This is a genomic window from Desulfitobacterium hafniense DCB-2, assembly GCF_000021925.1.
In the GTDB taxonomy this organism is placed as follows: Bacteria; Bacillota; Desulfitobacteriia; order Desulfitobacteriales; family Desulfitobacteriaceae; genus Desulfitobacterium; species Desulfitobacterium hafniense.
This window is the reverse complement of sequence record NC_011830.1, coordinates 3,055,686-3,171,028: the sequence shown is the minus strand read 5'-3', so window position 1 is coordinate 3,171,028 and position 115,343 is coordinate 3,055,686. Positions and strand designations below refer to the sequence as shown.

Sequence of the window (115,343 nt, the reverse complement as noted above, 5' to 3'; positions counted from 1 at the left end):
CTATGCCCGGGCTGCCCGTTTGATTGATTTGCTCGAGGAGCATGGGGTAGTGGGAGGATATGAAGGCAGTAAGCCCCGCCAAATCCTCTTGACAATGGATGAATTTGAAGAACGCTTTGGTTGATTCTTAATCGTTAAAAATGTTAACTGATCAAAAGGAAGGCTCTTAAAAGGAGTCTTCCTTTTTGTTTGTTGTATTTAGGGATAAAGAGCAAGAGACAGGTAATACTAAGGATAATTCATTACAGATCGATATTAGGAAGGAGTAAGGATTATGAGCGTTCAGTTAAAATGTGATGCCGTCAATTGCGTGTATAACCGTAGTCATCTGTGTTCTGCTGAGGAGATCGAGGTGCAGGGAGGGGAGACCACGGGTGGAGATGCTACGTTCTGCGGAACCTTCAGCTCGAAAAGCCTTGGTAACTTTGTCTCTTCGCTGGGAAATATGAATTACAGCGGAAGCTTAAAGCAGGCGGTATCAGCGGAGCCGATCATGGACCCTAAGGTTCATTGCAATGCGGTGAACTGTACCTATAACGACCAGCGATACTGCCATGCTGACCAAGTTGAGATTCGCAATGAGGTTTCCCACACAGCAGAAGAAACAGAATGTCAAACGTTCTACCCTAAAATGAGTTAAGAAAAGAGAGACTCTTCTCTTCTTTACTGCCAAAAAGCTTGCCTTATCCATAGGCGAGCTTTTTGCTATATAAGAGAGTCATTTCTTGAGGATTTACGGTATAATAAAACCATTGGGTAATGAATGATTCAAGCTGATAGAAGGAAGAGGAGTGTTCATGAAAGGACTATTTGTTTTGGTTGCCCTTTGCGGCGGGATGGTGATGGGGATTCAGACCCCTATTAATGGAGCTTTAGGAAAACGAATCGGTGGAATTGAAGGAGCACTGATCTCTTTTGCAGTAGGCTTGCTCTGTCTGTCCTTGGCGGTATTGTTTTTGGGCAAGGGTAATCTCAGTCAAGTCACCCATGTTCCAAAACCATGGCTCATTGGCGGAGCACTGGGTGCCATTGGTGTTACATGCTCCATTTTGTCGGTGCAAAGAATAGGGGTAGCGGGAACTCTGACCGCCGCTGTTGTCGGTCAGATTCTGGTAGGGTTAACCATTGATCATTTCGGTCTGCTGGGAGTGAGGAGAACCCCTCTGGACTTCTCCCGGGTATTGGGTGTTATACTGATGCTGAGTGGTCTTTATTTTGTGCTAAGACAGAATTTGTAAGGAAGCCATAAATTGAGACGAGAATACATATATTAAAAGTATATCTTTATGGATGCCATTCTTTGCATTCTAGTTTAAATCTCAAGGAGGGGTTAGTTTTTGAAAACCCGGAGCACGATGATATGGATCCCCCTGATTGCCTTAACCCTTCTGTTTAGTCTCGTTTACTTATGGTATGCCCTTTTTCCAGGTTCGATACGACCTGAGGCTGTCCAGCTTTTTGGCATGGAACAAATCCAGCAAGGCCGGGATTACAGCAAGGGGATAAGAATTTCCTATATTCTGAACTTCATGTTCCAGGTCCTATGCTTAATTTGGATTCTGGCCTCGGGACGGGGAAGCAGGCTTTCCCGGGCTTGCGAACAGTGGGCCCGAGGGCGTAAATGGTTAGGATACCTTGCTTTTTATCTCATGATTTGGCTGCTGCTTACCCTTGTCAGCCTGCCTTTTACTTTTTTCAGCGGCTTTTATTGGCAGCAGCTTTGGGGTTTTTCTACGCAAACCTTCCTGTCCTGGTGGGGGGATTTTCTTAAAGAGTCCCTGCTGGACCTGGTGATGGGTGGAGTAGGCGTTTGTTTACTGTTTTTGGCCTTTCGGCTCTGGCCTAAAACCTGGTGGCTGATCTGTGGCCTGCTTTTTTCCCTTTGGTTGGTTATACAAAGCCTGCTTTGGCCTGTTCTTGTGGCACCTTTATTCAATCACTTTCAACCTGTGGCCAACCCGGAAATTATCTCCATGGTCAATGAGCTGGCCAATAAGGCTGATTTAGCTATCGATGAGATGCTTGTGATGGACGCCAGTATCAGGACGACGAAGGCTAATGCTTATTTTGCCGGAGTCGGGGAGACAAAACGGATCGTCCTCTATGATAATCTTCTTAATCAATACCCTCTGGAGGAAGTAAAAGCGGTTATTGCTCATGAAATGGCTCACTGGCAAAAAGGACATATTGCCCGGGGACTCTTTTTAGGGACTTTGGGAAGCTTCTTAGTCTGGGGAGGAGCGTACCTGGTTCTCCGGCGGGAAATGTCCAGACATCATGTACCCCCTTTGGTGTGGGCGGTTTTTCTATTATTTGTAGTATTGGTGAGCTTTGTGAGTGCTCCTCTGCAAAACTCCATCTCCCGTCAAATGGAGATCGAAGCGGATCAGACCTCTGTCTTGCTGACCGGGAACCCTCAAGGAGCGATTCAATTGCAGATGAATCTGGCTTTGAAGAACCGTTCCGATTTATCCCCGCCTGGGTTTATCGAATGGTTCAGCTATACCCACCCCTCGGTATTAACACGAATTGAAAAAATAAATGAAGTGGGTGGCGGATAAGTCGACTAAGCATCAGGTGAACATGCTTTCACCTAAAACAAGTTTCCGATATACTTAGAGTTAAGATGACCTGCATAAGTGGGTCGAGGAGTGGAGGTTGGAAGATGGACTTTTTAGTTGTGGATTTTGAGTTTTCAGTTCCCCAAAGTTACGGCAAACCCAGAGCCTGGTTTCCAGAAATCATCGAAGTAGGGGCCACCGTCCTTGATTCTAACGGCAAACTGGCATTGGATAAAACCTTTAATGCCTTTGTAAAACCTCGCTTTTGGCCGCGTTTAGCTGAAGAAAGCTATGGGATTACCGGGATTCGTCAGGAAGATGTGGATCAAGGTATTCTCCTGGAAGAAGCAATTCAGCATCTGCAGAAATTAGCCCATCCGGAAGCCTATGTAGTGGCTTGGGGAGATGCGGATCGTAAGATTCTGGGTAATGTATGTGAAAAGTATGGTTTAAAGTACCCCTTTGTCTGGGAGAACTATATTGATTTAGCGGAGCAGTATAAGCATTACCGTTCCCTGGACCATTTGATTTCCCTGAAGAAGGCCATTGAAGAAAATTCCATCGAGCAAATTGGCATACTCCATTCAGCCTTGGATGATGCTATTAATGCCGCCCAAGTCATGGCCAGGATGATGAGTGAAGGGTGGATGGTTAAGACCGGTGAGCAGGCTCATGGTTCTGAAGAAAAAAGAATCGCTGAGGCAGCTCAGAAAAATTCAAAAATTATCATCTAGCGGCAAACGCATAAATCCCAGGGTGTTCGTAAAGGCTATTTCATGAAAGAAAAATTATGCTGAAGATCGAAGGTAAAGACCAGCAAACGAATGAGCTGGGGGTAAAGCTGTGGCAAAAGTTATTATTGTTGAAGGAAAAACCGATAAGGAACGGCTTCAGGAAGTTTTAGCCGAGCCTGTTGAGATACTGTGCAGTTATGGGACGATCAGTTATGAAAAAACTGAAGAGTGGGCGACCCAGCTTGAGGATTCAGAGGTGTATTTGTTGGTCGATGCCGATGATTCCGGAGAGAAAATCCGCAAAAGCCTCAATCAGGCCCTTCCGAATATCCATCATTTATATACCCATCGCATGTATCGTGAAGTGGCAACGACTCCTCTCGATGTGCTGGCTCAGGTTTTAGACCATGCACATTTTGAGGTCAAGGAAATCCGCCCGGAAGAAGAGCTCTTTTAAGGTTGACGGTTGCCGTAAGGCGGCCGTCATTATCTTTTGCACAGCTGTATTGCTCATGTATTCTATATACTCGTGTCGAAAGGAAGGAACTTGTTGACCCTGCAGCGAATCATAATTAAATCTTTGAGAAATTATAAATTTTTTAGGAGAACAGGTTTTGGCTGCATAACATATAGCATTAGATTCGGCTAAGGATTCACCGATGGGAAAGGAAGAACACTCATGCATAATATTGCCAGGGAGCTCAACGATCAGATAAGAGCAGAAAACCCCCATGTGTACGAACTGCTTTCAGATTTAGGGAGGAATTTATACTATCCCAAGGGAATATTGACCCAGACAGATGAGGCTACGGAAAAGGCTTATCGCTTTAATGCCACAATAGGTATGGCTACGGAAAAAGGGCAGCCCATGTTTCTGCCGGTTATCCAAGAAACCTTGTCCCAGTATAACCCTCAAGATATCTATACTTATGCGCCTCCGGCCGGGAAATCCAAAATCAGGGCTGTCTGGAGAGAAAAACTGCTTAAGGACAATCCTTCTTTGCAGGGCAAGACCATGAGCCAGCCTATTGTGACCAACGCTTTAACCCATGGTTTAAGTATTGCGGCAGACCTTTTTTTAAATCCTCAGGACGTATTAGTGCTTCCCGATAAACTCTGGGGCAATTACACGATGATTTTTGGAACCCGCAGAAATGCTGAAATGCGGAATTTCACCTTTTTCACGGAGAACGGTGAATTCAATACCCAAGGGATGAAAGAAGCTCTTCTGGCCCAAAAAGCACAAGGCAAAGCGGTGTTGCTGCTTAATTTCCCGAATAACCCGACCGGTTATACGCCTGTTGAGAAAGAGGCTCAGGCCATTGTGGAGGCGTTGCTGGAGGTGGCGGAGCAGGGAATTAATGTGGCGGTTTTAGTCGATGATGCTTATTTTGGGCTTTTCTACGAGGATTCCATCAAAGAATCTCTGTTTGGACGGCTTGCCAATATCCACCCCCGCATTCTGGCCGTTAAGGTGGATGGTCCAACCAAGGAAGAGTATGTATGGGGATTCCGGATTGGGTTCATCACCTTTGGGGATGCCAGCTCAGTGGTTTGCGATGTTCTGGAGAATAAAACCAAGGCCATCATCCGCAGCACCATCTCCAATGCCTCCCACCCTGCCCAAACCTTCGTCCTTCATGCTTTGGCATCCCCTGATTTTGAGAAGCAAAAAGCGGAGAAGTACAAGATTATGGAAGGCCGGGCCTTAAAGGTCAAAGAGATCTTGAACCGGGGTGATTACCAGGACCTTTGGGATTATTATCCTTTTAACTCCGGCTATTTTATGTGCTTGAAGCTTAAAGGTGTGAAGGCAGAGGAATTGCGTCTGCATTTACTGCATAACTATGGAGTGGGTGTCATCGCTCTGGGTGAGTCCGATATCCGGGTGGCGTTCTCCTGTGTGGAAGAAGAAGATTTGGAAGAATTGTTTAAGTTGATTTATCAGGGAACGAAAGATTTAGTATAGTCAGGAGTAGGGAGTCTTGGACAAAGAACTACGGGTTTCTGTGCGGACCCTGGTCGAGTTCGTCTTGCGTCAGGGTGATTTGCGGATGGGTTTCATGAGTGGATCCAGAATGGCGGAAGGGATCTATGCCCATCAGTACCTGCAAAAGGAGCGGGGAGCAGATTACCAACCTGAAGTGACGCTGCGGACGACGGCTTATCAGGATGGTTTCAGCTTAGAAATTCATGGGCGGGCAGACGGGATATTCAGAAATGAATCAGGAGTTGTCATTGAGGAGATAAAATCCACATCCCTGGATTTGGACTTGATCGACGAATCCTATAACAATTTGCACTGGGCGCAAGCTCAGTGCTATGCTTATATAGTGGCAAATCAGGAAGATCTGGCTCAGGTGCAGGTTCAATTAACCTATATACAGTTGGAGACCCATGAACTTAAAGAATTCCGAAAGTCCTTGAGCAGAGAGGAATTGGAGTTCTTCTTTAAGGATCTTGTGGAACGGTACTGCACCTGGGCCCATCGGCTTTCGGCTTGGACAGAGCAGCGCAATGAAAGCATCTCCCGGCTTGAATTCCCTTATCCTGCTTATCGCAAAGGCCAACGAGAGCTGGTTGTGGCGGTCTATAAGACGATAAAAGAAAAGCATAAGCTTTATGTGCAAGCTCCTACAGGTATCGGCAAAACACTGGGGACGATTTTTCCGGCTTTAAAATGCCTCCTCGAAGGGTTGGAGACACCGATCTTTTATCTGACGGCTAAGACCATCACCCGCACCGTAGCAGAAGGCTCTCTCCTCATGCTCCAGCAGCAAGGACTGTCCCTGAAGAGGGTCACTCTTACGGCTAAGGATAAAGTATGCTTTTGTCCTGAGTGTGAATGCACACCGGAAGATTGCAGCTATGCCAAAGGATATTATGACCGGTTAGGCCCGGCTCTGGAGGATATTTTTGAGAGGGATCATTGGAATCGGGAGCAGATCGAGAACTGTGCCCGCAATCATGGGGTCTGTCCCTTTGAATTTTCCCTGGAACTTACCAATTGGGCTGATTTGGTGATCTGCGACTATAATTACGTCTTTGATCCAAGAGTGTTTCTCAAACGGTTTTTTCTCGAAGGCGGGGATTATGCCTTTCTGATCGATGAAGCTCATAACCTGGTGGAGCGGGCCCGGGAAATGTTTTCCGCCCAATTAAACAAGGAGGAATTCCTCCACTTGAAGAATCTCGTGGAGGATCAGGAACCGGTTCTGGGAAAAAGGCTCCAAACGGTCAATAAAAACTTTTTAAAGCTCAAAAAACAAGGTCTTGAAGTGGAAAAAGACGCCCCCACAGCCCTGTACTCTTCATTGGAGAGGGTAGTGAACGAAGCGGAGAAGTTTTTCAAGAAAGAGGAAACCCCACCCTGGAAGGAGAAGTTAACGGAGCTGTACTTTAACATTCAAGCCTTCCTGCACACGGCTGAAAGTTATGATGAGCATTACCTTACCTATTATCAATACCCGGAGCAGGATGTTCGTGTTAAGCTTTTTTGTGTTGATCCCTCTCAGCAGCTGGCTCAGGTCTTAAACAAGGGGAGAGCAGCAGTTTTCTTTTCGGCCACCTTAAGCCCTCTGGAGTATTTTATTCAGGTTTTGGGGGGAGAGAAAGAATCTTATAAGCTGCAGCTGCCTTCTCCTTTTCCTCACGAGAACCTTTGCCTGATGCTGCAGAAACAGATCTCCACCAAATACAACCAGCGCTCTTTATCCCTGGACCCCATCGTCGAGGGGATAACTCAGCTTGTTCAGGGGAAAACCGGCAATTATCTGGTCTATTTTCCTTCATATGAGTATCTTGAACGGGTTCGGGAAAGGCTTCTCCAGGCCCATCCCGAATTTAAGGTTTTGACCCAAACTATGGGGATGACTGAGGCGGATCGGGAGGAGTTCCTAGAAGCGTTTCAGGAGGAGCCCCGGGAGAGTCTGGTGGGATTGGCCCTGTTGGGGGGAATCTTTGGGGAAGGAATCGATCTTACGGGAGAGCGTTTGTCCGGTGCCGTAATTATCGGGGTGGGGCTGCCCCAGATTGGCACGGAGCGGGATATAATTCGCGCTCATTTTCAGGAACGCTATGGGCAAGGGTTTGAATTTGCCTATATGTACCCTGGGATGAATAAGGTGCTCCAAGCCTGTGGGAGAGTGATACGGACAGAACAGGATCGGGGAGCAATCCTCTTAATTGATGAACGGTTTGCCCGTTTGTCTTACAGACGTCTATTCCCTAAGGAATGGCATGCTATCCATACGCTGCAGGATAATAGCCGGATTCCTTCACTATTGAAAGCCTTTTGGGAATCATCATAAAATAAAGAACACATGTCAGAGGAGGGATGGGCTATCGACGAGCTGAATCAAGAGAATAGAAGAGAAAAAGATTCTTCCTATTCTTCAGTATACAATGGGGCGGAAGAGACTATCGTTGGTCAGGACGAACATGCTGATGATTATGTTATTGATGAGCAAAACATAAAATCCAAACCGGGGAACAAGAAGGGTTTATGGGCGGCGGCAGCCTTCGCCATCCCTTTGTTGACGAAGGGGAAATTTATTATTCTTTTTATAGTGTCTAAATTGAAGTTCCTTTTTGTCTTTCTCAAGCTCGGTAAATTTGCCACCACTGCGGTATCCATGGTGGCTACGATCTGGATCTACGCCGTATTTTATGGGGCAAAATTTGCCTTGGGGTTTGTAGCGCTGCTCTTCGTCCATGAAATGGGACATTACCTTACCGCGAAACGAGTTGGCTTAGCTGTATCGGGACCGGTATTTATTCCCTTTGTGGGCGCCTTGATCGGGATGAAGGAGAATCCCAAAGATGCGGTGACTGAAGCCCAAGTCGCTTATGGCGGTCCCCTTTTTGGGAGTCTGGCTGCGGTGTTGTGCTTGGCGTTCTACTGGCTTACAGGATATGAACTGGCTTTGGTTCTCGCTTATGTGGGCTTTTTTCTCAATATATTCAACCTGCTTCCTGTTCATCCTATGGATGGCGGGCGAATCGTCTCCGCGGTCTCTCCCTATCTATGGCTGGTGGGGATCCCTGTCTTGCTTTACCTTATGATCACATCCTTTAACCCCATCCTCTTGATTGTCGTGATCCTGGGAGTGAGCCAAGTCTACAAACTATGGAAGAATCGGCATGAACTGTCGATCTATTATGAGGTTCCTTTGCGGGAGCGGGTACAGTTTGGCATTCTCTATTTTGGCTTGGTGGGTTCTCTTGCCATGGGGCTGACCTATGCTCTGGAACTTTTAGCTTAGGGTGCTTTTGGCTTAGACTGCTTTTGGCCTGGGTTGAAATAACTGAGTGAAAAGGGCTGCGGAGGGATAAACTAAAGAAAACCTGGAAGGTGGAGGAATTTTTAATGGCGGAAAATCAGGAAAGCATCATTATGAGCTTCTTTTATGATCAAGAATCGCCCTCTGGGGTAGGGTTTGAAACCATCGAGCTCTTATCTCAAGGCAAGGATACCCTTTGTCTGGCGATGGATTTAGCTGCCAAGATCAGCGACAGTTTACCCGAAGAAGCTAAAGCAGTCATGGCTGAAGAGGGGGTTCCTCTCTACCGGATTTTCACAGATCAGAAAGGTTTCTGGAGCGAATGGTGCGATACGGAGGCTTTGAATGTGGAAGAGGAGATGAAAAAGCTCCTGGACAGAATTGCCTCAGACCTTGAACAGGCTGCTCACTAAGATCTATTGCCACTCAAGTCTTCTCTATGGTAACATTGTAGAAAAAGATAACAGATGAGGAATAGTTTGCATGGGAATCCACAAACCTAAATTTTACGCTGTCCGTGCCGGACGGGATAAGGGAGTATTTTCTTCCTGGGAGGAGTGCCGGAAGGCCATCTATGGTTTTTCCGGAGCGGTCTACAGATCCTTCCCTACCTTAGAAGAGGCTCAGGCCTGGTTCAAAGGGGAAACACTGAGTGATCCGCTGAAAGCAGAGGATGACTCCTTAAGAGACGATAGAACGGAATATGATGTCTACACGGACGGAAGTTACGTTAATGGTCAGTATGCCTGGGCTTATGCTTTTGTTAAAGACGGTAAAGTTCACTATGAAGATGCCGATGTGGGTAAGAACCCCGCCGCGGCGACTATGCGCAATGTAGCTGGTGAGATTGCTGCGGCCCTCTATGCCGTAAAAAAAGCCTCACAGCTTGGGGTTAAAATCCGCATTCTTCACGATTATGCAGGAATCGCTTTTTGGGCTACGGGAGAATGGAAAGCAAAAAATGAGTTTACCCAAGCTTATGCCAAGCTGATGAATCAGTATCGGGGAATTTATAGTTTTGAAAAAGTCAAGGCCCATAGCGGCAATGAATTCAATGATTATGTGGATATGAAAGCTAAGAGTGCTTTAGGTATAAGAGACTGAAAGTGTTGAGCCTGCCATAGGGTGGGCTATTTAGTTGGGGGTTTTAAAATGAAATTCAAAGATTTTCCTTATTCACGTCCTGATCTGGAAAAACTCAAAGGAGAGTTTAAGACTCTCCTTGAGCAGTTTAAAGGGGCAGAAAGTTTTCATGAGCAGGATCGTCTGCTCATGGCTATCAATAGCTTGCGGGGAAAATTTGACTCTATGTCCCAAATTGCCTCAATACGCCAAACTATTGATACTAACGATACCTATTATGAGCGGGAACAAGAATTTTTTGATGAGAATTTGCCCATCTACCAGGGATTGATTTCAGAGTTTTATCAGGTGTTGCTGGATTCCTCATTTCGCCGGGAATTAGAACAAAAATGGGGCAAGCAGCTTTTCCGTATCGCGGAATTAACCCTGAAGACTTTTAAACCGGAGATTATTGAGGACTTACAGGCGGAGAATAAATTGTCCACCGAATATACCAAGCTCATTGCTTCAGCCAAGATTTACTTTGCAGGGGAAGAGCGCAATCTTTCCGGTTTAGGACCTTTTCTGCAATCCACCGATCCGGTCCTGCGGAAAAGAGCCCATGAAGCGAAATATGCTTTTTTTGCAGAACATGAAGAAACTTTGGACACTATTTATGATCAGCTGGTTAAGGTTCGGACACGGATTGCCCGGAAGCTGGGTTACCCCAATTATGTGGGATTGGGCTATGCGCGGATGCTGCGTTCCGATTATGATGCACAGATGGTGGCTGATTTCCGCAAGCAGGTTCAGGAAGATATCGTACCGCTGACCTCCCGCTTGCGGGAACGGCAGCGGCAGCGCCTGGGCTTGGAAAATTTGTATTACTATGATGAAAAAACCAGCTTTAATTCAGGCAATCCCCAACCTCATGGGGAACCGGACTGGATCATCAAGCAGGGCAGAAAGATGTATGGAGAATTATCAGCGGAGACTGAGGAGTTCTTTGACTATATGGTGAGCCATGAGCTTATGGACCTGGTGACCAAAAAAGGCAAGGCTGGCGGTGGCTATTGCACTTATATCAGCGAGCATCAAGCGCCGTTTATTTTTTCCAATTTTAATGGGACTTCAGGTGATGTGGATGTCCTGACTCATGAAGCGGGTCACGCCTTCCAAGTCTATTCCAGCCGTCATCATACTCTCCCGGAATATCAGTGGCCTACCTACGAATCCTGCGAAATTCATTCGATGAGCATGGAGTTTTTCGCCTGGCCCTGGATGGAGCTTTTCTTCGCAGAAGAAGCGGATAAATATCGTTTCCAGCATCTCAGTGAAGCCCTGCTCTTTATACCCTATGGAGTGAGCGTGGATGAATTCCAGCATTTTGTTTATGAGAACCCTGACGCCACTCCTGCCCAGAGAAAAGCAGCCTGGCGTGAAATTGAGAGAAAGTTCCTTCCCCATCGGAATTATGAGGGCAACCAGTACCTTGAAAATGGCGGGTATTGGCATCAGCAGGGGCATATCTTTGGCAATCCCTTCTATTATATTGATTATACCTTAGCTCAGATTTGCGCTTTTCAATTCTGGAAGAAATCCCGTATGAATGCTCAGGAAGCCTGGCAGGATTACTTAAGACTGTGCCAAGTCGGGGGCAGTCTGTCCTTCCTGGATTTAGTGGAGCTGGGACAGTTGGTTTCCCCCTTCCAGGCAGGATGCCTTAAATCTGTGGCTGAAACCATTAACCAATGGCTTGAGCAGGTGGATGACCGGAAATTTTAGTGGAGGAGGAACCCATGGCAAACTTAGAAGCTTTAGGTTCCAGCAATATCTGGAAATATCTTGGTATGACGATCGTTACCAATGAGCAGGGGAAAAAAGGTGTTAAGATCACCACTACGGACAAGTTTAAACAAGCTCATGGCAGTGTCCATGGCGGCATCATCGCTACAGTGATCGATACGGCTATGGGGGTAGCCGTCAATGAAGCGATCGGTCCGGATCGCTATGCGGTGACGGTGGAGTTGAAGGTCAATTATCTTCTGCCTGTTGTAGACTCAGATATTTATGCTTATGCGCACCTTGTCAAGGAAGGCAAACGGCTTTTTATGGGGACGGTTAATGTCTATGATGAGGATGGTAAACTGGTGGCTATCGGCTCTGCGACCTTTTCCATGATTACCAGGCGCAAGGAGCAACTTTAAAAGGAGTAGCTATGTTCATTTCCTGCAGTGGCGAGAAAACCATCCTGGCGGTGCCGGAACAGGGTTCGGCAATAATCGGCGGGTACTGGACCCCCGATTCAGGCAGAGTTAAAGGTCCGGTTCAATTAAAATGGGAAGAGGGCAGAGTGAGTTCCCTTTGTCCCTATTCTGACCATAGGGGACGCTCAAAATCTTCTGGAGAAGAAGATTTTGCCTGGCAGCCTTATTTGCTGATGCCCGGCTTTATCGATAGTCATGTGCATTTGGCCTTGGACAGTATTGATTTTTATCAATGTCTGGAAAACTGGCATAACCCGGCTCTGATGGAGAAGGTGATCCAGGACAATCTTCGCCGTTATTTAGAGTCGGGCGTCGTTGCCGTCCGGGATGGCGGTGATTTGCCGGGTTTCGCCTGGTCCGCCAAGAAGCGCCTGGAACGTGAAGAATGGCAAGGCCCCCGGGTAGTTTCAGTGCGGGAGGCTGTAGCCCGGCAGGGCATGTATGGACGCTTTTTGGGACGGGGCTTCTCAAGCCTGCAGGACTGGCACCGGATTAAAGAGGATTTTTTCCGGCAAGGTGCAGACCAGCTTAAAATCGTCGTCACTGGGATTATCTCCTTCAGCCAATACCGGCAGGTGGGAACGGTTCAGTGGAGTGTGGAAGAACTCAAGGAATTGACTGCCTCCGCTCATGCCAGGGGAATCCTGGTGATGGCCCACGCCAGCGGGGAAGAGGGCATCTCGAGAGTGATTGAAGCGGGAGTGGATTCCATAGAGCATGGGTATTATATGACTTCCCGGCACTTAAGACAGATGAAAGCTCAAGGAATCGCCTGGGTCCCTACGGTGGCACCCATAGGCAACCTGTTGAAATACCCCACAGGCAGGTATTCTGAGCAGGAAATAGCTACTTTGTCTGAAATATTGAAAGGCCACCTCAGCCGGATTAAGGAAGCCTCTGATTTTGGTGTGCGTTTAGGCGTCGGCACGGATGCGGGAGCCTATTCAGTGCCCCATGGCAGCTCCTTCCTGGATGAAATGCTCTGGCTGAGGGAGGCCGGAATTCCTGAAGAAAAAGTTTATTGTCTTGCTACCCAGGAGAATGCCCGCATCTGTGGGCTGCCTGAGTACGGGAAACTGGAAGTTGGCACTCCTTTAAACTGCCTTCAGCTAAAGGAGTTATAGGAATCACCGAAAAATATTCAGGGCACCATGATGTTGTTGGTTGAAGTGTGTGATGCCACCCGGACTTTGCGGAAGGGCTGAACCCGCTTCGACGGTTGTAAAGGAAATGAGTTTTTTTGAAGCAAGATAAACCCGGGAGTCTCTCCCGGGTTTATCTTGCTTATTAAGAGCTACCCATTTAGATTCAAAGCCATGATGCTCACGCTTTTCTGTCTTTCTAACTCCTTAAAGTCTAACTCTTCGTCATATTCAAGGTGCCTCTGTACATTTTTTCAGGTTGGCCGTTGTTTTTTACAGGGATTCGTTTGTACTGATTGATATGGTTAGCATTGCACCAGCCGATATTATTGTACCATGTTCCATTTATATAGAACAACGAGAGATTAACAGATAATTTTAAGCAAATGATTACACAATAAAGGAATAAGCAGAAAACCCTGAAAACTTGGAGTGACTTTAAGAAGTTCTTAAGATTTAGATCGGCAGAATGATCAGAATTAAGGGTTACCATAGTCCTAAAGACTGAGAAAGGACGTGGTATAATTTGTATGAATTGATTAGCGAGAGGAGTCCCATACATGAACATTTTAGTATGCGACGATGATAAGGAAATTGTCGAAGCGATAAGAATCTACTTAGCCCACGAAGGCTATACGATCCATAAAGCCTTCAATGGGCTCCAGGCCTTGGAGGTTATTGAAGAGCAGACTGTCCATCTGGTGATCATGGATATTATGATGCCCCAAATGGATGGGATCAGAGCTTTGATGAAGATTCGAGAAGAACGGAATATTCCGGTGATCATGCTCTCGGCCAAATCCGAAGATACGGACAAAATTATGGGCCTGAATATGGGTGCGGACGATTATATTACCAAACCCTTCAATCCACTGGAGCTCATCGCCCGCGTCAAATCCCAGCTGCGCAGGTATGTAACATTAGGCAGCCTGGAGACCAAGACGAATGTCTATCAATCCGGGGGGCTGATGATCGACGACGAAAGCAAATGCGTCACCGTGGACGGCGAGGAAGTTAAGCTGACCCCTGTCCAGTATAAAATTTTGAAGCTGCTGACAGCCAATGCGGGAAGGGTCTTTTCCATCGATCAGATTTACGAGAACGTTTGGAATGAAGCGGCTTTCAGTGCGGAAAATACAGTAGCTGTCCATATCCGGAAAATCCGTGAAAAAATTGAGATCAACCCGAAGGAGCCTAAATATTTAAAGGTGGTGTGGGGAATTGGATATAAAATCGAGAAGCTTTAGCCATTCACTGATTGCCAAAGCTTTAGCTTTTGTGTTGGTGATCTTTTGCTTTACTCAAGTCGTTACTTTAGTGCTCAATGTCATCAATCGCAGCCACTTTGGGGTAGCTTTGGAAAAAAGCTATTATCTGGGCGAAGGCTTCATTAATGAAAGCAATAATATTATCAGCGACCTAAGGTCACTCAGCAGATATAAGAGTGAGGAAAATATTTTAGCCGGAGGAAGTGTTTCAGAGGATAGACTTAGAAATAGAATTGACAGCCTCTATTGGGAGTTTCAGGTAAACAGCGACAGAAGATCAACAGTGAATAGCAACTCAACAATGAACAGTAACTCAGCAGTAGTCGAGGAAAATGTAGACGAGGGCTCTTCCCAAAAGCCTCCTTCCACTTCCAGCGTTACCAGTCCGACGCAGCCAGGCATTTATAATCCCAATCTATCCGACAGGGAAAATTATCAGATTTTCCTGGAAGCTTATAAAGAAGAGATAGCAAAAGAAAAAGAACGTCTGATTCAAGAAGATCTTTATTATTACCAAACGACTTTACAACGGTTGGCAAGCTATAAGGGGCTGAATTATTTCCTAAAAGCCGGGGAGCTGGAGCTGACCAATCAGGCAGAGTTGTCGAAAGAAGAGTATACTTCTTATCCCGCCTATATGCTGTTTGAAGGGTTTATCCAGAACGTCTATCCCCAGGAGATCAAAGAGAATCCGCGTTTTTATCAGATTGCTCCTGACGCTTATGTACAGGATTATCCGGATGTTTTGTATATTGGTTTTGAGGATGAGTTTTTAAAGCCTCGGATTGCCGAGTGGCAGGAAGACAAAGAAGTTGCTAATCATGCCCTTTATCAGATAGCAGCTTATCTGGCAGGACTGATGGCTTCCTTTATCTATCTCCTGATCGTCTGGGGAAGAAACTCAAGACATGACCAGGAAGTCCATCTCAATACCCTGGATCGTCTCTACAATGATTTTAATATCTTATTTTGTTTAGGCTTGATTTCTTCCTGGTTTATACTGGGTTTCAATTTTTATCAAATGCAAAATGCTGCCCTTATCTATCCCATGACTCTGGCCATAGCAACCTTGGGGCTGATCCTGGTCTTATCCCTGGTTAAGCATATTAAGAATAAGACCCTCCTCAAACACACTCTGGTTTATACGATTTTCCATAAGCTTTTTTCCGGTATCAAAGCCATCTATGACAGCGGCAGTCTGGGAGTGAAAGTGGCTGTCCTTGTCATTGGCTACCCTTTATGTATTGCCATAACCTTTTTCATGTTCCCCATTACCATTGGTGTGGCCATATGGTTATCCTTTAAGAAAGTCAAGGAATTCAAGGCCATTAAAGAAGGAGTCAGGCGGGTTAAGGATGGGGATCTGGCGACGATGATTAACATCAAGGGCAAGGGAGAGTTCGCTCAACTGGCTGGGGATATCAACAGTATAACCGACGGCTTAAATAAGGCCGTGGAAAATGAGATTAAAAGCGAACGCTTAAAAACAGAATTGATCACTAACGTTTCCCATGATATCCGCACTCCCTTAACCTCCATCATTACCTATGTTGACTTATTAAAAACGGAAGAAGACCCGGAAAAGATCAAAGACTATGTGGAAGTTCTCGAGCAAAAATCACAGCGCCTTAAAGTGTTGACCGATGACCTCTTTGAAGCCGCCAAGGCCTCCAGTGGGGATATTCCGGTGACCTTTGAGAGAATAGATATTGTATCCCTGCTGACTCAGGGCTTAGGAGAAGTGGATGAGAAAATCCAGGAACGGGGATTGGATTTTAAATTCAATTACCCTCGGGAAAGAATGTGGGTCAAGGCTGACGGGAGACTTCTTTGGCGAGCCATTGAAAATCTTTTGTCCAATATTTTTAAGTATGCCTTGGCAGGCTCACGAGTGTATATCGATCTGGAGGATGCGGGTCCGGGAATAAGATTAACTATTAAAAATATCTCAGCCTATGAATTGAATATATCTTCCACTGAGTTGATGGAGCGCTTTAAGCGCGGCGATGAATCCAGAAGCAGCCAGGGAAGCGGGTTGGGCTTATCCATTGTCACCAGTCTGATTGAAATCCAAAAGGGGAGCTTTACCATTGAAGTGGATGGGGATCTCTTTAAAGCGATGATCTTTTTGTACAAAGATGATAGTAAGGAAACCCCATTATCTCCCCAATAGCTTAAATAATAGACAAAATTTACCAAGGACAATCTGCTTGTCATGGCGAACTCTCTATCATAAACCTGAATTAGGGGTGATGGAGATGTTTCCCAAAAGCAAGACCCTGAAAATAAAAACCATGAGGAGCCCTGCAGAGGCCATAGAATTTCTTCAGGAGATAACCGAGGGATTAGCCAATGCGGATAAGCATTCTTTGGAAGATTTCATTTTGTATCTGCGTCAACGGGCTGACGATATCCAATTTAAATATTACAAGGCCCGTTGCTTGTATATGATGATCCCTCCTGAAGATTCCTTAACTTTCTGGGTGTGTTATACTTTGGGCAGGCTTCCGGAAACGATTCGTTTTGCAAACTTCGAAGGGGAAGTGCTGGAACTGCTCAAGGTATTATCCTTAGCGGAACAGAGCCCCCCAGCATGGAAGCAGGGCAATGGGCTCAAAAAAGATGTTCTGGGCAAAGAGATGAACTGTGCTTTATCCTTTCTCAAAGAAGAGTATCCGGTATTTTTCAGCAGCCTGACGAAGAACCCCCTCTTAGTCCCTGTATTAGGTTTCCGGTTAAGATTAAGAGAAGGTTCCTTGATGACCATTCCCCGGCTTCATTGCCTGGGAGTTTTTCAACCCAATCGGAATGAAGAGGAACTCTTGCTGCCGATTCTCCATGCCTTGGCCCATATTCTGCATTATTCCCTGACGGAGGATGCCAAGGTTATGCCTCCCGGCTTTACGAATATGGTTAAGCAGATTTTTGACGATTACCAGATGAACCCGGAAGACGGAGGTGAGTTCTTTGCCGAACTCTTTGTCGCTTCCCTGCTTTATGACACTGAATACATGCCTTTGGTCGCTTATATGGAGCTTTGTCATGAAGATCAGGCGGTCATCAGGAATTACTTCACTTGGCTGGAGACAATTTATGCCTCAAGTCTTCAGGATAATATGCTGAGAGTCATCCATCAATGGGATGAGTTAAAAAGAGCATAGATGCGTTGAATAGGCCTTTCGGGTAATGAAGAACATGATCCGGAAAGGCTTTTTTCATTTTTAAACACACTTGCTATACTTTGGGTATTGGTTGACAGCATTCGTGCTTTATTAACAGACCCATGCTTGGAATTCCAAGGGTAAGGATGGACGAAATCCGTTGAGTTATGCTATTTTATAGGAGGAGCGCTGCCTGGGGCGGCGTGATTTGAGAGGAATCGGGGTATCACTTCGTTCAAGATTGGAGAGGAAGAGCTTTGAATATACAGATTTATGGAACCCGAAAATGTTTTGATACCAAAAAAGCGGAGCGATATTTCAAAGAGCGGAACATAAAATTTCAATTTATCGATCTCAATGAAAAAGCTCTAAGTAAGGGTGAATTGCAGAGTGTCAAATCCTCTGTCGCCTTAAATGAGCTGATCAATAAAGAAGGCAAAGACTATAAAGCCCTCAATCTCGATCAAATCAGGGGCTTGGAGATGCGTGAAGAGCTTTTGCTGACTCATCCTAAACTCTATAGGACCCCGATTGTTCGCAATGGCAGGAAAGCAACGGTAGGTTATCAACCGGAGATCTGGAAAGAGTGGGAGTGATCGCCTATAATGAGCCAGGGGAAGGAAGAGAAGTGAGCTAGATGATGAAAATGATGCTGATCGGAATTGGCACACTCTGCGTAGTGCTTGGCATTATCGGTGTGTTTTTGCCTGTCGTCCCCACGACTCCTTTTTTATTATTGGCGGGAGCATGCTATATGCGAAGTTCCCCAAGGCTTCATAAGAGACTGTTGGCGAGCAAATGGCTTGGCTCTTATCTTAAAGATTATTACGAAAATAAAGGGATGACGCTGCATGCCAAGGCTGTATCGATCTCCTGTTTATGGCTTTCTTTAACCATTTCGATGTTTTTTGTGGAAATAATTGGGGTGCGGCTCCTTCTCCTGGGGATTGGTCTGGCAGTTACCCTCTTTTTACTGAGCCGCAAAACCAAAAAAAGTGAAACATGTGCCAATCCCTGTGGGGACGTTAACAGGCAGAAAGGAACAACTAAAGAATGAGCAGGATTCAAGCCAAGGATTCTTATGATTATCCTTATCCGCCCCAGATGATTTATCCGTTACTTGCGGATATTCCTGGCTATAGAAGCTGGTGGCCAGGAGAATTCCGAGTGCGGATTCTGGAAAAGTCCAGAGACCATCTTCATGCCAAGATTGAAGTATGGGCTTCAGGAGGATGGTTCCGGTGTGAGACAATATCCTTAAGCTTTCCGAACCGGGTAGATATCCGCTACTATCAGGGTGTCGTCATTGGCGAGAGCTGGTGGGACCTTGAGGAGCTGGAAAATGGCGGCACAAAGGTCAGCTATTCCATCGCCTTAGAACCTCATGGCAGGGTAATGGGGTTCGTGGCGAAAATGATCAATATTTCAACCCTGCATTCCTTTCAATTTCAAAGGGTGTTGAAGCGCTTGCATCGCCATCTGGATTCTCTGTACCTAAAGGAACCTAAGTAATTTTCTATCCGCTGCCCATTTCCAATAGCATTCCCGTACCTTTTGCATAGGATATACGGAAAATCTATGGAAAGGGGTGTATTTATGAATTATGTGGTAAAACCTGGGGAAACTCTTATGGACATTGCCTGCATGTTCAATACTACAGTAGAAGAGCTTCTCATGTTAAATCCGCAAATCACTGATCCTATGTGCCTTTTCCCAGGTCAGGTTATTTGTGTACCAACGCAACCGTGCTCCATGCATCCAATGCATCCAATGCATCCAATGCATCCGCAAATGCCCATGGAAGGTCAGATGATGGCTCAAGGTCAGCCTTGTCCCGTTCTCAGACAGGGTTCACAAGGTCCCTCGGTCGTACATTTACAACAGCTTCTTACATCTCACGGCTTTAGTCCAGGAGCTATTGATGGCATTTTCGGACCGAGAACCCATGCAGCAGTTGTCGCTTTTCAGGGCAGCCGTGGTTTGGTACAGGATGGGGTCGTTGGGGTCAAGACCTGGACGGCTCTTGGAGTCAATTGCATGACTCCGCAACCCAGTCCCTGCCCGACGTTGCGTCAAGGTGCGACGGGCCCCTCCGTGGTTCAGCTGCAACAGCTGCTCACCTCCCATGGCTTTAGTCCGGGGGCCATTGATGGGATCTTCGGACCGAGGACAGAAGCCGCGGTGATTGCTTTCCAGGGCAGCCGGGGATTAGTACAGGATGGCATCGTAGGTGTCCGGACCTGGACGGCCCTGGGGGTCAATTGCATGACGCCTCCTCCACCGCCGCCGCCACAGAATTGCCCAACCTTGCGCCAAGGCTCAAGGGGTCCCTCCGTGGTTCAGCTGCAACAGCTGCTCACAGCCCGTGGTTTTAACCCAGGGGCTGCCGATGGGATTTTTGGACCGAGGACGGAAGCAGCGGTGATTGCTTTCCAAAGAAGCAGTGGTTTAACACCGGATGGCATTGTCGGCATTCGGACCTGGACAGCACTGGGAGTAACCTGCACTACCCCCCCACCACCGCCATCCCAAAACTGCCCAACCCTGCGGATGGGATCCCGTGGGGCATCTGTGAAGGAACTGCAATCCTTGCTGAAGGCGCAGGGATTTAGTCCTGGGAATATTGATGGAATTTTCGGTTCCAGAACTCAAGCGGCAGTGATTGCATTCCAAAAGAGCAGAGGACTTGTCCAGGATGGCATCGTCGGGATTCGAACCTGGACGGCTCTGGGTGTGAATTGCCGCAAAAATTAAGGTAGGGCTAAAGACAGCATCGTCATGAGCACAAAGTAGGGTGAAGCATTAGCCAGATAGTGCAGTTAAATTTGCATTATCTGGTTTTTTTATTTACGGAGGAATATTTCGTGATGGATAGCAGCAAAAGGAGAATTTATATTCGTGTAGAATATATATGCGGATATACCTTTTGGGGTAGAATAATTTTTCATGTGTGTCTTGAATCACGTATCAATACATATATTACTAGTATGATATGTCCAACTGCAAGAAACCTTGTCTTTAACATATTTTTGATATAATAGATCTTAATACCATAGGATATGGAAATTGGGCGGCGATTTATTATTCTGACAAGTTAAATCTTGTCCATTATTATGTTATATTATATATAAAGTATATATATTTTTTACTGTTTTGAATAGGAGGAAATTGGATGACCAAGGTGCTCAATGTTGGGCTCGATGTGGGCTCTACGACTGTTAAAATGATTATTCTCAGTCCTGAACAAGGCATTGTCTATAAACAATATTTGAGGCACTTTTCGAATATCAAAGATACTGTTCTTTCGATGCTAGAAGATGCAAAGCCCATTTTAGATGGACAACTTATGACGATGATGATTGCCGGTTCAGGCGGTTTTAATTTAGCCAAGAAATTAGGGATTCCCTTCGTCCAGGAGGTCATTGCCGGAACTGCGGCGGTTAAGAAGATGATCCCTCAGACTGACGTTGCCATTGAGCTGGGAGGAGAAGACGCTAAAATCACCTATTTTGGCGAATCTATTGAACAAAGAATGAACGGAACCTGTGCGGGTGGTACGGGAGCCTTTATTGATCAAATGGCTTCCTTGCTTCAAGTCGATGCGGAAGGGTTAAATGAGCTGGCCAAGAATTATAAGACCATTTATCCCATCGCCTCACGGTGCGGGGTTTTTGCCAAAACGGATGTGCAGCCTCTGTTGAATGAAGGGGCCGCCAAGGAAGACGTTGCTGTTTCGGTTCTGCAGGCCGTTGTCAATCAAACGATTACGGCCTTGGCCCAAGGCCGCCCGATTCGTGGCAGAGTAGCCTTTCTCGGAGGACCTTTGTTCTTCCTGTCCGAGTTACGCCAACGCTTTATCGAGACGTTAAAACTGGAAGGAGATTATGCTGTTTTTCCTGAGGATGCTCAATACTTTGTAGCCATCGGAGCCGCTTTGGTAGCTCGGGATGAGCAGGCATTCCCCTCCCAGACTGTTTATGATAACGCACCTCATATTAATAGCATCACTCAGGATGAAAAGGCCATTGCCGAGCCCCTTTTTGCTGATCAAGCAGAATATGAGGCTTTCCGGGAGAGGCATGCACGCCATAAGGTAAACCGTAAAGATCCTCAGGGGTATACAGGTCATGCTTATCTGGGTATCGATGCCGGCTCGACCACCACCAAGGTTGCCTTAATCGATGATGAGGGTGGACTGCTGTATTCCTATTATGGCAGCAACCTGGGCAGCCCCCTGGAATCAACCATAGGTGCTCTGAAAGAGATGTATTCCCAATTGAATCCTGGCATCACTATCCGCAATTCCACGGTAACAGGCTATGGAGAGCAGCTGATTAAAACGGCGCTTAAAGTGGATATTGGGGAGATCGAGACGGTTGCCCATGCTAAAGCGGCTGATTTTTTCCTGCCCGGTGTTAATTTTGTTCTGGATATCGGCGGTCAGGATATGAAAAGCCTGGTGATTAAAAATGGAGTCATCGATTCCATCATGCTCAATGAGGCCTGCTCTTCCGGGTGTGGATCCTTCGTGGAGACCTTTGCCAATTCGCTCAATATGGATGTTAAGGAATTTGCCCGGATTGGCCTGGAATCTCAAAACGCGGTGGATCTGGGGACACGCTGCACTGTATTTATGAATTCCAAAGTGAAGCAGGCCCAAAAAGAAGGGGCAACAGTCAGCGATATATCCGCCGGGATCTCCATGTCCGTGATTAAAAACGCCTTATTTAAGGTTATTCGCTTGCGCAACACAGAAGAGTTGGGTGAAAAAATTGTTGTTCAGGGTGGAACATTTTATAACGAGGCCGTCCTGCGTTCTTTGGAGAAATTGCTGGGCAGGGAAGTGGTCCGCCCCGATATCGCCGGAATTATGGGAGCTTTTGGAGCAGCGCTGATCGCTAAAGAACGCTGTGACTTAGGCCATAAAACAGAGCTGTTGCCGGCGGAACAGCTGGAATCCTTCGCCACGGAAACGACCATGAAACGCTGCGGCTTATGTGGGAATAACTGCTTGCTTACGGTCAAGCATTTTTCCAACGGCGAGAATTTCATTTCCGGAAACCGCTGTGAGCGGGGAGCCGGCCAGGAAAAGGTTAAGACGGAACTTCCTAACCTGTACGATTATAAATACCAAAGGGTATTTCGTTATAAGCCTTTGTCCGCCCAGGAAGCCTCGCGCGGGGTGATCGGCATTCCCCGGGTTCTGAATATTTATGAGGACTATCCTTTCTGGTACACCTTTTTTACGGAATTAGGCTATCGGGTGGTTCTATCCGGCCGTTCGACTAAAGCCCTTTATGAATCAGGGATGGATACCATTCCTTCGGAATCGGAATGCTTCCCCGCTAAGCTGGTCCACGGTCATATTGTGGATTTGGTGAAAAAAGGGGTTAAGAAAATATTCTACCCCTCGATTCCCTTTAATGTTAAGGAAGACTCAGAAGCCAACAACCATTTCAACTGCCCGATTGTCACCTCCTACCCGGAAACGATCCGTGCCAATATGGATATCCTCAAGGAAGAAAACATTACCTTTTATCAGCCTTTTTTGCCTATTGACAGTCCTAAGCATATGCGGAAACGCCTCATCGAGGAATTGTCGAAAAGGGAAGGTTTAACGCCACGGGAAATCGCGCAGGCTATGGACAAGGCTTATGGGGAATTGGCGAACTATAAAAAGGATGTCCGGCAAAAAGGAGAAGAGGCTCTTCACTATATGGAGACTCATGGCAGCAAGGGGATTGTCCTGGCTGGGCGGCCCTATCACATTGATCCCGAGATTCACCACGGCATCCCTGAGCTATTGCAAGGCTTTGGCCTGGTCGTGATTTCTGAAGACGCTATCCGCCATATGACGAACCCGGAGCGCCCTATGCGCGTGGTGGATCAGTGGATGTATCATACCCGGCTCTATGCTGCGGCTCAGTTTGTCGCCGCTAAACCCGATTTGGAGCTGATCCAGTTAAACTCCTTTGGCTGCGGTCTGGACGCCGTAACCACCGATCAAGTTTCGGAAATATTAGAGCGTTATGGTAAAATATATACAGTTCTGAAGATCGATGAGATCACCAATCTGGGAGCGGCCCGGATCCGCATTCGCTCTTTGCTGGCAGCTGTCCAGGAGCGGGATAAGCGCAATTTCAGACCCGAGAAGCTTTATGATCCGGAAGGCCGGGTGATCTTTACGGAAGAGATGAAGAAAAACTACACGATTATTGCCCCGCAGATGGCGCCCCATCAGTTCCAATTCTTAAAAACTGGCTTTGAAAAGGCGGGCTATAGGATTGAGGTTCTCCCTTCAGTTGACCGGGGAGCCATTGATGAAGGATTGAAGCATGTTCATAACGATGCCTGTTATCCGACCATCATCGTGGTCGGGCAGCTGTTGGAAGCTTTGAAATCAGGTAAGTATGATTTGAACCGGACCGCTGTGCTCATTTCCCAAACAGGCGGCGGGTGCCGGGCTACCAACTATATCGCCTTCATTCGCAAGGCTCTGAAAGACACAGGTATGGACCAGGTTCCGGTTATTTCTTTGAACGCTTCCGGGCTGGAAGCCAACCCCGGCTTTAAGATCACAGCGAAGATGCTTCCCGATCTGCTTTGGGGAATTGTCTATGGTGATCTGCTGATGAATGTCCTTCATCGTGTCCGCCCCTATGAGAAGGTTCCCGGCTCCGCCAACGCTCTCTATGATCAGTGGGTGGAGAAATGCCAGGAGGCCTTGAGGCGAGGGGACAAGAAGGAGATTAAAGCCAATATTTATAAAATCGTCGCGGACTTCGACAGCCTTGAAATTTATGAGGACCGGGTCAAACCCAAAGTAGGCATCGTCGGCGAGATTCTCGTCAAATATCATCCTACGGCTAATAATAATCTGGTGGAACTCCTGGAGGCAGAAGGAGCAGAAGTCACTCAACCGGATTTAATGGGCTTCCTGCTTTATTGCGCCTATTGCTATAAAATTAAATTTGACGTTTTGTCAGGCAGTTTTAAAGCTATGTTTAATGGTATGTTGACAGTCAAGGTCATGGAGTATTACCGTAAGGATATGCGCAAAGCTTTGGCCGCCAGCCGGCGGTTCACCCCTCCCGCTGCCATCGAAGAGATTGCCCGCAGCGCTGAGGAGCATATCTCCTTGGCCAATCAGACAGGAGAAGGCTGGTATCTGACCGGAGAGATGGTGGAGCTCCTCCACAGTGGGGTCATGAATATCGCTTGCCTGCAGCCTTTTGGCTGCCTGCCCAACCATATCATCGGCAAAGGAATGATTCGCTCCCTGCGCCGCTCCTACCCTAAAGCCAATATTGCCGTCATCGACTATGATCCTGGAGCCAGTGAAGTCAATCAATTGAACCGGATCAAATTGATGCTGTCTGTTGCCAAAGAGAATATGAAGACTGGGGAAGTTGCTAAGTAGCAAACGAAAAAGGTTATCAATCAAAAGGCTGTTCTTTATACTCGTGATAATAGAACAGCCTTTTCTTAAAGGAGGGCCTATGGCAAGCGCAACTACCATTATGAACAGTGAATCTTTGTATCAGGAACGATTAACTCGTTATCTGACGGCAATGGCAGGCAAAAAACCCGATAAAGTGCCTATTCGTCTGCAACTGAGTGAATTCATGGCCAAATATGCGGGATTAGAGCTTCAGGAAGTCTACTATGATTTGGATAAAAATATTGAAGCGGCGGACAAAATCCTCGCCGATTTTGATGTGGACGTGATCATGGGAGGCCCAAGTCTATGGTGGGGAACCCTGCATGATGCGGTAGGTGCCAAATACTTAAAATTCGCCGGCCGTCAGCTTGCTCCCAATCAACAGTTTCAATTTGTGGAAAAAGAATATATGGTTGCCGAGGATTATGATGCCTTCATAGCGAATCCGACTCAATGGATTCTGGAGTCTTTTTTACCCAGGATCCATAGTGAATTTTCTGAACCGGGCTCCTTTCGTGCCAATCTTGCCTTGATTAAAGGGGCGGCGGGAATGGTGATGGTGAACGAAAGAAATAAACAGGCAGTCGCTCATTGGGCAAAAGATTATGGGATGCCTCTGGGGGTCTCGGGTATGGTCAAGGCGCCCTTTGATACCTTAGGAGACACCCTGCGGGGGCTGAAGGGTATTATGAGGGATTTACGGAAACGCCCGGAAAAAATTCTCTCTGCTTTGGAGGTTCTCGTACCTCATAATATCTATTACGGCCTGGCGACTTCAGAAGGAGAGCGCCTGCTGCCTGTTTTCCTGCCTCTGCACCGGGGCAGTTATCCCTTCTTGAACCCTCATGAGTGGGATACCTTTTATTGGCCCCCTCTAAAAAAAGTGATCGAGGGTCTTTGGGCCCAGGGCAAGCGAACCATGTTTTACGCTGAAGGAAACTGGAACCCCTATTTGGAAAAAATTGTTGAACTGCCTGCAGCCAGTATTGTTTTTCATGTGGATCAGACGGATATAGCTAAAGCGAAAGCGGTACTTGGCCATAAGTTCTGCATCAGCGGCAATGTTCCTAATTCCCTGATGGCCTATGGGTCACCCGCCCAGGTCAGTGACTATGTCAAGGGTCTCCTGCACGATTATGCGGCAGATGGTGGCTTTATTATGGATACAGCCGGGATTATGCAGACGGATGTGAAGGTGGAAAATGTCATCGCTTTGATAGAAACCACACGCCAGTATGGAGTGTACACATAAGTGTTGCTGAGTACTAAAGAGAGGAGACTTAGTATGTCAGAAGAGGACAAGGTTCCTAGTATTTCGCCAGGCACTTGTCTCCCCTGGGAGCAGGTCCTTAAGGATTATGGTCCCCCCTCCGGGGATGAATCCCTCATCAGAGATCAGTGGGAACAGCTGGATGCCTTTGCCTATCTCTATCTTTGGTGGTGGGTACAAAGATGAGTTCATAAAAAGGGTTTATGCCAATTAATCCCGAATAGATTAAGCAAATAGTCATTCTTTTTCCAAGTGAGACCTAGATCAGAATTTAAAGCAAGGTGTTCGTATATGAATGAAGAACAGTCCATAGATAAAAATTCTGTCATCCCTATTTATTATCAGCTGGCCAAGCTTCTCGAAAGTCAAATCCTGCACGGAGAACTCAAACCGGGTGAAGCTCTGCCTACGGAGACAGAGATTGCCAATCGCTTTGAAATTAGCCGGATGACTGTACGACGGGCCATTGCAGAGTTGATCACGGCAGGCATGGTTCACGCTCAGCAGGGAAAGGGGACCTTTGTCTCCCCGCCGAAGCTGAACAATGTTGTGTTTGAGTTGAATAATTTCAATCAAGAAATTAAAGACTTTGGCTTAAAACTGAGCACCACTCTATTAGGCGCTCATATCGTTCGGGCTGATGAGAGATTAATGAGGATTTTTCAATTGGATAGCAGCACAACCCGTCTCTTGTATTTTCGTACGGTAGTCTCTGCTGAGGATGAACGTCTCGCTTATGAGAGAAAGTATACTATTTATTCGAAAAGCAAGCCGATATTGGAGTCCAATCTCCAAGACCCGACCCTTTCCGGGCTGGTAACGGCCAATAATGACGTTCTGCCTGTAAGTACCAAAAAAGTACTGCAGGTATCGGTGACCACTGCCGAGGAAGCAGCAATCCTCGGAATTGGGGTCAATGCCCCTGTCTTTGTGATTGAAGAAACTCTATATGATCTGGAAAATAAACCGGTAGGGTGGAGCAAATCCATCTATCGCGGTGACCGCTATCAATTGACGGGCTATGATGGGTGGCTGAGAAAGGATAATCATGGAGGGATTAATCTTGGATGACCAATTACTTAACGCCCTTGCCGATCTCGATGAAGAAAAAACCATAAACCTGGTCAAGGAATATCTCAGCAAAGGGGTCTCTCCCTTAAAAGTGGTTGAATTATGCCAGCAGGGAGTGGAGGTTGTGGGTAAACGCTATTGCAACGGCGAGTATTACCTATCGGATCTCATTATGTCTGAGGAAATATTAAAAGAGGTCATGGTGATTCTGGAACCACTGATTACAAGCGATATTCCCTCCAATGGCATGACCATTATCCTAGGCACCATTGAGGGAGATATCCACGATCTGGGCAAGAACATTATCCACTATATGTTAAAATCTTCAGGCTTTAAAGTCGTCGATCTAGGGGTGGATGTATCTCCGGAAACCTTTGTTCAGGCCGTGAATCAAACAAAAGCCCCAGTCTTGGGGATCAGTGTTTTATTATCCTTTTGCGTGAGTGCGGTAAAAAAGGTTGTGGACTTATTGGTGGAGTCGGGTTTGCGCGATCAAGTAAAAATCATTGTGGGAGGATATCCGGTCAACGAAATTGTCAAGGATTACACCGGGGTGGACTATTACACAAATGATATCACCAAACTCTTCGAGATCTGTCAGATGCTCAAGGATGAATTGCCAATACCGGAGGAGACGTCTTAAGATGATGAATCAAGCGCTTAGTCTGCTTAAACGCTATTTCGGTTATTCTCAATTCCGCAAAGGTCAGGACAAGGTGATTCATAGTTTGCTCCAATCCTCAGATACTGTGGCGATTATGCCTACAGGGGCCGGAAAATCTTTATCCTACCAAATTCCGGCCCTGCTTTTTGATGGCGTTACCCTGGTCATTTCACCTCTGATCTCCCTGATGAAAGATCAAGTGGATTCCCTTCATGAGGCAGGTGTTCCCGCCACCTTTATCAACAGTTCTCTGTCGATGCAGGAAGTCTGGGAGAGGATCAACAAAGCCCGCCAGGGGAGATATAAGCTCCTTTATATTGCTCCTGAACGCCTGGAGGCTGAGAGCTTCTTAACCCTGTTGGAATCCTTGACTATCTCCTTTGTGGCTGTGGATGAGGCCCATTGTGTTTCCCAATGGGGACATGATTTCCGTCCCAGTTACCGAAAGATCGGCGCTTTTGTAGAATCCCTTCCCCATCGTCCCATTATAGGGGCCTTTACCGCTACGGCCACCCAAGAGGTCAGAGAAGATATCGTGAGTCTTTTAAAACTTGAGAGTCCTCAAGTGTTTGTAACGGGGTTTGATCGCCCCAACCTGAAATTTTCCACCTTGAAGGGAGAAAATAAAAAGGTCTTTATATCCACCTATTGTCTCCAGCATCGCAGCGAGTCGGGGATTATTTATGCGGCAACCCGCAAGGAAGTGGATCAGCTGCAAACTTATCTGAAAGGCAAGGGACTTTTAGTCGGCAAATATCATGCCGGGATGAGCGACCTGGACCGGCAAAAAGCTCAGGAAGCTTTTCTATATGACAAAACCCCTCTGATGGTGGCTACCAATGCCTTTGGCATGGGGATCGATAAGTCCAATGTGCGGTTTGTTATTCATTACAATATGCCGAAAAACATGGAGGCTTATTATCAGGAGGCGGGAAGAGCGGGACGGGACGGAGAACCGGCTGAGTGCATCCTGCTCTTTGCTCCCCAGGATGTGGTGCTGCAGCGGTATTTGATCGATAATAACACCTTTAACCCGGAGCGGAAGGTTAATGAACATAAAAAACTTCAGGACATGGCGGATTATTGTCATACGGCCCGTTGTTTGCGCAAGGAAATCCTGGAGTATTTCGGGGAAACCGAGATCCCGGCGGAGTGCGGGAACTGCGGCAATTGCACTGATGACTGGGATGTTGTTGATATTACAGTGGATACTCAGAAGATTCTCTCCTGTGTCCTGCGCATGGGGGAGCGTTTCGGGGTTAACCTGGTGGCGGAAGTTCTCAAAGGTTCCGGCAATAAGAAAATCATGGACTTTCGCTTCCATCAGTTGAGTACTTACGGGCTGATGAGCAAGCGCACGATTCAAGAGATTAAAGATCAGATCAACTACCTCATTGCCGAAGATTACTTGCGCTTGTCCACAGGAGAATATCCTGTGGTTAAGTGCGGCAGGAAAGCGGCACCGGTCCTGAAAGGAAATGAACAAGTATTGCAAAAGGTTCTGCGCAAAGCAAAGCTTCAGGAAGAGGAGAGCCTCACTTTATTTGACTACCTGAGAGGCTTGCGCCGGGAAGCGGCAGCTAAGGAAGGCTTGCCGCCGTATATGATTTTTCCCGATAGTACCTTAAGAGAAATGGCCGAATCCTGCCCGCGCAACCGTGCAGAGTTCCTGCGCCTGGGTGGGGTTGGGGAGAAAAAGCTGGAGAAGTACGGGGATATTTTCCTCCAAGGGATTGAGGAATTCTTCGGGAAGCAGGGGATAAATTCCTCTGAGACCATGGCAAGAACCCTGGCAAAGCCCCCGCTGGAGAAGGCACCTGAGTTACAGCCTGAACCGGCGGGACTGGAGGAGTCTCAGAAAAGTGAGAGCAAAATCCCCAGTCATCTGATCACCTATCGGCTCTATCAGGAAGGGAAATCCCTGGAGGAGATTGCCAAGCTTAGAAGTTATAAGGTGATCACTCTGCAGGACCATCTTCTGCGCGCTTTCAAGGAAGGGCAGCCCATCTCCTGGAGCGACTTTATTCCTGAGGATCAGGAACAGCTGATCCTGGCCGCCATTCAACAAGTAGGCATGGAAAAGCTGCGGCCGATCAAAGATGCTTTGCCGGCCGAGGTGGATTGGATGGCGATTAAATCGGTGATTGCCAAGAATTTCGGCACTTAGCCGTGAATCAAGATCAACTCATGGAGCGGATTGGCTGGTTGGAAACATCCTGTTTCCAACCTTTCTCTGTTGCGATCCTTTCGCGAAGTTTGGTATTCCCTGGCCTAAAGCCACCCACACTACTGCTTTCCGATAAAACAGGCTATAATGAACAATACTACCATCACGGGCAGTGCCTTTGGCAAAGCCTGGTTAATGAATAAAAGAAGAGGATATAACGAATATGGATAATATGGAAAGACCAGAGTCCTTTCAAGAATTAGGAATTCAGGCAGAGCTTGTGGAAGCCCTCGCGAAAGAGGGGATAGTTCAGCCTACCGAGATCCAAAAGAGCACCATACCGCTCATTCTAAACAACCGGGATGTTGCAGGCCAATCGGAAACCGGGTCGGGGAAGACCTTAGCCTATCTCCTGCCTGTTTTGCAAAAGATCGACCGGAATAAACGAGAGAATCAGGTATTGGTTCTTACCCCTACTCATGAACTGGCCTTGCAGGTTCAGCGGCAAATCCAGGATTTATCCCGGCATTTGGCTGCAACGATTACTTCCGCAGCCATAATTGGCAATGTTAATATCGCGCGGCAAATTGAGAAACTGAAGGAGAAGCCCCATATTATTGTAGGCTCTGCCGGCCGCATTCTGGAGCTTATCCAGAAAAGGAAGATATCGGCTCAATCTCTCAAGACCATTGTGCTTGATGAAGCCGATCAATTGCTTGATGAAAGAAATATCCAGACAGTCAAAGCTGTATTAAAGACGGCCTATAAGGACAGCCAGATCCTTTTGTTTTCGGCGACTCTATCTCAGGATGCCATAGAGCAGGCTGCCGGCTTTCTTAAGGATCCTGCAGTCCAGAGAATAACGATGAAGGCCACGGTTGTGCCGACGATTATTCATCAGCATTTTATGTGTGAGCAACGAGATAAACTGGAGCTTCTGCGTAAGCTGGTCCGGCATCTGGAGCCTGGGCGGGCTTTAATCTTTATCAATAAAACTGAAGAGATTGAGAAAACGGTGGAAAGGCTCAGCTATCATGGTTTGGATGCGGTGGCTATATCAGGAGCTTCTCAAAAGGAGAACCGCCGTCAAGCCATGGCGGATTTCCGCGCAGGGAAAACACAGCTGTTAGTGGCTTCTGATCTGGCGGCCAGAGGTCTTGATATTAAGAATATCACCCATATCTTTAATCTCGATATTCCGGAGGAGCCCCAACTTTACTTGCACCGGGTGGGTAGAACCGGACGAGCAGGACAGAGTGGGGTGGCTGTATCACTGGTAACTCAAAGAGAACTCCCTTTGTTGCATAAGATCGAAAATAGCTTGAAAATATCAATCCCATTGCGGAGACTGTCTTTCGGCAAAGTGATCAGTGAGAAAGAAGAGAAGGGACAGCAAACCAGGACCAGAACAAAGGCAGGGGCAGGGACTAAGACCGAGACTAAAGCAAAGGCAAAGCCCGAGGCTAAGACAAAGACTGAGGCTAAAGCTAAGACAAAGACCGGGGTTAAGGCTAAGACCAAGCCGCACAAAGCCAAAGCTCAACTTTATAAGTAATTCTTAGAAGCTCCTTATGAGAAGTCATAGGGGGCTTTTTTACGGAATTATAGGATACAACTCAGATAACATGTGGTAAAAGTGGGAAAAATAAGGGAATATTAATATTTCGTTAAGAATTTTTTATAAATAGTTAAGAAAAGCATGATAGGATACACAATATAAGAAGGAATTACCCTAATTTTAACATAGATGTAGAAATTTATTTTCAAATGCCGGATAGAGAAGAAAGAATATAAAAGCTGGGGAGAAGGTGTAAAGAATATGGTGGATATGGATATTGATGAAACCATAGGAGTAACCTTTGCAGAATCCCACTTTCCTGAAGTCAGGAAGCTTATGTACCAAACGATAAACCTAGGTTTTTTCAGCCCGCCCAGTGTGGAATTGCTTAAAGCTATCATTGAAGAGAAGCTGTTTGAGTCTTTACCATTGGAAATCAATAGAGAAGGCTTCCAACAAGGTCTCGCTCTGTTAAGAGCTTGGTTTGCTTCCCTTGATGAGCGGAATCTGGAAGACAGGGCAGCACAATTGAATGAGGACTATAATAAGCTGTTTGTTGATCCTTGCCAACTGCTTGCTCCACCTTGGGAGTCTGTTTACCGCACTGAGGAAAGAGCAACCGCTGACCTTACCACCCTGAAGGTGCGGGAGTTCTATGGCCGCCATGGCTTGGCATATGTACTGAAACACAAGGAGCCGGAGGATCATTACAGCGTAGAGCTGGAATTTATGGCTGAATTAATACGCCGTCAGTCTTATTATTTAAGGACAGGAATTGTCAAGGAAGCACTTTATTTGTTCAAAGAGCAGCAAAGATTCTTAGAGGAACACCTATTAAAGTGGAGTTTAGACTTTACTTTAAGCGTGATCCAGAATGCGCACACAGAGTATTTTCAGGGGATGGCTCTATTAGCTCACGAGTTTCTGATGTGGGATTATGACCTGTTGACGAGAAAGGGCTCTTGAAAGTTAAATTTCAAAGAGCCCTTTTATGCTTGGCTTATATCATTAATGTTTTGGCTATCCGAGTCAGATATCCTTTGACAGGTCAAAGTCTTTGGGATAAGTTCTATCGATTTTCAACTCCCGCAGATACTTGCCATCTTCCCGTACTTCCATGACATTGGAGGAGATGCCGATTTCAATATCAAGGTCCTTGAGGAGCTTGATCTGACTGACGTGGAATTCCAGATAATTATAATCGGCATTGAATTGAGATTGGGTCACGTTTTTCTTTTTGAATATTTTCTTGACTTTAGAAATATCCTCGCCGAAGACTTTTGCCGATTTAAAGAAATAGTCTCTTGGGGAAAAGAACATAAGCGAGGACACTTTTTGTCCGTAATTTTGCTGATAGATTTGTCCGGTTTGTTTATTCTCTAAAGAACAGTAGTGGACGCCCAGCTGCAGCTTTTCTTCCAGGGCGAAGGCCATTAAATCCAGGCATTCCAGTTCGCTGCGGGAGATGGGCAGCCCGCCGGCATACCAATAGTCGTAAAGGACTTTAAAGGGAGGGTTTTTCACCTTATAACCCCGTTTTATAAACTCATCGGCATTGTTAAAGGGAAAACAAAACTCCAAGAGATTAATGCCGGAGATGCCGATGCGGTCGAGTTCAAGGAGAACTTCCTTCATTTCGGCAAAGCTTCCCGGCAAAACAGGCATTTCTACCATAACATCGGGGATAAATTCCTTGCTTAAAGCAATCCTCTCATAGACTTCCTGCTTGAGGCGTTCAGGGTCTTCCATTTTAATGCTGAAACGAATTTCACTGAGACCGGCGTCTTTGAGGTCCTGAAGGATTTCCCGGTCGAGAAAATCTCCGGATGTATAGAGACGGGTATGGGTTTTGGGGGATTTTTCCTTAGCCAGACGGAAAAAATCCAGCATTTCTTTTTTATGCAACAGGGGTTCTCCTCCTGTTAAAGCCAAGTGAGTTAATTTAGGGCCGTGTTTGAGATGTTGAGTGAGCTCACTTACCAGATCTCTTTTGTTATGAGTGAAATGTTCGTAATCCTCCTGATTGGGATTAAAACAAAAATAACAGTTACGGTGACACATCAGGGAGACATACATTGTCACTGTGCCGACACCTTTTTGACAGGCTTCACAGGCTGAGGAGATCCAGGTGTTGACGATACTTTTATCAGAGTTACGGAAAACTCCCTGCATTTGCTTGATTTTTTCCAGTTTGGCGGCGGTCTCTTTTTCAAGGTTTTCATCCAGGGCCATGCCCGTTTGCTTGATTTGATCAATAAAATGATCATAGACCCGGGCATAAATCTGAGCATACTGGGAGAACTCCGGGTTTCTGATTTGAGAAAGGTTTTGCTTAGTCGTTTCGATGATCATACATAACTCCTTTTTACGAAAAAATCCTTAGTTTAAGGTAAGCAGGACTGCCTTTATTAACACTATATTAACACATTATAACCTTCTTGTTATTTCATTGCAAAAGGTGCACATATACCCTAAAATGAGTGATAAGTACATTTTTCGCAGATAGGAGAGAATGCCTTACATGAAAGAATTTGCCAAGAAAGTAGCGGTAACACTGCTTGTTATCATAGCCTTTATTTTGATTCCCTTGGTTGCTTATTATGCTTTGCCTCATTTTGCTCCCTTTATCTTTGCTCTGGTGTTTGCTCTGCTTTTGGAACCTTTCAATCAATGGCTCATGAAATGGCCGAAGATCAATCGGCCTGTTGCCGCTAATATTTCCTATTTTGTGTTTCTGGGCGGCTTCCTGCTGCTGGCGTATTTCTTGATTACCAAGATCACAAGTGAGGCTTATGAATTAATCAAGTTCATCCAACGCAATATTCCTAATATCCAGTTTTGGTTTAATGATGCTAATCAGCGCATCAATGAATTGATCATGGTGTTGCCCCCTGAGATGGTGGCACAGATCAATCAAACGATTACCGGCTTTGCCAACCAATTATCCAGTATCAATTTACTGTCCACCTGGGGGGCCCAAACCATATCCATAACGGCGTCTATTCCCATCTTTTTCATTACCTTACTCATCTTCTTTATTGCTCTTTATATGATTAATTTGAATCTGCATCATATTAGTCAACGCTTTTTTTCCTATTTCAAGAAGGAGTCGAAGCCCAAGGCTATTGCTGTGCTCTCGGATTTGCGCAATGCGACCATTGGCTTTCTAAAGGCTCAAGTGGTGTTGAGCACCTTCACCTATATTGTGAGCCTCGGGGGGCTCTTGATCTTAGACATGCGTTATGCCTTGGTATTGGCGCTTTTGATTGTGATTGTCGATATTTTACCCATCCTCGGCACAGGCTCCGTTCTCGTTCCCTGGGGAATCGTCTTAATTACTCTGGGGGATATTTTCAGCGGCCTTGGTCTGATTCTTCTCTTTATTGTGATCACAGTATTGCGCAAGATTATTGAACCGAAAATTCTCGGGGAAAGAATTGGTCTGGGTCCTTTATCAACTTTGATTTCTATTTGGGTAGGCTTCAAGGTGATGGGAGTTTTAGGTGTCTTCCTGGCGCCGCTGCTGATCATTTTCTATAAAGCTTTAGTCAAAGCAAAGGTAATCCAATATCGTTTCAGCATTTAGCCGGATTCATTCCGGCTTCGCTTTTATTATTATGGAGCAAGTTTATTAATGCTAATAGTTAGTTTATACTTTATTTAGAATCTGTTTACGAAAAGTCAAGACACGAAGGTTAGAATAAAGCTAAGGGAAGCTTCCACAAAGTAAAAGGAGGAATCAATGTGAAATTAAAAAAGAAAACAGCAATCATTGCCGGTTTTACCATAGGCGCTTTGCTGTTTGCCACCACAGCCTTTGCCGATATCGTCAGCAAAAGCGGCTATGATCAACTCAAGGATGGCATAAAGATGACTGCGGAAAAGGCCGGCAGCGAGTATAGCAATTATACTATTGAAATGACCGCAGTACTTAAAGCTGATGGAAAAGTCCTGCAATCCGAAAGCTCGGTAGAGAAAACTGATCGGATCAAGAATGCTACGGAAAGTACCAATACTTCTGAGGACTTCCAAGGCCAGGTGTTCAATCATTATTATTATAATGACAATAACACCACGATTCGCAAAAGTAAGGGTGACAACAAGATCTATGTGGGGGAATATCCGGAGGGACGGAATTTTCAGGCCTTTGATAATCCTTTTGCCGAAGACGAGTTTGAAGATGTGGAACGGATCATCGATGCCGTCGTGGGAAGTCTGAAAGATCATGTGATTGTCAAGGAAAATCCCGACGGCTCAAAGGAATTGTCAGGATCTCTTTCGGAAATGCAGATTCCTACCTTGATCAATGCCGTATCCTCCTTTGCAATCAAGCAAGAATTTCATGATTCCAGAATGGAGAATGGCTGGCCACGGATGACCAAAGATATCGCCGTGAAGGAAGTGACAGGCTCCGCCAGCATTGATGAAGCAGGAGCGTTGCAGAATCTGCTGGCTCAGGCAACCATAACCGGTAAAGATGCGGACGGTCAGGTTCATGAGTTGACTGTCGAAGTTTTGGGCACTATTAAAGATATCAATACTACTGTTGTCACGAAACCGGATCTTACCGGCCAGGAAGTGGTCAAAGATATCATTAAGGATCGCAATGTGATGAGCAATCCTCAGAAATTTGTGGGGACCTTTAAGAATGATATCATTACGGAAAAAGACGGACGACTGGTGAAAGCCGGGGAGAGAATCCTGGAGATCACCAATATTGATCAAAATGGCATCACCGGCCGCTATCAGGAAGTATATAAAGCGGACTACGTAAGCTCAGTCAATAAGAGCGAAGACTTCACCTTTAATGCGAAGTTCTTAAGTGAGGATATGCGTGACGCAAGCTTTGAAGGCTCCGCCGGAGAGGGAAGCAACAGGGAAGGGCATATTTACCTTGATAACTATATGGGTAAAATAAACTTCTATATCAATAACGATTATTCGAATATGAACCTGATGTATGACTCAACCTTTAATCCGGTTTTGGAATAATTAGCGCAAAATAGCTTGAGCTGCCGGAGTGGGACTCCGGCAGCTCCTTTAGGGGCTTCATTTGGAGGTTAGCATATGGAAAAAGTCATTGAGATTCAAAATCTCACGAAGCTTTATAAGAATGGTCGTGGTATCAACGATCTCAGTCTGGATATTTATGAAGGCGAGATTTTCGGTTTTCTTGGTCCCAATGGCGCAGGGAAGACCACGGCCATGAAAATTATGACAGGATTGATTGCTCCGGATCGGGGTGATGTTAAGATATTTGGTCACAGTATACTGGAAGATTATGAAAAAGCAATGGCTCATGTGGGCTGTATCATTGAAATACCGGAGACCTATCCTTATCTCAGCGCTTACGATAATCTCAGACAACTGGCCCGGTTTTATCCGGATGTGGATGGGCAACGAATCGAAGAAGTCCTGGAATTAACGGGAATGCTCCGCTATAAGAATGAGAAGCCGAAACGGTTCTCTCTGGGTATGAAACAACGCCTGGGACTTTCGGCGGCCATTCTGTCCCGGCCTAAAGTGGTTATTCTTGATGAGCCTTTAAACGGTCTTGATGTCGAAGGAATGATCGATATCCGCAAGTTGATTTTATATTTGGCCGAACAGGAGCGGACCACTTTTTTTATCTCCAGTCATTTAATTCACGATGTGGAATTAACCTGTAACAAGATTGGCGTTATTTATAACGGGATGCTTCTCAATGTTCAGACCACTGAAGATATTCTAAAAAATTACGCCACCCTGGAGAATTATTTTGTGAGTGAGGTAGAGCGCAATGGCCGTGTTTCAAGCAGCATTAATCAATGAACTTGAGAAATTACGCAAGAAAAAGAAAGTAATGGTGGCGGTTATTCTTTCTTTGCTGGTGATTGTCGTAGGGCAGCTTTTGGTCTTAGGGGTTCGCTTAGGGTTTGGTATTCGCGGAGCAGGCAGCGCGGATTTTTCCATGCTGGTCCTGTCGGTGGCTGTTAATACTCTTCTGCCTCTCTTTGCGGCCTTGGTAGCCATTGACAGCTTCTCCGGAGAGTTTGCTCAAAATACCATGCGTATAACCTTGACAAGGCCTGTGAGCCGTTTTAAGCTGTTTTCAGCGAAAGTATCGGCTATCGGTATCTTTATCTTAGCCAATCTGGGCCTCTTGCTGCTCTTTTCTTTATTGGCAGGGTTTGTATTTGACGGCGGTACGATGAGTTTCAAAGGGATATGGCAAAGCACACTCTCCTACACAGTAAGCTTTATTCCTTTATTTGTATTGGCCTTAGGCATCGTTTTCCTGGCTAATGTTCTGAAGAGCGGTATTTCGGTTTTTTTCGTATCGATTTTAGCCTTCATTCTTTTTAAAGGCCTGGGCATGCTTTTTTCTCAATATTCCGGAATTCTTCTGACATCCTATTTTGATTGGTATAATCTTTGGTTGGCCAACTCATTTCCCCTGATGAAGATAATACGGCAATTCCTCTTGATGTTGGGATATGCTCTGCTGTTTTTTACAGGAGCCTACTATCTTTTTGACAAAAAAGAATTTTAAGGTGACAGGATGAATCTGAAAGGACGACTTATTTCAGCCAATGCTTTAACCGTAATCCTCCCGGTGATGATTACGGTTATTAGCGCTATGGCTTATATTTATATTGCCGGCAAGCTGGCGGATACAGAGCAGGCCATTCACAATACTCAGGAGGTTGCTCAGCTGACTATGGAATTAGTCGGCCGTGAGAATAGTGTTCTTCGCCAAAATCCTGAGAAAATCAAGGACAGCTCCTTTCAAAAGGAGCTCCAGGCGCGGATGGATATCCTGGATGGTGAAGTCGTGGTGCTGGAAGGGGAAAGGGTGCTTTTTTCCTCCCACAACTTAACGGCCATCGATGTAGTTAAATTGAAGAAACCGGCGATACAATTCCGCAGTGCCCGGGTGGATTTGGGAACCCAGTCTTACACTGTTCAGTCCTTTGATGTATCTCGTGACGAGGCGCAAGCGGAGAAGCAAACTACCCTCTATCTCCTTGTTCCGATCAATCCGGCCTCCTTTGATATGACGAATTTTTTAATCTTTAGCGGCTTGGTATTTCTTTTGTCTTTTATCGGCGCCAATTCCATTGCCTCCTACTATTTTTCTTTGCGAATTCTTACCCCCCTTAACAACCTGCAGAAAGCGGCCATGGAAATCACTTTAGGCAATTTGGATTATGAAATCGTCGAAGAAGGGGACCAAGAGGTGCGGGAACTATGCCGCGACCTTGAGCGCATGCGTATTCAGTTAAAGAATTCTGTGCATACCCAGCTTAAGTATGAGGATAACCGCAAGATGCTCATATCCAGTATTTCTCACGACTTAAAGACCCCGGTGACCTCCATTAAAGGCTATGTGGAAGGGCTGTTGGACGGTATTGCCAATTCTCCGGAAAAGAAAGAAAAATACTTAAAGACGATTTACCGCAAGGCGGAGCAAGTGGATACTATGATCGACGACTTGCTGCTCTATGCCAAACTGGATCTTAACCAAATTCCCTTTAGTTTTGAAAAAACCAACATCGGGGAATTTTTAGATGACGGACTTCAGGAAATAGAACCGGAGATGGAGAGAAACGGGATTAAAATTCTCTTCGAATCTGAGCTTACCTCAGCTCAGGAAATTCCCCTGGATCGGGAACGCATGATGCGGGTCATTCTGAATATCATCGATAATTCCCGTAAGTATATGGATAAAGAAGAGGGTGTCATCACCCTATCCTTGCGGGAAACCCATTCCAGCGTCATCATCGAAATTAAGGATAATGGCCGGGGGATACCGAAAAAAGATGTGGCTCAGATCTTTGAGCGGTTTTATCGCTCGGATACGGCCCGCACTGAAATCAAAGGCAGCGGACTGGGCCTGGCTATCGCCAAACAGATCGTGGAAGGGCATGAAGGCCGGATATGGGCTGTCAGCCGGGAGGGTAAAGGGACCAGTGTGCTGATCTCGCTGCCCCGGAGCTGAGGGGGCAGTCTCCAGGATTTTGCTTTACACCGCTCGCTTAAATCCGCTCCCTTTTGTAAAGCAAAATCCTTGGGCTGCTTCTCGGGCTTCAGGGTTTAGGCTTGAGAAAGGCGTTGATGGATAAGGCTGTTTCGGCAGCTTTCGCCGATGCCGCTGGCGGCATGACCGGCGGCTACAGGAAGAATCTTGAGAAGGTCTCGTCTCGAGGAGATCCCAAAAAGATCGCCAGAAGGCCTAAAATGTGAGCTGAAAAGACCTGCAAGCCGTAGCTTTGCCCACAAAAGGGAACGGCTTTAGCGGAGGAGCGACCGGGCCAACGAAGCCTTCTTAACATAGCGAAGCCACGGTTAACATGCAGAAACACTTATGAAATTTCATTTCACAGAGGGGAATGAAAATAGGCGAAGGCTTTTCCTAACAGCATTAAACTGAGATAATCATAGTAAGGTGGGTGCTGTTAGCCGTTTGCTTTATGGTGGATGATACCCCGATGCAGAAACTGGTTCCAACAACATTTAAGCACAGAAGATTGTGCCACGAGCACGGGTAAGAAATTTCAAGTAGGCTTGTTGTTGGACGCACTCACCTACGTTATTAGGAGGTGATCTTCAATGGATGCTATTCTGGAATGCTGCGCGGGACTGGATGTTCATCAAGAAACGGTGGTAGCCTGTATCCTCTTTGGTTCCTTGGAATCTAAGCCTAAAAAGACGATCCGGACGTTTAGTACGACCACATCTGACCTTCTGGCGCTTACCGATTGGTTGGAAGAAGAGAAATGCTCGCATGTCGCCATGGAAAGTACCGGAGTGTATTGGAAACCGGTTTGGAATATTCTTGAGGCAGGGTCGTTTCAACTGAGTTTGGCCAATGCTCAACGCATTAAGAACCTACCCGGGCGGAAAACGGACGTCAAAGATGCGGAATGGATTGCCCAACTTCTTCGAAGCGGATTAATTGAAGGAAGCTTTGTACCACCGGCGGAAATCCGTGATCTGAGAGACTTAACCCGATATCGGAAAAAACTCCTTCAGGATGCAACCCAAGAGAAAAACCGCATTCATAAAATTTTGCAGGATGCCAATATCAAGATCACCACCTATATTTCCGATATTTTCGGGGTTTCAGGACGCAATATTATGGAGTCCCTGATGGATGGAGAAGTGATTACCGTAGAAAAGCTTAACCAGATGGTGAAAGGTAAGGTTAAAAGCAAGATACCGGGTTTAGCGGATGCTTTAAATCATCGACTGCGGAGCCATCACCGGGACATGATTCGATATTCATGGAGTCACTTGAAGTTTTTAGAACAGAGCCTGATTAACGTGGAGCAGAAAATAAGTGAATGTATGGCTCCATACCAGCAAGAGGTCGAGCTATTAACCTCAATACCCGGTATAAATCAGACGTCTTCAGCGATCATGATCGCTGAGTTGGGGGCAGATATGTCTGTCTTTCCTACAGATAGTCAGCTGTCTTCCTGGGCTGGAGTATCACCCGGCAATAATGAAAGCGCAGGTAAAAAAAAAGAGGGAGTGTTTCCGCAGGAAACAAAGCGTTAAAAGCGGTATTATGTGAATGCGCATGGGCTGCTTCTAAAGTAAAAAACTCTCGTTTATCCGCAACCTATTGGCGATGGGTTAAACGGATGGGTAAAAAGAAGGCTTTACTGGCTCTGGGCCATCTGATTCTTCGGATTGCCTATCGGATTTTAGTGACGAGAGAAACCTATAGGGAACTCGGAACAGAATACATGATGGAGCGTGAGAGACAGAAGGAACAGCGTCTCATCAGACAACTTCAAGCAAAGGGCTATCAGGTTTTACAAGCCAGCTGAAGAATAACCCAATGCAAAGTAGGAATCTATTTTCGTAAGAAAGCAGCGGGGTTTGGCGTAGCTGTTAAGAAGGCGAGTTGGCCAGCTCCGGAGCTATGGAGTGACTGTTGTGGGTGAAGCTACGCGACCCAGATATTTTCACCATAAGAATACCTGAGGATTCAGGGGAAGTATACCCAAGGATTCAGGAGAGAATACCCAAGGACACAGGAAGACACTACCCAAAGACACAAGAAGACACTACTCAAGGAGGGCCAAACATGAAACGCATTTTAATCGTCGAGGATGACTCCAGTATTGCTGAGCTGGAAAGAGATTATCTGGAGGTGGCAGGTTTTGATGTCACTCTCTCCACGGACGGAGTAGAAGGGTTGAGAGCTATCCAGAACAATGAATTCGACTTAATCATTCTCGACATCATGCTGCCCGGCTTAGATGGACTGGAAATTCTCAAGAGTATGAAAGAGGATAAGGATATTCCCGTTTTATTGGTCTCAGCCAAAAAAGAGGAGATCGATAAGATCAAAGGCTTAAGCCTGGGAGCTGATGACTATATCACGAAGCCCTTCAGTCCGGGGGAGCTGGTGGCCCGGGTCAAAGCCCATATTGAAAATTATGAACGGCTTAAAGAACGCTTTAATGCTGGGATCAAAAAGCGCCAATCCATTACCATCCGGGGGCTGAAAATCGAAAAAGACTCACGGCGAGTCTTTGTTAACCATCAGGAAGTGAACCTTGCCCAGAAAGAATTTGACTTGCTGTTATATTTAGCGCAAAACCCCAACCGGGTTTTTGGCAGGGAAGAGCTTTTTGAGCGGATCTGGGGATTGGAATCATTAGGAGATTCGGCAACGGTTACTGTGCATATTGCCCGGATTCGCGAGAAAACGGAGATAGACCCTTCCAAGCCCCAATATATTGAAACCGTCTGGGGAGCAGGCTATCGTTTTCGAGTTTAGCTTTCCCTTTCTTTGCGATACTTAAGGGGAGTGGTTCCCAAATGCTGTTTAAATGCCTTGATAAAGTAATTAGGGTTATTGTAGCCCAGAGCAAGGGCGATATCGAGAATGGATAATTCAGTTTCCAGCAACAGCTGTTTACCTTGTTCAATGCGCAGCTCGTTGACGAATTTGGTGTAGGTCGTACCCATATGGTGCTTAAACAGCTTGCAAAAATAGGATTTGTTGAGATTGAGATGCTCGGTGACCCTTTCCAGGCTTAATTCTTCGTTGAGGTTTTGATAAGTAAAATCGACGGCTTTTTTTACATGAGGACTATAAACCGGTGGGTTTATAGTTCTTTTTTTGTCCATGAGCGCCTCCTTTTAACCCGTTTAGTTCAAATAAGAAAAGTACATAACTTCACCTGGGAAAAACAAATTTAGTTAAGATTTTTAGGGATGAGTGATGATATAGTCTTAAACAAGCGTTAATGACAATGATAATTATTATCACTAATTTCTTTGAATATACCAAATTGCAATTGCCAACGTCAAGAAAAAAAGTGAGCCATTCGCCAGAAAATTTGACCCATTAACGCCGGTAAAGAAAACCTTGGATTAAAAGGAGAGAGATGAATGAGAAAATCTAAATTTTTTAAATCAGCTGTTATTATAGCAACTTTTGCTTTGATGCTGACAGCTTGCACAAATTCAAGCAATCAAACGGTTAACCCTCAAGGCAATGATCAAGTAAGCGAAGCTTCAACAGTTGAAATCACTGATGTTCATGGAACCGTTACTGTTCCTGTAAATCCCAAGAATGTGGTTGCTTTGGACAATAGAACATTTGAAACTTTATCTGATTGGGGAATTGAATTAGCGGCTGTGCCAAAGCCTGTAATGCCTGCGGATTCCCCCTATGTAAAGGATGAGTCAGTTCAGGATATTGGCAGTCATGGTGAACCAAATCTTGAAATTATAGCAGCTGTAGACCCTGAACTTGTCATTGTTGGTCAGAGATTTGCCAGATTTTATGACGATATCAAAAAGCTAGTGCCCAATGCAGCTGTTATTGATCTTAATTTTGATGTTTCTACAGAAGCGGATGCACCTGGAGAAAACTTAGTCAATGGACTTAAGGATTCTACAATCGCTTTGGGGCAAATTTTCGATAAAAATAAAGAGGCTGAACAATTGGTAGCTGATTTTGATCAAGCTATCGCAGAGGCTAAGTCTGCCTATAATGGGACGGATACAGTGATGAGTGTTGTGGTTTCCGGTGGAAATATTGGCTTTTCAGCTCCTCATTCCGGACGTGTTTGGGGACCAATGTATGAAATTTTTGGCTGGACTCCGGCATTAAAAATTGACGGTGCCTCTTCAGATCACCAAGGTGATGATGTGTCTGTTGAAGCTATTGCCCAAAGTAATCCTGATTGGATTTTTGTACTGGATCGTGATGCTGCAGTATCTTCGATGACTGATGCAGTTCCGGCTCAGGATGTCATCGATAAATCACCTGCTCTGCAAAAAACAACTGCTGTTTCTAAAGGGCAGATAGTTTATGCGCCAAAAGATACTTACACAAATGAATCAATACAAACTTATCTGGAGTTATTTGAAGAACTTGCCAAGGCTTTAACTAAGTAGTATAAAGGAGTACAACATAGTGCCGGGGAATACCATACAAAAAATGGCTGGGGCTGAGAATTCTCAGCCCCAGCGTTATAATCACAATAAAATATGGACAAAACCGTTTGCATTGGCGGTTCTGGCTGTTGTTGCTGTCGGTATTATATCATTGTTTACTGGAGTTTATGACATAAAAGGACAAGCGGATGGAAGGGAAATGTTTTTCATAACCCGTGTGCCAAGAACAGCGGCACTAATGCTTACGGGAGCTGCCATGGCCATGTCAGGACTGGTAATGCAGCTTGTTACACAGAACCGTCTGGTTGAACCTACTACAACAGGAACCATTGAATGGGCGGGTTTGGGGCTTGTTTTTGTTTATTTGTTTTTTCCTGCACCAACTTTGGTGCAGAGAATGACGGGTGCCATCATTTTTTCTTTTGTAGGGACGATGATTTTCTTTTTGTTCTTAAGAAGAGTTAAACTGCGTTCGTCTTTAATTGTTCCGATTATTGGGATGATGCTGGGAGCAGTTATTTCTGCAGTTTCCACTTTTGTTGGTCTGGTTTTTCATATGACGCAAAATATTGAAACCTGGTTTGTAGGTTCATTTGCACCGGTTCAAATTGGCAGGTATGAATACCTATGGCTGATTATTATTGCTACTGTTCTTATTTTCATCTATGCTGATCGATTGACCTTAGCTGGGCTGGGGGAAGATGTTACAAAAAGTCTTGGCTTAAATTATAATAGGATAGTTCTTCTGGGTACTGCCCTTATTTCCTTTGCAGTTGGCATTGTGGCAGCTGTTATTGGCAATTTGCCCTTTTTAGGTTTAATTGTCCCTAACATTGTTTCTATGTACAGAGGTGATGATCTTAGAAGTAATTTGCCTTGGGTATGTGTGTTGGGAATGGGGACGATAACACTTTGTGACATAATTTCTCGAATAATCATCATGCCTTTTGAAGTGCCTGTCTCTTTGATACTTGGAACAGTGGGAGCAGTCCTGTTTATTGCTATTTTATTGAGACAAAGGAGGCTAAGATGAGCGAATTAGTCTATAGTCATAAAGAAAACAGCGAAATCGACTCTAGCCTTCATAATAAAGAAAGATCAGCCAGGGCTTTTCGTTCTAAGAAAGAGGAAAAACGTTATTGGATTTTGCTGATAACATTGATTGCTTTGGGGATTTTTGCTAGCTATGGACTTTTGGTTTATAACAATCCGGTTCCGGTAGATTCCCCTTCTTTTATCCCGGTTGTTAAACGAAGGCTGGTAGCTCTTGTTGCCATGATCATTGCGGCAGTCTGTCAGAGTTTGTCGACGGTTGCTTTCCAATCGATTACGAATAATAGGATTATCACCCCTTCACTTTTAGGTTTTGAAGCACTTTACGCAACAATTCATACGAGTACAATATTTTTCTTTGGTGCTGGTGCCTTTATAGGTTTTAATGGTGTTGGCTCCTTTGTATTTCAAGTTGTGGCTATGGTCTTGATGTGTTTGATACTTTATGGCTGGTTGCTTTCTGGAAAGTATGGAAATTTACAACTTATGCTTTTGGTTGGAGTTATTATTGGCACCGGGCTGAAGTCTTTATCATCTTTTATGAGAAGGCTGCTTGCGCCGTCTGAATTTGATATTTTATTGACCAGATTGTTTGGTTCGGTTAATAATGCGGATGCTGGATACTTTCCTGTGGCCATTCCCGTTGTCATCATTGCGTCACTGCTTCTCCTTGCTTATTCTAAAAAATTAAATGTATTGTCTCTGGGCAAGAATGCCAGCACTTCTTTGGGGGTTAATCAGCAATTCAGCGTCATTTATACCCTTATATTAGTTGCTGTTTTGATGTCAATTTCCACGGCTCTGGTCGGACCGCTTACTTTCTATGGATTTTTAGTGGCAACCTTGTGTTATCAGGCGGCACCAACTTATGATCACAGATATATTTTTCCCATGGCTCTTGCCATAGGATTTTTGATCATAACGGCTGCCTACTTCTTTATGTATCATATATTCAATGCTCAAGGCGTGGTTTCAATTATTATCGAGTTGTTTGGCGGCATAACATTTTTAATTGTGATTTTAAGGAAGGGAACGTTATGATTAAGATTGATCAGGTTAAAAAGGTGTATACCGATGAGGTGAAAATAGGACCTTTGCATATTAATATACCCAAAGCCGGTCTTACTTCATTAATTGGACCCAATGGTGCTGGCAAGTCTACGACACTTTTGATGATCGGAAGACTTTTGGATATGGATGAAGGCCAAATTAAGGTGGCCAATATGGATGTTTCTGAATCCAAGTCAGCAGATTTAGCCAAAGTTTTGACTATTTTACGACAAGAAAATCACTTTGTAACGAGGCTTACGGTCAGACAATTAGTTGGATTTGGACGTTTCCCTTATTCAAAGGGAAGATTAACGAAAGAGGATGAGGCGATTATTTCTAAATATATCGATTTTTTAGGTTTGACTGATCTGGAAAGTAGATATTTAGATGAGCTTTCCGGTGGTCAAAGGCAAAGGGCCTATGTAGCCATGGTTTTGTGTCAGGAGACTGAATATGTGCTTTTGGATGAGCCGCTGAACAATCTCGATGTTGCCCGTTCTGTGCAAATGATGGAGCATTTGCGGCATGCCGCTAATGAATTCGGCAGAACAATTTTGACTGTTCTTCATGATATAAATTTCGCCGCCAAATATTCTGACCGAATTTGTGCTATGAAAGATGGGCAAATTGCCGCTTTTGGAACAGTGGAAGAGGTGATGGACCCGGAAGTTTTGACAGATATTTTCGAAACGAAAATCGAAATTATCGCTGGTCCTCATGGGCCGGTAGCGATTTATTAGTTATAATTTAAAACCTTGATTGGAGAAATGTCAGAAGGGGCGGCTCATACGATGAGCTGTCTCTTCTATTTTTTAATTTTTAATCCCCGCCTAAATGTGCTATAATTTACCATCATTGGTCATGGAGGTAAGGGATGAACGAAGAACAATTGAGAGCATTATTGCAGGGAGTAAAGGATGGTCAGATATCCTGCGACAGTGCCCTGCTGGAGCTTAAAAATCTGCCTTATGAAGATTTGGGGTTTGCCAAAGTAGATCATCACCGGGCTTTGCGCAATGGGTTTCCTGAAGTCGTCTTTTGTCAGGGGAAAGCGAAGGAGCATATTATTGAGATTTTAGCGAATCTTGGTCAGCGTAGTCATAATATCCTGGCCACCCGGGCCACCCCTGAAGTCTATGCAGCGGTGCAGGCCGCTATTCCTGAGGCTTCCTATTCCGAGCTGGCCCGTGTCATCACCATTGTTAAAGAAGCGATTCCCAAGAGAGGGAGAGTTCTGGTCTTAAGTGCGGGGACAGCGGATTTGCCGGTAGCGGAGGAGGCGGCCATAACGGCGGAGATCATGGGGTGTGGGGTAGAGCGGTTATACGATGTCGGTGTGGCGGGCATTCACCGGCTTTTCGATAATAAAGAGAGGCTGGATGAGGCTCAGGTGCTGATTGTTGTGGCCGGTATGGAAGGGGCCCTGGCCAGTGTGGTGGGCGGGTTAACCGATAAGCCGGTGATTGCTGTTCCTACCAGTGTCGGCTATGGGGCCAGTTTCGGAGGGTTAGCCGCTTTGCTGGCTATGCTGAACAGCTGTTCAGCCGGAATAGGAGTGGTTAACATCGACAATGGCTTTGGAGCCGGAGTTTTAGCCAACTCCATTATTCGAGCCATCCACGCTGGGGAAGTATGATGTACATTAAAAAATAAAGCTATACTTTATGTGTTGAAAAAAGGGAATGAGCTATAGTATAATTCTCTTTGTATCCATTCTCTAGGTAATTATGGTGTAATAATACATAATACATAGAGACTTTGTGTTTACAAGGACATCTCGTTTTAAGTAATCTATAATTATACGATCAGCGGAGAAGGCGGTGGATGATAGTGGCAACCAATCCTATTGAAATGCCGACAACGGTGGAGCGCAAGATGCCACCTGTATTAGAATTAATTCGCGGTAATATTGTCAAATACGGAAATCCTTTAGCTCTCAAGGGAAGCGAAGTTTCTTCCTGGGCTAAGGAACTTAAGTTACCTAAGACTGGGAATCTTCTTTTTTACACCGGTGGTGAGTATCAGCTTCTTCCCTATATAGACTCCCTGGTGAAAACCATGACCGTAATGGATCCCAACAGCGCCGGATTTTCTATGCTGATGGGTGTGCGGAACATTGTAGAAAAAACAGGCATCGCCCCTGAGAAGATCTATGCTTCCGTACTGGCTTCAGATAAGGAGCGCTTTAATCAAGTCTCCTTAAAAGCGGCGCGGATTCTGCAAAGTTTGGGCTATGATCTATGTTATTCAGGGGATGAAGAACTTTACAGCGGGGCTTTGTTGTATGAACTGGGGTATTGGGATGACTTTGCCGCTTATGCCCAAAAGGTCACTAAAGTTCTTAAAGGAACCCAGGCCAAGACCATCGTTTGCCTTTCTCCTCATGCCGCGGAAGTCATAAAAATTATGTATCCCAAATTCGGAGTTCATCATGATCTTGAAGTAAAGACTTTTGTTGAGCTGGTATGGGAACAAAGGCACAAATTGCCAAAAATAGCTGCACAGCAATCCGTTGTCATCCATGATTCCTGCCGGCTTGCCCGTGACTTAGGGGTTACAGAAGAGATAAGGGAGATCCTGGATGCCATGGGGGTTGAATTCAAGGAACCCATGCGCAACCGTGCCTGGACAACCTGTTGCGGCGGTCCCAATAAATTTATGTTCCCTGAGCTGTCTCATACTATAGCGGAAAGACGGGTTGGGGAGCTGCAGGACACAGGAGCGGACCTCATCTTAACCTCTTGTCCGTACTGTCTATCTTCTTTGCAAGGTGCCATAGCTAAAAAGGACCAACATGGCATTGCCGACTTGATCGAATTCTTATATAAGGGGATAGTGGGATGAGAAAAGAATTTAAAGAGTACTCCAAAGAGATCGATCGTGCCAAGCATGATGAGAATATTCGCAAAGCCATCTCCCGGGCGGTAAAAGCCTATCGTGAAACCACGGACAGCACCATGGAGCGTTTTCCCCATACGCCGGCTCTCGCCGAAGAAGTGCGGGAGATCAAACGCCGTTCTGTCGCTCAGCGGCAGGAACTTCTTGCTCAGGCTATGGAGGCGGTTGAACGCAATAAAGGGAAAGCCTTCTATGCCAAGGATAAACAGGAAGCCTTAGTGATGGCCGCGGAGATCATTGGTAAAGGGAAAACTGTCGTTAAGGGCAAAAGCATGTTAGGGGAAGAACTCCATCTCCGGGAGTACTTAGAGGAAGAGGGCATTGAAGTTTGGGAAACGGATCTCGGGGAATTCATTTTGCAGCTGAAAAAAGATCGTCCCATGCATATCCTTTCCCCAGCGATTCATGTTCCCCGGGAAAAGGTGGCGGAAATCTTTACCCAATTCTTTGGCAAAGAAGTGGAACCTGATATTGCCAAAGAGGTGGCCATTGTCCGGGAGTTTATGCGTGAAAAATATTTTACCGCTGATGTGGGCATCAGTTCGGCCAATGTGGTGGCGGCCGACACCGGGGCTTTTGTGATCATTGAAAATGAAGGCAATGTGCGCTTGTCAACAGCGGTTCCTCCGGTTCACCTGATGATTGTAGGAACCGAGAAATTGGTGCCTACCTTCCAGGAAGCGATGAAAGTCGCTGAAGTGACCTGGCGGTATGCCCAGTATGGTGTGCCTTCTTATGTCAATATCGTCACCGGGCCAAGCAAAACCGGGGATATCGAAAAAGTGACCACTTACGGTGCCCACGGTCCCAAAGAGTTTTATGTCATCTTCGTCGATAACGGCCGGGAGAAAATGGCTGTGGATGATGACTTCAAACAAGCATCCCATTGCCTGCGCTGTGGAGGCTGCATGTATGAATGTCCTGTCTTCCAAATCACGGCAGGAACCTTTGGTGAAACGTATCTGGGCGGTATCGGCACCATCTGGAATGTCTTTACCTCCGGAGGATTAGAAGCTACCGCACCGCAAATCCATACCTGTCTGCGCTGCGGGCGCTGTGTGGAGCGTTGCCCCATGCAGATCGATGTGCCCAATATGATCGGGGAATTAAGAAATCGCCTGGCAAGCGGCGAAGTGATCGAGTAAAATCGGCCAAAGCTTCCTGGAGCGACAGGAAATCTGATAGCAAAAGAAAATCCCCTTGGATTATGGAATGCCATAATCCAAGGGGATTCTTTTTGCATGTTTGGACTTCTATGCAGCTTAACTGAACCTTCAGACCCGAAAAGCAGCCCAAGGATTTTGATGTACACAAGGGAGCGAATTTAAGCGAGTGGAAACAAAACTTCGCGAAAAGCATGCAGCGGAGAAAGGTTGGAAACAGGACGTTTCCAACCGGCTATGAGGCAGGAGCCGATTTAGCCGGGACCCTTTCGGAGCGGAGAGCTTGAGCGTTAGTTTTGTCCGCGCAGCTTATGGAGCGAACGGTGTAAAGCAAAATCCTGGAGAATCAGCTCGCGGGCACTTGGGATTAAACAGCGACCTGACGACGCAGAATATACCTTAACCTAAGCAATAGGCAGCAAGCGTTGGTAGTAATTCCTGAAATCAGGCCAATCCAGAAGCCAAAGGCTCCAAAGCTGGTATAGGCCGCCAAAAAGTAACCAATCGGCAGGGCAATGAACCAATAGGAGATGAGGGAAGTGATAAAAGGAAGGTTGACATCCTTATAACCGCGCAGAATTCCTTGAATGGGTGTAGCCAGGGCATCGGAAAACTGAAAGAAGATGGCATAAATGAGAAACTGTTTGGCCAGGAGGATCACATCCCATTCCTTGGAATAGAGCCAGGCCACTTGCTCTTTGAACAGAAAAAGCAGGAGAGCGGTGAGAAGTGCTATGGAGAAGGAAAAAGCCAACCCGATCAAGGAATACTGGCGGGCGTCATGATAGCGGCGAGCCCCTACTTCAAATCCGACCAGAATCGTTAAAGCCATAGAGAAGCTTAAAGGAATCATGTAGATCATGGAGGCAAAATTCATGGCGCCTTGATGGGCGGCTATAGTTACAGTATTAAACCGGCTCATAAGCAAGGTTACCGCGCAAAACATGCCGGTCTCGAAGAAAATAGAAAAGCCGATGGGGATGCCGATTTTCAATTGTTTCAGCCAGGTTTTCCAGGAGAGTGGAGGGAGGCGCTTGAAGAGCGCAAATTCTTTGAAATAGGGATGACGGTGAATAATGAACAAAGCAATGAGCATCAAGCAATAATACGTCATCGAGGTGGCTATACCGGCTCCTATGCCGCCAAAGGCCGGCAGACCAAATTTGCCAAAGATGAATATATAATTGAGGCAGATATTAATAGGCAGGGATAGGAGAGTGATCAGCATGGTAATTCGTGTATAGCCTAACGCATCAATGAAGCTCCGCAGCACTTGGTGCACAAAATAGGGAGGAATGCCAAAAGCTATGGCCAGAAGATAGCCTCGTGCTATAAAACGCACCTGGGGCTCCAGATTCATAAGGGAGAGCAGTCCATCCAAGCTCATGGCTCCCGCCACAATTAAAAGGAAAGCGATGGCCAGAGCCAGATAAATTCCTTGCAGGACATTGTAAGGAACCTCGTTCCTTCTTTTGGCGCCTAATAAATGTCCGACGATAGGTGTGATCGCAATTAATATCCCGCCTAATCCAGTGCTGGCAGGTGCCCATAGACTGGCGCCGATGGCAACTCCAGCCAGATCGACGGAGCTGGCTTGTCCCGACATTGCTGTGTCAAAAAAAGACATGGAGAACAAAGCAACCTGGGAAATCAGAATTGGCAGAAGAATATGGATGAATTGGTGAACTTTTAGCTTTATTGTAGTGATTTGCTCCATAAAAACAGGATCCCTTCCTAAAAATTACGCCAGAATTACGCCTGCATGATGAACATCTTAATCAAATGCGGGGTAAAAATCAAGCAGTAAAGGATCCTAAATCAAAATTTCAGCATGGTCTCTAAGGAAGGGAAAGAAGATCTCTGTTCTGAATGTATTGAATAACTTGCGTTTTTTCACCTGCTTCCATGTGAATCAGGGGTTGGACATGTCCATGATTTACCCCGGGCCATTTGAGAAAGATGATCTGATGATAGGTTTCCTTAAGTATAGGATCTCGATAATCTAAACTGATGACGATATAATAAGCATCCAGATCGGGAGCTGCAGGATACAACTGACTGGGATCGAGATGTAAGAGAAGACTTGTGGCGGTATCTCTGGGAATATCATTGACGACACTATAAGTATCGATTAAAATCGGCTGTTCCTGCAAATTTTCAGGAAAAACCAAGGTCTTGCTGGTAAGTTCCGTTGCCGGGTGGGTGCCTACGTTAACAAATTTAAATTCAAAACTGACATCATGGGTCAATTGAATGCTTGGGGATTCTTTGAAGGAAAAGTAAGGCCGTGCTGCCTCTCTTTGAGTCTGCCAGGTATTGATGGTGATAAAAACGCTAATCAGGGATATGATGGCGAAAACTGCCGTCGATCCGGAAACCAAAAAAGTTGACCAGGTAGGTTTTTTAATCTTCTTCAGCATACTTCCCCCAAAATAATTTTTTTGCAATTATATTTATGAGTTATGGGGAGGAAACATTCTTTTCTGGATATTTTTTCTTCTTTAACGGTTTTCGGCAGCAGGTTGGACTTGATAGAACCTGAGCCTTGTACTATGATGATATGAAAGGAAATTCTAAGCTATTGATTTGGTGTGATGGAGGTTATATTAGTGCGTGTGGTAATCGTCGGAGCCGGTAAAGTTGGTTACAGCCTGGCTCAGTATTTAACCCAAGAGGATCATGAAGTTATTGTCATTGAAGAGAATGAAGAACGCAGGGCTATCGTGCAGAATACTTTGGATGTGATGACGATTTCCGGAAACGGCGCCAGTCCAAGAGTGCTGCTGGACCCTGAAGTCCGCAAGGCTGAGCTTATGATTGCCGTAACCGATATGGATGAGGTGAATATGATTGCCTGTATGGCAGCCAAGCAAGTGGGGATTAAAAGGACCATTGCCCGGGTCAGGAATCAGGAGTATGCGGAAAAGGATAAGATTAAGTTTAATGAAGCTTTGGGGATCGACCTGACTATTAATCCTGAGATGGTCACCGCCCTGGAAATAAAACGTATTCTTCTCACCCCATCCGCTCTGGATGTGGAGGACTTTGCCGGAGACAGGGTAAGGATGATCGAAGTAAAAATGCCTTCTGACTCGAAGTTGATTAACACGTCTTTAACCCAATTAACCTTACCCTCCCATACCCTGGTGGCGGGTATCTTAAGAAATGGCCGGATGTTGATTCCTCATGGCTCGGATATGCTATTACCCAATGATTGTGTTTTCTTTGTCGGGGAGGTGTCCGCAATCAAGAAGATTGAGGATCATTTTACGGTCAGAAAATCGAAGGTGGAAAGAGTCCTGATTATTGGGGCCGGCAGAATCGGCCGTCATTTGGCCATGATCCTGGAAAAGTCCGATATAGCCGTGAAGATCATCGATAAGGATATGGAGCGTTGTCAGGAATTGGCGGAATCCTTGGATGAGGGATTGGTTTTATGCGGGGAAGGAACGGATATCGAATTATTGACTGAAGAAGGGGTAGGGGAAGCGGACGCTGTCTTATGCCTGACCGATGATGATAAGCTCAATCTCCTGATTGCCTTACTGGCTAAACATCTGGGTGCGCCGCGGACCTTTGTCCGGGTGGGTCGTCCCGATTATATTTCTCTCATGGAAAAAGTAGGGGTCGATGTCGTCCTATCCCCCCGTATTCTCACGGCCGGAGTGATCCTTCGCTATGTCCGCCGCTCCGATGTAGTCTCTGTGTCTCTTCTGGAAGGGGCCAAAGCGGAAGCCATGGAAATCATCATCCCGCCTTTAAGTCAGGTGACCCATAAAAAATTAAAAGATGCAAAGCTCCCCAAAAACTCGTTGATCGGCAGTATCGTTCGCGATGAAGAAATCATCATCCCTAACGGTGAGACGGTACTGAAGCCGGGAGACAGAGCCATTATCTTTGCCCTGCCGGATACGGTCCCTACTGTTGTTCGATTATTTGAGAATAAATTGGAGAGTAAATAAGATGAATCTTCCAGTCATTCTGGGGTTGCTTGGCAAGCTCCTGGTTATTTATGCAGGCGCCATGTGTATTCCTTTGACCTTGGCCGTTGTTTTAGGGGAATGGAGTGTTTATTCCTTCTTACTTTCAATAATAATTATCGGGATTCCAGGTTTTTTTCTTATGAGGCGGTTTAAGCTCACCGAAATGAAATTTGGGGTCCGGGAAGCCTTTGCAGCTGTCACCGGGGCTTGGCTTCTCGCCTCCTTCACAGGAGCCCTGCCTTATTGGTTTGCCGATGTGGTTCCCACGTATATTGATGCTCTGTTTGAGACGGTATCAGGTCTTACGACCACCGGAGCCAGCGTTATCAGTGATGTGGAGGCTTTACCTCAATCCATCCTTTTGTGGCGGAGCTTAACCCATTGGGTCGGTGGATTGGGAATCATCGTTCTTTTTATTGTATTGCTCCCGAAAACCGGAATGGGATCGGTTCTCCTTTTTAACGCAGAAGTTCCTGGTCCCACGAATGACCGGGTTATGCCGCGTATTCGTGATACCGCGGCTGCTTTATGGAAGATCTATTTGATTTTTACGGCGATCTGCGCTGTGCTGCTCTGGATGGCTGGAATGAGTTTCCTGGACGCGCTGAATCACGCCTTCGCAACCATTGCCACGGGCGGTTTTTCGACTAAAAATACCAGCATTATGTATTACAATAGTTTGACCATCGAAATGATCGTTGCTTTTTTTATGATTTTTTCAGGTGCAAATTTCGTGATTTATTTGACCGTTTGGCGCAAGAAAACTATGAAGGCCTTTCGTAATACAGAATTGATGGTCTATCTGTTGATTATTATAGCGGCCACTTTGCTGATTGCCGGGAGCCTATGGTCTAATGCCGGCAATTCGCCGGGCTATGCTTTTCGCCATGCCTTATTTCAAGTAGCCAGTATTATGACAACCACAGGTTATGCTTCCGTGGATTTCGATCAGTGGCCTTCTATGACCAAAATCATCCTATTTCTCCTTATGTTCATTGGTGGGAGTGCGGGCTCCACCTCAGGAGGGATGAAGGTTTCCCGCATTATTCTTTTGGTTAAAGCCACTTGGGCAGAGCTGAAGAGGGGGATCCATCCCCGGGTTGTCTCCAGTATAAAACTCGATGATAAGGTTATTGATACGGAAAATCTAAGCCGGGTGGGGATTTTTTTCTTTCTCTATATCGTGACCTTTACCGGAGCAAGCATCATTGTTGCGGCAAGCACGGGATTATCGCCCTTCGAGGCCATGAGTGCGGTGGCTGCGACTTTAGGAAATGTGGGCCCGGGGTTTGGAACGGTTGGACCGACTACGACCTTTGCCGGTATCAGCCTCTTAGGGAAGATCGTACTCACAGTGTGTATGCTGTTGGGACGCCTGGAGTTTTTTACTTTGCTCATTATCTTTCGTCCTGAATTTTGGGGAAAGGGAAAGGTTTGGTAGAGGTTTTGACCTCTTGAGTCTTAAGCGAGGGAGCAGAACAGAATGAATTATTCGCTTGTGCAAGGGATCGTTGGCAGGCTTCTCATGGGATATGCCTTGACTATGTTCGTTCCTTTGGTCCTGGCGGCATTTAAGAATGAAGACAGCACGTGGGCTTTTTTACTGACCCTCTTGATTACTGCTTGTCTGGGCGCTGCCATGGTTTATTTTCGGAAACCTACCCAAGAAAAAATGAGTATTAGAGAAAGCTTTGTCATTGTCGGCGGGGCCTGGCTTCTGACCTCTTTGCTCGGGGCTTTGCCCTTTTGGATCTCGGATAGTGTGCCCACTTATATCGATGCTCTGTTTGAATCCGTCTCCGGGTTGACAACCACGGGTTCCAGTGTGATTGATGATGTTGAGGCATTGCCCTTATCCATCCTGCTTTGGCGAAGTATCACCCATTGGCTGGGCGGAATAGGGATTATTGTCCTCTTCATCATTTTGCTGCCCAGTACGGGTTTTGGTGCAGTGCATTTATTCAATGCGGAAGTGCCGGGTCCGTTGGGCAAGCGTACGATGCCCCGGATTCGCGACACAGCAATTACCATTTGGAAAATCTATGCCTTTTTTACCGTCATCCTTGTTGCTCTGCTTATGTTGGCGGGCATGAGTCTGTTTGATGCCATAAACCATGGTTTCTCCACTATTTCTGCCGGGGGATTTTCCACCAAAAATACAAGTATGATGTACTATAATAGCCTGGGGATTGAACTTGTGGTGATCCTGTTTATTATCATTGCCGGGGGGAATTTCCGTATTTATTTGGAGGCTTGGACGAAGAAGAGCTTTAAGCCGTTTAAGAATACGGAGTTTATTACTTATCTTTCGATTATCATGTTCAGCACCTTGCTGATTGTGGGAGGATTATGGCTGACTCACGATAAACCGCCTGATTATGCCGTGCGGCATGCCTTGTTTCAAGTGGTCTCGCTGGTTACGGGGACGGGCTTCGCCTCTACGGATTATAATCAGTGGCCTGCCATTACCAAGTTAACTCTCCTGGCGCTGATGTTTGTCGGCGGGTGCGCCGGTTCCACTACAGGAGGGATGAAAGTATCCCGAATTATGTTGCTTTCGAAGCATGTTTGGGCCGTATTAACCCGCGGATTGCATCCCCGTGCAGTATCCAGCATCAAACTGGATGGGAGAGCTGTGGATGCTGTCGCTGTTAATATGGTCAGTGTGTTTTTCTTCCTTTATGTAGGGATTTTTGCCTTAGCCACTATTGTTATGGCAGGAACAGGACTTGAGCCTTTTGACGCCATGAGTGCGGTAGCTGCTTCATTGGGCAATGTGGGGCCCGGTTTTGGCTTAGTAGGTCCGACCACAACGTATTCGGGTATCACACTCTTCGGTAAATTTATATTGTCACTTTGTATGCTGCTCGGCCGTTTGGAGTTATTTACTTTGCTCATTTTATTGCGTCCCGAGTTTTGGAGAACAAAAGGCGGCTGGTAAACTGAACATGATGGTGTGGTTTAAGTGTCACAGGTACTAAAGAAGGGACGCTGAAGTCTGTGTTTGTCATAGCAAAAATTAGTGTTACATTAGCCATGGTTGTTTGGCTGCTGCGCAAAAAAGTCCAAATCGGCCATGCCATGCTGGCCGGGTCGATAGTCTTATTCCTGATATCATCGCCAACCTTAGGCAAAGCCGATGCCGCCATTCAGACGACCCTGCGGGAGGTCGGCACCTGGGAAGTCGTCTTTGCCATGTATTTTGTCATGTGCCTGGAACACCTTTTGCGGACCACCGGCATTATCGAAGGCTTCATGGCCGCCATGAAACCCTTGCTGCGCAGCGACCGCGTCCTGCTGGCCTTTATGCCCACCTTCCTGGGCTTGCTTCCTTCTTTGGGAGGAGCGATCTTCTCAGCCCCCATGGTAGAGCAGGCAAGCAAGAAATTTTCGCTGTCTCCTGAGAAAAAAGGCGCAATCAATTATTGGTTTCGTCATATTTGGGAGTATGGCAACCCGATTATTCCGGGAGTTCTCCTGGCAAGCCAAATTACAGGCATACCTTTAGGCACCTTTGTGGCCGATATGATCGGCTATACTCTGCTTGCCTTACTCCTTGGGGTGGTATTTATTCTGACGGGCAAAGGGTTTCAGAGTGGGCCTGCTGTCCAAAATGATTCAGTCAAGGATCTAGATTGCGGCAAAAATCAGGCCGATTCTTTAAAGATCAGGAGTCCGTTCCATTATTTTCTGCTTGGAGTAGGTCCCATCCTGGTAAATATTATCTTAGTGGTTGCCTTTGATTTAAGTGCCGCTCTTTCCATGGGCATAGTCGTGTCAGGTATGGTGATCATCCTGGGCTTTACCAGGCAGCAGCTTGTCACCATGCTTCGGGAAGCCTTTGAAAAGAAGATTCTTTGGGGTATTTTGGGCATTTTGTTTTTCCAACATGTCTTAACGGTATCCGGAATCGTCCAGGAGCTTATTGCCTTTTTTCAGGGGACAAATATTCCGGTTGTCGTCATGCTGGGTCTGGGATCTTTGATCGTAGCCTTGCTCACCGGTTCCCCTCAGGGAGCGGTGGCCGTTATTTTCCCCATCCTTTCGGCGTTTTACCCCGGAAATCTGGAGACGGCTACAGTCGCTTATATCATGGCGATTGCCGGAGCTATGCTGTCACCGGCCCATCTCTGTCTGATTGTCACCGCGGAGTATTTCAAAGCCGATCTTTTTAAGATTTTAAAGCCGGTGCTTTTGCTGGAAGTGATGATTTTGACCTTTATGGCGGTTGTTCATTTGATTTAAGGAGCGGCAGAGGATGAAAAGGCGGCTCTGCTGGGGGCGTAGCTTTGCGGGTCCTTTTAGTTTTGTCCGCGCAGCTTATTGAGCGATCAGTGTAAACAAAATCCTGGAGGCCAGCTTTTGACATAAGAGAACGGCAGATACCATCCTCTAAGGGACAGGCGTCTGCCGTTGTTTGTTTTGGCTATCTAAAGCTCATAGCTCAGGGAAGCCGGAGCTCATCACCATGCTTTTTGATGCGCCCGCTCTTGAGCAGGGTTCCCACTGCCCGTTTAAAGGCGGCTTTGCTCAGGTGAAAAACTTTTTCGATCTCCTCGGGGCTGGCTTTTTCATTGAGGGGAAGTATTCCGCCGTGGGCATTCATGGCGTTGATGAGAAGCTCGGCATCCACGTTCATCTGTTGGTGGGAGAGATTGCGGGAAGAAAGGTCCAGTTTTCCGTCGTCCCGGACTCGAATCACACGAGCCTGGACCCGGTCCCCCCATTTGAGATCTGAATAATTTTCCGTACGGGGAATCAGGCCCAGGTATTGATTATCCACTGCTACAAAAACGCCGATGTCGGGATGAATCTGGTAGACGGTTCCTGTAACGGAGTCGCTTTTTTGATAAGGAGAAGCGGAGCTGAGAAAGTCAGTGATATCCGTTGTGGAAGATAAGCGTCCGCTTTTATCTAAATAAAGGTAAACAAGATAACTTTTATCCACTTCTATAGGGTATTTTTGTTCCCGGAAGGGCAGAAAGAGACCTCGTTCCAGGCCAAAGTCCAGGAAAGCGCCAAATTTTGTCTTGGCGGTAACGTTGAGATAGGCAAGTTCTCCCGCTTGGGCTAAGGGCTTTTGGCGTGTAGCGATCAAGCGGTCTTCCGAATCATGGTAAATGAATACCTCTAAATTATCCCCTTCTTTGATGTCGTCAGGGCATTCATTTCCCGGCAGCAGAACATTATCTTTGCGGTTACCTGTCCCGGCATCGAGATAGACCCCAAAAGAGGCAAGGTTAGCTACATTGAGCTGATTGATTTTACCGACCTGGATAATGGGAAGCGCCTCCTTAACATGTTTTAATTGAACGAGACTTTTTTCAGTGATTAAAAGGCAAAGTTCCCCTGAATAAAGATGGGAATCTCCTGACCCTCGGCGGTAACTCCGGTGATGTTCAGATCGGCTGTACCGATCATAAAATCTTCATGAAGCAAAGAATCATTGACTCCGGCTTCCTCTAATTCTTTTTCGCTTAACTTATCTCCGTTTTTCAGAGTGACGGCATAAGCTTTGCCCAGAGCTAAGTGGCAAGCGGCATTTTCATCAAACAGGGTATTGTAGAAGAGGATCTTGGCATTGGAAATAGGGGAATCGTAAGGTACCAGAGCAACTTCACCAAGATAATGAGATCCCTCATCCGTGGTGATGAGGCCTTTTAAGCTTTCTAATCCTTCTTCGGCACTGTAATCAATGACCCGGCCATCTTTAAAGGTCAGGGTAAAATTCTTGATGAGGTTGCCGTTATGATTTAAGGGCATAGAGCTGACGGCCTTGCCGTTGACCCCGGTCTTTTTGGGAAGGGTAAATACTTCCTCCGTGGGCATGTTGGCAATAAATTCAAGGCCTTCTGCTGTGTGCTCTGCACCGGCAAGCCAAAGATGGTCTTCCGGCAGCTCAACCCACAAATCCGTACCTAAAGAATTTTTGAAATGCAGGGTGCGGAAACGATGGGTATTCATAAAATCCATACTCCGTTTAAGGTTTGCTTTGTGCTTATCCCAGGCTTGGACAGGGTCGTCCTGATCGGCCCGAACGGATGCAAAGATGGCCTCCCAAAGCTTTTCCACGGCTGCTTCCGGGCCGGCAGCGGGGAAGACCTTTTGGGCCCAGGCCTGGGTAGGTACGGAAACCACGCACCAGGAGTTCTGATTGCTCATGAGGCGCTCCCGGTGTTCCTTTAAAGCGATGGAGTGAGCTCGCTGCGCTCTCACCATACGTTCGGGATCAACTTCCTTCATAAGTTCCGGATCGGAGGCCGCGATACTCAGGAAAGCTGCCCCTTGCCGGGCATAGTCGACGAAGAAAGCTTTCTGCCATGCGGGGAATTCATCGAAGATTTCCTCCGGACCATGGAGATAGCGAATTTTGGAGGTGAGCTCATCTCCCCAAAAAATGACGACATCTTTCGCACCTTCCTGAAAAGCGATCTCAGAGATCTTGCGGGTGAATTCGGCGCATTCAATAGGCGACTTAATCACCAGAATTTGCTTAGGTTGGAGATTGATACCGGTTTTAACGACAAGGCGTGCGTATTTATCGAGAAATTGTTTATTCATGCTGGTTGGCTCCTTTCCAATTTCGTGGACATAAATTACCTCTAATGAAAGATTATAGCATATCCTCCTTAAGGAAGTGAACTCAAAGCCGGTGAAGGTGAAGAAAATTATTCCGAAAAGAGTTCGAAAGACTATTGACATATGGTCATAATGAACTTATAATATAGTTAATGAGATTGCTAAATGAGTTAAACATAATAGTTAAATGAGTTAATATTGATAGTGTAGTTGTCTTGCCCTGGCACTGGCAGCGCTGGACAGGATTGTTGAAGGTAAATATAGAAAAGGAGGTGATCAATTTATGAATCATCTTAAGGAGATTATGGAAATAGCCAATCATTTTGAACCGAAAAAGAAAGCTTTGCCTTATCTGGAACTGGATTCGATGATGCTTTCTCAGGTAGTGGAAGTGGCACACCGGGTTGCCCAGAATGATATTAATAACACCCATATCCAGAATTGGGTGAAGAGGAAGTACCTGCCTAATCCACAGAAGAAGAAATATACCCGGGAGCAGGTTGCCAATATTCTTCTGATCAACGATTTAAGAAATATTCTATCCCTTGAAGAAGCATCCCAATTATTGAGCTTTGTCAACTTGAATCTTGAAGATAACAGCGATGATCGTATTAATCCCGCCAAGCTCTATAGGTATTACAGCGAGATCTTTGATCTCTCGCAAAAGGATTGGGTCACCTCTCTTGAGCAATTGCCTAAGGAAGTCAATCAGATTCTTGCTGGTGAAGATCTTAGCGAAGATGACAAAGACAAAGTAGCAGCGACTCTGGTTATTTTAGATCTTTTGGCCAGGGCAAACCTCTATAAACAGATAGCTCAGCAATGGCTGAAGAATATTTCCCGGGCCGGCACTCCAGGAGAAGAGTCCTGATAAACAAGCATAGATACATGGATAAGATGAGAGGAGGGAAGAATTTATGGTGACAGGTGGAGTTGTGGCGCTGGTTATTTTAGGTTTATCTTTTTTGTTTTTGGAGATTTTTATTCCTGGTGGAATTCTGGGCATAGCAGGACTGGTGCTTTTATCGGCAGGAATTTTCCTGACGGCAGAATCGGCTTTGCATGGAGTAGCCTACGTCTGCACAATGCTGCTCATCCTGGGAATCCTTGTGGCTTTGAGTTTTCGCTTTCCCCGCACCCGGCGGTTCTGGCAGAGGTTTTCCTTAAATGCCAAGCAATCCAATCGAGAAGGTTATGTTGCCCCCACCGTGGATCTGGAGAGTTATGTCGGTTGCGAAGGAGTGGCTATCAGCCCTTTGCGTCCAGCCGGAACAGCGGATTTTGACGGCAAGAGATTGGATGTTGTTACGGAAGGAGGTTTCATCGACACTCACAGCCGTGTCAAGGTTATTGCTGTAGAAGGGACACGGGTTGTGGTCCGGCAAATGTCTTAGTAGATTATAATAAATGGAGGTGGAGCCCTTTTTGGGCGAATGAATATGCCAATCGAAGTTTTAATGCCAATTATTCTTTTAGCGTTAGCTTTAATTCTCATCAGTGTTGTATTTACATTTATTCCGGTAGGTCTCTGGATCTCAGCTTTGGCTGCAGGTGTTAATGTAGGGATTTTTACCTTGGTTGGAATGCGGTTAAGACGTGTTACACCTTCCCGGATCGTCAATCCTTTGATTAAAGCTCATAAAGCGGGCTTACGTGTGACTACGGCCCAGCTGGAAGCCCATTATCTGGCCGGCGGTAATGTAGACAGAGTCGTCAATGCTTTGATTGCAGCAGAACGTGCAGCCATTCCTCTTCAATTTGAAAGAGCAGCCGCTATCGATTTGGCGGGCCGTGATGTATTGGAAGCGGTGCAAATGTCCGTTAATCCGAAAGTCATTGAAACGCCCGTTGTCTCCGCTGTGGCTAAGAATGGAATTGAGCTTCGTGTCAAAGCCCGGGTAACTGTGCGTGCCAATATCGATCGTCTCGTCGGTGGGGCAGGAGAGGAAACCATTATCGCCCGTGTCGGAGAAGGTATTGTCACCAGTATTGGTTCATCCCTGTCTCATGAGAAAGTCCTGGAAAACCCGGACATGGTATCCCGTACGGTTTTGGCTAAAGGCTTAGACTCAGGAACGGCCTTTGAGATTCTCTCCATTGATATTGCCGATGTGGATGTGGGTAAGAATATCGGTGCCCAACTGCAAACAGACCAAGCGGAGGCAGATAAACGCATTGCCCAGGCCAAAGCTGAAGAGCGCCGTGCTATGGCGGTAGCCAAAGAACAGGAAATGATTGCCTATGTTCAGGAAATGCGTGCCAAAGTTGTTGAAGCTGAATCCGAAGTGCCCAGAGCTTTAGCGGAAGCATTAAAAGAAGGCAAACTGGGAGTTATGGATTATTACACTATGCAAAACATTATGGCTGATACGAGTATGCGGGATAACATTGCTCGTTCCAGCAACTCCAACACTGACTCCAACCCGAAAAAGTAGGGTGGTGACATGATATGGATCTATTCTCATGGATACCGATTATAATTTTCATCTATGCAGTATCCACGATCTTCAGCCCGAATAAGAAAAAACCGCAAAACCGACGCCCACCCACTACCCGGCCTCAGGGACAGCAGAGCGACCGTACTCCTTATTCACGTCAGGAGACCAAGCCTGCCCGGTCTGGCTGGCGGGAAATGTTTGAAGAGCTGGAGCGGGAATTGTTTCCTAAAGAAGAACCCATCGATCGGCCTTCCCGTCCTTCACCTGCCCCAAGATATCCAAGCACCCCTCAAAGCTATGGCAGAGAAGGCAGCGAAAGGGTTGAGGGCTTTTCTACGGAAGGGACTTGGGGAACGGAAGGAACCGCCGGTGTTGAAGGCAGTGTGGGCAGTGAAGGAATGTGGGGAAGCGAGGGATCCAAGGAATCCCTTGGGAAGCCTGAAGGGAAACCAAGGTATGCTTCTGCTAAGCCCGTAGAACAGGAAAAGCCGGTTTTCCCGGCTGTGTCTGATAATCCTCTTGTCCAAGGGATCATTTGGGCAGAGGTGCTGGGTAAGCCGCGGGCTTACAATAAATATGCCTATAACCGCAGAATTTAACCTGGTGCAAAGCTATAGATGAATTGAACAAAAGATAAGATTGGGGATTAATCGCCTGAGTGTAAAAACTTGGGCGCTTTTTTTCATACCGGGCCTCTGGGGAAGCTTGATTAATTTCTCATTAAGCGTACAATAAGTATAGCTTATCCTCAGTGAGGATAAGGGCGGCTGGCCTTCGGCTGGGATTGAAACCCACCTGAAGCCAAGCCTGCCTAATAGATGGAGAGGTGTTGAATTATGGTAAATAAAGAGTCGGTCATTGTCTTAGGGTCCATGCAAAGTTTCAACGTCACGAAAGGACCTATTTTTAGCTGACGCTCTCACCTAAAACGGGACTTCCGTGACCATTTCAGAAGTCAAGGAGGATTCCCATTTGAATTGTCAATATGAACTTAAAGAACTGGGTTGGAATGATGCTTGGCAGGAGCTTTTTCAACCTTATTTAAAGTCTGGTTTCCATCCAGGCCGTGTCGCGGCGGAATATCGCGATCGATTTAAAGTATGGACGGAATTTGGCGAGGTCTGGGCCGTCGTTTCCGGAAAAATGCGTTATACCGCTTTGGAGCGCAGTGATTTTCCTGCGGTAGGAGATTGGGTCGTTCTGGAAGGCAGGGCAGAGAGTATAAAAGATCATGAGGATCAGGATGTTATCATTCAGAGCATACTGCCCAGAAAAAGCAAGTTTTCCCGCAAAGCTGCCGGAAAAACCTCGGCTGAGCAAATTGTTGCCACCAACATCGACACAGTGTTTCTCGTCAATGCGTTGAATTTCGATTTCAATGTGCGCAGAATTGAACGTTACCTTACCCTTGCCTGGGAGAGCGGGGCTAATCCCGTGCTTGTTTTGAGCAAGACGGATCTTTGCGATGATGTTCAGGAAAAAGTCAGTCAAGTTCAAGATGCCGCCCCCGGTGTGGATATTTTGCCCATAAGCTGTGCTACAGGAGATGGAGTAAGTGCCATAGCTCCCTATATCCGGCAGGGGCAGACCATTGCTTTGCTGGGCTCATCAGGAGCCGGCAAGTCCACCTTGGTCAACTATCTCCTGGGCCAAAATGTTCAGCTCACTTATGAAGTCCGGGAAAAAGATAGCCGGGGCCGCCACACCACCACTTCCCGGGAGCTTTTTCTCCTGCCCCAGGGTGGGGTGTTGATCGATACTCCAGGCATGCGGGAGATTCAGCTTTTTGGCAGCGGGGAAGGCTTGAGTGAAGCTTTTGAAGATATCGCGGCCTATGCCGGGAACTGCCGTTTCTCCGATTGTCAGCATGAAAGTGAGCCTGGCTGCGCCGTGCAAAAGGCTATTGCTGAAGGAATGCTCAGCGAAGAACGCTATGAAAGCTTTAAGAAGCTGCAGCGGGAAGCCCGCTATATTTCCCGCAAGACCAATCTTCATGAACAGCTTGAAGAAAAGAAGAAATGGAAAAAGATCACTCAGCAGATCAAAGAGCACTATCAGACGAAGCGCTAGGGATTAACCCCAATTGAATAGCGTTCTATGGAATAGGTTCAATGGCACGGTTTCAATGAAGTGAATCGTAAAAGGCTGTAGGAAAGGGTCATCTGATCCTTTCCCCACCTCGCTATGTGAATAGTATAACTTGACTTGGAGTGATATAGCTAAGTGATATCAATGAGTGAGGGGGATTTCCTGTGGGAAAAATTCTTTTGGTCATTCTCGCCATAATTCTCATGATTTTTATAGTCTGTGCCGCTGTAACCACAATTGCCAAATTTCAGTTTGCCCAAAGGGTCGCTGAGGAAGTTGACCAATTTTATAAGGGGATAGAAGATGCTCAAGGGACTGTGCAGCTTTCTGATCTAGAGAAACTTCCCCCTGCTGTTCAAAAATGGCTTCTGCACTCTCAGGTTGTGGGAAAAGAGCGGGTGATAGCCGCAAGGACAAAACAGGAGATAAGTTTAAGGTTAAAGGCCGATCAGCCCTGGATGAAGGGGGAGGTTGAGCAGTATTTCCGCATGGCCGAACCTGGGTTTATATGGCATACCGATATTCAAATGGCGCCTTTGCTCCATATATCAGGCCGGGATAAGTATGTTGACGGATATGGTAAGATGCTGATTAAAGCACTGTCCCTGGTCACTGTGGCCGACGGTCAGGGGAAGGAAATCGATCAAGGGTCTCTCCTGCGCTATCTTGCTGAGATGATGTGGTTTCCCGCAGCGGCATTAAATGATTATATTCAGTGGCGGGAGCTGAGCGATACATCTGCTGAAGCAACCATGAGTTATGAAGGGGTAACCGCTTCAGGAATCTTCACCTTTAATGAGCAGGGTGAAGTGCTCAGCTTCGAAGCCGAACGCTACGGAGAATTTGATGGTGAATACCGTCTGGAGACATGGGCTTGTACCATCCAAGAGCATCAGGGGTTTAAGGGGATGATTGTTCCTTCCCAAGGGGATCTCATCTGGAAACTGGATTCGGGAGATTTCCAATGGTATCACTTTAAAGTCAAAGAACTGGAATACAATAAGCCTTTTCGATATCAGTGATAAGAATAGTGGGGAAGATATTGGCGGTGAAACAGATTAGGGCCTGGCTCCTGATCTGTTTTTATTAATAAAGTCGGGATATAATGTTCTAGAAGGAAGCAAAGGAAAGCAAAGCAAAGGAGGAATGAGGTGAACAAGCGAGACATGACAGGGAAAAGCCCTGAGGTTATACCCCATACCCCCGTGGTGCAGGATTTGAGAGCAGCCCGGGAAATTTTCTGGATTAATCCTCATTATCGGGCAACTAAGGAATTCAAGGAGGCCCAATTCGGAATCAGTCTCTCCGATATTCACGATGCAGAAGAACGATTGCGGCGTTTTGCTCCTTACCTGGCTAAAGCCTTCCCGGAGACACAACCGGCTCAAGGTCTCATCGAGTCCCCTATTGTCCCTATAAAAAGGATGCAGAGCTATTTGGAATCCCGTTATGGCGTTCAGATACCCGGAGATATCTGGCTGAAATGCGATCATCAGCTGCCGATTTCCGGCTCTATCAAGGCGCGGGGTGGGATTTATGAAGTTCTCAAACATGCCGAAGAAACTCTTATTAAACAGGGCCTATTGACCAGGGAAGACGATTATGCCAGGTTAAAGGATTCTTCGTTCAGAGATGTTTTGTCTCATTATAAAATTGCTGTGGGTTCCACAGGAAATCTCGGGTTGAGCATCGGCGTGATGGGAGCTGAATTGGGCTTTAAAGTCACTGTCCATATGTCTGCCGATGCCAAAGGGTGGAAAAAAGCACTTTTGCGCTCCAAGGGAGTGGAGGTGATTGAATACACCTCCGACTATAGTAAGGCTGTGGAAGAAGGCCGCAGGCAGGCTGAAGGTGATTCCCGCTGTCACTTTATTGACGATGAAAATTCCCGGGATCTGTTTTTAGGCTATGCTGTAGCAGGACTGAGGCTTAAGGAGCAATTAGAAAAATTGAACCGCAAGGTTGATGCCGACCACCCTCTTTTTGTTTACCTGCCCTGTGGGGTGGGAGGGGGACCGGGGGGAGTGACCTTTGGCTTAAAGCAGGTGTTCCAGGAGCATGTTCATTGTTTCTTTGCCGAGCCGACTCATTCTCCCTGTATGGTGTTGGGATTAGCGACAGGGCTTCATGATGGCATCGCTGTTCAGGATATTGGGCTGGATAACAAGACCGAAGCCGATGGGTTGGCCGTAGGCAGAGCTTCCCGCTTCGTAGGCAAGATCATGGCAGGCTTGCTGAGCGGGGCCTTCACCGTGGAGGATGCAGAACTTTTCCGCTTGCTGCAGGCTCTTGATCATGCAGAGGGGATACAATGCGAGCCTTCGGCTTTGGCAGGAATGGCCGGTCCGGCCCGGCTCCTGCTGTGTAAGGAAGGCCTTCAATATATCAGGGAGCACCGGCTTGAAGAGGGATTGAAAAAGGGAACCCATCTGATTTGGGCGACCGGCGGCAGTCTCGTCCCTGAGGAAGTGATGAAGGACTATCTGTCACGAGGAAAATAGAGGGTTATTTCAGGTAATACTAATCGATAAGGAGGGGGGTCCCCATGTCTTGCCCGGTAAAAACTAAAATTGTGCTGTCTGATTCATTTGATCCCTGGCACAATCTGGCCTTGGAAGAATTCCTTTTACATAAGGTGGAGAAAGATCAGATTCTCCTTTATCTATGGCAAAATCAAAACACCGTAGTTATCGGAAGAAATCAAAATCCCTGGCAGGAATGCCGCTGTACCCTTCTTGAAGAAGATGGAGGAAAACTGGCCCGTCGTCTTTCCGGGGGCGGGGCGGTTTTTCATGATTTAGGCAATCTCAATTTTACCTTTATTATGGATCGGGAGCTTTATGATTTGCACAAACAGCTCCAGGTTATCTTAGGGGGAGTAAACAGTTTAGGAATTCAAGCCGAATTTACCGGCCGCAATGATCTGACTGTGGAGGGAAAGAAGTTTTCGGGGAATGCTTTCTATTTTGAAAAAGATAAAGCATACCACCACGGTACGGTTCTTGTTCATGTGGACGGGGAAAAAGTGGGGAAATACCTTCAGGTATCCAAGGAAAAAATGGCGGCCAAGGGAGTACAGTCGGTTCAATCCCGGATCACCAACCTCCGCAATTATTTACCGGATTTGTCCATTGAGGAGATGAAGGGAACTCTGATGGCAAGCTTTCAAAGCCTCTATGGTGCCTGTCCGGAGCCTCTGCGTATAAAGGATACGGATTATGACCTGGGCGGACTTTATGAAAAATACGCTTCCTGGGATTGGCGCTACGGTAAGACGCCCCAATTTGACCTTGTCCTGGAGACCCGTTTTCCCTGGGGAGGGATAGAATTAGGCTTTACTCTGCGCCAAGGCAAGATTATTGGCTCAACCATCTATTCTGATGCTATGAATGCACACCTCATCCAGGAGATCAGTGCTTCATTTCTTAACCGGACTCTGAATAGTAGTGAATTGCTTCTTGCCTTGGAATCACTTCAGGTTCAGGAAGAAGATCTGATGATTCTTCAGGATATGAAAGAATGGATTGGCGAAAAGATTAAAGACGTTTAAGGGAGGAAAGGAAGGTAGAGAGAATGAATCAGAAAAAGATCCTCCGGGAAGTCCTTCTGCCCGATGGAACCAAACTGCCCAAACTCGGCCAGGGGACCTGGTATATGGGGGAGAAAAGCCGGCTATGGCAGCAAGAGGTTAAAGCTCTGGCCATGGGAATCGAGTACGGAATGACCCTGATCGATACGGCTGAGATGTATGGAGAGGGAGCGGCGGAGGAATTAGTGGGAGAAGCGATCAAGCCTTATCCTCGGGAAACCCTCCATATCGTCTCGAAAGTCTATCCTCATCATGCCGGGCGCAAGACGATCTTCAAAAGCTGTGAGGCTTCTTTAAGGCGTCTTGGCCTGGACTATCTTGATCTGTATCTGCTCCACTGGCGGGGAAATATCCCCCTTGAAGAGACTGTGGAGTGCATGAACGAGTTAGTGGCTCAAGGAAAGATCAAGCATTGGGGCGTGTCCAATTTTGATACGGAGGATATGGAAGAGCTTTGGCAAACACCCGGAGGGGATCGGTGCTCAACGAATCAAGTGCTCTACCACTTAAATTCCCGGGGGACTGAATATGATTTGCAGCCATGGCTCAAAGCGCACCGGCTGCCGATGATGGCTTACTGCCCCATGGCTCATAATCTGAGCACACGGCAAAGAATAGCCCAAAACCCAGTAGTTCAGGAGATTGCCCAAAACTATGGCCTGACTGTGGAGCAGATACTCCTTTGCTTTGTCTTGGGGCAGGAGAATGTTATGGCCATACCCAAGGCTTCTCAACCCGACCATGTCAAGGATAATGCCCAGGTTTACGATATCTCGATCCATGAGGAAGATTGGCAAAGAATTAATCTCGCTTTTCCTGCCCCCCAACATAAAACTTATTTGGATATATTATAATACTGCGGATAGAGATCGATATCTTACATACATGATACTGTGAGAATAGGCTTGTGTGATTTGATAGCCACATTCGGACTATTTATATTTGTAGCATAATAGTAGGTAATGCGTTATTGGCAAGATAAACGATAAAAGGAGATTGACTTGTGGAACAAACAATACCAATCTGTATACCTGATTTATCATTGCGGCCATTTAATCTTTCTGTAGAGAGGGCGATGTCATTTCCACCCGATATATTATACCGCGCCTGGACTGAACAGTTTGACCTCTGGTTCGCAGAGCCGGATTCAGTCCTGATGAAAGGTGAAGTTAACACTGTTTTTTACTTTGAAACAGCCTATGAGGGGAACCGTCATCCTCACTATGGCCGTTTTCTTAGGCTTATGCTCGGCCAACTGGTTGAACTTACATGGCTAACAGGTGCTGAGGGAACCAAAGGTGCTGAAACAGTTGTGACTGTGGAATTAAAAGAGGTTGAGGGTGGAACAATATTACGATTAAATCATGCAGGGTTTTCAGATGAAGAATCGAGGGATAGGCATGAACAAGCATGGCCTTTGGTTCTTGCTCAATTGGAGGATAGGTTGATGAAGGTCTCTCATAGTTAGTGTCCAGTATTTGGATAATGTGTCATTGTTCTTGATAAAAAGTAAAGGAGAATTCCCCAATGGAGAAACCGCGAATTTATACAATGTCTTTTTCCAGCATCTATCCGCTCTATCTACAAAAAGCAGAGAAAAAAGGAAGAACACAAAAAGAAGTAAATGAAATCATCTTTTGGCTTACCGGTTATGATGAACAGTCATTGCAACAGCAAATAACTGATGAAGTGGATCTGGAAACCTTCTTCAAACAAGCACCTCGTATTAATCCCAATGCTTCACTCATCAAAGGAGTGATTTGTGGATATCGGGTGGAAGAGATAGAAGATGAATTAATGCGGCAAGTCCGATATTTAGATAAACTAATTGACGAGTTGGCTAAAGGTAAAGCAATGCAGAAAATATTAAGAGAGTGAACCAAGAGCTGCGGAGAACCACGGGATGAAAGAGGTCGGAGATGAGGTGACACCACTTTGCTTTATCGCCATCACCCGAAAAGGTGTAAATCCCAGACTGACCGAAGCGCAGAAGCGGGCATATATCATTGTGGATAACCGGCTCGCCATGAACGCGGGCCGGCCCAGCCACCTTTTTGCCCAAGCTTGCTTGGCGTGGCAAAAAGGGCAGCATGAATAAAGGAGATCAAAATGAATAAAAAAGCAATTGTGGAAATTGAAGAATTGAAAGAATATCTTAAAAAAGTAGAGTATCTGAGCAGTTCTATTTCATTATTGCATTGGGATAGCGTTGTTAATATGCCCAAAGAGGCAATTGAATACAGAAGCGAAATGATTGGATACTTAACAGGGGAGAGTTACAAGCTTACTACATCGGAAAAAATGAAAGAGTTTATCGATTATTTTAATGGAATTAATGATTTAGACGATTTAACCAAAGCCATAATAGAAAATATAACGAAAGATTATAACAACGCAACGAAAATACCGGAAGCGGAATACGTTCAATATGAAATTGATAAGGCGCTCTCCCAAAGTGCGTGGGAGGAAGCGAAAAAGAAAAAGGACTTTTCGATTTTCAAGCCGCACCTTGCTAAGATTATCGCTTATAATAAAAAGTTCTCGGAATACTGGGGTTTTGCCGGCAATAAGTATGATGGTCTTTTAGATATTTATGAGCCCGGAATGACAACAGAAAGGCTTGATGCAGTATTTGGAGAGTTGAGAGAATCCCTCGTTTATTTACTGCAAAGAATTAAAAACTCGAATGTCAAAACGGATGATGCTTTTTTAAAAGGAAATTACTCGGTTGAAAGCCAGAGAAAGCTAGGGGAAACCATTTTAGGCCAGATCGGTTATGATTACGAAAAAAGAGGAAGAATCGATATCTCTGAGCACCCGTTTACGACGAACTTTGGGAATAAGGATGTCAGGATAACCACAAAATACGATACCTCGGATTTCAGGCCTGCAATCTTCTCTATGATTCACGAGGGCGGCCATGGAATCTATGAACAAAATATTCCGGACGAACTTGAGGGAACTTCTTTAGGTTCAGGCGCATCAATGGGTATGCACGAATCGCAATCCCGGTTTTATGAAAATATCCTTGGGAAAAGCATGGAGTTTTGGAGCTATTTTTATCCGAAATTTCAAAAAACCTATCAAGACCTCGAAGGGGTGGACTTTATATCGTTTTACCGGGCCGTCAACTGCGTGGAGCCATCTTTAATTCGGATTGACGCAGATGAATTGACTTATAGTCTTCATATCATCATTCGCTATGAAATGGAAAAGCTCCTGATAAACAGTGATATTGACATTGATGACGTTCCGAGGCTTTGGAATGAAAAATATAAAGAGTATCTGGGTGTGGAACCGGAAAACGATGCGGACGGAGTATTGCAGGACGTTCATTGGTCCGGCGGTGATTTTGGGTATTTTCCAACCTATGCACTCGGAAACTTGTATGGGGCCCAAATTTTCAATAAGCTGAAAGAGGAAATTCCAGATTGGAATCAAAAAATCTACAGCGGAGACTTTTTGTCTATTACGAAATGGTTAAAGGAAAATGTTCATCAGTATGGTGCAACATTAAAGCCGACGGAATTAATCAAGAAAATTACGGGTGAGGAACTGAGTGCAAAATACTTTATAGAGTATCTCAACGATAAATTCGGCAAGTTATATGGTGTATAAGCCGGACGAGCATAATCGGCAGTCAGATGAAGAGAATTTACAATTTGATCAGAAAGAATGATTTCAAAAAATTTATTATCAGGCAAGAAAATTAAGGTAGCCCTATTGATCTCTATACGATCTTTGTAATCTATTTTATGTTCTTCGGGTTAGGAAGATCACAGTTTAACATGGCACATCAAGAATATCGTTATCAGATAGTTCCCACTGGGATACCTTTTATGGTTTTCCAAACATTTAAGCTTTGATCTTCTGGGGTTATGGCTTTTTAGCTTGGGAAACTAGTTATTATATCCAAAATAGGGGTATATTAAAATTTAGGTTTAAATTAAAGGAGGGTTTATCTATGAATAAGTTTATTTTCAATGATTATTTTCATGAGCCCCAAGGAAAAATCGCCAAGCGGATGCTTTTCAAAAGCGATAATGTCATTGCCTTTGTTCTAAACATTGCAAAAGGGGAAATACTGCCGGGACACACCCATCTGGAATCAACCCTTTTCCTGCAGGTCATGGAGGGTAATGCCAAGGTTGTCACGGATGGCAATGAGACCTCGTTGCAGGTGGGCGAGTTAATGCAGGTTGATGGGCAGGAAAGCTTGCAGGTTATAAACATCGGCGAAGATGTCTTGCGCCTTTATGTCACAATTTCACCAATGGGTTCAGAGGCTTTTGCAACAGATGCCAATGTTTAATGATTTATCTTTGTCCTTGCTATGTGAAGAACTTTTTTTCCCACTATTGCTTCAAAAAGACATATCATTCCGCGTGGATGGTATGCCTTTTTTTACATTAAAATGTGATATTATGGATTTAAAGATATTGCATCATGCAGGTAAATAGGAGGTTAAGGTGTAGATTATTTATTGGGAGGTATTAGCGTTATGGATGATGAAGAATTGAAAATCAAAATGTACTCATTTACAGTGGATTGCAAAGACCCCCATGAATTAGCAAAATTTTATGGAGCGTTGCTCAAGTGGGAAATAATGTTTATCGATGAAGATTGGGCATGTGTATACGCTCCAGGAACCAATCAGGGAGCATATCCCGGTATATTGTTTCAACGGAATCCTGAGTATAAACCGCCTGTGTGGCCGGAAAAGCCTGAAGCTCAACAGCAAATGGCACATATAGACTTCGCCGTTAATGATTTAGAAAAAGCAGTTCAATATGCAATCCATTGTGGAGCAACAATCGCAGATGAGCAATTTTCTAATAATTGGAGAGTTATGCTTGACCCCGCCGGACACCCTTTTTGCTTATGTGAAATGAAATCAATGATCGAGAGTGCCCATTTTGCGTTGTTATAGAAAATCACGATATTCCTGTAAATCTGAAAGTTTACAATACAATCTGCCCTTTAGCGTGCTCATGAGCACGCTAAATTTTTTTCGATTTCATTGTAGCTTTTTGCATATATCGAAAGTGTTAGTAGTGAAGGGAGGCTTATGAAGTGGAAAAACAATCACTGCGTGCGGACGATTGCGAAGAAAAAATTATTAAGCAGTATTCTGATCTGGTATACCGCCTCGCTTTTGCTCGCATGGGAACACGGCACGATGCAGATGAAATTTTCCAGGAGGTGTTCCTTCGCTTTATCAAAAAAAAGCCTGTGTTTCATGAGGAAGAACATCGTAAGGCATGGTTCATACGAGTAACCATAAACTGTTCCAAAAGCTTTTGGAGCAGCTCGTGGTTCAAAAATGTTCAGCCAATCGACGATGATATTGCATTTGAAACCAAAGAAGCTATGGACTTATACTATGAGCTGCAAAAGTTGCCGCCCAAATATCGAGGGGTTATCTACTTGTTTTATTATGAGGATATGTCCATTGAAGAAATAAGCAAAGCATTGAATAGGAAAAACTCTACGGTTCGCACTCAGCTGACAAGAGCAAGAGCAGCATTAAAAGCAGTTATTAAGGAGGACGATTATGTTTAGAGAAAATTATAAAAATCTCTTTAGCCAAATCAAACCGGATGAAACCCTGGTTGATTCAGCAATTCAAACAACCCGCGATAAAGCACGCAGCCGCCAAAAGCCCCTTAATTCATTGCGCAAGCCGGCAGTGGCTCTTGTATCAATCGGCCTTTGTCTTTCACTGGCAATGCCTGTGTTAGCTGCCAATGTTGAGCCCATATATCAGCTGATGTATTTGGTTTCCCCACAGGTTGCACAGTTGTTTATGACTGTGCAAAAATCTGATGAGGACAATGGAATTAAAATGGAGGTAGTTTCAGCATACATTCATGACAACATTGCCGAAGTGTATATTACCATGCAGGATTTAACAGAGCAAAATCGTGTTGACGCAACCATCGATTTGTTCGACAGCTATTCGATAAACCGTCCCTTTGACAGTGCTGCACACTGTGAGCGTGTGGACTATGATGCCGGCACAAAAACAGCAACCTTTTTAATCACGATTGAAGAATGGGGCAACCAAAATATTGTGGGCGATAAAATAACCTTTTCTGTGCGTGAATTTTTAAGTCATAAAAAAAATTATAAGGACATCTTGGTGCCGATTGCTCTTTCCGACGTTGATGTCGCTGAAAGCACACAAAGAGTTTCATCTAATGGCGGAGGCGGGTTAGATTACCAAAAGTTTGTGGGCGGTGATCAAAAACCAATTGCACTTACGCCATCAGCCCCTAGGAGCGAGTTTTCAGTAGAGGGCATTAGTCTAACCGGTATAGGTTATATTGAGGGTAAACTTCATGTTCAAACAGCCGTAAAAGAACCATTGGACAACGACAATCACGGCTTTTTCTATTTAAAAGATGGCAACGGGAACAGAGTTGATCACAATTATAGCTTCGCTTTTTCCAATCAATACGAACAACCAGGACGAATTGATTATGGCAATTACGTTTTTGATCTTCCCCAAGATGAAATCGGGGGCTATACCTTGTATGGCGACTTTGTTACTTCTGGTCTGAAAGTCGAGGGTCGTTGGCGGGTCACCTTTCCCATTGAAAGTGTTAAGAACTAAGCTGAATGATCATATAGGGAAAGCATCTCCGATCGGGGATGCTTTCTTTAGGATATTGGCAGTCAAGTGAGCCGACGAATCGGGTAGGAGGCTAATCATTAGTTGGTTTTTTACATTGAACACTTGATAGCCCTATGTTAGACTGAAAAAAAATGATACAAAGTGTCATTCCGGATCATCTATGAGGAGGATGTATACTTTGGACAATGTCAGTATCATTAATATGCTGCTGGTTTTATCCACCTTGGTGATATTATATTTCTTGTTGTTAATCGCCAAAAGAACGCGGAAAAAGCAAATTCATTATGCTGTTTTAAGTATGACGGCCAGTATTCTCCTATGGAATATCGCAGTACTATTGTATATGACGTTTGACAATGTCCCATGGATACTGGCAATATGCGAGCGGCTGTACTTTTTGGGTACGATTCTTGTATCAATTTCCATATTATTTACCGGGTTAATATTTGCCCGAACCAAAATAAAATTCACATGGAAGCATGGGTTGCTGTTTGTTGTCCCAGTCATCTCTATTGGGGTGCTGCTTACCAATCAGAGTCATCACTTGTTTTATACTGTCTTTAGCCTGATACCCTCCAAGCAAAATTTTGGTATCTATTTTACGATACATACCATATATTCCTATCTGTGTATAGGGATTGGCTTGGCCTATCTTGTGATTTTTTCCATAAAGAACTATGGAGTTTTCTCCAAACAATCCTCGTTAATATGTATTGGCATTATGATTGCGCTGATCATGGACGCGATCAGCACATTTAAGATCTTTGATTGGTCAACGGCAATCGAAAATATTGCCTTTGCCGTGACGATCAGCTTTTTTGTCATAGCCACGGTTAAGTTTGATTTTCTGAACGTAATACCCATCGCCTTGCAAACGGTTGTTGATTTGATTTCTGACAGCTACGTGGTGATTGATGAGGATTTTGAAATCATTGATTACAACCAAGCTTTTGTAAGCGATTTTAGCGGGGTAGCCAGGAAAGTCGACATTATGGCAATAATCAAAAAGAATTATAGTGATCTTGATGTTAAGAGGTTCAAGGGCTTTTTGGACGAAGCTGTTCGTGAGCATAAAAAAGTGAGCTTTGAAATCTCCAAGCCCAGGAATGAAGCTATTGTCTATTATAGGGTGGAGATCACACCCATTTATGTCAGCGGCAATCCCATAGGAACTATCATTTTAAAAAAGAATATTACTGAGCATAAAAATAATCTGAAGGAGGTTATGCAGCTCAATGAGAGGCTGCAGAGTCTGGCAACCCGGGATTGGCTGACTCAGTCTTATAATAGATATTTTTTTGATGAAAGATTACAGCAGGAGATTGACCTCGTGAACAGGCTGCAGGCATACGGCCTGGAATCAGAAAAAAGTGTCAATAATTTTGGGTTGATCATGTTTGATATAGACTATTTTAAAAATTATAATGATAATAATGGGCATCTGGCGGGGGATGAGCTTTTACAGACAATCGTTACGGTTGTTAAAGGGGTATTATATCCGACTGATATATTATGCAGATACGGCGGAGAAGAGTTTGCCGTTATTTGCTGCCATACCTCAGAGAAAGGGTTTGAAATAGCTGCGGAAAAGATCAGAAAGGCTGTGGAGGATTATGATTTCAGGTTTCAGGATAAACAGCCGGGTGGCAACCTGACAGTCAGCATTGGCGCAGCATACTGTTCGACCCCTAATGTCAATAAAAAGGATTTAATAACAAGAGCTGATAATTATCTGTATTTAGCCAAAAGCACCGGAAGGAATAAGGTTGTTTTTAGTGAGTAAACATATGTATGGCTTTACGAAAATGCCTGAGCGATGCCCATTAGTACGGGATGTAACGTTAAGGGCTAAAGGCTATCGCTGCCTGATCGTGGAAAGCTATCTTGTTCTTTTGGATTATCTATGGCAAGCGAAGCTATGAAGGACTGGTGAATTAAATTGAGTGAAGCAGGAACAGACATGGTCCTGCTTTATTTTCAAAATGAGCGGCTTGAGTGGAGTTTTCTTGCCACCTTTTTATGTGGAAAAGTGTGCTATGATAGACTTATCGACTACTGAAATTTCTGATGGTGGAGAAGTAGACTATGGATATTAACCGTATCAAACATATTTTGATCGATCAAGGCTTTCGGGGCTGCATCCAAATTTCAAATAATAAACAAATTATATTTGCAGAGGCATATGGCTACTCGGATTTTCCAAATCGAATTCCCAATACGCTTGAAACAAAATTTGCGACTGCTTCCGCAGGAAAGGTTTTTGTCGCCGTTTCAATACTCCAGCTGATTGAAAGCGGAAAATTGCGCCTTCAAGATACACTCGGCGACATTCTTCCCTTGGATTGGCATAAGATTGATACAAACATTACTATTGAGCAATTGCTTATGCACACATCCGGTATTCCAGATTACTTCGACGAAAGTGTAATGAGCGAGTACGGGGATTTGTGGAAAGACTTTCCCAATTACAGAATTCGAACGAATTCGGATGTGTTGCCGCTGTTTCTTGACAAACCAATGATGTATCCTCGCGGCACAAAGTTTCAATACAATAATACAGGATTTGTCGTGCTGGCAATGATGATTGAAGCTGTGACCAATAAACCATTTGACAGCTACCTTCATCTGAATGTCTTTAACCCTTGCGCAATGGATTCTACCGGCTATTATGAGCTGGATTCTCTTCCCGCAAAGTGCGCCAATAACTACATTTTTGATGGAGAAAGGAACCGATTCCGTACCAATATATACAGCGTAGATGTTAAAGGGACCGGTGCAGGTGGCGCGTTTACAACAGTAGGTGATATCGGAAGATTCTGGGGTGCGCTTTGGTCGTATAAGCTGATGACCCGGAAAACAACTCTGGAAATGTTACGCTGCCATAATGGGAATATAGAAGCAGGATACTATGGTTATGGAATCTGGTTGGAACCGAGGGGGAACAACGGTCATAGCCCATATTTTCAAGGCCGTGATCCTGGTGTGAGCTTTATTTCTGCCTATGAACCAAGTGCAAATGTTGTGATTACGCTGGTGAGCAATTACGGAGATAATGTCTGGAAGCTGCTGAGAAACATTCGAGAATGCATATCGGGTCAATAGCAGAAATCTTTTTCCGGCATTAGGAATAGGTACCTTAGTGAGGTGTTGTACATGGAGATAAGAGAAGCAGATGAAAAGGACTTAATTGGGTTATTAGAGTTAAAATTTTATGAACAGGCCGGATATAATAAAAATGATAAAACGGCGTTTATTCAATGGCTTGATTAGCTCTAACCCAGGTACCTATCCTGACCTGATGACAACGTAAAATTTCCGCAACAGCTCAAGCAGTAAGCGGTATAGAAATGATGAACATACATGAAACGGGACAAGTTTTTTATGCTGATTATGCAAAACCAGCTGATTTCTGTGACGAAGCCTGGAAGGCGATCTATCAATATGTTTTTGCATTGGCCCATGGGGCTGGAAGCGACGGATGAAAAATCACATATAGAATATGAACCGGTTAAGCGGTGAATTTCAATAGCTCAGGTTTAATTGTGAACAACACTTGGAATCTCAATTTTGTGAACTCGGCCACATGTTATAAGATTTAGCTGTCTTCTTCATGTTCTTGATTTGGCGATCCCTTGAGCGAAGCAGGAGATTCTCCCTTCTTATCCATGGACATGATCATCGTGTAGCCGAAGAGTATGCCGCAGATGATTACGCCGTAGCTTTCAAAAGCCCAAGGCCTTAGGATCAAAGACAGATATTTCCCCAGAGATGAAAAAAATATAAAAAGAGAAAACGTAAAGAACAGGGCCGGAAGCCCGACAATGAGCAATCTCTCCCATTGGATTCTCCATTTCCCGGGTTTCTTATATCTCCGGATAAATTCCGGAAGTCCAAGCAGCAAGCCGATTAATACCGACAGAGCGATGTTAAAAGTCCATGCGGGATACGGATTATAGGTTTTACTGGTGAAAGACTTCAGTTCGAAGCTATAGGTTATTCCCAACTGGATAAGGATAATAAAAAAGACTGCATAGAGTAAATAAAAGAAAACTCTCTTTCCCATAGGCCCTCCTAAAACAAAAATAAATAGCCACAGTGAACATCAACCTGTCCATGGACCATATGCCCAAGCGATTGGATCAGAAGTGTAGTAATTACTTTCTCTATAGATACCACTATGTCCTTCTTCACCTGGGCATTCAGGGCTTTTCAAAGAAATTGGCAAATTCCGATATAAAATTTGCCGATTTCTTTGTTCCTCATGGATTATAATACAGGTCAACAGCCCTTATTTAGCGGAGTGCAACTAATGGTTGCGGAATTTCCAAGTCCTATTGATAGCATGTAACCAGGGGCTTTGTTATGATTTTCCTGCAATATAGCAAATGGTATTTGCTGAATAGGAGGAACTCAAAATGATTTTGGCGGAAAAGATTTTGTCATTGCGTAAAAGCAACGGCTGGTCTCAGGAAGAATTGGCTGAGAAAATGAACGTATCAAGGCAGTCTATATCCAAATGGGAAAGCGCCGCCGCAATACCGGATATCAATCGGATACTGGAGCTGGCGAGGCTTTTCGGAGTAACGACCGACTACCTGTTAAAAGATGATTTTGAAACAGCAGTGTATTCCGGTGCAGATGAGACGGAAAATTATATACGCGTTTCTCTGCAGGAAATGAACGATTTTTTAAAAAACAATGCCAACTATGGAAGCCGGATCGCATTGGGCGCTATACTGTGTATTCTCTCTCCGGTTTTGCTTATTGTGTTGTCCGCAGTCTCGAGGGCGGGTATCGCCATAACTGAAAGAGCTGCCTCCGGCATAGGCATTATGACGGTATTCTTGATGGTCGCAGGAGCTGTCGCCATCTTCATTATCAGCAGTGCGAAGATGGAACGCTTTGAATACCTGGAAAATGGCAATTTTGAGCTTGAATACGGTTTGTCGGGCATTATAAAGGAAAAAAGGGCGGCTTTTGAAAAAACACATGTTCAACGCACGGCGCTTGGTGTTGTTCTCTGTATTTTATGCCCCATCCCGCTTATTGTCGCCGGCATATTCAGGGCTTCGAACATGACTCTTTCTTGCTTTACAGCTCTGCTACTGGCGGTTGTTTCCGTCGCAGTATATCTTTTTATCACCGTGGGTACGATCAAAGGCGGTTATGATCAGCTGTTGCGTGAAGGGGAATTCGAGCCGAAAGAGCAGGTGCGTGCGAAAAGAGTCTCAAAATTTGCGGGAGTCTATTGGCCGATTGTTGTGGCGTTCTATCTTGGGTGGAGCTTTCTTACCAACAATTGGGGGATTACTTGGGTGGTTTTGCCGATTGCTGCGCTGATTTTTGCAGGCGTTTCCTCCATATTGCATTCATTAGAAAGGTAAAAGAAAGTCCAATTGAAAGAGATTGGGGAGCACTCCATTAGCAGCCATTCCAGCAATCAGATTGTTTTCATTGTCTAAGACGGCTGTAAAATCTTTATCGAAGGTCCTAAGGATAAGGAAGTATTGATTTCATTCGTCACTTATTATAGGAGAGGATGCGGCAATTTTTCGGCACGCTTGACATCCATTTTAGGCAAGTGTATAATTTAAATATAGGCAATTGTCTAAAAGGAGGCGATATCATGAGCACGATGAAAAAACTACCGGACGCGGAGTTTGACATCATGAAGGTAATTTGGGCGAACGAACCGCCCATTACAGCCAATATGATTATGGAGCAGCTTGGTAATGAAAAAGAGTGGAAAGTGCAAACTGCTATTTCCATGTTGCTCCGGCTGGTAGACCGTGGCTTTTTACGCACGGAGAAAAACGGAAAAGAACGAACCTATTATCCTTTGGTCAGCAAAGAGGACTATTTGAAGTTTGAAACAAGTAATTTTATGAAGCAGTACCATGACAATTCGTTTCTTGACCTTGTTCATACACTATACGAAGGTAAGGCGGTAACTGACGAGGATATTGACGAATTGCTCCAATGGGCAAAGAAACGGAGGGGTTAGTGTGCAAAGTTTTATCGTCACGCTTCTAACCTGTTCAATTACCATGTCGGCCATTGCTTTGTTTTATATGGCGGTTACGCCATTGCTGGCAAAGCGGTATTCCGCTAAGGGGCGGTATTACGCATGGTTGATTATTGTGATTGGATTGATTATCCCTTTCCGGCCCCAGTTTGACAATCCCTTTGTCAAGATAATTCCTACTGAAACAGCGACACCTACTATTCAAATAGGCAACAGAACACAGATCGCAGGCCCGGTTGAAAGCGCTTTGTCATCCTCGGACGTATCTCATATTTTATTGTCATGGTGGCAAATTGCGGCGGCGGTGTGGCTGGCCGGAATGATAGCTTTTCTTGTCTATCACACGGTAAAGCACTATCGTTTTATGAAGATGACAAAGCGCTGGTGCGAAACAATTACAGACGAACAGATATTGAGCCTGTTCCAAAACCTAAAGGCAGAGTTAGGTATATCAAAGCAAATTAACCTTGATCAGTGTTTAAGTATTGGCACTCCTATGCTAATAGGATTTTTCCAACCCAAAATACTGCTGCCGACCACGAAGTTTCCAAAGAATGAGCTTCGGTTAATTCTCAATCATGAGCTTGTTCATTACAAGCGCAAAGACCTATGGTATAGGTGCTTAGTGCTGTCTGCAAAAGCGATTCACTGGTTTAACCCCCTTGTATATCTGATGGCAAAGGCGATTGATGCAGTATGCGAAATGTCCTGTGATGCCGAGGTGGTACACAGTATAGATGCAGATATGCGCCAGCAGTATAGCGAAGCAATTATCGGTGTGGTTCAATATCAATCAAAAGTGAAAACCGCACTTTCTACCAGTTTTTATGGAGGCAAAAAAGGAATGAAAGAACGGATTTCTTCAATTATGGATGCAGGCAAAAAGCGAGTTGGGGTAATCATAGCCTGCGCTATTTTGTTATTGACATTAAGTACAGGTGTTGCATTTGCGGTTAGTAGTGATGCTGTTGAAATGGCATTAGAAAACGAAAGCCAAGAATTACCAACGCCAATATCATTTGTTAATGATAGTCCAATAAGGAAAGATGTTGTGTTATTAGAAAGTATCTCTTTTGAACTTTCAGATACAAATCCAACTCAGACATATTTGATTGCAGAAGCTTATGAGGATTTGATATTTTCATTTAAAGGAGTCAGTGCACCAATAAACTTTACGCTTGTAACACAAAATGAAGATAGTCATTGTGCAGGATTTAGCGGTGATACCTGCAGGGTATATATTAAAAGCGAGTCTAATTCTGAAAATGTTTTTGAATGGTCACGTGGTTTCATAGACTCAGATAGTACATATAAGCCGACAGAGATAGTCGATTATAGTAGTGGAACCTTAGAAATTTATCAAGTTCACAGCCTGTGAAAAGGAAAATTGCCGGCATAGAGAATGCAATCAGCAGCGCTAATAGTTTCTTTTTCATGAATATGCCCATTCCTTTCCAACGCTTCATAGAGCAATGCCTGCCTGTGGCCGATCAAAAGGAAGGCTACAGGCGGGCTGTATTACTTAGTTAATGCTAAAAGTCACTTCAACACTGCCGCTCCCCAGAGCATTGGCCAATCCGGTCACATCGTCAACGGTGCCAAGCCTTGTGTAGCTGTACGAAGTGGGAAAACTTTCATAAAATAGCACCAGGCAGTCGGAGCCGTAGAGCATCAAATCACCGGTCTTGATACTCCCTACACGTTCACTGGCGGAAGGAAGTTTCTCTGAGAAAAAGTAGAATTTTTCGTTCCCGTTCAGTTCATCCATGGTCAAGGTCAAGGGTAGCTTCTTCAGCAGCGACCGTGTCGAATCGTTGTCATATAAGGTTGCCCTAAAGTTTTTGTCGCCAATGCGAAGGGCTAAGCTTGGCATGGCATTGCTTTCTGTTTGCGTATCCTGCTCTGCGGGCGGTGGTTCCTGTGTGCCCGATTCTGCCGGAGCAGGGCACTGTGTTTGGATAAACTGGTGAACACAACCAGCTCCAGCGGTCTTTCTTTTAAGCCACTGGAGCCACGGGTAGAAGCGCATTTAAATATTGTCTGGAAGAAATATCAGGTGTTTTCGAAAGCGGCAGAAAAATTCTTGGAGAGAATGCGTCAAGAAATCTGAATTCAAGGGTACTTATTTTGCCTCGAAATATTTAGAAATAGAATCTATATTAGGTGGGGTTAGCCATGTATATAGAAACAGAACGATTAATCCTGAGGAAACCAATGATAGAAGATTTTGCTGAGTATTGGCTGATGAAAAACGATCCTATGGCGACGATGTATACAGGTGGCATTACTCCTTACACCTATGAAGAAAGATATAAGATGTTTCAAGAGGAGTGGGTGGATTCCGGCCAAAACTCTGAATTTACTGTTATAGAAAAAGAGAGCACTATGTATATCGGGTATTGTGGAATTAGGTATTGTGATGTTATGGGTGAAAACGAGTTATTATATGGGCTGTGCCCAAATTCATGGAATAAGGGCTACGGTTACGAAGCGGCAAAAGCCGTATTGGATTATGGTTTTTCCGTACTGAAATTAGAATGTATAGCCGCAGCCGTTAACCCCCAAAATACTTACTCGGAAAAAATTTTAGCTAAACTGGAGCTGAATTATGCCGGTGAGTTGGCAATGACTGGCATAGAAAAGCTTCGGAAATATGTGTTGAATGTTGAGCAATATAACCAGCGAAGAGTATAAGAATGTGACATAATGGCAGGAACAGCATGCTCATAGGACAAAAGGAGAGTACGTGTGAAAAAAGTAAAGATTTCAGTTATAAGAAAAGAATTTTATCCTGAATTTGCTGATGAATATCTGACAGATGGTGCTGCGGTAGGACCGTGTTTGCTTTTAAATGTAGGTGATGAATTCATCTATGATGGAGGTGCTGAAATGCCTCTGAATTTTTGCCCCTGGGCCTGGATTGATATTTATCGTGGCGTAAACGCGTTGTCAGCGGGTGCTTCTTATGTTCCTTGGAATAAAAAAGATGGTCTGCAGATATTATGCTGCACAGATGGTATCCGCCCTGTTATTTTTAAGGTTGAATCACTTAACGATTGATTGACATAAACGCACATAATCTGAACTGTTCACGACAGGTTATTTCTGTTGGCGAAGGGTTCGGATTTGGGTTAATATGGATTAAATTGAGCATCCCCTACAAGGTATTTAATCTTGCAGGGGATGCGTTTCTTCTTCACTTGTATCGTCTGCTTCTTTACCTATAACAATGAGATTATCCGTAATATCGTAAGCGATATACAGTTCTTCTGCTAGTTGCTGTGCTTTTTGAAGTGCTGTAATTGCTTTTGTGGTTTCTTGGAAAAGAATACGATACATCTCTTTATAGTTTGGCACGACAATCACTATCCTTTAGAACGTTATATTGTTCATATGTTTGCTGTTAATTATATATTGTTATCTATTAGTTGTCAATAGTAGTTAATCAGCTTATGTATATAGGCTACATTGCACGATAAACTTTTATTGAGGTGATTGCATATGGCCAGAAGTACAAAAATTGCCCTTGAAAACAGAGATAAATATATAGCTCTTGGATTGAATATTGCCTATTATCGCAAGAGGGAGGGCATGACTCAAGACCAACTTGCGGAAAAAGCCGGGATGAGCCGTTCTTATCTTGGCGAGATAGAAGCTCCCAATATGATAACAACGATGTCATTGGAAGTATTGTTCAATATTGCGAACGTGCTGCGCATAAAGCCATCTAAATTGCTTGAATTTAGGGACTAAAGCCACTGGGGCAATTGATGGTGGCGGGAGGAATCGGAATGGCTTCGGGATGATTCTGAAAAGCTGAATATCGTGGAGACCTCTAATTTGCTTTTTAAGCCGTTGTCAGCTGTTGTCTGCTGACAACGGCTTTTTTGTGTACAAATCCTCACGTTTATAAACTTGACCACATAGTTTATAGAAAAGCATCAAAAAGGATGGGTAACCACCATGAATCCGATCAATACTGAACGCACGACCTCAAATATCGCTGCGGAAATTCTGATTATAAGACAACACACATGTAAAATTCTGCTGGTCAGCGCCGTGGAGATCGGCAAGCGCCTGAAGGAGGCCAAGGCCCTGCTGCCTCATGGGGAATGGCTGAAATGGCTGGCGGAGTCGGTGAGCTATTCCCGAAGCACAGCCGGGAACCTTATGCGCCTACACGGAGAATATGGGCCTAGGCTGCTCACCTCAAGTGAGAGCGATGAAAATTGCCAATCGGTTGGTAATTTGACTTATACGCAGGCCCTTATCCTGCTGGGACTTCCGGAAGAGGAGCGGGAGCAATTTATGGCGGAACATGATGTGGCCGGCATGAGCAAAGTGGAACTTCAGCAGGCTGTCCAGGAAAGAGATCAGGCCCGGGAAGAAAGGGACCGGGCTATCGGGGAAAAGTCTGAGCTCGAAAAAGAAGTGGCGGACAAAGACAGCAGGATCACTGAATTAACCACCCGGAATGCCGGCCTGGAGCAGGAAGTGTCGGACTACAAGCAAAAAGATGAGGCCCGCCCGGAAAAAGTCGTCCCGCAGCCAAAGGAGCCGGCCGTGGCCAAAGAAGAGAGCCCCTCCGCCCGGAAAATTGCCGATGTTCAATTCACCATTCACCGGGACAATATGCTCAACGCCTACGAAGGGCTTTTGAAGACCCTTGCCGGTTTAGCGGACACCGATCCCCAACTGAAGGAAGAATACCGGGAGACGGCCTATAAGATGATGGAAAATATGACCAAGAGGCTGAAGGTGTATCCGCCTGCCATCACTACCAATTTAAAAATAAAGAAAATTACCACCACTTTATGAGGACTTTGGGAACCATTGGATAATCGGGTGCATAGACTGGAAGGGACAGGCGAAACAAGCTCCTGTCGTCAATACGGCAAGAAAGGGGGTGAGGAGGATGGCAGTTCTTGCCATTCCCCTGACATCAACTCTGACTGTGAAATGTGAGACCGGGATCACGCCTTCCGGCAGTCCGGTGATTAGAAAGAAAAGTATCCCCGGATTGAAGTCTACGGTTACGGATGAGGATCTCCACGAAATCGCCACGGCGTTGTTCAGTTTAGTGGCGGATCAGGTAGTGGATATCACCGTAAGCAGGAACTCACAGCTCCTTGAAGAGGAGTAAGGGCCCTGGGAAAGGGTACCTGGGGAGGGATTTCAGGAAGGGGGTGAATAGATTGCCAATTTCTACGAACCGGATAATAAAATTATCTTTCCGGACCAGCGGGGGTAAAGCGGCGGGTATTACGCTCTCCAACCCTAAGCAGGGTCTGACAAAAGAAGTAGTGCAGGACGTAATGAATACTATCCTGGCGAAAAACGCTTTTATCACGGCCAGCGGAGAGCTGGTTGGAATAAAGGATATCAAAATAACGGATACGGTGACGGAGGATTTATACGATCCTCTCGAGCCGTAGCGGAACAAGCCAGGTGAAGGGAGAATAGAAGAATTTCCGCTGCCGTGGGCGGCAGCGGGATTCTTCTTTCCCATTTCCAATAATTAATTTAAGGAAAAGCAGGATTTAGCGATCGAATACAGAAAATTAGGAATAGTATATAATTTGCATGATAACTCTTTCTAAATATTACAGAAGGTTAGTGAGATGAGACAAACATGAATGGCTTTATTTCGAGTGGTCTTTCTTTGCTGGACAGCCAGGAATTGATTCTCTCCTCCCTTTATCTTGATGAAGAGACCTTATTGGCTGATGCTCTGCAGATCATTTTAAAAGAGGAACGAACTCATCTGCCGGTAGTAAGCAAAGAGAAAAAATTTCTGGGTGTTTTAGGGACTGCCGATATTATGGAAAGTTTAAGCCAGGGGAAGTTTGCTCCCAAGGCGCCGATTACATCCTATATACGGCCGGTGGAGTGGCTACTTCCGGAGGAGAACAGCCTGCTTTTTAATTTCAATGTCTTGATTACCGAAGGATGGCCCACCGCCTTTGTGGTTGACAGCAAAGGCGAGTATCAAGGTGAATTCAAATTTCATGATAATCTGTTCCTGTTGTACCAACTGCTGAACGACCTGGATTTTTATATCAGCCAAACCATCGAAGCTGTTCATAATGCCGTGGTGGCTATTGATGCTCAGGGGCGCATCGTTTTCTTTAACCCTTCCGCGGAAAAATTGCTGGGCTTTCATGCTGAAGAAGTCCTCGGCAAACCGATCAAAAACTTTTTTCCGGACTCCTTAACCTTTAAAGCGCTGGCAACAGGTGAAGAACTGCGGGGCATCCCTATGAGCTACGGTGAGCTTAACACCAAGGCAGACTTCCTGCCCATCATCCTGGGGCACAAGGTTCTGGGCGCAGTAGCCGTGTTTAAAGATATTACCGAACTGGAAGAGGTAAGCCATCGTCTGAATTCCAACGAAAAGCTGATGGCCACACTGGAGGCGGTGGTCGAGAATTCTTATGAAGGCATGGTCGTCATCGATGATCAAGAGAATATTGTCCTGATGAACCAATTCTTTTTGGATGTCATCGGGGTCAAAGTGCAGGATGTGATCGGCAAAAAGATTAATGATATCAGCCCTAATTCCAGTCTGCCTCAGACCTTGAAATCAGGGAAAGCCCAATTCGGCGAGACCTGGCATCTTAAGGGGCGTGATTTTATCATCATGCGAGTCCCCATTGAACGGGAAGGCAAAGTCGTGGGGGCCTTGGCCAAGACTCTTTTCAAAAACATGGAAATCGCCAAAATGTTTGCCAAAAAAGTCATGCGCTTGGAAGAAAACCTCGCTTACTATAAAGAAGAGTTGGGCAAATTCCATTCCTCCCAATTCGTTTTTGATGATATTATCGGGGAAAGTCCCAGAATGAAAAAAGCCAAATCCTTAGCACATCGTGCCTCCCAAACAACCTCCACCATTCTGATCCTGGGTGAAAGCGGTACAGGGAAAGAAGTCTTTTCCCATGCTATTCATAAATCAAGTATTCGCAGCAACGGACCTTATATCAAAGTGAATTGTGCGGCATTGCCGGAAGACCTGCTGGAATCAGAACTTTTTGGTTATGATGAAGGTGCGTTTACGGGGGCCCGCAAAGGCGGCAAGCCCGGTAAATTTGAACTTGCGGACAAAGGGACGATCTTTCTTGATGAGATCGGGGATATGTCTCTGGGTATGCAGGCTAAACTGCTGCGGGTGCTGCAGGAACGTGAACTTGAGCGTTTGGGGGGGACAGAACCCATCAAAGTGGATGTGCGGATTATTGCCGCCACGAACAGGGATCTGCACAAAATGGTGATGGAGCATAAATTCCGCCTTGATCTTTATTACCGTCTCAATGTTCTGACCATCGATCTGCCCCCTTTAAGAGAACGCAAAGAGGACATCGGCTTTATTGCCAGAGGACTTATTGAAAAAATCAATAAGCGACTGGGTACGGACATCCAGGGGGTGAGACCGGAAAGCATTACCCACTTGTGTGCTTATGACTGGCCGGGCAATATTCGTGAACTGGAGAATATCCTGGAACGGGCCATCGTCATTTGTGATGAAGCCTGGATTTTGCCCAAGCATTTGGCTTTGCCGGGAGTTATGGAAACCATAACCTTAGGTGCGGAACAAACCCTGGAGTATGCTTTACAAGCCGCAGAACGTGAGATCCTTGATAAGACTCTCCGCCGCGTTCAGGGCAACAAGGTACAGGCTGCCCGAATCCTGGGCATTCACCGCTCCGTGCTCTATAAAAAGCTGGCTAAGTACAATATTCAAGGGTAATTGACAGATGTCTCGATTTTGAGTCACTGTAGTTTTTTGGAGACAGTGTCCTTTTTAATAGACATAGGGAGTTAAAAGGTTGGAATTCCAGCCTTTTTTTAATTTCTCGCTGATTTAAAGACAAAATGTTGTCCGCTTTTAAAGACATATGAACTTTGCGTTCACATGTACAAATAGATGAAATATTTTAAAAATTTCGAAAATACCTGAATGAATTCAAGGCTTTCCGGAGATGAGGTTAAAACTTGACGCACATTGGCACGTTATTTGCATAATAAACAGATAATTTATAATATTCCCATAGTTGTGCGGCTGCCCAAAGAGACTGTCGGCAAGGAGGTCACCTTCATTGAACTTTAATCTTACCGAAGATCAAAAGATGATGCGAAAAATGGTCAGAGATTTTGTGGAAGAAGAGGTCATTCCCCAGGCGGCTCATACCGATGAGACCCATGAGTTTCCTTTGGCCTTGGTACATAAGATGCGAGAACTGGGACTGCTGGGGATCCCTATTCCGGAGGAGTATGGAGGGGCCGGCTCCGATTTTACCTCCTATACCTTAGCCCTTGAGGAGATCGCCCGGGGCTGTGCCTCCACGGCCGTCATTATGGCTGTTCACACCACCCTTGGCACCTTTCCGATATATTATTTTGGCAATGAAGAACAAAAACAGAAGTATTTGCCGAAGCTTGCCAAAGGAGAGATGCTGGGAGCCTTTGCCCTCACGGAACCGAACTCCGGGTCCGATGCCTCCAGTTTAGTCACCACCGCCAAGCGCCGCGGCGACCACTATGTGATCAACGGCAGCAAACGCTTTATCTCCAACACCGGCTATGCCGGAATCTATACAGTTCTGGCTTCCACCGACCGCACCAAGGGTTCCCGGGGAATTACGGCTTTTCTTGTCGATGCCGATACTCCCGGTCTTATCATCGGCAAGAAAGAAAAGAAAATGGGACTCCACGGTTCATCGACCCGTGAATTGATTTTTGAGGATATGGTGGTTCCTGTGGAGAACAGATTAGGAGAAGAGGGGCAAGGGTTTAAAATTGCCATGGCCTTGCTTGACGATGGCCGGATCGGGATTGGGGCCCAGGCGGTAGGGATTGCCCAGGCAGCTTTTGAGGCTGCCCTGGCCTATGCTCAGGAAAGGGTTCAATTCAAGCAGGAGATTATGAATTTCCAAGGCATCCAATTCATGCTTGCGGATATGGCCGCCCAACTGGAGGCAGCCCGCTTATTGGTCTATCAGGCGGCCGTCAGGCGGGTGGAGGGGGTGCCCTATAGTAAAGAGGCTTCCATGGCCAAATTATTCGCCAGTGAAATGGCGGTCAAAGTGACCAATGATGCCATGCAGATCTTCGGGGGCTACGGCTACACCCGGGAATATCCCATCGAACGCTATCTGCGGGATGCCAAAATCACTCAAATCTATGAAGGCACCAACCAGATTCAGCGGATTGTTATTGCTAAACATTTAAGAAACAAAAATTATGACATGGAGAGGAGAACGTTATGAAAACGATTATGATCATCGGAGCGGGGCAAATGGGCTCCGGAATTGCCCAAGTAGCGGCTCAGGCAGGGTACACGGTCATCTTAAATGATATCAAGGAGGAATATGTAGCCCGTGGTCTGAAAGGAATTGAGAAGAATCTGGACCGCAGTGTGGAAAAAGGCAAACTCACCGCTGAAGAAAAGTCCAAGATCCTCGGGCAGCTTCAGGCCAGTGTTTCTCTTCAGGATGGGGTTCTGGCTGATTTAGTCATCGAAGCGGCAGTTGAAAACATGGCGATTAAACATGATATTTTCCAAACTTTGGATAGGGTTTGCCCTGAACATACCATCTTGGCTTCCAATACGTCCTCATTGCCGATTACGGAAATCGGCGCCTGCACCAAGCGCCCGGACAAAGTGATCGGGATGCATTTTATGAATCCGGTGCCGGTGATGAAGCTTGTGGAGATCATCCGCGGCCTGGCAACCAGTGATGAAGTGTATACCGAGATCGAGAACCTGAGTGTGGCCATGGGGAAAACCCCGGTGGAAGTCAATGATGCCCCGGGCTTCGTCGCCAACCGGATTCTGATTCCGATGATTAACGAAGCCATATGGACCCTTAACGAGGGCATTGCCAAACCGGAAGCTATCGACAATGTCATGAAGCTGGGAGCCAATCATCCCATGGGTCCTTTGGCTCTGGCGGATCTGATCGGTTTAGATACGGTCCTGGCCATTTGTGATGTGCTCCATGAAGGGCTTGGCGATAAATACCGGCCCTGCCCCCTGTTGAGAAAATATGTCAAGGCAGGCTGGCTGGGCAGAAAAACGGGCAGAGGTTTCTACACTTATTAAGGTTTCTACACCTATTCAATGAAAGGTTAGAGATATTCAGAAAAAATGAGGGGAGACGAAAACGTATGATTTTTGAGTTGAGTGAAGACCATGTGATGATGAGGAAAATGGTGCGGGATTTTGCCGAGAATGAGTGTGCGGCAGGCGCCGAAGAGCGGGATGAAAAAGAAGAATTTCCCCGTGAGATATGGAATAAACTGGCGGAACTGGGCCTGGCGGGGATCACCTTTCCCGAGAAATACGGCGGTGTGGAGGCCGACTATTTATCCTATGCCATCGCGGTTGAGGAATTATCACGGGTGGATGCCTCAGTCGGGGTGACTGTGTCCGCTCATTCCAGTTTATGTGCAAATCCCATTTACCTCTTTGGTACGGAAGAACAAAAACAAAAATATCTCGTTCCTCTGGCCAGCGGCGAAAAGATGGGAGCATTTGGCTTAACGGAGCCAATGGCCGGCTCCGATGCTTCCGGAACCCGGACCACCGCAGTTAAGGATGGGGATGATTATATCATCAATGGCACCAAAATTTTTATCACCAACGCCTATGAAGCCGATACTTACGTGGTCACGGCCCAGATGGATAAGAGCAAAGGGAATAAGGGCATCGCCGCCTTTATTCTGGAAAAGGGTATGCCGGGCTTTAGCTTTGGCAAGAAGGAAAAAAAGATGGGGATCCGCTCTTCGGCCACCTATGAATTGGTCTTTGATAATGTCAGGGTCCCGGGAGAAAACCTCTTAGGTCAGGAAGGACAAGGATTTAAGATTGCCATGGTCACTCTGGACTTCGGCAGAATCGGCATTGCCTCCCAAGCTTTGGGCATCGCCCAAGGGGCTTATGAGCAAGCCAGGAAATATGCTAAAGAAAGAGTTCAATTCGGCCAGCCCATCGCACAATTCCAAGCCAACCAATTTAAGCTGGCAGATATGGCCACCCAGATCGAAGCAGCCCGGTTATTGGTTTATCAAGCGGCTTATCTGGCCACCCAGCATAAACCTGTCTCCAAAGCTTCAGCTATGGCTAAGCTTCATGCCTCAGAGACAGCCATGTGGGTGACCACCCAGGCGGTCCAAATGCACGGCGGCTATGGATATACCCGTGAGTATCCCGTAGAGCGGATGATGCGGGATGCCAAGATCACAGAGATTTATGAAGGCACCAGTGAAGTACAGCGTATCGTCATCGGCAGCCATATCTTAAAAGAGTAGGTCTTAAATAGAGTAGGAGGATACCCTATGAACATTGTGGTATGCGTTAAGCAAACGATTGATACAGAAGCTAAAATAGTTTTGAACAGTGAAGGAAAAATAGATGCCAACGGTGTTACCCTGGTGATCAATCCTTTGGACGAATACGCTATTGAAGAAGCGCTCCGCATGAAAGAGAAATTCGGCGGTGAAGTAACCGTTATTACCCTGGGCGGGGATCAGGCCACCGCGACCATCCGCAGTGCTCTGGCTATGGGCGCCGATAAAGCGATTCACATTAACGACCCTGCTCTGGGGGAAGTGGATGAAGGCATAGCTGCCGCCATCCTCGCCAAAACCATCGAGACCATCCCTTACGACATCATTTTAGCAGGAGTGATGGACACCGATCATGGCTCAGCCCAGGTAGCCGTACGCATGTCTGAGAAGCTGGGGCTTCCTTCCATCAGCAGTGTCACCAAGCTGGACATTAATGGCACTCAGGCCACAGCCCTGCGGGTCATCGACGGCGGTCTGGCAACACTGGAGGTCGCACTTCCGGCTGTGATCACCGTAGTTCAGGGCATCAATGAGGTGCGTTATCCATCCGTAGCCGGCATTATGAAAGCGAAGAAAAAGCCCCTGACACCTCTCAAACTGAGTGACATCGGGCTGGATGCCTCCGGCTTGGCGCTGCAGGCCAAGGTTACCCAATATACTTTGCCCACCCCCAGACAAGGAGGAAGAATACTTCCCGGTGAAGCGGCAGAAGCCACCCATGAATTAGCACGAATCCTCCGCGAAGAAGCTAAAGTTCTCTAATCAGTAATGAACACAGTTAGGAGTGAGTTATATGCCTAAGGGAATATGGGTATTTGTCGAACAAGCTGAAGGGAAAGTTCGCAAAATATCCTTGGAAATATTAAGTCAGGGGCGAAAAATTGCCGACCAGACGGGAGAACCTCTGGCGGCGGTGATCGCCGGTGACGGCATCGCCGGCTTAGCACAGGAAGCCGCCGGTTATGGAGCTGATCAGGTCTTCTTACTGAACTCCCCCCAGTTGGCCCAGTATACGACCGGGGCCTATACTTCCGCACTGGCTAAGCTCATTCAGGAAAAAGAACCCCAAGCCTTCCTGTTAGGCCACACGGCAGTGGGCAAAGATTTGGCTCCCCGCCTGGCCCAACGCTTAGGAGTCGGCCTTGCATCAGACGTTATCGATATTGAAGTGGATCCGGAAAAGTTCCTTCTTTATAAACGGCCTGTCTATACGGGCAGCGCTTACAGCTTTGTGGAAATCGTGAGCAGGCCCAGCCTGGCCACGGTAAGAGCTAAATCCTTCCCAGTGGCGGAGCCGGATCCAGCCAGACAAGCCGAGGTCATCGAAGCAGCGGTGACCATCGACCCGGAAGATCTTAAAGTCATTGTCAAAGATGTGGCCTATTTGGTGACCAGCCGTCCGGCGCTGACTGAAGCAGATTTTGTGATCTCCGGCGGCCGGGGCATGAAGGGGAAGGAGAACTTCGCTCTTCTTGAAGAGTTAGCCGATGTGGTGGGGGGAGCGGTAGGAGCTTCCCGGGCGGCCGTGGATTCCGGGTGGATAGACAACCAGTTTCAGGTAGGACAGACCGGGAGCATTGTGGCCCCGACCTTGTATATTGCCTGCGGGATCAGCGGCGCGATTCAGCACATCGCCGGGATGGGAGCATCCAAGGTCATCATTGCCGTCAATAAAGACCCTGAAGCGCCTATTTTCAATGTGGCCGACTATGGTATCGTGGGGGATTTGTTTGAGGTCGTCCCCCTTCTTACGGAAGAATTTAAGAAATTAGTGAACGGATAGGATGCACCCTTTTAAGGCAACGTGGATGCGGGAGTTCACCGCTGTAAACAAAAGAGGGTCCTGTTTGGAGAAGGGGGGCTGCCCTGGGGCAGCACCCCCCATGATCAAGGAGCAAAGGGAACGCTCCGGGAAATAGGTCTGGGATTAGGAAAGGGGAATAGGGATATGGCGACACGGGAGCTTTATTGGAATATTGAATATCACTGGCTGATTTACCCTATGCTGGTCATAGCTCTCGGTTTTTTCTGCTATGGTTTTTATCAGCGTTATCAGCTGTGGCAGATAGGACGGCCTGAGAACCGCAGGCAGAATATCGGCAAAAGAATCGGAGATGTCCTTCTTTATGGCTTAGGACATAAAAGAATCTTAAAAGATGCTTTTCCGGGAATCATGCACCTTTTGATGTTCTGGGGGTTTGCCCTGCTGTTCTTTGCCACGATGATTGTAGCCTTGCAGGCTGACTTAGGGATCAATATGTTTAAAGGCGGGCTCTATATCTTTATTAAGGTAACCGCCAATGCCTTTGGACTGTTAGCCATTATCGGCTGTCTGATGGCGATTTGGCGGCGTTATGGTCAGCGTCCGGATCGCCTCGATAATAAAAAGGATGACGCCTTTGTTTTAGCCCTTATCCTTACGATCCTGGTCACCGGTTTTGTCATTCAGGCTGTGCGTATGGCGGCAGTTGAAGATCCCTGGGGCATGTATGCCTTCATCGGCTATGCCATGGCACCCCTTTTCAAGGGCTTGAGCAATTCAACCCTGGAAGGAATTCATGCCTTTCTCTGGTGGTTCCATTTCATTTTAGTGATGGTCTTTTTTGGGTATTTTCCTTACTCCAAGCTTTCCCATATCCTTTTGGCCCCTGCCAATCAGTTTTTGCGGCATCATGGCCCCATCGGCATCCCGGAGAATATCGATTTTGAGGATGAGAGCCTGGAGACTTATGGCAAAAGCAAGCTGGGTGAGTTCAGCTGGAAGACCCTTTTTAATACGGATGCCTGTTTGCGCTGCGGTAGATGCCAGGATAACTGTCCGGCTTATTTAAGCGGCAAACACCTTAACCCCAAAAAGGTGATTCAGGATATGGGCGCTTATCTGGAAGAGATGGGTCAGGCACTGAAAACCTACCGGGCGGCCAATCCGGCCCTTGCCGTGGCCGGCTCCGGAAATGAGGTGGCGGCTGCGGCTGAAGCTGACACTGGGGCCCAAGTTCCCAGTGAAGAAGAGTTGGGCTTGCGCTCTCTCATCGGTGATGTGATTGCCGAAGATGATCTTTGGGACTGTACCACCTGCCGTTCCTGTGAAGAACAATGTCCGATCTTTGTTGAGCATGTGGATAAAACCATTGATATGCGCCGTAATCTGGTGCTTATGGAATCGCGTTTTCCCGCTGAGGCTCAGCTGGCTTTCCGCAATATGGAGAACAACAGCAATCCCTGGGGAATCGGCTGGTCTTCACGGGGGGACTTTTTGCAAAGTGTAGGATGTTCGACTATAGAAGAAAATCCAGATGCTGAAATTCTTTACTTTCCAGGTTGTTCAGGATCCTTTGATGCACGGAATCAGAAGGTCTCGGCAGCCTTGGTGAAGCTCCTGAAGGCCGCACAAGTTAATTTTGCTATTTTAGGCAGTGAGGAGAAATGTTGTGGAGACTCAGCCCGCCGCCTGGGAAATGAATATCTTTTTCAGGCCTTGGCTCAGGAAAATATTGAGACGATGAATGGCTACGGGGTAAAAACCATCGTTACTCAATGTCCTCACTGTTTTAATACCCTTAAGAACGAATATCCTGAGTTTGGCGGGAATTACCGGGTGCTCCACCATACCGAATATTTAAACGAACTATTAGCCGCCGGTAGATTAAAGCTTCATAAAGCAGGCAGTGGTTCGGAAAGGGGGGGAAACAGTCAATCCGTTACCTATCACGACTCCTGTTATCTGGGCCGCTATAACACGATTTACACAGAACCCAGAACCTTGCTGCAAGCTGCCGGTTTCCGGATTACCGAAATGTCCCGTCATCATGAGAAGAGTTTTTGCTGCGGTGCCGGCGGCGGAAGAATGTGGCTGGAAGAACATCAGGGCCAACGTATCAATGAGATGCGCACGGACGAGGCCATGGCGGCAGGCGCAGAAGTGGTGAGCACGGGATGCCCGTTCTGCTTAACCATGATCAGCGACGGCATAGCTGCCCGTGAAGCCGTGGAGAGTGTGAAGGTATTGGATATTGCAGAGATCCTTGTCGAAAGAATATCGGAATAATTGACCGGGCGTCAAAGCGTTTTTTGACGGACAACAGGTCAAAAAAGTAAGAGGGGAGATTATATTATGTCCAATAATAATGGAGGATGGGCAAATCCTTCGCCTGCAGGTCTGGTCGCTTTAGGGGTTGCGTGCTTTACTTTTTTCGCTTTGCTGAGCGGCAGGGTTACAGCGGGGGCCATGCCTCTGCTGGGGTGCTGGCTGATCGGTGGTTTTATTACGCAGGTCATTGTTGGTGCTATTGAGTTAAAAGAAGGCCAGATTCTTGGCGGCAACGTTTTCCTTTATTTTTCAGCATTCTTTATGCTGGTCGGAGGATTGGAGTTTTTTGTTAAGTATTTTGCTGCGGCGCAACAATGGTCAATACCCTTGGATACCCGCATTGACGGCTGGGCTTGGATCGTTCTTTCCTTTTGTCTGGTGCTCTGGACTCCGGCTTACTTCAAATCGACAAGTGTCTTAACCATGATCGTTATTCTGATTGATATCGCCGTTGTCCAGGTTGCTTTCCTCGATTTGGGAGTTCTCAGTCCTTCCTTCAAACCTTTTGCTGCTTACGCTCTGCTTTTTGCGGGAATTTTGGCCATGTATCTCTCGGCGGCCTTAATTCTCAATACCACTTACGGTAAAACGATACTTCCTCTCACGAAGCCTTGGGTCAAAGAAAAAACCGCTGCACCTGTTGGAAATGCTAAAAAAATGTAAGGCCATTATTGTTATCATTCGTTAATTATAGAGAATTTTGGATTAGGGTGGAGGAGCGTTTAAACAACCAACCAGTTGGTTGTCTAAGGGAGAATAAGGAGGGGCTGAATTTGAATAGTATAATTGAAGAGTATCAAAAGAAGCTGACTACGCCGGAAAAAGCTGTGAGTGTGGTTAAATCAGGGGATTGGGTGGATTATGGCTCCTTTACCGGTCAGCCCGTTGTCTTGGATAAAGCTTTGGCAGCTCGCAAGGATGAGCTTGAGGATGTAAAGATTCGGGCGGTCACGGCGGTGAGGATGCCTGAGGTGGTCAAGGTTGATCCGGAGGCCAGGCATTTCGTTTATAATAACTGGCATTTCAGCGGTTTAGACCGTAAATTGCACGATCAGGGGCTTTGCTGGTACAGCCCGATCATCTATAATGAACTGCCCAGCTATTACCGGCGTTTTCTTGAGGTGGACGTAGCCATGATTCCGGTGGCGCCCATGGATGAAAAAGGCTTTTTCAACTTCGGACCCCAGGTTTCTCATACCAAAGCCATGTTGGAAAAAGCAAAAATCATTATTTTCGAGGTGAACCCGAAAATACCCCGTTGCCTGGGCGGTCTGGAAGAGGCCCTGCATATTTCTGAAGTGGATTATATCGTGGAAACAGAATGGGATCTGCCCCAGATTCAACCCGTTCCCCCTACTGAGTTGGATAACAGAATTGCCGGATTTATTATGCCTGAACTTGTGGATGGAAGCTGCATTCAGCTGGGTATTGGCGGTATGCCTAATGCTATGGGTAAGATTATTGCTCAATCCGACCTTAAAGATTTAGGTGTCCATACCGAGATGATGACGGAAGCCTTTGTGGAAATGGTGGAAGCCGGACGTGTTACCGGTGCCCGCAAACAGATTGACAGATATAAACTAACCTATACTTTTTCCATGGGAACTCAGAAAACTTATGATTTTCTTCATAACAACCCCAGCTGCGCGATTTACCCTGTAGACTATGTGAACAATCCTTGGATCATCGCCAAGAATGATAAGGTTATCGCCATCAATAATTGCGTCGAAGTCGATTTATTCGGCCAAGTATGTTCAGAATCTTCTGGCACCCGTCAAATCAGCGGCACAGGCGGACAGGTGGATTTTACTTTAGGCGCCTACCATTCCCAAGGCGGTAAATCCTTTATCTGCCTGGAGTCCACCTACAAAGCGAAAAATGGCGAGATAAGATCGCGGATTAATCCTATCTTAACTCCTGGTGCTATCGTCACAACCCATCGCGCCATGGTTAATTATGTGGTGACTGAGCACGGCATTGTCAATTTGAAAGGGAAGTCCACCTGGGAACGTGCCGAAGCTTTGATCTCCATCGCTCACCCCGATTTCCGCGATAATCTGATTAAAGATGCAGAAAAAATGGGTATCTGGAGAAGAACCGCTAAGCTTGCTTAACACTGTCAGAAAGTAGAACCAAAATTTAGGTGTCATTACCTTGAGGAGGAACGTCATGAGAGAAGTAGTGATTGTCAGTGCTGTCCGTACACCCCTGGGGTCCTTTGGGGGAGCTTTAGAGAACTTTACAGGAGCCGAACTGGGAGCTATCGTGATCAAGGAAGCGATCAAACGGGCCGGAATCCTGCCTGCACAAGTGGAAGAAGTCATTATGGGGAATGTACTCAGTGCTGCGGCAGGTCAAAACCCTGCCCGACAAGCAGCAATTAAAGCAGGAATTCCTCAAGAAGTGCCCGCCTGGACCCTGAATAAGGTCTGCGGTTCCGGACTTAAATCGGTAATCTGTGGAGCCCAGGCCATCCTGGCCGGTGATGCGGATATTATTGTGGCCGGCGGCATGGAGTGCATGTCCTCATCGGCTTATGCTCTCCCTAAAGCAAGAAAAGGCTATCGGATGGGCAATGACAGCCTGGTGGATACCATGATCATGGATGGGTTAACCGATGCTTTCCATAATATTCACATGGGATTGACCGCCGAGAATATCGCTGAGCAGTTCCAGATTTCCCGGGAGGATCAGGATGCTTTGGCGCTGCGCAGTCAAAACCGGGCCGAGGCCGCGATCCAATCCGGATTATTCGATGAAGAGATTGTCGCTGTGGAAATTCCCCAAAAAAGAGGAGAGCCTCTGGTGTTCAGTCAGGATGAGTTTCCCCGTTTCGGCACCACTGCCGATACTTTGACCAAGCTGCGGCCGGCCTTTAAGAAAGAGGGTACGGTGACTGCGGGCAACGCTTCAGGGATCAATGACGGGGCTGCCGCAGTGGTGGTCATGTCCAAAGAGAAGGCTGAAGAATTGGGATTAGCAGTCCTGGCCAAAATCACTTCCTGGGCTTCTGCCGGGGTGGATCCTCTGATCATGGGGACCGGACCGATCCCTGCGACACGAAAAGCCTTGGCCAAAGCCGGACTGACTATTGCCGATATTGACCTGGTGGAGGCCAATGAAGCCTTTGCCGCCCAGGCCGCTATCGTTACCCGGGAGCTGGGACTGGATGTGGAAAAGACCAATGTCAACGGCGGTGCCATCGCCTTGGGGCACCCCATCGGTGCTTCCGGCACCCGCGTTCTGGTCACCCTTCTTCATGAATTGAAACGACGGGACGGACAGCGGGGGCTGGCCACCTTATGCATCGGCGGCGGTCAGGGCGTCAGCCTGATTGTAGAGAGATAGGGGGAGAACTATGACGTATTCGAATATCCTGGTTGATTATCAGGAGCAGATTGCCCTGGTGACGATCGATCGCCCCAAAGCCTTAAACGCGCTGAATACGCTGACCTTGCAGGAGCTCAGCCAGGTTGTTGAGGATTTGGCTAATAATTCCTCGGTACGGGTCGTGATTCTGACGGGAAGCGGTGAAAAGGCCTTTGTAGCCGGTGCCGATATCGCCGAAATGAACATGAAAACCCCGCTGGAAGCAAGGACGTTCAGCCAATTAGGCCAAAAGCTGATGAATCAGATTGAAAGCCTGCCCCAACCGGTCATTGCCGCCATCAATGGTTTTGCCCTGGGTGGAGGTCTGGAATTGGCGATGGCTTGCGATATTCGCCTGGCCAGTGAGAAGGCCCGCTTCGGGCAGCCGGAAGTAAACCTGGGTATACCGGCAGGCTTTGGCGGCACCCAACGGCTTCCCCGCTTGGTAGGCAGCGGACGGGCCAGTGAAATTCTCCTCACAGCCGAGCTGTTTGATGCTCAGGAGGCCTTCCGCATGGGTCTGGTTAACCGGGTTTATCCCAAAGAAGAGCTTCAGGAACAAGCTCTGGCTATGGCCAGGAAGATCGCCGCCAAAGCTCCCGTCGCCATACAATTAACCAAAAGCGCCATTTATAAAGGGGCCAATATGGATCTGATCAGTGGACAAGATTATGAAGCCGAGGTTTTTGCTTTGGCCTTCCATACTGAAGACCGCAAGGCGGGCTTTAAAGCCTTTCTCGAGAAAAGCCAGACTGAATTCCAGGGGCGGTAAGGAAGAGCAGCTTAGAACCTCTTGGTTTAGAGAGGAAATAGTAAACATTCTATAGAATACTAACCCAGGGCACGACCTGGGTTTATTTTCTTATAGGAGGGTGATGGGATGTTTTCAAAATCTGAATATGAACGCCGCCTTAAAGGATTTCAAGCTATCCTGGCGCAACAGGAAATAGAAGGGGCACTTTTGGTGCAGCGGGCAGATACCCTCTATTTTACGGGGACGGCCCAAAACCTCCATCTCTATATACCCCGGACAGGGAAGCCGCTGCTGCTGGTTTATCGGAATATGGAAAGAGTTTTGGCTGAATCCCCTTGGGAGGCTTTTCCACTGACCGGCATGTCTAAACTGCCTGAACTGATCATGGAACATGGGCATCCCCTTCCCAAGGTGATGGGGCTGGAGTATGATGTTTTGCCTGTCGCCAACTATCTTCGCTATGAAAAGCTCTTCAGCCAAACAAAGCTGATGGATATTTCCTATCCGCTGCGGCTTTTCCGGGCTGTGAAATCTGCAGAGGAGATCGCCAGGCTTGAAGAAAATGGACGGGTCTATGCCCAGCTCTTAGAGTATGCTTCTACAGTGCTCCGTCCCGGCATGACTGAAATTGAGCTGGAAGGTCTGCTGGAGGCTAAGGCGAGAACGCTGGGGCATGAAACCATGCTGCGCACCCGGGCCTTTGGCTTTGAATTTCATTTCGGCGGGGTGGTGGCTGGACCCCAAGGGGCAATTTCCGGCTACTTCGATGGGCCGGTTACCGGCCTGGGCGCATCTTATGCCCATCCCCTGGGGCCTTCCCATTCCCCTATTCAGGCCGGGGATATGGTCATGATGGATTTAGTTATTGCCCAGGAAGGGTATCAGGCGGACGCCACCAGAATGCTGGTGATCGGGGAGCCTTCGCAAAAAATGGCGGAAGCCTATCAGCTCAGCTGTGAAATTCAGGAGCGGGCCCGCCTGGCTCTTATCCCCGGGCGCAAAACCGGGGATGTCTATGCCGAACTAGTGGACTGGGTGGAAAGAGAGACTCCATATGCCGGGAATTTTATGGGGTATGGGCAGAATCGGGTCCGCTTCATCGGCCATGGGGTGGGGCTGGAGTTGGATGAACTTCCGACCATCAGCAAAGGCGCTCAGGAGATCCTGGCTCCGGGAATGACCATAGCTGTCGAACCCAAATTTATCTTTCCCGGGGAAGGGGCCGTGGGTGTAGAGGATACCCTCGTTATTGAAGGAGAAAAGGGGGCCCGTTTTCTTACCCATGCCCCCAAATCCATCCTCAGAGTTTAGAGATAAAAGCTTGAATTCAGGCCCTTTTCTGTCGGATTTCTTAACTTGCCAAAGTATGGGTTCGGATCTATACTCTAGTTACACAAATTGAGGGAAGGGGGATTTTCCCTGTTTTCTAAGCTTAAAACTTGGTTTGGTCCAAGAATTCTTAAGACCGGACTGGGAGTAACCATTGCCATATTAATCTGCCAGATAGCTTCAGTGGGGCCGGCCAGCTTTGCCGCCATTACGGTGGTCATCAATATGCAGCCTTCCGTGAGCAAAGCCCTTTCTAACGCCTGGGAACAGATCGCTGTTAATATTGTAGCTGTGGTACTGGCTATTGCGGTGGGGCTGACCGTGGGAAGCAACCCTTATATCATCGGCTTGGTTGTTATCCTAATGATCGCCGCTTCCAACCGTATGGGGTGGCATGGTGTGAATTTAGGGATCGTATCCATCATCTTCATCCTGGATGCTCCTCCCGACCAATTCCTGGAACATGCTATTTCCCGGGCTTTGTGCATTTTTATTGGCTTGGTGGTAGCTCTTACCATCAATCGGGTGCTTGCTCCGCCCCGCTATAAAAAGAATTTCCGCAAAAAATTATATGCCCTTGTCTATGACTCATCGGAGTTCTTTTTGGACAGCCTTAAGCATTATGTGGATTCGACATCCTTCAACAGCTATGAAAAGGTAAAACCAACCTTGCTGGAAAAGCAGTTGGAAGAAGTGACAGAGCTTTACGAACACGCCCGGGAGGAATTCAGCTCCAAAGACAAAATGCAGCTTATGGAGCGGCTTCTGGAGCTGTGCCGGGGATTTATCGAGCGTGGGGAAAACATCGAAGAAATGACCCGTCAAAGAGTGAAACGGCGCCAGGCCCCTGATTCTCCTCCCCAAATGGGTCAGGGAATAAGCAAGGAATTCCAAAATCTTTTGGATTATATCCTGGTTGGCAAAGGGATCCTGGGAGCACTGCGGGATAGTTTGTACCTCAGCTTTACCTATGTTCCGGCCACGCCGCTGCAAACCCTTGATCAGGATTTTTGGAATGAGTTTGATCTAAGGATGGATCAGTGGCAAAAGCATTTCAGCGGCGTGTACTTTCTGCGGGCCACCATGGAAGTGGCTGTGGTGGCCACGGAAATGCGCTGGGCATCCAAGCGGATGAGAAGCAGTTACGAGCTGAGCATTAAGAAGAACGATTTGCAGCCTTTGGAAGAATCCAAGCAGTTCCTGCAGGAAAATCCGGGTGTTTCCGGCGGCCCTAAGGAATAAGTGGATTGACAAAGGATGATTGGGGTAGAAAATGAATATAAGCTATCGTGTGCCTGCAGCGGATGAGATGGAGAAAATCAGTGAACAGATCATGATCAGTTACGTATCAGCCTACGACGGGCTGATGGACAGGGCGTATTTGTCTTCGCTGGAAGCCGATCATTGGCTGCCCATTCTAGAGGAGAGTGCGGGCAAAGGAGATATTTGCCTCATCGCGGAATCTGAGGGAAAGATCATTGGCAGCACCGTGTTCAGCATCGTCCATGAGGGGAAAGATATCTATGCGGAATGGCATGCCTTTTATTTGCTGCCGGAGTATATCAGTCTCGGCCTGGGCCATTCATTTTATCAGAGGATAGAGGAAGAAATGCTGAAGCAGGGATGTGAGTTTTGTATTCTGGAAGTATTATCCTCCAATCAGCGTGCCATACGATTTTATCTGTCTCATGGTTTTAGCAGGACAGAAACCTTTACCGTTCAGGAATACGGAATGATACTTTCCTGTGACAAAATGAGAAAAGACTTTAAAGGCTATCCTGTATAATCACTAATAAAGGCGTCCTGCCCCCACTATTATAGTGAAGGGAGGACGCCTTTGGCTAATTCATGCTCATTAATTCATGCCCTAAAGAGAAAGGTGCTGCCCCAGCACATACATCACCAATACATTCCAGACCAAAAGCAGGGGGATTCCCAATACAAAGGTAGTGTGCCTGGTTTTGTGCCGGAAAATCTGCATGCCCAGCCAAGCTCCCAGAGCCCCGCCCAGAAAAGCCAGGATAAAGAACCACTTTTCCGGAATGCGCCGGCCCCTGTTGCGGGCCTGGTTTTTATCCCATCCCATCAGCAAAAAGCCAATGGCGTTGATGATCAGATAAGCCATCCCCAATGGCCAAAGATTAAGCAAATCAGTCAAGAAGCTACTCCTTTTTCTCGAAGGCAGCGAAAGATGTTGTTAAGACGGAACAACCGGCAGTAAAGTAGGCCAGGCGCAATGTGTCGGCGATTTCCTGCTCCGAGATTCCTAACTGGCGGGCTTGATTGGCCAGGCTGGCCACTCCTGCCGAGGCTCCTAAGACGGTATCAAGGGCCAGAGCGATTAAAGTCCTGGTCTTCTCATCAAGGCTGTTCTCCTGAAAAGCGAGAGCAGCTATGTTGCCGATTTCTTGGGCGAAGGTGGGATCATATCCTGCCAGGGGTTTTAAGAAAGGGGGCAATGCCATAAAAAAAACCTCCAATTCACTTTATTTACCACTACTTTATAACTAAACGGGGAAGAAAGCAAAAGAAATTGTCCGGATATTATTTTTTTCTTCTCAGGGTATTCTATAGAGGATAGTAAAACTAAAAGCGGAAAAGGAGGAGTTGTATGTCCAAGCCCAAAGAAAAGAAAAATGCCGTCGAGGTTATACGCAAGAAGGATCTGAACCCGGGAGATAAAATTCCTCCCTTTGCTGCTCACGACAATGACAAGATCGGTCAAGGCCATTCCAAAGAGCGGACTTAAAGGTTGCTGAGAATTATATTCTTGACAAAATTCTCCCCGGAGAGTAAACTGAGACACGAGCTGACATTGAGACGCACTTTTTTAAGTGCACGCGAACAATGGAAAAACACCTGCTTATGGACGGCAGGTGTTTTTATATGCATTAATCTGTAGGACTTATTTCCAAACTATGCTATTATGTTTTCGTATGTTCTCTAAAGGGCAAAAGCGTTGATTTTTTTTCGAATGGGGTGGCCTATGCGTTTATTTATAGATTTAATGTGGTTTTTTAAGAAGGAAAAATTGAGTTATATTACCGGAATTATGCTGCTCATCGTCCTAGCAGCCATCAATCTTTGCCCGCCCTATATTGTCGGCAGGGTCGTGGATGGAGTAACCAACCGGACCTTAACCCCGGAAATCCTTTGGCCTTGGCTCTTGATCCTCTGCGGCCTGGGTATTTTATCCTACATCCTTCGCTACAGCTGGCGTATCCTGATTTTCGGAGCGGCGGCCCGCTTAAGCCGGTTGCTGCGCCAACAGCTTTTTAAGCATTTTACCCGTATGTCACCCAGCTTTTATCAAAAGTACCGGACCGGGGATTTGATGGCCCATGCTACCAATGATATTCAAGCCATTGAAACCACTGCCGGGATGGGGGTACTTACCTTGGTGGACTCCCTGGTCACAGGCGGTTTTGTCGTCTTCTCCATGGCCGCTTTCCTAAGCTGGAAATTGACCCTCATTACTTTGCTGCCTATGCCGGTTATGGCCTGGGTCTCCAGTTATTACGGCACATTGCTTCATGAGCGTTTCTTCAAGGCTCAGGAGGCTTTCGGCGATCTTAATGATAAGGTTCAGGAAAATATCTCCGGAGTACGTGTCGTGAAAGCCTTTGGTCAGGAAGAAGTGGAGATTGAGTCCTTCCGCAGGCTGTCCGATGATGTAGTCAAAAAGAATCAGGCGGTGGCTGTGGTGGATTCCCTCTATGATCCGTCGATTATGCTGATTGTGGGACTATCCTTTTTTCTGGCCGTTTCCTTTGGCGCCTATGAAGTGATCCATCTCCGGCTGACCCTGGGCCAGCTTACTCAATTCACCCTTTATCTGGGACAGTTTATTTGGCCGATGCTGGCCTTTGGCTGGCTGTTCAATATTATGGAACGGGGCAGAGCTTCCTATGATCGGGTGCAGGCTTTGCTGGGGGTGGAGTCCGAGGTTCAGGATCAGGTTTCCCTACAGGGAGCCCCTGACGGAAGCAGGGCAGAGCTTAGGCAAAGTGTTAAGGGGGATATTTACTGCGCTCTTGAGCAATTTACCTATCCCGGTCAGACCAAGCCCGAGCTGAAAAGGATCCATTTCACCCTTAAAGAAGGGCAGACCCTGGGCATCGTGGGCAAGACCGGCAGCGGCAAAACCACCCTTTTCCGGGTCCTCCTTCGTGAGTTTGCGGGAATGACAGGAGAAATTCGTATTGGCGGTGTCTCTATTGAGGAGATCCCTTTGGATAGCTTGCGGGGAATCTTTGGTTATGTCCCCCAGGAACACTTTCTTTTTTCCACCACCCTGGCCGAAAATATTGCTTTGGGGAAACCCCAGGCCCAGCTCTCGGAAATTGAGAAGGCTGCTAAAACAGCTTGTATTCATGAAGATATCCAGCGGTTTGAAGCGGCCTATGGGACCCTGGTCGGGGATCGGGGAGTCACCTTATCAGGAGGGCAAAAACAGCGGATTTCCATTGCCCGAGCTTTGCTGCTCGATCCAAAAATATTGATTCTTGATGACTCTTTATCGGCTGTGGATGCCAAGACGGAAAAACAAATCCTCCTGGAGCTTAAGGGCAACCGCAGTCAAAAAACCACCTTGATCTCGGCCCACCGCCTCAGTGCGGTTGAGCATGCCGATTTGATTTTGGTCCTTCAGAATGGAGAAATAATAGAGCGGGGCAGCCATGCCGAATTAATGGAGCATCAGGGCTGGTATGCTGAAACCTATCAGGCTCAGCAACTGGAAAGTTTGATCGAAGAGGGAGGCGGACTGGCATGAGCACCCTTATCTCCGAAGAGTTGGAACATAAAGCCGGTCTCAGCGGACAGGGCGGGACCATCCTCAGGCTCCTTGCCTATTTAAAACCCCATCTTAAACCCCTGGCTTTTGCCTTTGCCTTGCTCGTTGCGGGTACCGCGGCCGATGTAGCCGGACCTGTACTGATCAAGATCTTTTTGGATGATTACCTGACCCCTGGACGTCTGGAACCTCTGGCTTTAACAATCCTGGGCGGCGGGTATCTGCTGCTGGTCATCTTAGCTTCTTTCCTTCAATATCACCAATTGGTTCGTTTCAATAAAATCGCCTTGCTGGTTATTCAACAAATCAGGGTGGATATTTTCACTAAGGTTCAGTATTTGGCCATGAGTGTCTTTGACCGGACTCCGGCGGGAGCTTTAGTCTCCAGGGTCACCAATGATACGGAGGCGATTAAGGAACTTTATATCGGCGTGCTCTCAACCTATGTTCAGAACATTGTCTTTCTGCTGGGCATATTTATTGCCATGTTCAGCCTGGATGTGCGGTTAGCGGCCTTCTGCCTGGTGCTGCTCCCCGTCATCGTTGTTTTGATGCAAATCTACCGCAGGATCAGCTCCAAGATATACAGGATCTCCCGGGCGGAGCTGGGCAGGTTGAATGCTATACTCAATGAGTCCATCCAAGGCATGAATATCATCCAAATCATGAGACAGGAAGAAACCTTTCAAAAGAAATTTGCCGGTATTAACGAGAAGTATTACGGTGCGGCCATTGCCAATATTAAACTGGAAAGCACCCTGATGCGCCCGGCCGTGGATCTGCTCTATACCCTGGCGCTGATTTTGGTTCTGGGTTTCTTTGGTCTGGAATCCATCATTGGTCCGGTGGAAGTGGGAGTGCTCTATGCCTTTATCAATTATCTGGATCGTTTTATCGACCCGGTGAATATGATCTTAATGCGCCTTTCTCAGCTTCAGCAGGCGATTATCGCCGCGGAAAGGGTCTTTGAAGTGCTGGATGACGGGCGAACCACCACAGCCCTTGGCCTGAATGCTGTTCAGGAAGCCGGTGATCCTCCTGCTCCTGGTATCGAAAAAGGTGAGATTGAATTTCGCAATGTCAGTTTTTCCTATGATGGTGTCACTGAAGTCTTAAAAAACATCTCCTTTACGGTTCACCCTGGGGAGACGGTAGCTTTAGTCGGCCATACCGGCAGCGGGAAAAGCACGATTTCCAATCTCTTAATGAAATTTTACCCGGTTAATCAAGGGGAAATCTTGATTGATGGTATATCCTTGCATGACTTTTCCCAGGAGGAGCTGCGTACCCAGATTGGTCTTGTCGCTCAGGATCCTTTCCTCTTTGTCGGAGATATTGCCAACAATATTGCCCTGAACCGACCTGCGGTCGGGGAGAGAGAGGTCAAGGCGGCGGCAGAATTTGTGGAGGCTGATCAATTCATTACCAAGCTGGGGCAGGGATATCAGGAACCTGTCAGTGAAAGGGGCTCCACACTCTCCAGTGGTCAACGGCAGCTTATCTGCTTTGCCCGCACCATTGCCGGAGAACCTAAAATTCTTATTCTCGATGAAGCCACCGCCAGTGTGGATACAGAGACAGAGGAGGCTATTCAAACCGCCTTAAACAAAATGCGCCAAGGGCGCAGTACCATCGCTATTGCTCATCGGCTTTCCACCATACAGGATGCCGATCTTATCCTTGTTTTGCATCAGGGACAAATAGTCGAGCGAGGCAATCATAACGAACTCCTCGCTCAAAAAGGCCTGTATTACAAAATGTTTCTGCTTCAACAAGGGGCAGGCAAAGGTTATTGATCCTCAGGCTGCCGGTGGGCACTTCCTTTGCAAAGTAAAAAGCAACTCTGTCTTTAGACGGAGTTGCTTTTTACTTTGCATTATTACCTTCTTTAATGACCTCTGATATCGTGTTGTGTCACGGAAGTGATTATAGATCGGATGGCCGCCTTGCTTATTATACGTTTGCAATTATGACGGATTCTCATTATAACCTTGTGTTATATCTGCTTTATCCTGTGCATCATCAAAGCCGTGACCAGTTAAAATACTGACTGCATCACCGGCATCGAGCAATACACTCAACGGAAATATAACTTTTCCAGTAAAGCCATAATTATAATTACCAAACCATTCGCTTGTTTTTACTGAAGTACCATATCTTTGAACTGCCCACCATTCTTTATAATAAGGTGTATAACCTGGAACTGATTTATAGTCCCATGGCCCCTTTGGTTGAACTTTGGCAACAAAAAATCCAGTTGTGGCAGAGAGAGCACCGTAAGGATTATAAATCAATTGAGTGTTATAGTAATCTGTAAGTGTTCTCTTGTTTGTTGTAGCTATTGAAAAGGCATATAATGTGGGGACATCAGGAGATGATTGCACAATCAGATTATTGGGTTGTGGATCAAATCTATTACCACTATATATGCCACTTTTTAATAATTGCGTATCTCGCTCAACAATTATCTTTGTGACTTCATCTTGAGTCTTGGCCGTTACCTCAAACTCATTACTAATGGATACTACTCCAAGTTTAATTAAATCGTTAAGATTTTCTATACTTTGAGCATATTCAGTAAATATGTTCACATCAACCTCGAGCGTAGCAGCGTCTGTATTGAGAGTAATGGTTCCATCTGGGTTTAAAATAACAAAGTCTTCTTTTATAGCCTTAGCATGTATTTCTCTGATTTCTGTCAATTCATTTTGAGTATACACATTGGATTCTTGGGTAAATTGTTCATCTGTATGAACCTGTGTGGTCGGGGCAGCTACTGCAACACTACTAAAAAGAAAAATACCTAAAACCATGAGAATAAATAATTTTGGGATTTTTTTCATTTACATTCTCCTCCTCTTGAGTAATAATATAACTGTACTGTAATTATATTACCTCATTTTCATTTTATTGTAAAAGGTGGATTATGTTGCTAATAATTAAAATTAACTTTTTCGCATTTCTATATGCGCTACTTTTGTTTATCGAGACAGAATTACTCCTAAACTCATATCGATTACACAGAATGTTATCTTGGTTTAATGTTAAAACAAATGTATTATTAGGTTGTGTAATTTTTATAGTTTTGACTATTATTTTTTATTCAATAACAACTAAATACTTGGATACAGGAAAATTTAGATACTTTTTGACAGTTCTTTGGATTCCGTATTATATTATTCTTGTTCTTCTATTTGCACATTTAGTACCTATTACTTATCCCGGGGACGAACCACTTGGGGGAGTTGCTTTTATAATACTTGGCATGTTTTTTATCTTCCCTTTATATGTTGCTGCTATTACTGCGATAGGTACAAAAGATTAATCAAAAATCGAGTAGGAGGGAGTGACTAACCCCCGTCCTCTTACACCACTGTCTCTGCGGCTGGAACGGGGATTCGGCGCGGACCTGCACCTATACGCCATAGCAAATCAGTCATTACCGCGGCTGGATATCCGGCCCCTTGCTTGACCGCCTTGATCTTCATATTGAAGTTCCCTGGGTGGAGTTTAAGGAGCTTCACCGCTCTCCGGTAAGTGAAACTTCAGTAGATGTTCAAAAACGCGTTCTTATAAGCTCGTCAATGCCAATGGGCACGCTTGGGAGAAAGCCGAACCTGGAATTGTCCTTTTTGCGGTTATATGCAATCCCATAAAGGAGTTTTGATTCTTGGCAGCATACTGGTAAGTTGTATTATTCAATTCATTTCATATCACATCGCCGTCATTCTCTATCGCAAACGAAAATGAAGGGTGGTCACGCAGCATGACTCAATGGTTTGGGGATGCGTAGTCCACCATGGCCTGATTGAGGGGAATAAAATCGGCACTGATTTCAGGTGCTTCCAGCCACTGGCTGGAGGGGGAAGCAGGATTAAAGTAATCCACGAATTCCCGGAAGTTTTCGCCGGAGTAAGCTTCGCGAAATCCCTGCAGATTAAAATGAGCCACAAAGTTGCAGTTCAGGTTGAGATGATAGTAGAGTTCTTTATTGATAAGTCCGGCGTTTTGTTTATCGATGACTTTCTTAAAATTGGTAAAGACTTTTTGTTGTTGTTCCTCCGACATTCTGTACATCGTATTCCTCCCGATTCAACTATTCCTTAACTTTAAGATCGCATCCTTAATTTAACCCATTTGCAGCAAAGTGATTCTTAACTTCAGATGGAGTTTGCCAAAAAGAAATGCCCTCTTGAATGTTTGCATCAAGAGGGCATTCGAAACCGAATCATGGGTTTAAGTATCTATGATCGGGATTCTTGGGTATAACAATCCAGGCAATCAGGTAGGCAAAGAAGCCCATACCTGCACCAAAGATGGCAATAACAACCGCCAGCCTAATCAGGGTCGGGTCCACATCAAAATACTCACCCAAACCACCGCATACCCCGGCCAACATCTTTTCCCTTCCTGAGCGGTAAAGGCGCTTTTCCATATTAATATCCCCCTCCCGTAATCCATAATTTTGTTTCTCTACTCTAAAGTACGTGGGAGCAAGAGAAAAGTTTCGGTGCAAAACGTTCAATGCTAAATAATTCTCCCGGGAAATACATAGTTTCCGGTTATTGGTCAACACTAGGGTTAATATTTTAGGGAGGTGTCTTCATGCAAGTTCAACTCAGTCAAAAGGAGCAAATGCTTCTTAAAGACTTAAAAGGTCACGAAGAATTATGTGTCGAAAAATATAGTAAATATGCCAAGGAAGCCGAATGTTCAAATCTCAGTCAAATGTTCCAGAACCTTGCTTCCCGTGAACAGCAGCACTATAATACCATCAGCCAGATCATGACCGGTCAGATTCCGTCCATGAATCAAGGTCAGGGGCAGCAGTCCCAAGGACAACAGGCTCAGGGTATGCAAGGACAATCCGGCAGTCAGGGATTGTCCGGGATGCAGTCTCAAGGGAGCAATAGCTACAGCCAAAAAGATTTTAATATGCTCAGCGATATGCTGGCCACTGAAAAATATGTCTCTGGAACCTATGATACTTCAATTTTTGAATTCCAGGACACCAATCTCAGGCAAATTCTCAATCATATTCAAAAAGAAGAGCAGGAACATGGTGAAGAAATCTTTAACTATATGCATTCTCACGGCATGTACCCTGTTCAGTAAGGTTTTGGTAAGTAACGGAAAAGTAATGCAAAGATAAGGTCAAAACCGGATAAGGCGACCAGAAGAGGCTGTTGTATCAAGGAACTTTAGGGTTCATTTGTACAACAGCCCTTTTTCCTTTTTGATGTTCTCAATTGAGTGGGACTTTGTTATAATGATAACCATGTGAAAGGTTTTCAGGATGAGGAGATGAAATCGTTGGAACAACTACTGGATATCTTTCTGGCGTTTTTCCGCGCCAGCAATTTGGCCTTTGGTGGTGGTCCGGCCATCATTCCGCTGATTCAGGCAGAAGTGATCAATCATGGTTGGATGACCTTGGAGCAGTTCTCGGAAGGTTTGGCTATTGCAACTTCCTTGCCAGGCCCTATCGCCGCCCTTTTATCCGGGTATGTAGGTTACCATGTGGCGGGATGGCCGGGAGTATTGGCAGCCTTGCTGGGCACCTTGGCTCTTACCTCTATTCTGGTCATTGCTTTAACAGGCTTTTTGATGAAGCATAATAATTCTCCTGTACTTAAAGGGGCCTTAACCGGGGTTCGCCCTCTGGTGGCGGTTCTGGTGGCCAAGACAGCTTTCGATATGGGCTTAAGCGCCTTTCCAAGCATGTGGAGCTGGGTCATAGCCGGTGCGGCCATGATCTGCCTTTATAAGTTGAAGCTGCACCCGGGAATTGTAATTATCCTATCCATGGTCTTTGGACTTTTGGTCTTTCAGTAAGGATATTGAGGTGATGACATGATAAAAAAGTTATGGGAAGTGTTTATTGGCTGTGCCCGTGCCACCAATTTAGGTTTTGGCGGAGGTCCGGCCATGATCCCCTTAATTCAGCGGGAGGCGGTTACCCGCTATAAATGGCTGACCGATGAGGAATTCGCCGATGCCCTGGCCATTGGCAACTCCTTGCCGGGTCCTATTGCCACCAAGCTGGCAAGCTATATGGGATATAAGGTTGCCGGCTGGCCCGGTGCTTTGGCAGGACTTTTGGGAACCCTCCTTTCCACCTTTGTGATTGTGATTTTGGGAGATCTATTGATAAGATACTCCCATACGCCGGCGTTAAGTGCCGCGCTCACCGCTGTAAGACCGGTCGTGGTGGTTTTAATCGCCCAGTCGGCCTATGATCTGGGCAAAAAGGCCTTCCCGAAAAAATACCGCAGTACCTGGGCCGTAGCCGTAGTAGCCCTGGCCATCTTATTTATGACCAAGATTCATCCCGGTATCCTCGTGATCTGTGCTATGATTTTTGGCTATATTGCTTATGGGAGAAAGAAGGATTAAGCTTTAAAAAGCAGCTTCGCATTGAAGCTGCTTTTTTTTGTCATACTATTGTCATACCAAATGAAAGAAACGGTGTCAGGACAAGGTGATTAAATTGATAAAACTTATGATCGGTTCAGCCCTGTTAGCCCTTTCACTGGCGCTGCTTATAATTTGCTTAGAAAAGAAGAATCCGGAAAAGACCGCCGCCTGGCTGTCTTTTCTGGCCCTCAATCCTCTGCTGGGGATGATGATCTACCTGGTTTTCGGCTGCACCCCGCTTAAAAAAAGCTTATTCCGATCCAAACATATGCCCGGGGAGCAATTGCCCGCTTTAGCGCATCAGCAAAAGCAGGCCTTCTCTGAAAATGAGATCTATATCCAGGAGTCCATAGACGCTAAAGGTCTGTCAAGGCTTTTATTAGGAAAGGCTTTTGCGCCTTTATCCCGGAATAATTCCCTTACCCTTCTCCACAACGGAGACGCAAAATTTGCGGCTCTGCTTGAGGATTTAGAAAAAGCTCAGGATCATATTCATATGGAATATTATATTTTTCATGACGATGCCATTGGCAGGAGGGTTCAGCAGATCCTGATCCGCAAAGCCGGTGAGGGTATAAAGATACGTTTGATGTTTGACGGGCTGGGCAGCCGCAGCCTCGCTAAGAATTTTCTCAGGGAGCTGAGAGCTGCCGGAATAGAGCTGCAGTGGTTTTTGCCCCTGCGTTTTCCCCGGGCCTTCTTGACCCTGAACTATCGCAATCATCGCAAACTGGTGGTTATTGACGGCAGGATTGGCTATCTGGGCGGCATCAATATTGGGGATGAATACTTGTCCCGAAGCGCTAAGTACGGATTTTGGCGGGACACCCATCTGCGCCTGGAAGGGACCAGTGTGCACACCATTCAGGAGACTTTTTTCAATGATTGGTATTATCTCACAGGGGAAATCCATAGGGACCCTCGTTATTTTCCCAAGGAGCGGGAGGATGGGGAAATGCTGGTCCAAATTATTGGCGGGGGACCGGATTCCCACTATGAATCCATCAAGGAACTCTTCTTCACGATGTTAAGCACAGCGCAAAAGGAGATCGTGGTGACGACCCCTTACTTTATACCGGATGAAAGTATGATCATGGCCCTGAAAACCGCGGCCTCCAGAGGGGTAGCCGTCAAAATCATCCTTCAGGGAAAACCTGATCATAAGCTTCCTTATCTGGCCTCATCCTCCTATTTCCGCGATTTGATCCCGTCGGGTGTGGAGATCTATCGCTACCAAAAGGGGATCCTGCACAGCAAGGTATTAACAGTTGATCAAGAGATAGGTGTGGTGGGCTCCGCCAATTTTGACATACGGAGTTTTCAAATAGACTTCGAACTAAGTGCGGTGATCTTCGGCTCTGATTTTGCAGAGAAGCTGGTTCGCGACCAAGAGCAGGATCTTCAGGACAGCCTGCAGATAACCCAGCAGGATCTGCAAAGCAGAACTCCGCTGTTGTCTTTGCAAATCGCTTTAGCCCGTCTTCTTTCACCTTTGCTCTAGTGGTCTGCAGCATCTGTTACAGACCATTGCTGGAATTCTGTCTTATAGGCAGGATTTCTTTCTTTTAGTGGGGAATAGAAAGAGAGAATATCGTCAGATATTCAAACTTACCAGCGTCTAAATTAATCAGAAAGAGAGAGGAGGTTTCCTCATAGTGCAAGCGGACTCCTTTGATGAGATTTA

The 115,343-nt window shown here is 46.0% G+C and carries 115 protein-coding genes and 3 pseudogenes (2 of these 118 cut by a window edge); 104 read left to right on the top strand and 14 right to left on the bottom strand.

What is annotated here, in order from left to right:
* From DHAF_RS14745 to DHAF_RS14610, 29 genes are all read left to right on the top strand, one after another.
* Nucleotides 1–124, top strand: the 3' portion of a protein-coding gene (locus DHAF_RS14745; RefSeq protein ID WP_005812122.1) for a DNA translocase FtsK. The gene continues 2,501 nt to the left of window position 1, outside the view; the window shows 124 of its 2,625 coding nt (coding positions 2,502–2,625); its start codon lies off the left edge, out of view; the stop codon is at nucleotides 122–124.
* 150 nt (nucleotides 125–274) lie between these two features.
* Nucleotides 275–640 (top strand): DUF1540 domain-containing protein, encoded by a 366-nt coding sequence (locus tag DHAF_RS14740; protein ID WP_005812124.1) that lies wholly within the window; start codon nucleotides 275–277, stop codon nucleotides 638–640.
* Between the two features lie 157 nt (nucleotides 641–797).
* Nucleotides 798–1,238, top strand: coding sequence for a DMT family transporter (locus DHAF_RS14735; RefSeq protein ID WP_005812126.1), 441 nt, complete (start codon nucleotides 798–800; stop codon nucleotides 1,236–1,238).
* Nucleotides 1,239–1,337: 99 nt separating this feature from the next.
* Nucleotides 1,338–2,561, top strand: coding sequence for a M48 family metallopeptidase (locus DHAF_RS14730; RefSeq protein ID WP_011459889.1), 1,224 nt, complete (start codon nucleotides 1,338–1,340; stop codon nucleotides 2,559–2,561).
* Between the two features lie 104 nt (nucleotides 2,562–2,665).
* The gene (gene kapD / locus DHAF_RS14725; RefSeq protein ID WP_005812131.1) at nucleotides 2,666–3,295 is read left to right on the top strand and encodes a 3'-5' exonuclease KapD; all 630 of its coding nucleotides are present in this window, start codon (nucleotides 2,666–2,668) and stop codon (nucleotides 3,293–3,295) included.
* A 109-nt stretch (nucleotides 3,296–3,404) separates the two neighbouring features.
* Nucleotides 3,405–3,752 carry a toprim domain-containing protein gene (locus tag DHAF_RS14720; protein ID WP_005812133.1) on the top strand — a complete coding sequence of 116 codons (348 nt, stop codon included), beginning with the start codon at nucleotides 3,405–3,407 and terminating at the stop codon, nucleotides 3,750–3,752.
* A gap of 222 nt (nucleotides 3,753–3,974) precedes the next feature.
* The gene (locus DHAF_RS14715) at nucleotides 3,975–5,264 is read left to right on the top strand and encodes an aminotransferase class I/II-fold pyridoxal phosphate-dependent enzyme (protein ID WP_005812135.1); all 1,290 of its coding nucleotides are present in this window, start codon (nucleotides 3,975–3,977) and stop codon (nucleotides 5,262–5,264) included.
* 16 nt (nucleotides 5,265–5,280) lie between these two features.
* On the top strand, nucleotides 5,281–7,605 hold the full coding sequence (locus DHAF_RS14710; RefSeq protein ID WP_015944308.1) for an ATP-dependent DNA helicase: 2,325 nt from the start codon (nucleotides 5,281–5,283) through the stop codon (nucleotides 7,603–7,605).
* Between the two features lie 12 nt (nucleotides 7,606–7,617).
* Complete coding sequence (locus DHAF_RS14705) at nucleotides 7,618–8,559, top strand: site-2 protease family protein (protein ID WP_005812139.1); 942 nt, start codon at nucleotides 7,618–7,620, stop codon at nucleotides 8,557–8,559.
* Nucleotides 8,560–8,663: 104 nt separating this feature from the next.
* Complete coding sequence (locus DHAF_RS14700; RefSeq protein WP_015944307.1) at nucleotides 8,664–8,990, top strand: hypothetical protein; 327 nt, start codon at nucleotides 8,664–8,666, stop codon at nucleotides 8,988–8,990.
* Nucleotides 8,991–9,060: 70 nt separating this feature from the next.
* Nucleotides 9,061–9,681 carry a ribonuclease H1 domain-containing protein gene (locus tag DHAF_RS14695; protein WP_005812143.1) on the top strand — a complete coding sequence of 207 codons (621 nt, stop codon included), beginning with the start codon at nucleotides 9,061–9,063 and terminating at the stop codon, nucleotides 9,679–9,681.
* Between the two features lie 48 nt (nucleotides 9,682–9,729).
* Nucleotides 9,730–11,424, top strand: a complete 1,695-nt coding sequence (locus DHAF_RS14690; RefSeq protein WP_005812145.1) for a M3 family oligoendopeptidase — start codon at nucleotides 9,730–9,732, stop codon at nucleotides 11,422–11,424.
* A 14-nt stretch (nucleotides 11,425–11,438) separates the two neighbouring features.
* Entirely contained in the window at nucleotides 11,439–11,846 is a 408-nt protein-coding gene (locus DHAF_RS14685) for a PaaI family thioesterase (protein WP_015944306.1), read from the top strand.
* An 11-nt stretch (nucleotides 11,847–11,857) separates the two neighbouring features.
* Entirely contained in the window at nucleotides 11,858–13,030 is a 1,173-nt protein-coding gene (locus tag DHAF_RS14680) for an amidohydrolase family protein (RefSeq protein ID WP_005812149.1), read from the top strand.
* A gap of 578 nt (nucleotides 13,031–13,608) precedes the next feature.
* The gene (locus DHAF_RS14675) at nucleotides 13,609–14,295 is read left to right on the top strand and encodes a response regulator transcription factor (RefSeq protein WP_005812153.1); all 687 of its coding nucleotides are present in this window, start codon (nucleotides 13,609–13,611) and stop codon (nucleotides 14,293–14,295) included.
* On the top strand, nucleotides 14,270–16,489 hold the full coding sequence (locus tag DHAF_RS14670; protein ID WP_005812155.1) for a sensor histidine kinase: 2,220 nt from the start codon (nucleotides 14,270–14,272) through the stop codon (nucleotides 16,487–16,489). Before DHAF_RS14675 ends, DHAF_RS14670 begins: the two co-directional genes overlap by 26 nt.
* Before the next feature lie 37 nt (nucleotides 16,490–16,526).
* Nucleotides 16,527–17,477 carry a hypothetical protein gene (locus DHAF_RS14665; protein ID WP_015944305.1) on the top strand — a complete coding sequence of 317 codons (951 nt, stop codon included), beginning with the start codon at nucleotides 16,527–16,529 and terminating at the stop codon, nucleotides 17,475–17,477.
* Between the two features lie 257 nt (nucleotides 17,478–17,734).
* Nucleotides 17,735–18,073, top strand: coding sequence for an arsenate reductase family protein (locus DHAF_RS14660; RefSeq protein ID WP_005812158.1), 339 nt, complete (start codon nucleotides 17,735–17,737; stop codon nucleotides 18,071–18,073).
* A gap of 41 nt (nucleotides 18,074–18,114) precedes the next feature.
* Nucleotides 18,115–18,534 carry a YbaN family protein gene (locus DHAF_RS14655; RefSeq protein WP_005812160.1) on the top strand — a complete coding sequence of 140 codons (420 nt, stop codon included), beginning with the start codon at nucleotides 18,115–18,117 and terminating at the stop codon, nucleotides 18,532–18,534.
* Nucleotides 18,531–18,989: a type II toxin-antitoxin system RatA family toxin gene (locus DHAF_RS14650; RefSeq protein ID WP_005812162.1), complete on the top strand. Its 459-nt coding sequence runs from the start codon at nucleotides 18,531–18,533 to the stop codon at nucleotides 18,987–18,989. The genes DHAF_RS14655 and DHAF_RS14650 overlap by 4 nt, the downstream gene beginning before the upstream one ends.
* A gap of 66 nt (nucleotides 18,990–19,055) precedes the next feature.
* Entirely contained in the window at nucleotides 19,056–20,231 is a 1,176-nt protein-coding gene (locus DHAF_RS14645) for a PGRP and LysM peptidoglycan-binding domain-containing protein (RefSeq protein WP_015944302.1), read from the top strand.
* 418 nt (nucleotides 20,232–20,649) lie between these two features.
* Nucleotides 20,650–24,897, top strand: a complete 4,248-nt coding sequence (locus tag DHAF_RS14640) for a 2-hydroxyacyl-CoA dehydratase (protein WP_005812165.1) — start codon at nucleotides 20,650–20,652, stop codon at nucleotides 24,895–24,897.
* 79 nt (nucleotides 24,898–24,976) lie between these two features.
* Nucleotides 24,977–26,170: a uroporphyrinogen decarboxylase family protein gene (locus DHAF_RS14635; protein WP_015944301.1), complete on the top strand. Its 1,194-nt coding sequence runs from the start codon at nucleotides 24,977–24,979 to the stop codon at nucleotides 26,168–26,170.
* A gap of 33 nt (nucleotides 26,171–26,203) precedes the next feature.
* The gene (locus DHAF_RS26105; protein ID WP_015944300.1) at nucleotides 26,204–26,374 is read left to right on the top strand and encodes a hypothetical protein; all 171 of its coding nucleotides are present in this window, start codon (nucleotides 26,204–26,206) and stop codon (nucleotides 26,372–26,374) included.
* A gap of 105 nt (nucleotides 26,375–26,479) precedes the next feature.
* Nucleotides 26,480–27,259, top strand: a complete 780-nt coding sequence (locus tag DHAF_RS14630) for a GntR family transcriptional regulator (protein WP_011459879.1) — start codon at nucleotides 26,480–26,482, stop codon at nucleotides 27,257–27,259.
* Complete coding sequence (locus DHAF_RS14625; RefSeq protein WP_015944299.1) at nucleotides 27,252–27,902, top strand: cobalamin B12-binding domain-containing protein; 651 nt, start codon at nucleotides 27,252–27,254, stop codon at nucleotides 27,900–27,902. The genes DHAF_RS14630 and DHAF_RS14625 overlap by 8 nt, the downstream gene beginning before the upstream one ends.
* 1 nt (nucleotide 27,903) lies before the next feature.
* Nucleotides 27,904–30,090, top strand: a complete 2,187-nt coding sequence (gene recQ, locus DHAF_RS14620) for a DNA helicase RecQ (RefSeq protein WP_015944298.1) — start codon at nucleotides 27,904–27,906, stop codon at nucleotides 30,088–30,090.
* Nucleotides 30,091–30,313: 223 nt separating this feature from the next.
* Complete coding sequence (locus DHAF_RS14615) at nucleotides 30,314–31,645, top strand: DEAD/DEAH box helicase (RefSeq protein ID WP_015944297.1); 1,332 nt, start codon at nucleotides 30,314–30,316, stop codon at nucleotides 31,643–31,645.
* 264 nt (nucleotides 31,646–31,909) lie between these two features.
* Nucleotides 31,910–32,614 (top strand): TorD/DmsD family molecular chaperone, encoded by a 705-nt coding sequence (locus DHAF_RS14610; protein WP_005812180.1) that lies wholly within the window; start codon nucleotides 31,910–31,912, stop codon nucleotides 32,612–32,614.
* Between the two features lie 63 nt (nucleotides 32,615–32,677).
* Here DHAF_RS14610 and DHAF_RS14605 read toward each other — a convergent pair whose 3' ends face one another.
* Nucleotides 32,678–34,000 (bottom strand): radical SAM protein, encoded by a 1,323-nt coding sequence (locus DHAF_RS14605; RefSeq protein ID WP_005812182.1) that lies wholly within the window; start codon nucleotides 33,998–34,000, stop codon nucleotides 32,678–32,680.
* Nucleotides 34,001–34,169: 169 nt separating this feature from the next.
* On the opposite strand from DHAF_RS14605, the gene ytvI reads away from it, so the two are divergent.
* The 9 genes from ytvI to DHAF_RS14565 all read left to right on the top strand — a co-directional run bounded on the left by ytvI (nucleotide 34,170) and on the right by DHAF_RS14565 (nucleotide 42,425).
* Entirely contained in the window at nucleotides 34,170–35,234 is a 1,065-nt protein-coding gene (gene ytvI, locus DHAF_RS14600) for a sporulation integral membrane protein YtvI (protein ID WP_015944296.1), read from the top strand.
* 158 nt (nucleotides 35,235–35,392) lie between these two features.
* Nucleotides 35,393–36,640, top strand: a complete 1,248-nt coding sequence (locus tag DHAF_RS14595) for a hypothetical protein (protein ID WP_005812185.1) — start codon at nucleotides 35,393–35,395, stop codon at nucleotides 36,638–36,640.
* Nucleotides 36,641–36,715: 75 nt separating this feature from the next.
* Nucleotides 36,716–37,459 carry an ABC transporter ATP-binding protein gene (locus DHAF_RS14590; RefSeq protein ID WP_005812187.1) on the top strand — a complete coding sequence of 248 codons (744 nt, stop codon included), beginning with the start codon at nucleotides 36,716–36,718 and terminating at the stop codon, nucleotides 37,457–37,459.
* Entirely contained in the window at nucleotides 37,428–38,180 is a 753-nt protein-coding gene (locus DHAF_RS14585) for an ABC transporter permease (RefSeq protein ID WP_005812189.1), read from the top strand. Before DHAF_RS14590 ends, DHAF_RS14585 begins: the two co-directional genes overlap by 32 nt.
* 9 nt (nucleotides 38,181–38,189) lie before the next feature.
* Nucleotides 38,190–39,629 (top strand): sensor histidine kinase, encoded by a 1,440-nt coding sequence (locus DHAF_RS14580; protein WP_015944295.1) that lies wholly within the window; start codon nucleotides 38,190–38,192, stop codon nucleotides 39,627–39,629.
* 101 nt (nucleotides 39,630–39,730) lie between these two features.
* Nucleotides 39,731–39,874, top strand: coding sequence for a hypothetical protein (locus DHAF_RS25915; protein WP_157385261.1), 144 nt, complete (start codon nucleotides 39,731–39,733; stop codon nucleotides 39,872–39,874).
* Nucleotides 39,875–40,240: 366 nt separating this feature from the next.
* Nucleotides 40,241–41,191 (top strand): IS110 family RNA-guided transposase, encoded by a 951-nt coding sequence (locus DHAF_RS14575; RefSeq protein ID WP_035248859.1) that lies wholly within the window; start codon nucleotides 40,241–40,243, stop codon nucleotides 41,189–41,191.
* Between the two features lie 86 nt (nucleotides 41,192–41,277).
* Nucleotides 41,278–41,466: a hypothetical protein gene (locus DHAF_RS26440; protein WP_242659887.1), complete on the top strand. Its 189-nt coding sequence runs from the start codon at nucleotides 41,278–41,280 to the stop codon at nucleotides 41,464–41,466.
* A gap of 260 nt (nucleotides 41,467–41,726) precedes the next feature.
* Entirely contained in the window at nucleotides 41,727–42,425 is a 699-nt protein-coding gene (locus tag DHAF_RS14565) for a response regulator transcription factor (protein ID WP_011459873.1), read from the top strand.
* Here the strand turns inward: DHAF_RS14565 and DHAF_RS14560 are convergent.
* Nucleotides 42,422–42,778, bottom strand: coding sequence for a helix-turn-helix domain-containing protein (locus DHAF_RS14560; RefSeq protein WP_005812196.1), 357 nt, complete (start codon nucleotides 42,776–42,778; stop codon nucleotides 42,422–42,424). The genes DHAF_RS14565 and DHAF_RS14560 overlap by 4 nt on opposite strands.
* A gap of 264 nt (nucleotides 42,779–43,042) precedes the next feature.
* Here DHAF_RS14560 and DHAF_RS14555 point away from each other — a divergent pair, with 264 nt between their 5' ends.
* The 8 genes and pseudogenes from DHAF_RS14555 to DHAF_RS26685 all read left to right on the top strand — a co-directional run bounded on the left by DHAF_RS14555 (nucleotide 43,043) and on the right by DHAF_RS26685 (nucleotide 50,623).
* Complete coding sequence (locus DHAF_RS14555; protein WP_005812197.1) at nucleotides 43,043–44,056, top strand: siderophore ABC transporter substrate-binding protein; 1,014 nt, start codon at nucleotides 43,043–43,045, stop codon at nucleotides 44,054–44,056.
* Nucleotides 44,057–44,075: 19 nt separating this feature from the next.
* Nucleotides 44,076–45,089: an ABC transporter permease gene (locus tag DHAF_RS14550; protein ID WP_011459872.1), complete on the top strand. Its 1,014-nt coding sequence runs from the start codon at nucleotides 44,076–44,078 to the stop codon at nucleotides 45,087–45,089.
* Nucleotides 45,086–46,150, top strand: coding sequence for an iron chelate uptake ABC transporter family permease subunit (locus tag DHAF_RS14545; protein ID WP_005812200.1), 1,065 nt, complete (start codon nucleotides 45,086–45,088; stop codon nucleotides 46,148–46,150). Before DHAF_RS14550 ends, DHAF_RS14545 begins: the two co-directional genes overlap by 4 nt.
* Entirely contained in the window at nucleotides 46,147–46,899 is a 753-nt protein-coding gene (locus tag DHAF_RS14540) for an iron ABC transporter ATP-binding protein (RefSeq protein ID WP_005812201.1), read from the top strand. Before DHAF_RS14545 ends, DHAF_RS14540 begins: the two co-directional genes overlap by 4 nt.
* A 134-nt stretch (nucleotides 46,900–47,033) precedes the next feature.
* Complete coding sequence (larB, locus tag DHAF_RS14535; protein WP_005812203.1) at nucleotides 47,034–47,795, top strand: nickel pincer cofactor biosynthesis protein LarB; 762 nt, start codon at nucleotides 47,034–47,036, stop codon at nucleotides 47,793–47,795.
* Nucleotides 47,796–47,983: 188 nt separating this feature from the next.
* Nucleotides 47,984–49,003, top strand: coding sequence for a (Fe-S)-binding protein (locus DHAF_RS14530; RefSeq protein ID WP_005812204.1), 1,020 nt, complete (start codon nucleotides 47,984–47,986; stop codon nucleotides 49,001–49,003).
* The gene (locus DHAF_RS14525; RefSeq protein WP_005812206.1) at nucleotides 49,000–50,202 is read left to right on the top strand and encodes an LUD domain-containing protein; all 1,203 of its coding nucleotides are present in this window, start codon (nucleotides 49,000–49,002) and stop codon (nucleotides 50,200–50,202) included. The genes DHAF_RS14530 and DHAF_RS14525 overlap by 4 nt, the downstream gene beginning before the upstream one ends.
* Nucleotides 50,203–50,430: 228 nt before the next feature.
* A pseudogene (locus DHAF_RS26685) lies at nucleotides 50,431–50,623 on the top strand (hypothetical protein).
* Here the strand turns inward: DHAF_RS26685 and DHAF_RS14520 are convergent.
* Nucleotides 50,588–51,937, bottom strand: coding sequence for an MATE family efflux transporter (locus DHAF_RS14520; RefSeq protein ID WP_005812207.1), 1,350 nt, complete (start codon nucleotides 51,935–51,937; stop codon nucleotides 50,588–50,590). The pseudogene DHAF_RS26685 and the gene DHAF_RS14520 overlap by 36 nt on opposite strands.
* Nucleotides 51,938–52,058: 121 nt before the next feature.
* On the bottom strand, nucleotides 52,059–52,640 hold the full coding sequence (locus DHAF_RS14515; protein ID WP_005812208.1) for a hypothetical protein: 582 nt from the start codon (nucleotides 52,638–52,640) through the stop codon (nucleotides 52,059–52,061).
* Nucleotides 52,641–52,829: 189 nt separating this feature from the next.
* Here DHAF_RS14515 and trkA point away from each other — a divergent pair, with 189 nt between their 5' ends.
* From trkA to DHAF_RS14495, 4 genes are read left to right on the top strand one after another with little or no spacing between them, the layout of a single operon-like run.
* Complete coding sequence (gene trkA, locus DHAF_RS14510; RefSeq protein ID WP_011459869.1) at nucleotides 52,830–54,182, top strand: Trk system potassium transporter TrkA; 1,353 nt, start codon at nucleotides 52,830–52,832, stop codon at nucleotides 54,180–54,182.
* Between the two features lies 1 nt (nucleotide 54,183).
* A complete protein-coding gene (locus DHAF_RS14505) occupies nucleotides 54,184–55,644 on the top strand; it encodes a TrkH family potassium uptake protein (RefSeq protein WP_005812211.1) in 1,461 nt (486 codons plus the stop codon).
* Between the two features lie 42 nt (nucleotides 55,645–55,686).
* Entirely contained in the window at nucleotides 55,687–57,144 is a 1,458-nt protein-coding gene (locus DHAF_RS14500; protein ID WP_005812212.1) for a TrkH family potassium uptake protein, read from the top strand.
* Between the two features lie 59 nt (nucleotides 57,145–57,203).
* Entirely contained in the window at nucleotides 57,204–58,448 is a 1,245-nt protein-coding gene (locus DHAF_RS14495) for a DUF401 family protein (protein ID WP_015944293.1), read from the top strand.
* Between the two features lie 199 nt (nucleotides 58,449–58,647).
* Here the strand turns inward: DHAF_RS14495 and DHAF_RS14490 are convergent, their stop codons facing one another.
* Both DHAF_RS14490 and DHAF_RS14485 read right to left on the bottom strand, forming a co-directional pair.
* A complete protein-coding gene (locus DHAF_RS14490; protein WP_015944292.1) occupies nucleotides 58,648–59,484 on the bottom strand; it encodes a CvfB family protein in 837 nt (278 codons plus the stop codon).
* Between the two features lie 50 nt (nucleotides 59,485–59,534).
* Nucleotides 59,535–60,764 (bottom strand): aminopeptidase, encoded by a 1,230-nt coding sequence (locus DHAF_RS14485; protein WP_015944291.1) that lies wholly within the window; start codon nucleotides 60,762–60,764, stop codon nucleotides 59,535–59,537.
* A 301-nt stretch (nucleotides 60,765–61,065) separates the two neighbouring features.
* Here DHAF_RS14485 and DHAF_RS14480 point away from each other — a divergent pair, with 301 nt between their 5' ends.
* The 21 genes and pseudogenes from DHAF_RS14480 to DHAF_RS25215 all read left to right on the top strand — a co-directional run.
* Entirely contained in the window at nucleotides 61,066–61,653 is a 588-nt protein-coding gene (locus DHAF_RS14480; protein WP_011459865.1) for a DUF1836 domain-containing protein, read from the top strand.
* A 46-nt stretch (nucleotides 61,654–61,699) separates the two neighbouring features.
* Nucleotides 61,700–62,176, top strand: coding sequence for an NfeD family protein (locus DHAF_RS14475; protein ID WP_015944290.1), 477 nt, complete (start codon nucleotides 61,700–61,702; stop codon nucleotides 62,174–62,176).
* 39 nt (nucleotides 62,177–62,215) lie between these two features.
* Nucleotides 62,216–63,217 (top strand): flotillin-like protein FloA, encoded by a 1,002-nt coding sequence (floA, locus tag DHAF_RS14470; protein WP_005812222.1) that lies wholly within the window; start codon nucleotides 62,216–62,218, stop codon nucleotides 63,215–63,217.
* A gap of 14 nt (nucleotides 63,218–63,231) precedes the next feature.
* Nucleotides 63,232–63,819, top strand: a complete 588-nt coding sequence (locus tag DHAF_RS14465) for a hypothetical protein (protein WP_015944289.1) — start codon at nucleotides 63,232–63,234, stop codon at nucleotides 63,817–63,819.
* Between the two features lie 373 nt (nucleotides 63,820–64,192).
* The gene (gene rsgA / locus DHAF_RS14460; RefSeq protein ID WP_015944288.1) at nucleotides 64,193–65,290 is read left to right on the top strand and encodes a ribosome small subunit-dependent GTPase A; all 1,098 of its coding nucleotides are present in this window, start codon (nucleotides 64,193–64,195) and stop codon (nucleotides 65,288–65,290) included.
* 182 nt (nucleotides 65,291–65,472) lie between these two features.
* The gene (locus tag DHAF_RS14455) at nucleotides 65,473–66,330 is read left to right on the top strand and encodes a DUF6544 family protein (RefSeq protein ID WP_015944287.1); all 858 of its coding nucleotides are present in this window, start codon (nucleotides 65,473–65,475) and stop codon (nucleotides 66,328–66,330) included.
* A gap of 144 nt (nucleotides 66,331–66,474) precedes the next feature.
* Nucleotides 66,475–67,809: a D-serine ammonia-lyase gene (locus tag DHAF_RS14450; RefSeq protein WP_193345603.1), complete on the top strand. Its 1,335-nt coding sequence runs from the start codon at nucleotides 66,475–66,477 to the stop codon at nucleotides 67,807–67,809.
* Nucleotides 67,810–67,853: 44 nt separating this feature from the next.
* Nucleotides 67,854–68,858 carry a lipoate--protein ligase gene (locus DHAF_RS14445; protein ID WP_015944285.1) on the top strand — a complete coding sequence of 335 codons (1,005 nt, stop codon included), beginning with the start codon at nucleotides 67,854–67,856 and terminating at the stop codon, nucleotides 68,856–68,858.
* 23 nt (nucleotides 68,859–68,881) lie between these two features.
* On the top strand, nucleotides 68,882–69,751 hold the full coding sequence (locus DHAF_RS14440) for an aldo/keto reductase (protein ID WP_015944284.1): 870 nt from the start codon (nucleotides 68,882–68,884) through the stop codon (nucleotides 69,749–69,751).
* A gap of 149 nt (nucleotides 69,752–69,900) precedes the next feature.
* The gene (locus DHAF_RS14435) at nucleotides 69,901–70,365 is read left to right on the top strand and encodes an SRPBCC family protein (protein WP_015944283.1); all 465 of its coding nucleotides are present in this window, start codon (nucleotides 69,901–69,903) and stop codon (nucleotides 70,363–70,365) included.
* Between the two features lie 59 nt (nucleotides 70,366–70,424).
* Nucleotides 70,425–70,775 (top strand): DUF2200 domain-containing protein, encoded by a 351-nt coding sequence (locus DHAF_RS14430; RefSeq protein WP_015944282.1) that lies wholly within the window; start codon nucleotides 70,425–70,427, stop codon nucleotides 70,773–70,775.
* A 25-nt stretch (nucleotides 70,776–70,800) separates the two neighbouring features.
* Nucleotides 70,801–70,995, top strand: coding sequence for a ParB N-terminal domain-containing protein (locus DHAF_RS14425; protein ID WP_015944281.1), 195 nt, complete (start codon nucleotides 70,801–70,803; stop codon nucleotides 70,993–70,995).
* An 11-nt stretch (nucleotides 70,996–71,006) separates the two neighbouring features.
* Nucleotides 71,007–72,515, top strand: a complete 1,509-nt coding sequence (locus tag DHAF_RS14420; protein ID WP_015944280.1) for a carboxypeptidase M32 — start codon at nucleotides 71,007–71,009, stop codon at nucleotides 72,513–72,515.
* 346 nt (nucleotides 72,516–72,861) lie between these two features.
* The gene (locus tag DHAF_RS14415; protein WP_005816017.1) at nucleotides 72,862–73,209 is read left to right on the top strand and encodes a cupin domain-containing protein; all 348 of its coding nucleotides are present in this window, start codon (nucleotides 72,862–72,864) and stop codon (nucleotides 73,207–73,209) included.
* Between the two features lie 189 nt (nucleotides 73,210–73,398).
* Nucleotides 73,399–73,827: a VOC family protein gene (locus tag DHAF_RS14410; RefSeq protein WP_005816020.1), complete on the top strand. Its 429-nt coding sequence runs from the start codon at nucleotides 73,399–73,401 to the stop codon at nucleotides 73,825–73,827.
* A 143-nt stretch (nucleotides 73,828–73,970) separates the two neighbouring features.
* Nucleotides 73,971–74,459 carry an RNA polymerase sigma factor gene (locus DHAF_RS14405; RefSeq protein WP_005816021.1) on the top strand — a complete coding sequence of 163 codons (489 nt, stop codon included), beginning with the start codon at nucleotides 73,971–73,973 and terminating at the stop codon, nucleotides 74,457–74,459.
* Complete coding sequence (locus DHAF_RS14400; protein ID WP_015944279.1) at nucleotides 74,452–75,513, top strand: DUF4179 domain-containing protein; 1,062 nt, start codon at nucleotides 74,452–74,454, stop codon at nucleotides 75,511–75,513. Before DHAF_RS14405 ends, DHAF_RS14400 begins: the two co-directional genes overlap by 8 nt.
* Nucleotides 75,514–75,703: 190 nt before the next feature.
* The gene (locus DHAF_RS14395; RefSeq protein ID WP_242659886.1) at nucleotides 75,704–77,317 is read left to right on the top strand and encodes a histidine kinase N-terminal 7TM domain-containing diguanylate cyclase; all 1,614 of its coding nucleotides are present in this window, start codon (nucleotides 75,704–75,706) and stop codon (nucleotides 77,315–77,317) included.
* Nucleotides 77,310–77,456 (top strand): hypothetical protein, encoded by a 147-nt coding sequence (locus tag DHAF_RS25910; protein ID WP_157135369.1) that lies wholly within the window; start codon nucleotides 77,310–77,312, stop codon nucleotides 77,454–77,456. Before DHAF_RS14395 ends, DHAF_RS25910 begins: the two co-directional genes overlap by 8 nt.
* A 163-nt stretch (nucleotides 77,457–77,619) precedes the next feature.
* Complete coding sequence (locus DHAF_RS14390) at nucleotides 77,620–78,636, top strand: serine hydrolase domain-containing protein (protein WP_015944275.1); 1,017 nt, start codon at nucleotides 77,620–77,622, stop codon at nucleotides 78,634–78,636.
* Nucleotides 78,637–78,899: 263 nt separating this feature from the next.
* Nucleotides 78,900–79,004, top strand: a pseudogene (locus tag DHAF_RS25215) (TIGR04076 family protein); the annotation flags it as partial.
* Nucleotides 79,005–79,129: 125 nt separating this feature from the next.
* Here DHAF_RS25215 and DHAF_RS14385 read toward each other — a convergent pair.
* Nucleotides 79,130–79,597 carry a hypothetical protein gene (locus DHAF_RS14385; RefSeq protein WP_005816029.1) on the bottom strand — a complete coding sequence of 156 codons (468 nt, stop codon included), beginning with the start codon at nucleotides 79,595–79,597 and terminating at the stop codon, nucleotides 79,130–79,132.
* A gap of 352 nt (nucleotides 79,598–79,949) precedes the next feature.
* On the opposite strand from DHAF_RS14385, the gene DHAF_RS14380 reads away from it, so the two are divergent.
* The 3 genes from DHAF_RS14380 (at nucleotide 79,950) to DHAF_RS14370 (ending at nucleotide 82,937) form a co-directional block, all read left to right on the top strand.
* On the top strand, nucleotides 79,950–80,918 hold the full coding sequence (locus tag DHAF_RS14380) for a helix-turn-helix domain-containing protein (RefSeq protein WP_005816030.1): 969 nt from the start codon (nucleotides 79,950–79,952) through the stop codon (nucleotides 80,916–80,918).
* A 242-nt stretch (nucleotides 80,919–81,160) separates the two neighbouring features.
* Nucleotides 81,161–81,538 carry a BlaI/MecI/CopY family transcriptional regulator gene (locus DHAF_RS14375; protein WP_011459856.1) on the top strand — a complete coding sequence of 126 codons (378 nt, stop codon included), beginning with the start codon at nucleotides 81,161–81,163 and terminating at the stop codon, nucleotides 81,536–81,538.
* A 1-nt stretch (nucleotide 81,539) separates the two neighbouring features.
* Entirely contained in the window at nucleotides 81,540–82,937 is a 1,398-nt protein-coding gene (locus tag DHAF_RS14370; RefSeq protein WP_015944273.1) for a M56 family metallopeptidase, read from the top strand.
* Nucleotides 82,938–83,081: 144 nt separating this feature from the next.
* Here DHAF_RS14370 and DHAF_RS14365 read toward each other — a convergent pair whose 3' ends face one another.
* Nucleotides 83,082–83,432 carry a cyclophilin-like fold protein gene (locus DHAF_RS14365; RefSeq protein WP_015944272.1) on the bottom strand — a complete coding sequence of 117 codons (351 nt, stop codon included), beginning with the start codon at nucleotides 83,430–83,432 and terminating at the stop codon, nucleotides 83,082–83,084.
* A gap of 72 nt (nucleotides 83,433–83,504) precedes the next feature.
* Between DHAF_RS14365 and DHAF_RS25210 the strand changes: the two are divergent.
* The 3 genes and pseudogenes from DHAF_RS25210 to DHAF_RS14350 all read left to right on the top strand — a co-directional run.
* Nucleotides 83,505–83,669 (top strand): annotated as a pseudogene (locus DHAF_RS25210) (LysR family transcriptional regulator); the annotation flags it as partial.
* Nucleotides 83,670–83,734: 65 nt separating this feature from the next.
* A complete protein-coding gene (locus DHAF_RS14355) occupies nucleotides 83,735–84,253 on the top strand; it encodes a GNAT family N-acetyltransferase (protein WP_015944270.1) in 519 nt (172 codons plus the stop codon).
* A gap of 54 nt (nucleotides 84,254–84,307) precedes the next feature.
* A complete protein-coding gene (locus DHAF_RS14350; protein ID WP_015944269.1) occupies nucleotides 84,308–84,619 on the top strand; it encodes a TIGR04076 family protein in 312 nt (103 codons plus the stop codon).
* Between the two features lie 108 nt (nucleotides 84,620–84,727).
* On the opposite strand, the gene DHAF_RS14345 is transcribed toward DHAF_RS14350, so the two are convergent.
* Nucleotides 84,728–84,916: a hypothetical protein gene (locus DHAF_RS14345; RefSeq protein ID WP_015944268.1), complete on the bottom strand. Its 189-nt coding sequence runs from the start codon at nucleotides 84,914–84,916 to the stop codon at nucleotides 84,728–84,730.
* Nucleotides 84,917–85,060: 144 nt separating this feature from the next.
* Here DHAF_RS14345 and DHAF_RS14340 point away from each other — a divergent pair, with 144 nt between their 5' ends.
* The 18 genes from DHAF_RS14340 (at nucleotide 85,061) to DHAF_RS14255 (ending at nucleotide 104,233) form a co-directional block, all read left to right on the top strand.
* Nucleotides 85,061–85,312: a helix-turn-helix domain-containing protein gene (locus tag DHAF_RS14340; RefSeq protein WP_005816044.1), complete on the top strand. Its 252-nt coding sequence runs from the start codon at nucleotides 85,061–85,063 to the stop codon at nucleotides 85,310–85,312.
* A 210-nt stretch (nucleotides 85,313–85,522) separates the two neighbouring features.
* Nucleotides 85,523–86,377, top strand: coding sequence for a DUF3102 domain-containing protein (locus tag DHAF_RS14335; RefSeq protein ID WP_005816045.1), 855 nt, complete (start codon nucleotides 85,523–85,525; stop codon nucleotides 86,375–86,377).
* Between the two features lie 97 nt (nucleotides 86,378–86,474).
* The gene (locus DHAF_RS14330) at nucleotides 86,475–86,702 is read left to right on the top strand and encodes a DUF1659 domain-containing protein (protein ID WP_005816046.1); all 228 of its coding nucleotides are present in this window, start codon (nucleotides 86,475–86,477) and stop codon (nucleotides 86,700–86,702) included.
* A 52-nt stretch (nucleotides 86,703–86,754) separates the two neighbouring features.
* Nucleotides 86,755–86,994 carry a DUF2922 domain-containing protein gene (locus tag DHAF_RS14325; RefSeq protein WP_015944267.1) on the top strand — a complete coding sequence of 80 codons (240 nt, stop codon included), beginning with the start codon at nucleotides 86,755–86,757 and terminating at the stop codon, nucleotides 86,992–86,994.
* 197 nt (nucleotides 86,995–87,191) lie between these two features.
* The gene (locus DHAF_RS14320; RefSeq protein WP_015944266.1) at nucleotides 87,192–89,303 is read left to right on the top strand and encodes a sigma-54-dependent Fis family transcriptional regulator; all 2,112 of its coding nucleotides are present in this window, start codon (nucleotides 87,192–87,194) and stop codon (nucleotides 89,301–89,303) included.
* Nucleotides 89,304–89,652: 349 nt separating this feature from the next.
* The gene (locus tag DHAF_RS14315; protein WP_005816049.1) at nucleotides 89,653–90,822 is read left to right on the top strand and encodes an acyl-CoA dehydrogenase; all 1,170 of its coding nucleotides are present in this window, start codon (nucleotides 89,653–89,655) and stop codon (nucleotides 90,820–90,822) included.
* Nucleotides 90,819–91,658 (top strand): 3-hydroxybutyryl-CoA dehydrogenase, encoded by an 840-nt coding sequence (locus DHAF_RS14310; protein ID WP_005816050.1) that lies wholly within the window; start codon nucleotides 90,819–90,821, stop codon nucleotides 91,656–91,658. Before DHAF_RS14315 ends, DHAF_RS14310 begins: the two co-directional genes overlap by 4 nt.
* A gap of 65 nt (nucleotides 91,659–91,723) precedes the next feature.
* On the top strand, nucleotides 91,724–92,866 hold the full coding sequence (locus tag DHAF_RS14305; RefSeq protein WP_005816051.1) for an acyl-CoA dehydrogenase: 1,143 nt from the start codon (nucleotides 91,724–91,726) through the stop codon (nucleotides 92,864–92,866).
* A gap of 27 nt (nucleotides 92,867–92,893) precedes the next feature.
* On the top strand, nucleotides 92,894–93,667 hold the full coding sequence (locus tag DHAF_RS14300) for an electron transfer flavoprotein subunit beta/FixA family protein (protein ID WP_015944265.1): 774 nt from the start codon (nucleotides 92,894–92,896) through the stop codon (nucleotides 93,665–93,667).
* Nucleotides 93,668–93,698: 31 nt separating this feature from the next.
* Nucleotides 93,699–94,688 (top strand): electron transfer flavoprotein subunit alpha/FixB family protein, encoded by a 990-nt coding sequence (locus DHAF_RS14295; RefSeq protein ID WP_005816053.1) that lies wholly within the window; start codon nucleotides 93,699–93,701, stop codon nucleotides 94,686–94,688.
* A gap of 165 nt (nucleotides 94,689–94,853) precedes the next feature.
* Nucleotides 94,854–96,953, top strand: a complete 2,100-nt coding sequence (locus tag DHAF_RS14290) for a heterodisulfide reductase-related iron-sulfur binding cluster (protein ID WP_011459849.1) — start codon at nucleotides 94,854–94,856, stop codon at nucleotides 96,951–96,953.
* A gap of 66 nt (nucleotides 96,954–97,019) precedes the next feature.
* Complete coding sequence (locus tag DHAF_RS14285; protein ID WP_005816055.1) at nucleotides 97,020–97,658, top strand: acetate uptake transporter family protein; 639 nt, start codon at nucleotides 97,020–97,022, stop codon at nucleotides 97,656–97,658.
* Nucleotides 97,659–97,768: 110 nt separating this feature from the next.
* The gene (locus DHAF_RS14280; protein WP_015944264.1) at nucleotides 97,769–99,109 is read left to right on the top strand and encodes an acetyl-CoA hydrolase/transferase family protein; all 1,341 of its coding nucleotides are present in this window, start codon (nucleotides 97,769–97,771) and stop codon (nucleotides 99,107–99,109) included.
* A gap of 55 nt (nucleotides 99,110–99,164) precedes the next feature.
* Nucleotides 99,165–100,343, top strand: a complete 1,179-nt coding sequence (locus tag DHAF_RS14275) for an acetyl-CoA C-acetyltransferase (RefSeq protein WP_011459846.1) — start codon at nucleotides 99,165–99,167, stop codon at nucleotides 100,341–100,343.
* Between the two features lie 10 nt (nucleotides 100,344–100,353).
* The gene (locus DHAF_RS14270) at nucleotides 100,354–101,136 is read left to right on the top strand and encodes an enoyl-CoA hydratase-related protein (protein WP_005816058.1); all 783 of its coding nucleotides are present in this window, start codon (nucleotides 100,354–100,356) and stop codon (nucleotides 101,134–101,136) included.
* Between the two features lie 108 nt (nucleotides 101,137–101,244).
* Nucleotides 101,245–102,429, top strand: coding sequence for a M24 family metallopeptidase (locus DHAF_RS14265; RefSeq protein WP_011459845.1), 1,185 nt, complete (start codon nucleotides 101,245–101,247; stop codon nucleotides 102,427–102,429).
* A gap of 87 nt (nucleotides 102,430–102,516) precedes the next feature.
* Nucleotides 102,517–103,689: an FUSC family protein gene (locus tag DHAF_RS14260; protein ID WP_005816060.1), complete on the top strand. Its 1,173-nt coding sequence runs from the start codon at nucleotides 102,517–102,519 to the stop codon at nucleotides 103,687–103,689.
* Between the two features lie 31 nt (nucleotides 103,690–103,720).
* Entirely contained in the window at nucleotides 103,721–104,233 is a 513-nt protein-coding gene (locus DHAF_RS14255; protein WP_005816061.1) for a GNAT family N-acetyltransferase, read from the top strand.
* 81 nt (nucleotides 104,234–104,314) lie between these two features.
* Here DHAF_RS14255 and DHAF_RS14250 read toward each other — a convergent pair whose 3' ends face one another.
* Both DHAF_RS14250 and DHAF_RS14245 read right to left on the bottom strand, forming a co-directional pair.
* Nucleotides 104,315–104,605 carry a DUF1294 domain-containing protein gene (locus DHAF_RS14250; RefSeq protein WP_015944263.1) on the bottom strand — a complete coding sequence of 97 codons (291 nt, stop codon included), beginning with the start codon at nucleotides 104,603–104,605 and terminating at the stop codon, nucleotides 104,315–104,317.
* Nucleotides 104,606–104,609: 4 nt separating this feature from the next.
* Complete coding sequence (locus DHAF_RS14245) at nucleotides 104,610–104,912, bottom strand: carboxymuconolactone decarboxylase family protein (RefSeq protein ID WP_005816063.1); 303 nt, start codon at nucleotides 104,910–104,912, stop codon at nucleotides 104,610–104,612.
* Nucleotides 104,913–105,058: 146 nt separating this feature from the next.
* Here DHAF_RS14245 and DHAF_RS26100 point away from each other — a divergent pair, with 146 nt between their 5' ends.
* The 3 genes from DHAF_RS26100 (at nucleotide 105,059) to DHAF_RS14235 (ending at nucleotide 109,038) form a co-directional block, all read left to right on the top strand.
* A complete protein-coding gene (locus tag DHAF_RS26100) occupies nucleotides 105,059–105,196 on the top strand; it encodes a hypothetical protein (protein ID WP_015944262.1) in 138 nt (45 codons plus the stop codon).
* A 237-nt stretch (nucleotides 105,197–105,433) separates the two neighbouring features.
* Entirely contained in the window at nucleotides 105,434–107,221 is a 1,788-nt protein-coding gene (locus DHAF_RS14240; RefSeq protein ID WP_015944261.1) for an ABC transporter transmembrane domain-containing protein, read from the top strand.
* Complete coding sequence (locus DHAF_RS14235) at nucleotides 107,218–109,038, top strand: ABC transporter ATP-binding protein (protein WP_015944260.1); 1,821 nt, start codon at nucleotides 107,218–107,220, stop codon at nucleotides 109,036–109,038. The genes DHAF_RS14240 and DHAF_RS14235 overlap by 4 nt, the downstream gene beginning before the upstream one ends.
* Before the next feature lie 171 nt (nucleotides 109,039–109,209).
* On the opposite strand, the gene DHAF_RS14230 is transcribed toward DHAF_RS14235, so the two are convergent.
* Nucleotides 109,210–110,085, bottom strand: coding sequence for a polymorphic toxin type 44 domain-containing protein (locus DHAF_RS14230; RefSeq protein ID WP_005816067.1), 876 nt, complete (start codon nucleotides 110,083–110,085; stop codon nucleotides 109,210–109,212).
* A gap of 621 nt (nucleotides 110,086–110,706) precedes the next feature.
* Between DHAF_RS14230 and DHAF_RS26680 the strand changes: the two genes are divergently transcribed.
* Nucleotides 110,707–110,898, top strand: coding sequence for a hypothetical protein (locus tag DHAF_RS26680; protein WP_005816070.1), 192 nt, complete (start codon nucleotides 110,707–110,709; stop codon nucleotides 110,896–110,898).
* A 115-nt stretch (nucleotides 110,899–111,013) separates the two neighbouring features.
* Here the strand turns inward: DHAF_RS26680 and DHAF_RS14220 are convergent, their stop codons facing one another.
* Both DHAF_RS14220 and DHAF_RS14215 read right to left on the bottom strand, forming a co-directional pair.
* Nucleotides 111,014–111,319: a hypothetical protein gene (locus tag DHAF_RS14220; protein WP_015944259.1), complete on the bottom strand. Its 306-nt coding sequence runs from the start codon at nucleotides 111,317–111,319 to the stop codon at nucleotides 111,014–111,016.
* Nucleotides 111,320–111,470: 151 nt separating this feature from the next.
* Nucleotides 111,471–111,677: a PspC domain-containing protein gene (locus DHAF_RS14215; RefSeq protein WP_005816072.1), complete on the bottom strand. Its 207-nt coding sequence runs from the start codon at nucleotides 111,675–111,677 to the stop codon at nucleotides 111,471–111,473.
* A 170-nt stretch (nucleotides 111,678–111,847) separates the two neighbouring features.
* Between DHAF_RS14215 and DHAF_RS14210 the strand changes: the two genes are divergently transcribed.
* The 5 genes from DHAF_RS14210 to DHAF_RS14190 all read left to right on the top strand — a co-directional run.
* Nucleotides 111,848–112,357, top strand: coding sequence for a spore coat protein (locus DHAF_RS14210; RefSeq protein ID WP_015944258.1), 510 nt, complete (start codon nucleotides 111,848–111,850; stop codon nucleotides 112,355–112,357).
* 189 nt (nucleotides 112,358–112,546) lie between these two features.
* Complete coding sequence (locus DHAF_RS14205; RefSeq protein WP_011459839.1) at nucleotides 112,547–113,077, top strand: chromate transporter; 531 nt, start codon at nucleotides 112,547–112,549, stop codon at nucleotides 113,075–113,077.
* A gap of 18 nt (nucleotides 113,078–113,095) precedes the next feature.
* Nucleotides 113,096–113,638: a chromate transporter gene (locus tag DHAF_RS14200; protein ID WP_005816077.1), complete on the top strand. Its 543-nt coding sequence runs from the start codon at nucleotides 113,096–113,098 to the stop codon at nucleotides 113,636–113,638.
* Between the two features lie 85 nt (nucleotides 113,639–113,723).
* Nucleotides 113,724–115,160 (top strand): cardiolipin synthase, encoded by a 1,437-nt coding sequence (gene cls / locus DHAF_RS14195; protein ID WP_005816080.1) that lies wholly within the window; start codon nucleotides 113,724–113,726, stop codon nucleotides 115,158–115,160.
* Between the two features lie 154 nt (nucleotides 115,161–115,314).
* Nucleotides 115,315–115,343, top strand: partial view of an RNA polymerase sigma factor gene (locus DHAF_RS14190; protein ID WP_005816082.1) — the 5' portion only. 481 nt of this gene lie beyond the right edge of the window; 29 of the gene's 510 nt are visible here — the first part of the coding sequence; its start codon is at nucleotides 115,315–115,317; the stop codon falls past the right edge of the window.

What these genes read in the sequence shown, in the direction of transcription:
- recQ (WP_015944298.1), top strand. Translation starts at nt 27,904, where the DNA reads ATGATGAATCAAGCGCTTAGTCTGCTTAAACGCTATTTCGGTTATTCT.
- DHAF_RS14505 (WP_005812211.1), top strand. Translation starts at nt 54,184, where the DNA reads ATGAATCTTCCAGTCATTCTGGGGTTGCTTGGCAAGCTCCTGGTTATT.
- DHAF_RS14545 (WP_005812200.1), top strand. Translation starts at nt 45,086, where the DNA reads ATGAGCGAATTAGTCTATAGTCATAAAGAAAACAGCGAAATCGACTCT.
- DHAF_RS14740 (WP_005812124.1), top strand. Translation starts at nt 275, where the DNA reads ATGAGCGTTCAGTTAAAATGTGATGCCGTCAATTGCGTGTATAACCGT.
- DHAF_RS14415 (WP_005816017.1), top strand. Translation starts at nt 72,862, where the DNA reads ATGAATAAGTTTATTTTCAATGATTATTTTCATGAGCCCCAAGGAAAA.
- DHAF_RS14715 (WP_005812135.1), top strand. Translation starts at nt 3,975, where the DNA reads ATGCATAATATTGCCAGGGAGCTCAACGATCAGATAAGAGCAGAAAAC.
- DHAF_RS14640 (WP_005812165.1), top strand. Translation starts at nt 20,650, where the DNA reads ATGACCAAGGTGCTCAATGTTGGGCTCGATGTGGGCTCTACGACTGTT.
- DHAF_RS14335 (WP_005816045.1), top strand. Translation starts at nt 85,523, where the DNA reads ATGAATCCGATCAATACTGAACGCACGACCTCAAATATCGCTGCGGAA.
- DHAF_RS14580 (WP_015944295.1), top strand. Translation starts at nt 38,190, where the DNA reads ATGAATCTGAAAGGACGACTTATTTCAGCCAATGCTTTAACCGTAATC.
- DHAF_RS14245 (WP_005816063.1), bottom strand. Translation starts at nt 104,912, where the DNA reads ATGGCATTGCCCCCTTTCTTAAAACCCCTGGCAGGATATGATCCCACC.
- DHAF_RS14605 (WP_005812182.1), bottom strand. Translation starts at nt 34,000, where the DNA reads ATGATCATCGAAACGACTAAGCAAAACCTTTCTCAAATCAGAAACCCG.
- DHAF_RS14705 (WP_005812139.1), top strand. Translation starts at nt 7,618, where the DNA reads ATGTCAGAGGAGGGATGGGCTATCGACGAGCTGAATCAAGAGAATAGA.
- floA (WP_005812222.1), top strand. Translation starts at nt 62,216, where the DNA reads ATGAATATGCCAATCGAAGTTTTAATGCCAATTATTCTTTTAGCGTTA.
- DHAF_RS14735 (WP_005812126.1), top strand. Translation starts at nt 798, where the DNA reads ATGAAAGGACTATTTGTTTTGGTTGCCCTTTGCGGCGGGATGGTGATG.
- DHAF_RS14235 (WP_015944260.1), top strand. Translation starts at nt 107,218, where the DNA reads ATGAGCACCCTTATCTCCGAAGAGTTGGAACATAAAGCCGGTCTCAGC.
- DHAF_RS26100 (WP_015944262.1), top strand. Translation starts at nt 105,059, where the DNA reads ATGTCCAAGCCCAAAGAAAAGAAAAATGCCGTCGAGGTTATACGCAAG.
- DHAF_RS14240 (WP_015944261.1), top strand. Translation starts at nt 105,434, where the DNA reads ATGCGTTTATTTATAGATTTAATGTGGTTTTTTAAGAAGGAAAAATTG.
- DHAF_RS14270 (WP_005816058.1), top strand. Translation starts at nt 100,354, where the DNA reads ATGACGTATTCGAATATCCTGGTTGATTATCAGGAGCAGATTGCCCTG.
- DHAF_RS14520 (WP_005812207.1), bottom strand. Translation starts at nt 51,937, where the DNA reads ATGGAGCAAATCACTACAATAAAGCTAAAAGTTCACCAATTCATCCAT.
- DHAF_RS14465 (WP_015944289.1), top strand. Translation starts at nt 63,232, where the DNA reads ATGGATCTATTCTCATGGATACCGATTATAATTTTCATCTATGCAGTA.
- DHAF_RS14320 (WP_015944266.1), top strand. Translation starts at nt 87,192, where the DNA reads ATGAATGGCTTTATTTCGAGTGGTCTTTCTTTGCTGGACAGCCAGGAA.
- DHAF_RS14530 (WP_005812204.1), top strand. Translation starts at nt 47,984, where the DNA reads ATGATAGTGGCAACCAATCCTATTGAAATGCCGACAACGGTGGAGCGC.
- DHAF_RS14375 (WP_011459856.1), top strand. Translation starts at nt 81,161, where the DNA reads ATGAGCACGATGAAAAAACTACCGGACGCGGAGTTTGACATCATGAAG.
- DHAF_RS14355 (WP_015944270.1), top strand. Translation starts at nt 83,735, where the DNA reads ATGTATATAGAAACAGAACGATTAATCCTGAGGAAACCAATGATAGAA.
- DHAF_RS14610 (WP_005812180.1), top strand. Translation starts at nt 31,910, where the DNA reads ATGGTGGATATGGATATTGATGAAACCATAGGAGTAACCTTTGCAGAA.
- DHAF_RS14500 (WP_005812212.1), top strand. Translation starts at nt 55,687, where the DNA reads ATGAATTATTCGCTTGTGCAAGGGATCGTTGGCAGGCTTCTCATGGGA.
- DHAF_RS14420 (WP_015944280.1), top strand. Translation starts at nt 71,007, where the DNA reads ATGAATAAAAAAGCAATTGTGGAAATTGAAGAATTGAAAGAATATCTT.
- DHAF_RS14230 (WP_005816067.1), bottom strand. Translation starts at nt 110,085, where the DNA reads ATGAAAAAAATCCCAAAATTATTTATTCTCATGGTTTTAGGTATTTTT.
- DHAF_RS14330 (WP_005816046.1), top strand. Translation starts at nt 86,475, where the DNA reads ATGGCAGTTCTTGCCATTCCCCTGACATCAACTCTGACTGTGAAATGT.
- DHAF_RS14440 (WP_015944284.1), top strand. Translation starts at nt 68,882, where the DNA reads ATGAATCAGAAAAAGATCCTCCGGGAAGTCCTTCTGCCCGATGGAACC.
- DHAF_RS14690 (WP_005812145.1), top strand. Translation starts at nt 9,730, where the DNA reads ATGAAATTCAAAGATTTTCCTTATTCACGTCCTGATCTGGAAAAACTC.
- DHAF_RS14650 (WP_005812162.1), top strand. Translation starts at nt 18,531, where the DNA reads ATGAGCAGGATTCAAGCCAAGGATTCTTATGATTATCCTTATCCGCCC.
- DHAF_RS14575 (WP_035248859.1), top strand. Translation starts at nt 40,241, where the DNA reads ATGGATGCTATTCTGGAATGCTGCGCGGGACTGGATGTTCATCAAGAA.
- DHAF_RS14565 (WP_011459873.1), top strand. Translation starts at nt 41,727, where the DNA reads ATGAAACGCATTTTAATCGTCGAGGATGACTCCAGTATTGCTGAGCTG.
- ytvI (WP_015944296.1), top strand. Translation starts at nt 34,170, where the DNA reads ATGAAAGAATTTGCCAAGAAAGTAGCGGTAACACTGCTTGTTATCATA.
- DHAF_RS14485 (WP_015944291.1), bottom strand. Translation starts at nt 60,764, where the DNA reads ATGAATAAACAATTTCTCGATAAATACGCACGCCTTGTCGTTAAAACC.
- DHAF_RS14265 (WP_011459845.1), top strand. Translation starts at nt 101,245, where the DNA reads ATGTTTTCAAAATCTGAATATGAACGCCGCCTTAAAGGATTTCAAGCT.
- DHAF_RS14410 (WP_005816020.1), top strand. Translation starts at nt 73,399, where the DNA reads ATGGATGATGAAGAATTGAAAATCAAAATGTACTCATTTACAGTGGAT.
- DHAF_RS14630 (WP_011459879.1), top strand. Translation starts at nt 26,480, where the DNA reads ATGAATGAAGAACAGTCCATAGATAAAAATTCTGTCATCCCTATTTAT.
- DHAF_RS14300 (WP_015944265.1), top strand. Translation starts at nt 92,894, where the DNA reads ATGAACATTGTGGTATGCGTTAAGCAAACGATTGATACAGAAGCTAAA.
- DHAF_RS14695 (WP_005812143.1), top strand. Translation starts at nt 9,061, where the DNA reads ATGGGAATCCACAAACCTAAATTTTACGCTGTCCGTGCCGGACGGGAT.
- DHAF_RS14560 (WP_005812196.1), bottom strand. Translation starts at nt 42,778, where the DNA reads ATGGACAAAAAAAGAACTATAAACCCACCGGTTTATAGTCCTCATGTA.
- DHAF_RS14480 (WP_011459865.1), top strand. Translation starts at nt 61,066, where the DNA reads ATGAATCATCTTAAGGAGATTATGGAAATAGCCAATCATTTTGAACCG.
- DHAF_RS14450 (WP_193345603.1), top strand. Translation starts at nt 66,475, where the DNA reads ATGACAGGGAAAAGCCCTGAGGTTATACCCCATACCCCCGTGGTGCAG.
- DHAF_RS26105 (WP_015944300.1), top strand. Translation starts at nt 26,204, where the DNA reads ATGTCAGAAGAGGACAAGGTTCCTAGTATTTCGCCAGGCACTTGTCTC.
- DHAF_RS14290 (WP_011459849.1), top strand. Translation starts at nt 94,854, where the DNA reads ATGGCGACACGGGAGCTTTATTGGAATATTGAATATCACTGGCTGATT.
- DHAF_RS14675 (WP_005812153.1), top strand. Translation starts at nt 13,609, where the DNA reads ATGAACATTTTAGTATGCGACGATGATAAGGAAATTGTCGAAGCGATA.
- DHAF_RS14380 (WP_005816030.1), top strand. Translation starts at nt 79,950, where the DNA reads ATGATTTTGGCGGAAAAGATTTTGTCATTGCGTAAAAGCAACGGCTGG.
- kapD (WP_005812131.1), top strand. Translation starts at nt 2,666, where the DNA reads ATGGACTTTTTAGTTGTGGATTTTGAGTTTTCAGTTCCCCAAAGTTAC.
- DHAF_RS14305 (WP_005816051.1), top strand. Translation starts at nt 91,724, where the DNA reads ATGATTTTTGAGTTGAGTGAAGACCATGTGATGATGAGGAAAATGGTG.
- DHAF_RS14390 (WP_015944275.1), top strand. Translation starts at nt 77,620, where the DNA reads ATGGATATTAACCGTATCAAACATATTTTGATCGATCAAGGCTTTCGG.
- DHAF_RS14525 (WP_005812206.1), top strand. Translation starts at nt 49,000, where the DNA reads ATGAGAAAAGAATTTAAAGAGTACTCCAAAGAGATCGATCGTGCCAAG.
- DHAF_RS14590 (WP_005812187.1), top strand. Translation starts at nt 36,716, where the DNA reads ATGGAAAAAGTCATTGAGATTCAAAATCTCACGAAGCTTTATAAGAAT.
- DHAF_RS14210 (WP_015944258.1), top strand. Translation starts at nt 111,848, where the DNA reads ATGCAAGTTCAACTCAGTCAAAAGGAGCAAATGCTTCTTAAAGACTTA.
- DHAF_RS14685 (WP_015944306.1), top strand. Translation starts at nt 11,439, where the DNA reads ATGGCAAACTTAGAAGCTTTAGGTTCCAGCAATATCTGGAAATATCTT.
- DHAF_RS14285 (WP_005816055.1), top strand. Translation starts at nt 97,020, where the DNA reads ATGTCCAATAATAATGGAGGATGGGCAAATCCTTCGCCTGCAGGTCTG.
- DHAF_RS14635 (WP_015944301.1), top strand. Translation starts at nt 24,977, where the DNA reads ATGGCAAGCGCAACTACCATTATGAACAGTGAATCTTTGTATCAGGAA.
- DHAF_RS14645 (WP_015944302.1), top strand. Translation starts at nt 19,056, where the DNA reads ATGGAAAGGGGTGTATTTATGAATTATGTGGTAAAACCTGGGGAAACT.
- DHAF_RS14445 (WP_015944285.1), top strand. Translation starts at nt 67,854, where the DNA reads ATGTCTTGCCCGGTAAAAACTAAAATTGTGCTGTCTGATTCATTTGAT.
- DHAF_RS14340 (WP_005816044.1), top strand. Translation starts at nt 85,061, where the DNA reads ATGGCCAGAAGTACAAAAATTGCCCTTGAAAACAGAGATAAATATATA.
- DHAF_RS14555 (WP_005812197.1), top strand. Translation starts at nt 43,043, where the DNA reads ATGAGAAAATCTAAATTTTTTAAATCAGCTGTTATTATAGCAACTTTT.
- DHAF_RS14680 (WP_005812149.1), top strand. Translation starts at nt 11,858, where the DNA reads ATGTTCATTTCCTGCAGTGGCGAGAAAACCATCCTGGCGGTGCCGGAA.
- DHAF_RS14215 (WP_005816072.1), bottom strand. Translation starts at nt 111,677, where the DNA reads ATGGAAAAGCGCCTTTACCGCTCAGGAAGGGAAAAGATGTTGGCCGGG.
- DHAF_RS14395 (WP_242659886.1), top strand. Translation starts at nt 75,704, where the DNA reads ATGTATACTTTGGACAATGTCAGTATCATTAATATGCTGCTGGTTTTA.
- DHAF_RS14400 (WP_015944279.1), top strand. Translation starts at nt 74,452, where the DNA reads ATGTTTAGAGAAAATTATAAAAATCTCTTTAGCCAAATCAAACCGGAT.
- DHAF_RS14615 (WP_015944297.1), top strand. Translation starts at nt 30,314, where the DNA reads ATGGATAATATGGAAAGACCAGAGTCCTTTCAAGAATTAGGAATTCAG.
- DHAF_RS14205 (WP_011459839.1), top strand. Translation starts at nt 112,547, where the DNA reads ATGAAATCGTTGGAACAACTACTGGATATCTTTCTGGCGTTTTTCCGC.
- DHAF_RS14475 (WP_015944290.1), top strand. Translation starts at nt 61,700, where the DNA reads ATGGTGACAGGTGGAGTTGTGGCGCTGGTTATTTTAGGTTTATCTTTT.
- DHAF_RS14310 (WP_005816050.1), top strand. Translation starts at nt 90,819, where the DNA reads ATGAAAACGATTATGATCATCGGAGCGGGGCAAATGGGCTCCGGAATT.
- DHAF_RS14540 (WP_005812201.1), top strand. Translation starts at nt 46,147, where the DNA reads ATGATTAAGATTGATCAGGTTAAAAAGGTGTATACCGATGAGGTGAAA.
- DHAF_RS14365 (WP_015944272.1), bottom strand. Translation starts at nt 83,432, where the DNA reads ATGCCAAGCTTAGCCCTTCGCATTGGCGACAAAAACTTTAGGGCAACC.
- DHAF_RS14585 (WP_005812189.1), top strand. Translation starts at nt 37,428, where the DNA reads ATGGCCGTGTTTCAAGCAGCATTAATCAATGAACTTGAGAAATTACGC.
- DHAF_RS26440 (WP_242659887.1), top strand. Translation starts at nt 41,278, where the DNA reads ATGGGTAAAAAGAAGGCTTTACTGGCTCTGGGCCATCTGATTCTTCGG.
- DHAF_RS14255 (WP_005816061.1), top strand. Translation starts at nt 103,721, where the DNA reads ATGAATATAAGCTATCGTGTGCCTGCAGCGGATGAGATGGAGAAAATC.
- DHAF_RS14275 (WP_011459846.1), top strand. Translation starts at nt 99,165, where the DNA reads ATGAGAGAAGTAGTGATTGTCAGTGCTGTCCGTACACCCCTGGGGTCC.
- DHAF_RS14295 (WP_005816053.1), top strand. Translation starts at nt 93,699, where the DNA reads ATGCCTAAGGGAATATGGGTATTTGTCGAACAAGCTGAAGGGAAAGTT.
- DHAF_RS14515 (WP_005812208.1), bottom strand. Translation starts at nt 52,640, where the DNA reads ATGCTGAAGAAGATTAAAAAACCTACCTGGTCAACTTTTTTGGTTTCC.
- DHAF_RS14700 (WP_015944307.1), top strand. Translation starts at nt 8,664, where the DNA reads ATGGCGGAAAATCAGGAAAGCATCATTATGAGCTTCTTTTATGATCAA.
- DHAF_RS14200 (WP_005816077.1), top strand. Translation starts at nt 113,096, where the DNA reads ATGATAAAAAAGTTATGGGAAGTGTTTATTGGCTGTGCCCGTGCCACC.
- DHAF_RS14430 (WP_015944282.1), top strand. Translation starts at nt 70,425, where the DNA reads ATGGAGAAACCGCGAATTTATACAATGTCTTTTTCCAGCATCTATCCG.
- DHAF_RS14220 (WP_015944259.1), bottom strand. Translation starts at nt 111,319, where the DNA reads ATGTACAGAATGTCGGAGGAACAACAACAAAAAGTCTTTACCAATTTT.
- larB (WP_005812203.1), top strand. Translation starts at nt 47,034, where the DNA reads ATGAACGAAGAACAATTGAGAGCATTATTGCAGGGAGTAAAGGATGGT.
- DHAF_RS14425 (WP_015944281.1), top strand. Translation starts at nt 70,801, where the DNA reads ATGAAAGAGGTCGGAGATGAGGTGACACCACTTTGCTTTATCGCCATC.
- DHAF_RS14655 (WP_005812160.1), top strand. Translation starts at nt 18,115, where the DNA reads ATGATGAAAATGATGCTGATCGGAATTGGCACACTCTGCGTAGTGCTT.
- DHAF_RS14385 (WP_005816029.1), bottom strand. Translation starts at nt 79,597, where the DNA reads ATGGGAAAGAGAGTTTTCTTTTATTTACTCTATGCAGTCTTTTTTATT.